A 115,343-nucleotide genomic window follows, 5' to 3' on the forward strand; every position below is an offset into this window, starting at 1 on the left:
GCCATTTATTCTCCTCTGATGAAATTGGCTAAAGATGACATCCGTGGCGAGCAAATAAAAACTGTTATCCCTGAAGAAAATAGTAAACTTGGGGAGAGTGAAGTAGAACAATCGAAATCTTTTAATATTACATCAACTGAACCGATGCCTACGGCAGTAAACTACGCAGCCGTTGAAAGTTCAAAAATTGAAACTCAACCATTGCTAATACCTGATAATCAACCATTACTTCAGGAGAACGAAGTAGAACAATCGAAATCTTTTGATATTACATCTACCGAACCGATGCCTACGGCGGTAAACTACGCAGCCGTTGAAAGTTCAAAAATTGAAACTCAACCATTGCTAATACCTGATAATCAACCATTACTTCAGGAGAACGAAGTAGAACAATCGAAATCTTTTGATATTACATCTACCGAACCGATGCCTACGGCGGTAAACTACGCAGCCGTTGAAAGTTCAAAAATTGAAACTCAACCATTGCTAATACCTGATAATCAACCATTACTTCAGGAGAACGAAGTAGAACAATCGAAATCTTTTGATATTACATCTACCGAACCTATCGCAGGATTTGAAAGTTCAAAAATTGAAACTCAACCATTGCTAATACCTGATAATCAACCCTTACCTCAATGGCAGCCAATTGATGGTAAATTCTCTGCATTTTTGGAGCAATTACCTAAATACTTAGGTAGCTTTTCCACTGAATACCAGATGCCAATTATTTGTTTTGCTACAATTATTACAGCGACTGTTGCAGTTAAGATAATTATAGCTGTCTTAGATGTAATAAATGAAATTCCCCAGTTAAATCTAGCTTTCGAGTTGACTGGAATTGGTTACTTAATCTGGTTTGTTTTCCGATATCTATTTAAAGCTTCTACTCGGCAAGAATTAGCTGCACAAATTAGTTTTATCCAAAAAGAAATTGTCGAGGGACAAGATTCATAAGCTATTATGCCTCCACATTTGCTTTCTTTCATCGTGAAAGAAAGCACAAGGCAAACAAACACATTCCCCGCACTATGCAAGAAGTTGCTTGGATTTTGAGAGCAAATATCTATGTTGCGTAGGCGTAGCCCGTCGTAGAGATTGCGATCGCTTCTCTACGAGAGGCTACGCTTAGGGCGTAGCTATGCCGCAGGCTTTACGAGATGCTCCGCGTAGCTTGCTTTCTAGTAGGGGTACGCTCGCTGTAGACATCGCAAAAGCACCACAGTCGCATCAGTGAGAGGTTAAGATAATCTTACTTTTGTCAATTAGAAATTATGCTGAAAATTTGGACAAAGCATAGGTGTTAAGTTAACTATTGTACTGAACTGATCGGTCAAGAATGAATGATGCGTATCCAGATTACGCGATCGCCTCCTCAAAAATTGTGTTTCCAACCCTACTTTTCAGTCATATTTTGAGTACTATTGCTTATTGACAAATGGGATACGACCTTAACCTCTCACGAATGCCACAGTCGTAGGTCGTAGTTACTCCTGAAGTCTTGTCATGTGCGTAATCTCATCAACATAAAAAACTTTTTACTTAAAGTTTTGATAAAGTCAGCGTTTAATTACGTAGTTGAATTGATTTTATCCAACCAAGTTGGTATAATAACCTCAATCGAAAACACAACTTAGTATAAAAAAATACGCAATTAATACTGTTGAATAATTCATAAAGTTTAAACGCTCAGATCGAGGACTGTTTAAGCATTAGTTAAGCTGTTCCACATTTTTTAAATCATATATGGTCGTGTTGGCTGTTGAATGTTAACTCTTGACTGTCAACTGTCAGCAGTCAACAAACCTCACGAGTGACTATGCAATAAATATGTGTTTTAGCTTACCAAAAATGAGAAAGTAATTTTTTCCTTACTTATGGGCGATTAAAAAATGATGAAAAAGTATTTGCTTGCCGCTTCGCTGACTGCATTAGTTGTCAATCTTACCTTTACAAAACAGACTTTAGCAGCCACACTGGCTGCACCTCCTGAGGTGACTTTATATGCTGCTGGTAGCTTGAGAGGTGGGCTTTCGGAAGTTGCTAGTGCTTTTACCCAGGAATATGGGATTTCTGTCAAAACAGAATTTGCCTCCTCTGGTTCATTGAAAGATCGGTTGTTAGCAGGGGAAAAGGCAGATGTCTTTGCCAGTGCGGATTTAGGTAATGCCCTTGCACTAAATCAAAATAACTTAAGTGGGGAAGTCGAAACGTTTGCCAGAAATCCTATCTATGCGATCGCTACACCTGAAGTGTCACTCACCACAGAAAATCTGCTTGATAAGTTTCTCGATACCGACGTTAAATTAGGTATTTCCAAACCTGTAAGCGATCCCTTGGGAGATTACGGGGTCGAAGTATTTCGCAAAGCTGAACAAATTCATCCAGGCAGCTTTGCCCAACTGAATGGTAAAGCCGTAATATTATCAGGAACATTGCCGCCAGAGAGGAATAGTCCGGGGGGCAGCATAGTCTACTATCTGCAAGATATCAACAAAGCAGACATCTATTTAGTCTATTACACCAGTGCTTTATCTGCCCAACAAATTTCACCAAGTTTACAGATAGTGGAATTGCCAGATAACTTAAAAACCCAAGCTGACTATGGTTTGACAGTACTTAAGGATGCGAATCCTGGAGGTTCAAAACTAGCTGATTATATCCTTTCACCAACTGGACAAAAAATACTAGCAAAATATGGATTTAATAGTCCGAAGTCAGTTCCCGAACCTCAGGGGGTTGGTGGAATTTTACTTGCTGTGAGTGTAGCTTTTGCCTTGCAGAGAAAGTTGATTGCTGCCAAACAGCAAAAAGTTCAAGTGAGCGATGAACGCCACAGTTAGAAAATCGAATAATCTGGTTAAGTTTGAAACAAGCTCTTAGTAAATCTAAAGAGATAATTTGTGTTAGAAACAAAGTTTTTTCAAAGACCATTAATGGTTATTCTGGGGTTAGCATTAGCTACTGTTTCTACCGCTCAACCCTCCAAAGCTGCTATCTTTACTTATCAGGGAGATACAACAAATGAACCGATTTGGCGGCGTGTAGCACCAGGGAATCCTCCCACTCTTATCAGTGGTGAAAAAGATGGGAATTTGGGAATGAGTGTACCTTACAGTGTATTATATTTTACGGTGGGTCAATCAGGTTTATATACTATAAATGGTGAATCTGAACCTACGCCACCTGCAAATAGAAAATGGGATATTTTCTTAGCTTTATATCAGGACAGTTTCAATCCTACTGAACAATTAACCAATGTTCTTATAGCAAATACTACTACTAATGGTAGTACTGTTAATTTCAACCGAGAACTCATTACAGGACAGAAATACTTTTTAGTTACTACCGGTCGTCGAGTGAATGATTTTGGCCGGTTTAGCAACACAATAAGTGGTTCGGGTCAAATTACACCAATTCCTGAATCAGATTCAATACCTACTGTGTTAGTCACGGGTGGTATAACTTTACTACTGTATAAGCGAAAAGTAGGTTTAAAAATATAGTATTTCTAAATCATTTGTAAGCATATCTCCAACTTCTGAAAAGGTTGGAGATATGCTTACAAAGGAGGTATGACTGCTATAGTTGTACTCATATAATCAGAATAATCTGTACTCTGCTAACTGCCTTTTGGATTGTTCGTTAACTACTTGTTTCCAGAGAGAGAATAGAGGCGATTAAGCACCTGCATCGAGATTGTGAAAAAAAGTGATCCTGAGAGCCAATCGGCACTGTAGTGCAGTCGATGCTACTGGAGTTACCATGTGCCAGGAATTATCTGAGCGCACAATCACAGCCGAAAACTGGTTCAGTGGTGCAATATCTTGGAAGACAGATTCTGGTTTTTCGTCCAAGAGAATTCGCAAACAACCACCCCAATCCATAGACCATTGTTCATTGAAAAATAGCAAGTGAGTCAGAGCTTTTGATGGTTCATCAGTATGAGGGCGATGACAGTGACCTAGATTGTATCGACGAAACCCAATCACCATTGCACAGTCTTTCAATTCCACCCCAGACATTTGTGTTAAGGCTTGGCGGTAAGCAGGTGTCCATAGTTCTTCTATCACTTGTCGCCAAATACTGCTGAGATTACCAAGATTAGAAGATAATCTTCCTTGTGCAATGCGATCGCGCCAACGAACTGACAACTCAGGGCTGGCACGATGGCTACGCCCGCCGCAGGCATCGCAAAATTTGTATATCAAAGCAATATCCTCGTTACTAGCAAGCATCTCACTCCAAAGATACCCATATCCTTCCCCTATTGATAAGCGAAACTGTTCCTGGGGAAAGCTGGCGGCAAGTTCCAAGCTAGCTGCTTTGGGCAACAAATTCTCTATCACAGCATAACGGTATGGAACTGATTGCATTGTTGTTATGATAAATGGCATCTAAATTTAGCATTCTCAATCTTCTTTAGATTATGTTTGTAATTTACACTATCTGTATGATTGCTAAATTCAAGCTTGATATTATAAGTCAATAGTTTCCAATCTCAGCATTTAACTAATTTTGGCGACTGAGGTATATATTCTTTATTAACAAAGTTATTTTGTTACCAACTATTTGGAACAATAGTAGTAATTATTACAATTCCTACAACTGAATGAGATTAGGTTGAGTGGGAATCTTGATTGAGCTATTTATTTGTCAGCCGATCATAAAACTAAAATGAGTGTTTTCTTTTCAGATGAGGCGATCGCTAGGTTAATTCAGGAAGATGTTCCTTACCTAGATTTGACAACCTACGGACTTGGCATTGGCAAGCAACCTGGTGAAATCGAGTTTTCTACCCGTCATCCGATGACCATTTGCGCTACTGAAGAAGCAGCCAGAGTATTAAAATATTGTGGTGCCGAAATTCATTATCAAGTCGAAAGTGGTACAGTCTGCCAAGAAAAGCAATTAATTCTTCAAGCTAGTGGCACTGCTCAAGCTTTGCACAGTGGCTGGAGAGTTGGTTTAAATTTGATGGAATACGCCTCCGGCATTGCTTCGCGTACAAGAGTATTAGTAGATACTGCTAAAACAGTAAATCAGTCAGTTTCTATTGTGACTACTCGTAAATGTTTTCCAGGTACTAGAGCGCTTTCTATCAAAGCAGTTCTAGCTGGCGGGGGTTTTTTTCATCGCTTAGGATTATCTGAAACAGTTCTGATCTTTAATCAACACCTGATATTCCTGGGAGGTATAGTTGGGCTAATTGAGCGCATGACTGAACTGCGACGACAGTTTCCAGAACAACGTATTTGCGTTGAAGTAGATACACCAGAAGATGCTTGGATGGCTGCTCAAGCAGGTGTAGATTTAATTCAGTTTGATAAAATTCCCCTACCAGACCTTGAGCCTCTAGTTTTGAAGTTAAAGCAGCAGTATCCAAACTTAAAACTAGCAGCGGCTGGTGGTATTACCTCTGAAAATATAAAGGATTATGCTAGCACTGGTGTAGATATTTTAGTGACAAGTTCACCGTACTTTGGTAAACCGTGCGATATTGCAGTCAAAATGACGATGGCACAATAGTGCATTTTTATATTTAGTTTGATACTTAAGATTGCAGTTGTTAAAACGCAGGAGCTGAATTAGAAAGAATAGTGTTTACGCAAGACTTAGAACGGAAATAGGGCAGGCGTTTTACGAAGCTCTTAAGTAGTTGATGAAATAGAGCGATAGACGGCTATATCGCTCTCTTCATCGCACTTGTGAACAGTTACCATTTCTTTGGTCTATTGGTTGCATAGACTACGAGTGTAGTAGCTGGATAGTTTTGCTGCAACTATAGTATCGGCACAACTACAACCCTTTTCCACAAATCAGGCAATTTTCCAATTTACAGGTGAGTCTCACTTTTAAACACTTTATTAGCTTGATAGTTACCTATTTATAAGGCAAATAATAACAGCAAGTTTCCATACAATATTAAGCTGAACTATTTTAAAAAGAAATAAAAATTAATTTTGTTAGTGTTTGATTACCAAATAATATGGTAATTTACTTGAAAAGTTGGTATTATCTTCAGTACATTACACAGATGTACTTATCGATTTTGAAAAACGTAAATCTCAGGGGAGGTTTGCGGATAACTTTGGCTTTTGATTCATTAGTTTTTAATAACTCATATTGAAAACTAGCAATTTTGTATTGTCTGGTAAGGAGTTGAGAGTTGAATGATTTGAAGGCTTTATTTTTTCTAACAAAATTTATCGTCAAATTGCTCAGTTTTGGCGATAAAAATACTAATTTTTGGTGAGCAAACATCTTTGAGCAAAACTATCTAATTTTTTCAATATTCAATAGTAAACGGAGAAATCTTTTATGCGTTTTACCCGCCAGATACCCATTGCGTCTTTAATACTATCGAGCCTGGTTTTATGGCAGCCTACTTTAGCTGACTCCAGGAGCCATCTTCCCTGGAATCGAGAAGAAAAAACACCTTCTGTCTGGGATAAAAATAAGTGTCTTGGAGGTTCTTCGCAAAGTTTTCGTTTGGGTGGAGAACTCAATAATCCAGCCACTTATAACTTGCAAAAACTGCAAAATTTACGAGATACTTTAAAAAAACAAAATCCAGCATTAGTTACTGAAATCACTGTGAGCTTTCAAACCGGCTCAGGGCCACGAACAGAAACATACTATGGAGTCCCCCTATGGGAATTGATTAATAATCCGAAAGCCGGAGGTGGCCTAAAACCTGGGAATTCTGGGGTGAATAGTAAAAACTCTTTTCTGAGGCAATATGTTCTAGTTGACGCCACAGATTGCTATGGTGCAGTCGTAGCTATTGGTGAAATTCAACCTAACTTTGAAGGCAAAACAGTGCTAGTTGCATTTGCAAAAAAAGGTAGTGATGGTAAAATCGTGCCTTTAACAGACGAAGGATTTGCTCGTTTAGTAGTTCCAGGTGACAAAGCTGGAGGTCGTTACGTTAGTAATGTGACAAATATCCTCATATTATCTGCTCCTCCTTCTCCTTTGAAACCAAAATATTTCTGAAAACCCGTCTGATTAAAGATGCCTACAACGGAGAGTTCATCTTCTAATACCAGTCTGATATCTAAGTTCTTCTGTAAGGCTGAAGATATCTCACTAAATGAGGAGAATCGAACAATCTCATAGTTGTTAGTATTAATCAGTTCAGAATTATCTGATAAATAGGGAGGATCAAAATATGGAAGTTAGCGCTCGTAATTCCTTAAAAGGAACTATTAAGAAAATTCACCCAGGAGCAGTCAACTCTGAGGTCATATTAGAAATTGTGCCTGGGGTGGAAGTAACTGCAATTATTACCAAGGAGTCGGTAGAGCATCTCCAACTTCAAGAGGGAAAACAGGCGATCGCTGTGATTAAAGCGTCGGATGTCATAATTGCTACAGAATAGCTGGAAATGAGTAGATAAGTTGTGGCGATCTGCTTATAGAGCGATCGCTACGATTATCCAACTATTTACGAATTTTCCGAGCAAGAACTGCTACCACACACCAGACATGAAGGATCGTGATAAGAATGTCGTTTGGCAAATTCCATTCGCATCAAGTCAATTGTCAGCAGTTGTGACAATAGGGGTTCACTAAACTTAGTAATCAGCTTTATTACCTCTAATGCACTAAGACAAGCTAGTGTCCCAGAAACAGCACCGAGAACCGAGAACCCACGCTGATTCCAATCTGGCTTTTCTGGGAACAAGCATGATAGACAAGGAGTGACACCAGGAATAATCGTCGTCAGGTAAGCTTCCATTCCGTCCATTGCAGCTTCCACCATTGGTTTTTGCCAGCGCACGCAAGCCTGATTGAGCAAGTTCCGCTCTGTGAAATTGTGAGCGCAATCAACAGCTATATCAGCAGATTGTACTAAAGAGTCTACATTCTCTTTTGTAACGTAATCATGAACTGCTTCCACCCGAATATCAGGATTAATAGCTTGCAGAGTTTCTCTGGCTTTGAATACCCTTGGCTTACCTACCCAATCATTTGTCATCAGAACCTGACGATTCATATCATCTAGCCGTAAGTCACCACCCCGAACTAGAATTAGCCGCCCAACACCTGCTACTGCCAAATATAGCGCTGATGTACCGCCTAATCCCCCTACACCTGTAACCAAAACCGTTGCGGACTTCAAGCGCTTTTGTGCTGTCTCTCCAAAATTGGGAAGCATCATTTGGCGGTGATAGCGTTCTAACTCACTGGGTGTTAAGTTCATCGCTTTTTAATTCTTTATCAGTCGTAAAATTTTCCACCTAGTTGGTAGCAAGTATTGTAGTTGTCTATACATTTTTCTGATTTAGTACCTGTAAAGTTGGTATTTATTCCAGGCACTATTAAGGGAGCTATGTGCAAATACACTGATGTCTACGACGGGCTATGCCTACGCGAATGTATTCCTGCTCCCTCTGCGGAGATGTCGTGATAGTCCTTTATTCAATCATCTCTGCTCTTTGACCAGCACCGATCCATTACTGCCAGTTTGCTCTTTGTCCTGGGTTGAATGCCCAATGAAATAAACCCTACAGCAAAACTGTGGGGTCTTTGAAGTATTATTGCTTTCTGGTAGGATATACAGAAATAGCTGATGCAGGAATCAGTACGGCATCTATAACTTCTGCCTTTGGGTTGAGATTTATCCCCCTTTACAGTGCGCCATACGACTTGGTGATTCTCAAAGAATACTTAGAACAATTACCAGTACAGCAGTTTATCAGTATCTGGGGACATCAGAAGCGTGCGATCGCAATCCTATGCAGACATTTGGTGATGTGGCTAATAGACTAAATAGCTTTGGTTTAGCTTATCTACAACATATTATTGATGGGACACTTATAGCAACAACTTACCTACGCGATCGCTTTACAGGGGACAATCAAACTGCCCCCCCTTAATAGAATCTCAACAATTACTTTAGCCTACGGCAATGATTACGTCTGATGATTTAACTATGGCGTGGACTTCTTTACCTTCAGTAAGTTTGAGATTTTCTGCTGATGATTTGGTAATAATTGCAGTCACCTGTACCCCTGGTGCTACTTCTATCGTTACTTCAGTATTTACAGAGCCAACGATGACGTTTTTTACAGTTCCTTTGAGAGCATTACGAGCGCTAACTTGCATTTTATGACTCCTACTGTTTTTTTTATTTACACGTAAGTAAATAATAACAAGTAATTAAATTAATCTGTATGGCTACGGTTAGAAAATATATGAATTTTTACTATCCATTAATACTGCTATTTTTGGTAAAAATGGCCCTGTAGGTAAACTCATGGAGCCTTTAGACTTCAGCATCGTTTTTACCTGGTATGGTGCAGCGATCGCACCTACAGTCGTCTCCTTCCCATTAATTTAATGTATAAAACTGCATTAGGAGCGGTTGTTCCTGTAAATAAATTATCAAAAAACGAAATATCTAAGCCAGAGCCATGTGCTTCTTCTATAACGGGTTTATTGTACGCGCTCGTAGTTAATTCAAGTGCTAGCTGGAACAATTTGTAGTTTATGACTTACTTGAGCCGGATGCGTTGCAAGGCGCAAGTCCGGTTCTGAGGGGGCGGGATTATAGCGATATAGTCCTGCTACCCGACCACAGTCCTGCCTAGTACAGCACGGTATAAATAAACCACCCATTCCAAATCAACGAAACGCTTACGACGTATTAATTTTGAATTTTGAATTTTGTTAGCGCAGCGTTAGCAAGTCCGCGTTCGCTTTTAGCGTCTCGTAGAGAGCGTCATTTTGAATTCCGCCTTGCGGTACTAGCTGTCATGCTATCAATCTTCTACAGAACTGATTGAACGGGTTGATTCATTTGAACAAGATTAATTCCAATCCGTTTGAAATTAGCGTAGGCGTAGCCCGCCGCAGGCATCGCTTCTGGGTGAAAAATCATCTTGAAGAAGATGAGGAAAAACTACGGGTTTCAACGTAGACGAGGTTTACTTCCTTTAATCAGAAATTCTCCCAGTTATGGCAAATTCCTGCTGCAATCCTCGAAACATGCGACGATCGCCAACTTCTGCGATGGGTACTAGACAAACTAGTAAATCCAGACGAATTTCTGGCTAAAGTGAAGTATCTTTACCAGCATCCAGAGGAAAGTAGCCGTGATCAAATTTTCCTCAAGTCTGGAAAGATTTTTGAGCGCTATTCTGCACCCGTGCGTAAACAGCTAGGGGCTTGTGATGAGATATCACCTTTAGAAGACTATTACGGTAGGATTTGGTATTATCGCGACATTACCGAATACAAGCAAGCAGAGGCAGAACTCAGAGCTTCAAAGCAAAGACTGGCATTGCTGATTGAACAAACACCCTTAGCCATTATTGAATGGAATACCAACTTTGAGATTCAGACATGGAATCGGGCAGCAGAAAGAATCTTTGGATACACCGCAGAGGAAATGCTGGGGAATCGTTTTGAAATTATAGTACCTGAAAACGCCAGAAAGCACGTAAATAAGATTATCACCGCCCTGTTAACACAACGTGGAGGAAGTTTTAGTATCAACGAGAACGTCACTAAAGATGGCAGAACGATGGTCTGTGAGTGGTATAACAACCCGTTAGTGGCTCCTGATGGTCAGTTAATTGGCGTTGCCTCAATGGTGTTAGATATCACAGAACGCAAACGAGCTGAAGAGGAACAGCAAAAATTTGTAGCGTTGATTGAAAACAGCAGCGACTTTATTGGCATTGCTTCAATGGAAGGGCAAGTTCTCTATGTAAACCCCGCCGGACTCAAGATGGTGGGACTTAGTAGCCTGGAAGCAGCCAAAACCAAATTCTTGGTTGATTTTTATTCACCAGAAGCTTTTGCAGAGTTTCAGCAACAAATTAATCCTTTGATATTTCAACATGGTTTCTGGCAAGGCGAGTTTCGCTATAAGCATTTTCAAACGGGCATAGAAATTCCCACTGATTGCAGCCTGTTTATGGTTAAACATCCTGAAACAGGAGAGCCTTTTTGTCGGGTAGCTGTTGTTAGAGACATCACAGAACGTAAACAAGCCAAGGAAGCCCTGTTAAAGTCGGAAGCCCAACTCAGACAACAAGCCCAAGAACTTAAAGTTGCACTCCGCGAACTTCAACACACCCAGACTCACTTAATTCAAAGTGAAAAGATGTCTAGCTTAGGTCAACTAGTCGCAGGAGTGGCACACGAAATCAACAACCCGGTCAATTTTATCTATGGCAACCTCACTCCTGCCAAGGAATACACCCAAGATTTACTTTCACTTTTGCAACTCTACCAAAGTCATTATCCTGAACCGGTGCTAGAAATTGAGGATTTTGCAGAACGAATCGAACTGGACTTTTTGAAATCAGATTTGCCACAAACAATCAACTCAATGAAAGTTGGGGCAGACCGCATTCGAGAGATTGTGCTTTCCCTGCGAACTTTTTCGCGCTTGGATGAAGCCGAAATGAAAGCTGTTGATATCCATGAGGGAATTGACAGTACTCTGATGATTTTGCAAAGCCGCCTCAAGGGTAATGACCAGCGCTTGACAATTGAAATAATCAAAGAATACGGTAAGCTACCGTTGGTTGAATGTTACGCAGGGCAGCTAAATCAAGTATTCATGAATATTTTGTCAAATGCGATCGATGCTTTGGAAGAGTCATTCATCATTTGTCCTATCCTTGGGGAAAACGCCCGAAGCATAGAGCAAAGAACTTCCCCGCAAATTTGCATTCGCACCCAACTACAGGAGCCAAATCAGGTAACAATTAGGATTACCGACAATGGATTGGGAATACCAGAAGATGTTAAAAAACAACTATTTGACCCCTTCTTTACCACCAAGCCTATCGGTCAAGGTACAGGGATGGGTCTTGCCATTAGCTACCAAATCATTACAGAAAGACATGGCGGTTCCTTAGAATGTATTTCGCAGCTAGGACAAGGCGCTGAGTTTGTGATTAAGATTCCCTTGATTCAGGATACATCAACATAATTCGTAATTGATAATACCCGCCTCTGGCGAGAAGCAAGCTACGTAATTCGTAATTTTAAAAGCTTTGCTTTATCCCGTGAGTAAAACAGGACTTAGGCAAAAAGGCAGTGAAAGCCTTGATTTACCGTAGGGGCAATTCATGAATTGCCCCTACATTTCGTACCTGATGCGTAAGTCCTATAAAAAAAAGTATTTCTGCTGCCAACAGCTACTTTCCCTCTAAAAGTAGTAATTACGAATTACGTTAGCGTAGCGTTAGCGAGTCCGCGTTCGCTTTTAGCGTCTCGTAGAGAGCGTCATTACGAATTACAAATTATCTAAATGCTTCCACTTCTTCAGGAACCTTCATTTGGTCGAGAATTCCCCAAATTTCCTGTAACATCGGCTCTAACCCGGTGCGAGTAACCGCTGAAATCACAAAAACCGGGGCGTAGGAGAGATGATTAAGTTGGGTGGCTAATGCCTCCAAATCGACAGTTTCGCGATCAACTGCATCAATTTTATTCAGCGCCAAGATTTGCGGACGTTCTGCTAAACCCCGTCCATAAGCTTGTAATTCTTCCTTAATTGTGTAGTAGTCTCTCACCACATCATCACTAGTAGCATCAATTAAGTGAAGTAGCACCCGCGTGCGCTCGATATGGCGCAAGAAATCATGTCCCAGCCCTGCCCCCTGAGCTGCTCCCTCAATTAGTCCGGGAATGTCGGCGAAAACAGTACCATCGCCAGTAGGTTTCCGCACTACACCCAAATTTGGGATGAGGGTAGTAAAAGGGTAATCTGCGATTTTTGGACGTGCAGCTGATAAAGATGAAATTAAAGTGGATTTACCAGCATTTGGTAAGCCAATAATCCCCACTTCTGCCAAAAGTTTTAACTCTAGACGCAGCTGCTTTATTTCCCCTGGTAATCCTGGGAGAGCATATTCTGGGGCGCGGTTACGGTTACTCAAGAAATGCTGATTTCCCAGTCCGCCTTTACCACCTTGGGCAATCAGCAAAGTCTGCTTAGGCTCAATTAAATCCCCTAGCAGTTCGCCAGTTTCAGCATCATAAATGGTTGTGCCGCAGGGAACTTCGATAATTAAATCCTTTCCTGCTGCCCCAGTGCAGTTATTTGGCCCGCCACGAGTACCCTTTTCTGCCTGAAAGCGATGGTTGTATCTGAAGTCCAACAAAGTTTGTAGGTTTTCTTCGGCAACAAAAAAGACCGAACCACCTCGTCCCCCATTACCACCAGAGGGGCCACCAGTCGGCACGTACTTCTCTCGCCGGAAAGCGACAATACCATCGCCGCCCTTACCAGCTTCAATTTCAATTTTTGATTGATCGATAAATTGCATCTTTCTACAGTCCTGTTAGCGGATAGCTAGGGTTTAACCCGTTCTGAATTATGAGTTGCGAGTTATGGGCGAGTTATAAATTATAAGTTTTAAAATCTTATTCCTCACTATTTACTTGTAACTCACACTCCTTACTCCCCTGCTCCTTTTGCTCAAGATATGGCAATATATAAAGTTGTAGCTAACCGCCTACGTAGAGGTTTAAAGTGGATACCATTGCAATTCCTGCTCTGAATCGGCCAGTGGATGCCACGGTAGAAATTCCTGGTTCTAAAAGTCTTACCAATCGGGCGTTGCTTGTCGCCGCTTTGGCAGAAGGTGACTCAATTTTAGAAAATGCTTTATTTAGTGAAGACAGCGAGTATTTTGCTAAATGTTTAGAGCAATTGAGTATTCCTATAACTCTGAATCCTAATCTGGCTCAGATTCAGATTGCAGGAAAGGGAGGCGACATCCCAGCTAAACAGGCAGATTTATTTGTAGGTTTATCAGGTACTACAGCACGGTTTATCTCGGCGCTGGTAGCACTAGGTAATGGCGAATATCGGCTAGATGGCGTTCCTCGGATGCGAGAACGACCGATGGGTGACATGCTGACGGTGCTACAAACGGGTGGTGCAACTGTTAACTTTGAGGGAAACTCCGGGTTTATGCCCTACACCCTCTATAGCCAGGGATTCGCTGGCGGAAATTTTCGCTTGAAAGCCAACCAAACAAGTCAGCAACTTTCGGCATTATTGATGATTGCGCCTTACGCTCAACAAGATACGATTTTTGAGGTTGAAGGTACACTGGTTTCTCAGTCTTACATCAAAATGACCTGTCGTCTGATGGCAGACTTTGGCGTGGAGGTGATTCAAATCGGCGATAATCAATTTCAGATTAAAGCAGGTCAACGTTACCAAGCTCGACATTACACAGTAGAACCCGATGCGTCAAATGCTTCTTACTTTTTTGCTGCCGCCGCCGTCACGGGTGGACGGGTGCGGGTAAAACATTTGACCAAACAATCTTGTCAGGGTGATATTCTCTGGCTGAATGTTTTAGAACAGATGGGTTGCCAAATTAAGGATTCGGATGATTACACCGAAGTGACGGGGCCGAAGCAATTGCAAGGCATCGATATTGATATGAATGATATATCAGATTTAGTGCAAACATTAGGAGCGATCGCGCCCTTTGCCAGTTCTCCGATTACCATTCGGAATGTGGAACATATTCGATATAAGGAAACTGACCGAATTAAAGCTGTTGTCACAGAGTTGCGGCGGCTAGGAGTTGAGGTTGAAGAATTTGCAGATAGACTGAAAATTGAACCTGGCCCCATTACCCCAGCGGCTATTGAAACCTATCACGATCATCGAATGGCAATGGCTTTTGCTGTCACTGGCTTGAAGGTTCCAGGGATTGTAATTAAAGATCCTGGTTGTACAGCGAAGACTTTTCCAGATTACTTTACCCGATTCTTCCAAATGTTAGAACAATAAGAGCTATTTTCGCTAAAGGACAATAATTAGTTAAAACTAGAACCAGCCCTTTCAAGGTGAGCATATGTACTATCAAAATTTTTACGGCATTTAAGGCATCGGCTGGAATTGAACAAGGAATTTATGCATTCACCTCCAAATTTTTGGACTGTAAATTAAGCGATCGCCTGAGCCAAAGTACCAAAATTGGGTTAAAAACATCATTTATTTTATAGTACAAACGTTCACCTTAAAAGGGCTAGTCCTATTATTGATAAATTGAACCATCAGGCATAATTGCCCCTGCTAAGTTAGTACCAACTAATTTAACCAGAAGCCGCTCACCAGAGCGAATCCGCGCTCCCGTCAGGTCGGCTCCTCGCAAGTCGGCCCCACTGAGATCCGCTCCAATCAAATTAGCAGCGCGTAAATTTGCCTCTCTAAGATCGGCTAAAAGTAGATTTGCCCGAAATAAATTTGCTTCAGATAAATTTGCACCTCTGAGGTTGACTTTGTGCATAAAAGTATCGCTGAGATTAGCACCACTCAAATTGGCATAACTCAAATTTCTGCCAGATAAGTCTTTATTGCTCAAATTTGCCCGACTGTAGTCTTTGCCACTTAAATCTGAATTTTGCTTTGGTGGTCGCTGGGTTGTTTGAGATGGTTTTTCCTGTTGAGGTGGCGGTGAGCTAAATGTGGTTTGAGGTTTGGTTTTTAGAGAGCGCAACTTTTCACGAGCTTCATTTATGGCTTTTAGCTTGTCTTGTGCTTTCTGCTGTAAACGGAGATTGTCTTTGGGAATGCGATCAGGATGCCAAACAAAGACTAAATCTTTGTAAGCCTGGTTCACTTCTTCAAGTGTTGCTCCAGGCTCTAATTCCAAAACTCTATAGTACTGCTCCAGATCGCTCATACGATATTTTAGTGGACAATCAACTTAATTATGAGTGATGGAGTCATTTATCCGCTGCATCATTTATTATGGATTATGGGGCATGGGGCATGGGGCATGGGGCATGGGGCAGGAGGTAGGAGGTAGGAGGCAGAAGTTCTTTAATTTTTAATTTTTAATTTTTAATTTTTAATTGATTTCTCATCTTCCCATCTCTCCATTTCTCCATCGAGCGATCGCTCTAAAATATGCTGCAACTGGAATCTGATAGACTTCAATATAAATCCAAACAATAATTGATAAATGTGATAAAAAGGTTAATATTGTCCAAATATATGGCATCCAGGTAATGGGTTCCTTCAGATTAGCAGGAAAATAGTAAGCTACTATGCCAATTAGAGTAGTGGGAAGAATTATAAAAACTGCTGCTGCTAGTCCATAACCCCAACCTAATTCCATACCTTCCAACTGGCCTTCTGTCCAACTAAACCCATTCCAACGCCAAGTTAAAGGTGGTTGCCTAGAAGGCATCTTGATTTGCTGTTGTTCTAAGTTGACTGTAAAAATCTCTTGGCAAAAGTCACAAGCCATAGCTTCCATCAATGGCATGTGAGAAATCTTACCTATCCGACAGACTGGGCAGGGGTAAGCTCCATAATAGTCGAAAGATTGGGTTAAGATTTTGGAACTGGGCATAATGAGACAGATGATCCTAAAAAATTGATCTGGTCAATGAGGACTTGGGTAATAATAATGTATGGCGGTTGGCAATTCCCTGCAATAAGCTTTCGCAAGATGAAGTCATAAGTCAGGAGAATTATATATTTTAACTTCTCAATCCTGGCTTTTTCTTCTGAGGTTACATAACTATCGTGATGTCTAATGACAAGCCGCTTTTTTCGTCTACGCAAATAAGCAACTAGTACAATCAGAACAGGGCGTGATTTTGAATTGTACAAAGCGTTATTAGTCTTAATCCCCAGAGTTGTACTGAGTCTATCGCTTTTTTATAGTTTGTGCAGGTCTTGACAAAGCCTACTCTTCCTGCTAGTGTTACGTTAGATAGGTATATTTCTTAAGTTTTCCAGCAAAAACGCCGCAAATGTTTAACACAAATTCCTACTTTTATTTTTGGTTTGGGGTGGTTCACCGGGGGTGAATTAAGTTTCCTAATGGAAACCGCCCGGTGAACCGCAGAGCAAACTCTGCGGTTTTTGTTTTTTTAAGGAGAATTTCATTGTCATGACTTATTTCAGTAGTTGGTTTTATGGCCTTTACTTTTGGCCCAGAATAAATTCCGGGTAAATAGCGTCATGCCAATGAATTCAGAACGCGCCCGGAACTTTTAAAGGTTTCGGGCTTTTTTGTTATTTGGAAATGGGAATGGGGCATTGGGGATTGGGCATGGGGAATAGACGGACAAGGGAGGCAAAGGAGACAGGGGGAATAACCAATGCCCAATACAACTCTTGGAGAGGCTGCGCCAACGACTACTTCTCTACGAGACGCACTCGCGTTCGCTCAGTACAAGTGCCCAATCCCCAATTCCCAATTCCCAATGCCTAATGCCCAATCCCCAATCCCCAATTTCTCAGGAGAATGTAATTATGATTAATGCCAAACTTGCTGCACAATCCCATTTAAACCACCAGACAATCGTTAAAATCTCGAAAGAAGTGGCTTTCGGCGGTGAAGAACTGGTAATTATCGGCGGGCCCTGCACTGTTGAAAGCTTAGAACAAATGGAGATAGTCGCCCAAAAGTTATCTACTGCATCAGTACAGGGGTTGCGTGGCGGTGTCTACAAACCCCGCACATCTCCCTACGCTTTCCAGGGTATGGGAGAGTCAGGGTTAGAGATTTTAGCCAGGGTGCGATCGCATTACAATATGCCAGTTGTCACGGAGGTGATGTCAATTTCCCAAATTGAAGTAGTCGCCGCCCACGCTGATATGCTTCAAGTTGGTAGCCGCAATATGCAAAACTTTGACTTGCTCAAAGCTTTGGGACAAGCTGGTAAACCAATACTGCTCAAACGTGGTTTAGCAGCAACTATTGAAGAATTTGTCATGGCTGCTGAATATATCCTTAGCCACGGGAATCCTGATGTGGTGTTGTGCGAAAGAGGTATTCGCAGTTTCGATGATTACACCCGTAACGTCCTAGATTTAGGAGCAGTGGCAGCACTCAAGCAAATAACTCACTTGCCTGTAATTGTAGATCCTTCTCATGCTGTCGGGAAACGGGAGTTGGTCGCACCTGTGGCTAGGGCTGCGATCGCTTGCGGTGCAGATGGATTAATTATTGAATGTCACCCAGAACCAGAAAAATCTGTTTCTGATGCCCGTCAAGCACTTTCTTTAGAAGATATGGTGCATTTAGTTAATAGTTTAAAGCCTGTAGCAACAGCTGTTGGGCGTAGTATATCAGATGTCGGGGCGGGTTTGGAACCTGCCCCGATTTTTTGGGCTGCTTAAATTTCACAGAAGGCGTAGTTTACCGCCGTAGGCATCGCTTGAATGTGTTAGTCAAAATATTTCTTTTGGCTTAAGTACAAATAGCGATCGCTTTCGTAAAATCAAGTTGTTACTTCAACTATTCCATTTGTTCTCAAACGTATTTTTGCAACACAGTCTTCTATATATAAATCTAAATTATCGTTTTAACAAATAAGACTATTTGATTTTATTCCATAAGTCGTTTTATCCTGAAATTAGTAGATATTTTAACTTTTGCTAAATTGCCTAAAGCCGTTTTGAGTATACCGATCTTTCAACTTTGAGAACCTGAAGAAGGACAATAACTAAATGCTAGAGCAGCAGATTGATTGCCCCATCAGACCTAAGACAAGTGCAATGATTATGAAACTTTTTCAAATCACTCTAGTGGTCTTAGTACTTTTGATCAACTTAGTAATTGCTTTCCCCTCTTGGGCAGAAAGTACGCCTTCTTTAACTAGCAATCCTAACTACTTTCAAGTTGGGCAAAAAGTGATTTGGCTTTACAAGCCCCGCACAGATTCTAGTGATGTCCAAAGAATTCCTGCTGAAATAGTCAAGTTAAGTTCCAAGCAAGTGCAAATCAAGGTTTACAAACATAACAACGAATTTGTCAATCGTTGGGTGAATCCAAACAAGCTTGAGAATTCGACAAAAGTTAAATAGTCAGTACTCTAGAATTTCGCTAGCGGGATTTAAACATTTTTGATGCATAAACAAGACTCAAATCCATACAAGGCAAGGAAAATACACCAAATGCTCAAGAATGCTTGAAACCCAGATATATCAAGAAACTAGGCAAAACGATGTCAAAGTCTCTCTGCATATAGATTTAAGGCTTTTTTATGGCTACTTTTTGTCTAAGTCCCACTAGATGGAATTAAAACTCCCTTGTGTGGGTTTCGTTTTCATAATTAGGATCTTCAGTACCAAGCAGTTTGTCCCAGAATGTAAAATACAAACCGTAGTGTATTTTATACTTACGATGATGTATGGAATGATGCATAGAACCAATAAGCCACCTTCCAATCCAGTAACTTTTAGATGAGGAGGGAAATAGCTCAAATCCGAGATGGGTAAACACTGCCCATACTGTCATAGTTATAAGTGCGGCAACTAAGGTGACGAAATGCAGCGGAACTATAAAGCTTACACCTACAAAAAAAAGTGCTTGTACGATCGCTTCTGGTAAGTCAAAGGCAGAGGAACTCCAAGGCGTTGGCTCGCCTGAACGGTGGTGTCCATAATGCATCCATCTAAAAATTAGAGGGTGGTGAAACATCCGATGGATAAAATAAAAGTAAGTATCCTGAAGAATTAGCACTGCAATAAAGCTAACTATTAAATACCACAGTCCGTATTTCCAGATGTCAGCGTATAACAGCGTTGCTCCCAAATTATACTCTGAGATCATAAACGCTCCAAAAATAGCAAAAACTACTGTGGAGATTACTGATAATTCAATATCCTTTTTAATGGAACAATTCATCAACGGTTTCAAACGCAAACTCTTGTTGGCGAGAGACTTCCCTAAAACTAAATAAAAGAGCAAGTATGCTCCGCCAGCAATCAGAAAGTATCGGGCAAGAGTGATACCGAAGAAGAAAAAGCAATAATACCAAAATGAGTGGTTCGTCAATTAGACCCATCCGTAATATTAATTCGGTGAAATGAAAATGCTGATTATGTCCAATTGTTTTGGTCTTCATTACCAAAAATAAGCAAATTACGATTTAATTTGTTAATCGACAAAATCCACTGCTTATTTTACAACATCAAGTAGTTCAGATAATATATATTAAATTTTGTTAATAAAAATTAAATTAATTTTAGGGCATACATAAATATAAGTTATTACTATTTATAAAAAAAGGTTCTTGGTCAACTTAAATTCTAGTAAATAGCTCATTTTGCAACTAAGTTACAATTTATTTAAGTTGTTCGTTTATATTATGTATTTCAAGAATAATTGAATTGATTTTTATCCATTGTGTTTTTTAATACCTAAAAAAACTTTTAAATCACTTTTCGTTACATCTACTTTTTATAAATTAATTTGCTATAGATTTTGTTCTACTTTTCTAGACTCCAGCCCAAGGCTACGGCTACTTCAGCAGCTAATTCTAGAGGATTGAATGGTTTAGCGATGTCTACGACGGGCTACGCCTACGTACTAATCATTCCCATCTGATTATAGCGACGGCGATCGGAAGCCTGGATTTTAGCAGTTAACAAAATTACTGGAATCGCTTTGGTTAATGGATTGGCTTGTAACTTTTCAAAAGTAGTGATGCCATCCATCTCTGGCATCATCACATCTAGTAAAATTGCATCTGGTTAGTAAGTCTCAGCTTTAATTATGCCCTCTTGACCAGAACTCGCAGTCACTACTTTCCAACCTGCGACTGTTTCCAAGCAAATCTTGGCAACTTCTTGAATATACTGCTCGTTATCCACCATGTTGGCAGAAGGGGTTAGGGGATGAGGGCAACTCTAAAACCCTTTTAAAATCTCGTTTTCAGCAAGAGGCTGGAAATGCTACTCCTGGCGGCTCTGCCGCGAGTTCGGGAGGTGGCAGCCCCAATTAGGGGCATTCCCAGTCGGAGACTGGGAACGAGATAATCTGCTAAAAGCTTTTTCTAGACTGGCTTTAACCTGAACTTGACACCAATGTTACAGCTAGCTGTATGCCCCTACAGCCGATTTATGTGTTGCAAAGATTTTTGGAAATGGTGTTATGTATGTTGAGGTAGGAGCAGTGTCCTTCTCTTGCTTTGCTCATTCGTGCAACTTACCGTAGGGAAGGACTGATAAAACTCTCAATACGCTACAACAGAAAAAACCTTCTGCTAAATCTGTGAAAAAACGAGTAACACTCACCTTCCCGAAACGCGCCGTGCAAATGCCAGTCACTTACGTACTGGCCAAAGAGTTCAACGTCGCCGCCAATATTATCCGCGCCCAAGTTGCCCCAAATCAAATTGGCAAACTGGTAGTGGAATTATCGGGAGACATCGATCAATTAGATGCGGCGATCGAGTGGATGCGATCGCGTAATGTTAATGTTTCTTCTACATTAGGCGAAATTGCGATCGACGAGGATGTGTGTGTCCACTGTGGCTTGTGTACTGGGGTTTGTCCTACCGAAGCCCTCACCCTCCACCCAGAGACATACAAGTTGACATTCACGCGATCGCGCTGTATTGTCTGCGAACAGTGTATCCCCACCTGTCCCGTACAAGCAATCTCTACTAACATTTAACAATCTAAAATCCAAAATCTAAAATTGAATTTAGCCTAACTTAAACACATCCGCAATTACCCCACCATCACCCATCAGCCTACTTTTTGCTGGAGAGTCATAAACTACCAATAGCGAAGGTATGCCAGCTACATCCTGAAACATCGTCATTCCCTCAGCGTGTTCTTCTCGATTTCCATAAGGAATATCTTGCACAAAATCGGGATTGCTGAAGATATTTTCTCGTAAATTCACACCATTTACCCAGCGATAAACTTGCACAGGCCCATCTAAATCCATCGTTGGCCCAGCTAAAATCAAAAAATCTTTATCATCTACATACAAATCCCGAATTCCCAAACCATTCAACCAGATAAAATGCTTTTTATATAACTCCTTCAATTCCCCAATTTGCTTTAGTTTCATCAGTCCAGGGGTAGAATCTTCTAACTCTATTTCCAGCACCACAGCCCAACCCCGCAATACAGGGCCACGCAAACCCAGAAAGACACGGTTTTGATAAATGCCTATTCCTTCAATATCAAAGCCATTATCCTTTCCAGGAATTGCTGCCTGAATAAACAAGCCTAAATGGGCATCATCTGCTAAAGCTGTCATCAGCAAATTACCCTGATTCGTCACCTCTAGTTTACTGGCATTCAATTGCACATCTGGCTTTTGAGGGTGTGGGCAAGATGAAAATAGCTTACCGTCTATCATAGGAATTCGTCCTAAAATGTAACGGTTAGGTTCTGATTCAATTTTTGCTAGCCTTTTAGAGTTTTTGGCATCTGTATTTTCAGGTTTGAATTTTTTGCGTTTGTAACTGTGAGAACCAACAAACCATAAGTAATTATCAGCGTAAGCCAGTCCTTCTATATCAATTTCTTCCTCTTCTGGTGCAGGTAAACTGATAAATTCTGTTACTCGAAATTGTTGATGATCTGTAAATTTATCAGTATCAACCAATAATAAACGCTCAATAGTTGAGGTTTCATCTGACCCCAACCATAAATACTTCTGATGTGTTAACAGGACTGCTGATAAGTCTTCTCTATGTTCTTGAAAAGAAGCTACAAAAGTCAATAAAACTTTATTTAACAAATCTAAGTTTGGCATTTTAAATCATGTTGATAGTTACAAAATGCTAGCCATGCTATTATAAGATATGATTCAATTTCCAATATTTATCTCAAAACTATAGCTCATATCAAATTGGCAGGGTGCATCTGCTATTTAAACCTTTGACAGATATTGCATATTTATAGAAGAGGATGCAACTATCAATAGTCATAAGCATACGTGACAATCCTCATAGTTAAAAAACATCAAAAGTAGATGCAAATTTTTAAATAATATTGTTATTATGCAATAACCTCATGAGGGAATCATTCAGACCAATTATGAAATTAGCTACACAACCCACAGTAAAAACTCTCGGTGACTACGCCTACCAAGCGATTGAAAAACACTGTAAGAAAACCTTCAAGTGGGAAAAATCAGTCAAGAAAGATGAAGATCCAGAAGCGCTACACCAAATGCGAGTGGGAATGCGCCGCCTACGGACAGCGGTAACTCGGTTTGGGCTAGCAGTGGATGTATCGAAACCAGTCAGCGATAAAAATATTGGTAAAATAGCTCGTCGTCTTGGTAATCTGCGGGATTTAGACGTACTCAAAGAAAGTTTGGAAAACAATTACAAACCAAACTTACCCCGTAAAGAACAGGAATCTCTACAAACAGCTTTTACAGCTTTGGCGAAACAACGTGAAGATGTACAATCGAGTGTGCAGAAAACATTAAACGATGAATCTTACAAATCTCTAAAAGATGCATTGGATAAATGGTTAGAGAAACCCAGTTATCAATCTTTGGCAGCTGTTTCGATTCAGCAAGTGCTACCAGACTTACTTTTACCAGAACTGAGTAACTTCTTACTGCATCCAGGTTGGCTAGTTGGGACTGAATTTGTAGAATCAGAAGTGAAAATCCAGAAAAACTGGAAACCAAAAAAGATAGAAAAACAATTGACAACAGAAGGTGAAAGTCTTCATAGTTTACGAAAAGAAGCTAAACGTATACGCTATCAAATGGAGTTATTTACTGACTTATATGGCGATTCTTACGAAGCTTATATTACAGAAGTGAAAAATATCCAAGAAATTTTGGGTACGATGCAAGATAGTGCCGTTTTAACTGACTGGCTTACAGATGTATACAAGTCAGAAATTCAGACTGAGTTGCCCACCCTTGCTAATTTGTTAACTGAAAATCGTTACCAGTCGTGGCAGCAGTGGCAACCTTTGCAAGAACGGTATCTGGAAACTGAAACCAGACATAGTTTTCATTTAACAATACTGCACCCACTTTCAGGAGTAATAAGTTAAAGGTTTCTCTTTGTTGGGCAAGGATTGGACTAACGAACAGACAATTGAATAGGAGCTTCTAGAGACAAAAGATAAACACTGCTCTAGGGAATTTGTACAATACGAGTCTTTTCGGCGGAACCCAAACCTGAAATTAGTCTAATAGTGCTTTCTAGCATTGCTCCTTGCTCAGTTTGACCGGAGAGCGCCTTGGCTGAAAAAGTTCAAGGTACTTCCACCAATCCTGCCCCAAACAGAGCCATTCTTGACGGCTTTATCTATTAACTCGCATGAATTTAGATGAACTTAATATCTGAATCTAGCGGTATCTAGCAGTTCCCTTAAGTGGGAAAGTCTCATATAATTGTAGTTGCCCAAATATTGGTCTTCGGATTAATCCTGATGTTTTTTCGGTAGTGAGAATTGCTTGAGTTTGGACAGGAATTTCTCGATCACCAATAGGTAAGTTAACAGTGGGTAACAAAAAACTGAGGTTGACTGTATTTCCTCCGACAGTAGGGTTTGGACTGCTAATAATTACTGTAATCAGTGTCCCGATATCAGTAGTTAATGTCTTAATGTCATCGCCACTGAAATGAACGGAAGTATTTTGAGTTTTGTAATCAAGCTGTGAAACTTCGTTAAGGATAGAATACTTAATCTGAGTACCATTGCCATTAAGTGTAAACTCATTTGGTCGTTGCACAACAATTGCTTGTGCTTTTTTTGTAGATTTGGTCATCAACAAAGATACTAGTGATGTCGTAGTTAAACCAGTCACAAAGGTGAGAGCAGCTTTGACAATTTGACGGCGGGGCAAATTTGAGGATATATCTTTCAAGTTAGGATTCATAGTTCTTTCTTCTGATGCTGATTGTGACTTGTTGAAAGCTACCTAATTTTATTGCTTTATTTCTGTGGTTGTTTTTCGTCTTCTTTACACCCTCAAACGGTTACAAATTTTTAGAAGTTGAAAAGTTCAATTCCTCTTGAATACTTTTGGCGTCATTATACAAATTTGTGACTTTATAATCATTACTTGGACAGCTAATATCTGGAGATTTCTGCCCGGAATAATTGACTTGAGTTGATGTCCCGAATGAAACAGATTTCGGACACGATTTATATGGCAATTTTGACAGTGGTTTAGCTGCTGAAATATCATTGAAAAATTTAGTGGCTGTGTTCAGTTTAATTTCACCTGTACCTTTTGTATTGCAAACAGTGTAAGTTGCCTTTCCTGATGGCAATACGGAAATGTTATACTTGCAAGTATTCGTAGAACCGCTATTAATAATAATAGCTGGCTCTTGAATAGTTGGAGTTTGTGCAAGTATTTTAAAAGAAAAAATACATAAAGGTGTAGCTAGTAAAACTGAAGCCAAGCTAATTTTAGAGAATCCAAAAAGTTTCATGATCACCTCACATTTAGTTTTTTAGTTATTTAGATTTTTTTAACTGGTTGAAAATATTTTTTAGAAAAAAATTATATAACAGCAACTTTTTAGTTAATGCTTGATTAAGAAAAACTAGATTTCTAAGTAGCATAGTGTGAAACAGAATTATAGATAATATTTAAAACTATAGTTGACTGTATACTTTTTAGATATGTCATTATTGTGTCAACTTTGTGTCAGAAAAATATCTAATTTTAATGTGGTATCCCTATTGAATATATGCTTGGGGCTTTGCAGCAAAAAAATTCAGTGACGTAACTTTGACAGGAATACTGCACAGTTGAACCCTACGGTTCTCGGTAGATGCTGACCTCTGCTTTGGGGTACAGGACTTTTATTTGTCTAAAAAAATTCTCTCCAAAAGCGGATTGTTTATTTTCAAGTTTGATAAATCAATACAAGACAGGCGTGAGATTGTTGGCTGGATGATTGGTCACTTATTTCAGAATAAATACTAGTATTTTTAAATACATATAAATAAATATCTGAAACTGTTGGTTAATTAGTTTTTCAGATAAAAAATCTGTTGGCATTAACTCGACAGTGTAAATTTTATCTGCGTCTACCTCATAATCAATAACAACACCACGAGAACTTTTCCTTCTTAGACCGGGAAACAATAATTTATAAGATTTAAAAAAGTCTGGTCATAAATAAAGACGGGTTGCAGCCCGTCTAAATAGCTTGAAAGTGCAAATACACCTTGTATAGGATTGAAAATAACACAATTGATTTTCTCAGAGCTGCCAATTTGCCAATTTATAAAAAAACATCTCCATAAATTAAATATACGTTATCCAAAACCCTTGTAAAGACGTAGCAGTTCTATATATCTATATTTTTTTCACTCATATCTATAAAGAACAGATGTTAGAATCGTCCTAAAAGTCTTGGTATTTGCAGCTAAATCATTTACCCATACATATTTGAGGCTTTTTAGAAATTACGATTGCACTCCTCACACTCATGAGCAATTTTCAGCTACTCCCTGCTCTAAAAACAGTAATAATCGCCCTCACAAGATATTGCTATGTCTAAATCAGTCATAGTAGAAGTTACAGCTAGTGGATATAGAAGCTCCTCTAATGTGTTATTACGACTGGTTTAGTTTGACATGAACTCAACCAGCAACAAAAATCAAGGTTTATAACCATCAAATATGAACGTTTTACTTCTATACCCCCGCTTTCCAAAAAGTTTTTGGTCTTTTGAAAAAACATTGGCTTTATTAGACCGTAAAGCAATGCTACCGCCTTTAGGCTTGGTAACTGTAGCAGCGATTTTACCGCAAGAATGGGATTTCAAGCTAGTAGATCGAAATGTTCGCGTCTGTACAGAAGCCGAATGGGCTTGGGCAGATTTGGTTATTATGTCGGCGATGATTGTGCAAAAAGAGGATTTGCTCTCTCAGATATTGGAAGCAAAGCAGAGAGGTAAACGGGTTGCTGTGGGTGGGCCTTTCCCAACAGCGCTACCGAATGAAATGACATCCGCTGGAGCAGACTATTTGATATTAGACGAGGGGGAAATCACCCTACCCTTATTTGTAGCAGCGATCGCACGCGGCGATCGCACAGGCATTTTTCGCTCTGACGGTGAAAAACCAGATGTCACCAATACTCCAACTCCTCGCTTTGACTTGCTAGAGTTTGAAGCCTATGCAGAGATGTCAGTGCAATTTTCCCGTGGATGTCCCTTCCAGTGTGAATTTTGTGACATTATTGTGCTATACGGTCGCAAACCCCGCACCAAAAACCCAGAACAACTATTAGCAGAACTTGATTGTCTCTACAAACTGGGTTGGCGGCGCAGTATTTTTATGGTGGATGACAACTTCATCGGTAATAAGCGGAATGTGAAATTATTTTTGAAGTCCCTTCTACCCTGGATGGTGGAGCATAATTATCCCTTTTCCTTTGCCACAGAGGCTTCAGTTGATTTAGCCCAAGATCAAGAACTGATGGATTTGATGGTAGCGTGTAATTTTGGAGCCGTTTTTCTGGGAATTGAAACCCCCGATGAAGAAAGTCTCACTTTCACGCAGAAATATCAGAATACACGAGACTCACTCAGTGAAGCAGTGGATAGAATTACCCGCTCCGGGCTACGAGTCATGGCAGGCTTTATCATTGGGTTTGATGGCGAGAAAGTAGGAGCCGGCGCGCGAATTGTCAAGTTTGTGGAGCAAACAGCAATTCCCACAGCCTTATTTAGTATGTTGCAAGCACTTCCAGATACAGCCCTCTGGCATAGATTAGAAAAGGAAGGACGACTCCGTAATAAATCTGCCAACATCAACCAAACCACGTTGATGAATTTTGTACCAACTCGACCTTTAGAAGATATCGCTCGTGAATATGTGCAGGCGTTCTGTGATTTGTATGAGCCAGAGCGGTTTTTGGAGCGTACATACAAACACTTCCGTCTTTTGGGTGAAGCAACCTATCCAAAAAAGGGGAAAGCTGCTAAAAAACCATTGAACTGGAAAGTACTCCGGGCGTTGCTGGTGATTTGTTGGCGTCAAGGTTTACGTCGTCAGACGCGCTGGCAATTCTGGCGCAACTTGTGGAACATGTATCAGCATAATCCGGGTGGGGTGAGTAGCTACTTAGCTGTTTGTGCCCAAATTGAGCATTTCTTGGAATATCGCCAAATTGTTCGGGATGAAATTGAGGCTCAAGTAGCTGAATTTTTGGAAGCAGAAGCTAGGGTAAAACCGCAAGCAGAAGTGATGGAAGTGTTAGGAAGCTTAAAAAAATAACTCATAGTACTTAGAGCAAGGGTTTAAGACTTCTACTGAACTCCGTCTTTAACAACAGATGCGATCGCCTTCTCAATCACACTTATGGACTATTATTATCTCTAAGTGTGGTTGAATAATCAAAAGTTATACCCATACCTCAAAAACCATAACATCTCTCGTTATCATATTCCAGAGAAATGAGAGTGAGGTTCAAGCATGATGTACATCCCAAATGCTTTTCGAGAAGATGATATTGAGAAACTTGTCGCCTTCATGCGTGCGAACAGTTTTGCCACATTGGTGTCTATTGTCAATGATGTTCCTGTTGCCTCACATATTCCGCTGGTTGTCACAGTGCAAAATAATGTGGTTAAGCTATCAGGTCATCTTGCCAAACCAAATCCTCAATGGCAGGTCTTTGGGGTAGGCGAGGCACTTGCCGTCTTTACGGGACCTCATGCTTATATCTCGCCATCTTTGTATGAGAAGCAAGAGAGTGTACCGACGTGGAACTACATCGCTGTACACGCATCTGGTGTGCCCCAAGTTATTACCCTTGGTGATTCGCCGGAATTGATGGATAAGATGATTGAGGACATGATTGACACCTATGGCTCTGAGTATAAATCTCAATGGCATAGCTTATCCGATAACTTTCGTGAAGGAATGATGAACGGCATTATTGGTTTTGAGATGACCATCACGCGACTAGAAGGGAAATACAAACTTAGCCAAAATCGCAGTCATTTTGACCAGCGTAATGTTGCAGATGCGTTGCTACAAAGTACAGAACCAACTGTTCATACCATCGGTGCTGCTATGAAACAGAATCTTGAAACCAGTGAACAATTACCAGAGTGAAAACCCGCAGTTTCTAGTCGTGGGGAGAATTTAAGGGAACCTAGAGTATTGTCTAACAAGCTTTGGGCATCATACATAACTATATACTCCGCAAACAAATAGTTTGCAATACTTAATATTAGTGAAACTAATAATTAGTTTTTCATGAGATTGTGATTGCCAACACATCTTTTTTTGTATCGATCGTGTAGGCTCATATCTGCTGGGTAAAATTACTAGATAAATTTATGGTAATTCGAGCACCAAGCAGCAGAATCCCTAATTTTGCTGTGCTATTAAACTTGCTTACAATTTGGTTATTTGATTTTTGAGCAATTATTAGGTAACTGAACGGTAAGCTTGGTTGCTAGAGAGCATTCCATGATTACATTCAGTACTAACGTAACAACGTAACTATGTACCAATAGCACGAATAAAAGTGCTAACCCTTGAGATTACTGCTTTTGGGGTGTAGGGAATTAACAAGAGTAGAGCTAGGTTTCACACTCTCAAATGCAAAGTCTCTTAGCAGTACACCCAACACTCTACACCCTGACAAAGGCGAGGTTTCACTTTTTCTTCATGCCATTCAGCGATATACAAATCAGCGATACCAACCATAAAGCTACTGCTAAGGCAATTTTAAGAAAAGAAAAAAGCATGAGTACAACACGCAAAATTCGTTTAGGTGCATTCATTCAAGCTACCGGACACCATGTCTCTGCTTGGCGACACCCCGATTCACAAGCAGATGCTGGACTGAATTTCGAGCATTACAAAGAAATTACCCAAACTGCCGAACGCGGCTTATTCGATGCAGTTTTCTTAGCAGACAGTCCAGGAGTCTGGGGCGGCGCTCCAGAAACTCAGCATCGCAATGGTAAAATTGCCCATTTTGAGCCTGTCACCCTTTTCTCGGCCTTATCCTCTGTAACCCAAAACATCGGTTTCATTTCCACCGCTTCGACTACTTATGAAGAACCTTATACCTTGGCACGTAAGTTTGCTTCCCTAGACTACTTGAGTAAGGGCCGGGCCGGGTGGAATGTAGTCACAACAGGCAATGAGAATGCTGCACGTAATTTCGGCCTTGAGCATCACCCCGAACACAGCCAGCGTTATGAACGCGCCGAAGAGTTTGTGGAAGTGGTGAAAGGTCTATGGGATAGTTGGGAAGACGATGCTTTCATCCGTGACAAAGAGTCTGGTATTTATTTTGATCCAGACAAACTGCATACATTGAACCACAAGGGCAAATATTTTTCTGTAAAAGGCCCTTTGAACGTCGGTCGTCCGCCCCAAGGTTATCCGGTGATTGTTCAGGCTGGAGCTTCCGAATCGGGACGAGACTTAGCCGCACGCACTGCCGAGGCGATTTTCACCGCCAATCAAACCCTAGCTGATGCCCAGGAATTTTATGCTGACATCAAAGGTAGGCTAGCACAATATGGGCGATCGCCAGACGATCTAAAAATTATGCCTGGTGCTTTCCCAATCATTGGCCGTACCGAATCAGAAGCTCAAGAGAAGTATGAATTTCTGCAATCGTTAATCCATCCCGATGTTGCCTGGGGTATTTTAAAGAATTATTACAAAGGTGTGGATCTGTCGAAATATTCTTTAGATGATTTAGCTCCCGAATTACCCAGCGACACCAACACTAACAAAAGTCGTCTCAAACTAGTCAAAGATTTAGCTACTCGTGGCACTCTCACACTGCGTCAGTTGTATCTCTCTCTTGCTACCGCACGAGGACATCGCACCATACTTGGTACTCCCGAAACCATTGCCGACCAGCTAGAAGAATGGTTCAACAACGGTGCAGCAGATGGCTTTAATATCATGCCGCCAATCCTTCCCACAGGATTAGATGACTTCGTTAACCTAGTCGTTCCCGTCCTCCAAAAACGCGGACTATTCCGTACTGAATACGAAGGCAGTACCTTGCGTGAAAACCTGGGATTGCATCGTCCGACCAATCGTTTTGCCGCTAAACAACTAGATGAAAGATTGGTGTTGGTGTAAATGACTTTTCATATCTGCACTGTGTTGATAGTGCTGTAGCGTAAATGAATTTTTCACGGATGCTTAAGCCATACCTTTTAAACCGTACCTTCTGTAGGTCGCCGCCTTACAGAATTTGAAAATTTTAGAGAGCGATTGTGGAGAGACGCGATAAATCGCCGTCTCTACAGGAAATGTATTCGTCAATAGCAGCATTGGATGCTGAAAAAAACTCTGTAATTTTTGTGCCGTAGACAAGGAAAAAACATGACTGAATATAGCCGATTAAAGACCTCACGTTCTGCTGCAATCAGAGCAACCCTTGATTATCCGGTAATCGACACCGACGTTCACACCAATGATTTCACCCCAGCTTTTGAGGATTACATCGCTAAGTACGGCGGCGTGAAACTTGTAGATGAGTTACGCAAGACTGAAGCCTCGCGTCTTAACTCCAAGAGCAACGGCAAAGACTGGTATCAACAAACTCCTGAAGAACGTCAAAACAACCGCACAATTCGATCGCCTTGGTGGGCTAGAGTTACCAAAAACACATTGGATCTCGCTACTTACACCCTCCCAGGACTCCTCTATGAGCGTCAGGCAGAGCAAGGGTCAGACTATTCAGTGCTGTTTCCCAACAATGTTTTGGCACCGGCTGGAGCGAGTGCAGAGAATCGTCAGGCCCTGCAACGTGCAGTCAATCACTATCATGCTGATATTTACCGGAAATATAGCGATCGCTTGACACCGGTAGCTGGCATTCCTTTGACCAATCCTCAAGAAGGCATTGAGGAGTTAGAGTTTGCTGTAAAAACACTGGGCTTAAAGGTGATTAATATCACTGGCGGTGTGAAACGGCCAATCAAAGCGATCGCTGATAAATATCCAGCCGATAAATTCCCCGAAATCGCCAAGTATGCTTCTTATATCGACTTCTACGGATTAGATAGTGAATACGACTACGATCCTTTCTGGGCAAAGGTCGTGGAACTTGGCGTACCTGTTACCACCCATTACGGCAGTCAGGGTTGGACTGGCCGCTCCTCCATTAGTAACTACATGAACAACCATATTGGTCACTTCGCCGATGGTTCAGAAGCATTTGCGAAGGCGCTGTTCTTCGGCGGTGTTACCAAGCGTTTTCCGCAGTTGCGTGTAGCAATGCTGGAAGGTGGTGCAGATTGGGGTGCCCGCGTCTACATTCATTTGGTAGATCGTTTCTCAAAGCGCAATATCAAAGCACTGGAAAACTACAATCCAGCGTTGACAAATGCCGATGAGTTGTTTGAAATATTTGAGCGCTACGGTGCAGAAATTACTCAAGGACATTCCCTCGATAAGGATGAATTGACCAAGACTGTACTGGGAGCTTCATTTAGCCGTCATAGCCGTGCGCCGATTGGTAGCGAATTGGACGATTTTGCAGCAGCAGGTATTGAAACAATTGAAGACATCCGCGATCGCTGGGTAAATAGTTTCTTCTTTGGTTCCGAGTCTGACGATCGCACGATCGCTACGGCATTCAACGACAAAGCTAATCCCTTGGGAGTCAAGATCAACGCCATCTATTCCTCCGATGTTGGTCACTGGGATGTACCAGACTTGACTTCCCCCTTGGCTGAAAGCTGGGATCTCGTGCAAGAAGGCGTTATTTCCGAAGCCGACTTTAAGTCCTATGTATTCGCTAATCCCTACAAGTTTTACACCCAAGCTAACCCCGAATTCTTCAAGGGTACAGCGATCGAATCTAAAGTAGGTAACACCGAATTTAAACAAGTAGACAAGAACCTAGTAGTGGCATAAAAGGCGAGATGAGGGAGTGGGGGGAGATGAGGGAGCAGAAGAGAAGTTGCAGTAATGTTTTTCCCCTCTGCTCCTCTGCCCCTCTGCCCAATCCCCAAATCAAATTAGGAGTCACAACAATGCCTGTCGAACAACGCTCTCACAACACCAACAGTTGAATTATGTCAGATTCTCGCAAAGAAATCAGAATTTGTTTTATTGGTGAATCCTTTGTCAATGGCACAGGCGATCCAGAGTTTCTGGGTTGGACAGGTAGAGTGTGCCGCAATGCTGAGTCAAGAGGATACGCTATCACCCATTACAACTTGGGGGTGCGGGCAGAGACAAGTCGGTATCTCAAACAACGTTGGTACTCGGAAGTCTCCTATCGTCTGCCAAAAGAATCCGATGGTCGAGTAGTGTTTTCCTTTGGGGCAAACGATTCAGGATGGGCGGGTAAACAACAAGGAATCGAACTTTCAGAGTCGATCGCAAATGCTCGCAGTATTTTAAGCCAAGCAAAGCAACTCTATCCGATCTTGATGGTTAGTCCGCCACCCTGTGGTGATGTCGATCAAGAAAAAAGAAATCAAATTCTCGCAAATCTCTCACAGGAATTTGCATTGGTTTGCGATCAACTAGATGTTCCGTATCTTGATGTGTTTTCTAGTTTGCTGAAGTCACCGATCTGGCTAGCGGAAGCAAAAGCCAACGACGGCGCTCACCCAAAAGCAGATGGTTATGCCGAATTTGCTGCGATCGTACAAAACTCGGAAGGTTGGTTGAATTGGTTTACACCTTGAAAATACCGACATCGTTATCTTATTGATTTGTTGCATAGGGTTTTAGTTTTGCGTTAGCGTTCGCGTACCGTCTCGTAGAGAAGCGGGGCGGAACGCACGTCGCATTCTATTTAAAAATTTCCATATTTTCTCAATTAACAACATCTTTATGACCTTACCAACTACTAATCTCGGTAAAACTGGATTGACTGTTTCGCGTCTTTGTCTCGGTACTATGACCTTTGGTTTGCAGACCGACGAAGAAACTTCCAGGCAAATCCTCGACACCGCCGCCGATGGTGGGATCAACTTTTTAGATACAGCCGACGTTTATCCCCTCGGCGGCGGGCTTGCCACTGCGGGACGTACCGAAGAAATCGTTGGGCGCTGGCTAAAAGGCAAACGCGAACATTTTATCTTGGCTACCAAGTGCGTCGGTCGGGTCGGCCCTGCACCTTGGGATCAGGGGGCTTCCCGGAAACATATTTTGGATGCGATCGATGCTTCTCTGCGGCGGCTGGGAACCGATTATATCGACCTGTACCAGTTGCACTCCGACGATGCTTCAACTCCCCTTGATGAAACTCTAGAAGCCCTGGATGCAGTGGTTCGTGCTGGCAAGGTGCGCTATATCGGGGTTTCCAACTTCTTAGCCTACCGACTCGCCCGCGCCTTGGGTCGGACTGAGACACGCAATTTAACCAAGTTCATCTCAATTCAGCCCCGCTACAACCTGTTATTCCGCGAAATTGAGCGAGAACTATTGCCCCTGGCGAAAGAAGAAGGACTGGGTGTAATTTCCTACAATCCTTTGGCGGGCGGTCTACTTACGGGTAAACATAATTTTACTCAAGGTCCCACGTCAGGTACACGTTTTACGCTAGGTGCTGCCGCAGAACGTTATCAAGAACGCTACTGGCGCGATCGCGAATTTAATACTGTCGAAGATTTACGCACAGTAGCGGATCTCGGTGGATTTTCCCTTACCACCCTAGCAGTGGCTTGGGTTTTATCTAATCCCATTATCACTGCCCCAATCATTGGCGCTAGCCGCCCAGAACAACTTGCTGAGTCGCTGAAGGCGGTAGAACTAAAACTTGACGACAATTTGAAACAAAAGTTAGACGACCTAACCGCCGAATACCGAAGGGGAGATTCTCTTCGTTAGGGATTGGGGAAGTGGCGAATAAAAAATGACAAATGACAACCAGAATTCCTTCAAATCAGAAATATATCATGGATAAAATAGCTAGGATTAAACGCCGTCGTTTTCTCCATATTGCTACTTCCGGGCTATCTGGCTTTTCTATGGCATATCTGTTAGGAAGTTGTAGCGAACAAAACCAACAATCTTCTTTGATTAACAGTACTAATGCCAGTGAAAATTCCCTTGGGATAAAAACTAAAGTTCTACGCATGGGATATCAGAGTGCGGGGGATCTTTTCAGAAATCGGAAAGTTTTAGAGAAACGCTTGGAGCCGTTGGGGATTAAAGTAGAATGGGCACAATTTGTCCAAGGGCCCCAACTGATGGAAGGGATGGCTGCGGGAAAAGTTGACGTGGGATCGGTGGGAGAAACACCACCAATTTTTGCACAAGTCGCTGGCTCAAAACTTGTTTATGTAGTCGGTACACAAAGAAACCAAAGGACGGGGACAAGTAGTGTTATTGCTGTTCCGCCAGAATCTCCCCTTCAGAAGTTTGAGGATATTAAGGGTCAAGAAGTTTACTTTCAAAAAGGCTCGGCATCACACTACTTTATTATCAGAGCGTTGCAATCAATCGGCTTGACCCTTAAAGATATTAAAATCAGAAGTTTGCCGACTATCGAGGCACGGGCTGCTTTTCTCGAAGGTAAAATTCCAGTTTGGATGACAGGAGATCCACACTATGCGATCGCTCAAAAGATGGGTCGAATTCGAGTCCTCAAAGATTCTGTTGGGCTAGATTCTCCTGGTGCTTATTATATTGCTGACAGAAAGTTTGCCGAGGAAAATCTTGGCTTGCTAAAAATTATCATTGAGGAGCTTAATAAGCTTGACAAGTGGGCAGAAGCAAATCGAGGCGAAGTTGCCAAATTGATGATTTCTGAACAAAAGCTCGATGTGGATGTGGTAGAAAAGGTGATGTCTCGCCGCACTTTTGTAGGACGCAGAGGACTCAGCTCTGCACTAATTAAAGAACAACAGCGTGTGGCAGATTTGTTCTTTGACGAGGGTGTAATACCAAAGAAAATCAACATTCAGGAAGCCTTACTCCCGCCTGATGTTTATGCTGCAATCACACCACAAGAAATTATGGTCTAGTGGAGTACTTCAAAAAGTCTCTAATGCCATCGGACGGCTTATCCAGTCGTCCATTTTTATCTTGTAGAAAAGCTAAAATGATGCTAAGAGATCGACTTTCATGACGAAAAAGGCTAGACAATCCAAATCCTTTCAACGTGCTCCTGATGCACCAAATTTGCCATCAACTCCATTCAGGTTCATTTGCTATTTCGTTAACCAGTTCCGCTGGTGGTATGTGGCAGGGGTGATTCTGGAGGTAATACACGCAACCTGTGGCATTATGTTGCCTTATGCCATTGGCGAGATCATCCGGGGTGTGACGCGATCGACGGGCGACAGCAAGCCCATTTTTGATGCCATGAAGCAACCCTTGATGTTATTCATCGGCTTGAGTGTGGGTGAAGTGGTATTCGGGCGATCGGCTGGACTCTTGCAGACGATTCTCCATCCGATTCACCGACAGCACATTGTGCGATCGCTATATGCCTACTTGCAGCAGCATTCGCATCGATACCTGAGCAGTAGTTTTTCCGGGGCATTGGCACATCGGATTAGCGAAACCTCTCTAGGTGTTACCCAAACGATGCAAATGATGATTACTGAATTTATGCCAGTAATTGTTGTGTATTCCGTCGCCACGACGATACTGTATCGCGCCTATCCTCCGCTGGCTGCACTTGTGGGAATATGGGCAGTTCTCTTCATCAGTATTTCGTTCTGGCTGGCAACTCGCTGCCGAATTTACTCCCGGAAAGCCGCAGCCGCCAGAAGTGAGACAACTGGTATCATCGTAGATGCGGTAACAAATCTCACCAGTATCCGACTGTTTGCTCGCTTCGGTTTTGAACGACGCTATTTGAATGAGCAATTAAGGCGCGAAATCAAAGAGGTAAGAGAGTCAAACTGGTATTCAGAGCGAATTCGCTGGTTTCAGTTCATCTCAGCAGCCATTCTGAAAATCAGCACCCTGTATTACTCGCTCTCTCTCTGGAGCCAAGGAAAGATCGCTACTGCTGACTTCGTTGTAGCAACCAGTCTGTCGCTGTTGATTATTAGTGAAGCCCGCAATTTGAGCCGCCGCTTTCTGGAATTTTTTGAACATATTGGTAATGTCGCCAATGGTGTTTTTACCATCATTCAACCGCATGAGTTGATCGATCGTGAAAAAGCGATCGCCCACTCAATCACCCAAGGTAAGATTGAGTTTCGGCGGGTGAATTTCAACTACACAGAAGAGAAGAAAGTTTTCAACAACCTTTCTGTCAACATCCAAGCGGGACAGCGTGTCGGACTGGTGGGCTTGTCCGGCTCTGGAAAATCCACCTTTGTTAATCTGATTCTGCGTTTATTCGACCCACAATCTGGACAGATTATCATTGATGGGGTCGATATTCGAGATATGACTCAGGATGCTTTACACGCTCAGATCAGCTTAATTCCCCAAGATCCGTCTCTGTTTCATCGCACTTTGCTAGAAAATATTCGTTACGGACGCTTGGATGCAACCGATGAGGAAGTGATCGAGGCTTCGCGAAAGGCTCATGCTCACGATTTCATCGTCCAAAGTAAGGATGGTTACAATTCTCTGGTGGGCGAACGTGGTGTCAAGTTGTCTGGAGGACAGAGACAGCGCATTGTTATTGCGCGGGTAATCCTCAAAGATGCGCCGATTCTGATCTTAGATGAAGCCACCTCTAGCCTCGATTCAATCACCGAAAAAGCGATCCAAGATACCCTCGACTTAGCAATGAATGGGAAAACGGTCATCGTGGTAGCTCATCGATTATCTACCATCGTCCATCTAGATCGGATTCTGGTGTTCGACAAAGGTCGGATTATCGAAGATGGTTCCCACACCAAACTGCTGGCACTCGGCGGCGCTTATTACAGATTATGGAAAATGCAAGCAGGTGGATTTCTACCGGAAAATATCGACGAGGTTCGCACTGGCACAGATAACATCGAAAAGGGAATGATCGCTTGATAAGTTTTGAAAGTTTGTAGTAAGCACTAAAGTGCTTATACCATTTCTTTGTGAGGCTGCGCCAAACCCTTTTAATATCATGTCCGTATAATTAGTTATGATTTCCACAGTCATTGCACCCCACCCCCAGCCCCTCCCCGCTCTTCGGGAGGGGAGACAAAGCGTAGCTTTGGCGGGGTGGGGTTCTTCAGGTTTAATAAGTAATCTAGCGGACATGATATAACTTCTTTCTTTGTGTCCAACTCTTACGAGACGCTGCGCAAATGCGTCCAACTCTTACGAGACGCTGCGCGAATGCGGTTCGTTTTTCTTTCTTATACTTATGGTTTAGCGCATCTTCATACAGAATTGGTATTAGAAAATAAGGACTTTAGTCCTTACTACGAACTTACTTACCTGGTCAAAATTAAAATACTTTTGTATATACATAATTTCTGTAGATGAATTATTGGCTAATGAAATCAGAACCAGAAGCCTATAGCATTGCTGACCTTCAACAGCAGAAAGAGACTATCTGGGACGGCGTTCGCAATTATCAAGCTCGCAACTTTTTGCGCCAAATGGATGAAGGAGACTTAGCTTTTTTCTATCACTCCAGCACTAATCCTCCCAGTATTGCTGGGTTAATGCGTGTGTTGAAAAAAGATATTGCTGACCCGACCCAGTTTGAGCCAGAAAGTAAATACTACGACCCGAAATCAAGTTCCGAATCCCCTCGCTGGCAAACAGTTGTAGTGGAATTTGTTGAGAATTTTTCTAACCCTATCTTGCTCTCAATACTCAAAGAGGAGTTTAGCGCCGAAGAGTTTATGTTGGTGAAACAAGGAAATCGGTTATCAGTGATGCCCGTCCCTGAAGCAGTAGCTTTGAAGATTCTGGCGATGAAAACCTCCTAGTTAAAATAATTCGTAATGACGCTCTCTACGAGACGCTAAAAGCGTAGCTTGGTTCTCTGTAAGAGTACGCGGACTCGCTACCGCTACGCTAACGTAATTCGTAAAACATTTTGAAGAAGGTTGATTAACTGGACATAATGTGATTTATTCTTGCCTATTTACAGCAGATTTCAAGGAAAGTGAGATACACAACGATTCGTCTGTTATCCAGTTATAAAACGTGTTTTACTCCTGAATTCTGAATTCTGCTGTATTTATACCAATTCTGTATAAAGATGCGCCAAATTATATAAGGAACGAACTGCATTCGTGCAGCGTCTCGTCAAAGAAGGACACAAAGGAAGAAAGAAAATTTGGCGCAGCCTCACAAAGAAATGGTATTAGTTTACGCCCATTGCACAGGATCTAATTGATAGTAACGTTGCAGTTGCTCATAAAGTGCCGGATGCTTAGACAGCAATTGATGCGGTTTTTCAAAGAATGTCTCAGTCGCTACGGCAAAAAATTCTGCGGGGTTTGTTGCGCCATAGCTGTCCATTACCGTTTTTGCGCCTTGTAGAACATCATTACAAAGTTGCTGATATGCTTCTGTCATCACCTTCGCCCAAATAGGATAGTCTGAATTGTGTTGCAGTATCGGAACTCCTTCAGCTTTACCATCTTCTTGATCTAACTGATGGGCGAATTCATGAAGCACAACGTTACGTCCATCTTTCCAGTTATTAGTGTCTTGTTTTACCTGTTCCCAAGACACTACTACTTGGTCATTTGTCCACGATTCCCCCAGTCTTGCTACACGCCTTTCTTCAACAACATATTTTCCGACAGAATTCGTTTCCTGAACAAAATAAGCGTTGGGATACACCAGAATCGAACGAAGTCTAGGGAAGTACTGTCCACGTTCATTTAATAGAAGTAAACAGGCGACAGCAGCAAGAGTTAGTTTCATTTCCTCCGTCACCTGTAATCCTCTACAGCCAATAAATTGCTTTTCTGCTAAGAATACTTGAATATGTCCCTGAAGTCGTCTGATTTCATCGGGAGAAAGACAGAGATAAATGGGAAAATTATTCTCAATAATGGCATTCCAAAGTGGGGGAAAAGGACGATGTTTGAGACGGTTTCTTCGCCTTTTGACGATAATCGGATTGAATAAAATCCCAGCGATAATCAGCCCAATAAAGAGAAAGAAAACTATGATTTTAATCATTGACTTTTGAGCAGCTTACATATTTAATTCATTAGTAAGCAGAAAGTTTAGAATAATTGTTGTTGTTGTGACTCATTAACTCCCGCTATTGGATCAGAATTATGCAAGATTGAACCTTGGTGGAAAGGCTGTTTTGAAGTCCTTGCTCAACTTTGACAATCAGTTTATCAAAAGCCTCTTGATTTGCTGTCAGTTGTTCTTGAAGAACTTTCTCTAACTCAGGCTTTATTTGCTCACACATATCCTCAATTTTTTTGTCGCTCAAAAAACTAGAACGAATCCAACTAGGTACATCTACATTTGTCTTAATTACTTCTTGAACAGTCTTACGATTTAGCTCCATTCCTGCCGCCATCACCGAAGCCCCATATACTAGTGCAATCGGCCAAGTTAAATGTCCAGTTAGTATGAGAGTGATGATGCTAGCCACAGCGCCTCCACCAATTACTACATTGACGATAAACGCTACTGTCTCAGCCAGGATAGCATCTCCAATTTGCAACTCTGGGTTAACAAAATTTGGGTCAATACTATCCTCGAACCTTAAGCTGCTTCTAGGTATCTGAAACTTTCGACATATTGGATCGGTTTGTGCAGCTAAATCAGGTTGTATTTTATTGCTAAACCAAGAAGCGCATTGATGATTAATTATCTGCACGGCGCGATCGCTTTTGAGCCACTGTTCTGCACGACCGATCAAAGATGTTTCTAAATCAGCTAAAGTCCGTATTTTGTTTTTTTGCCAATCTTTTAAAGCTGGTTTAACTGCATTGACAATCAAGCCATCTGTCAAAGGCTTAGTTAATGATTCGATTAACTCCGGGATATGCCTTTCAATCAAACCTTTAAGCTTGTTCGAGGTAAATAGTTTGTTCACTTCTTGTTTAAAAGCAGCAGCACGCAGATCCCATCGTCCTACTCGTGCTAAACCCATTGCAATACACCGTTCCGGTTCTGGATCGGGGCGAAGCAGCGTTTCTGGTTCGGGAAACATTTCCTGACAAAGAAAGTGCGTAAACTTCATCCGAGATGCACCGCCAGTCATCAGCACAAGTTTCGGTACAATTCCAAGTTTTTCCAGCTTTTGTTTCGCCTCGGTTAAAGAGTTGCGAAATGATTTAATCCAACTATGATGCTCCAGTTCCGGTAAGGGTTTATTTAAAATTTCATCCATCAGCAATTTATTTACTTGGGGAATAAAATAAATCTGTTCGTTGATCGACTCGAAGCCACGCGCAAAAGATTCAGGATCGCTGTATAGTTGTTCATTAGAAAAGTAATCTTCTTTAGCTTTGCGGCAAGCAAGTTCACAACGAGCTTGGTGATGGGGATATTCCTGAAATACTTTTTCGAGTAATGCTTTTTGTTCGTGGCTGGCGAGAGTCTGGGCAAAAATAGCTTTGTCAATTAGAGATGCACCTAAAGTATTACTCCCGAAATCTATCGGGATCTCTTCTAAGCTTTTAACTAGAGTAAAATCTGTGGTTGAAGAACCAATATCGACAATTAGCACCGAGCCAACAAGTTTGTCATACTCCAACTTCCCGGCTTCCTTGGCTTGCATGAAAGCAGCCCGCGATTCGGGTACAACATTTAGTTGGGGAATACCAGCTTCTTGAAGCAGCTTTTGGTATTCTAAGCGATCGCTAACTGACCATCCTGAAGGGCAACCAATGTAAAAATAGCTACCTTTCCCACCTTCAACTTGTTTGCTTTCTTTTAAAAGGCGGTAGTAAGTTGCCACAAAAGTGCTAATTGTTTCCCGATATTTAGGATCGTTGTTGGGTTTTTGCTTGAAAGAAATTGTCAGCTGAGTAACGCCAGCTTGAATTAATGCTTGTTCGCCGATAAGATAACCGAGTTTGGGATGCCAACCAAGTGCTGTAATTTGGTTCTTCTTGTTATTAATCTCCAACATCTGGGGAGGTTCGATGCTTTCCACGATCGCTTTAGCTACAGCCGTTTCACCGTGTCCCAAATCAAAACCGATTGTTTCTAAAATTTCCATACCCTTATTGTCTATTATTCTCTAGCAGAGGAATATGCTGGCTCAATTACCCTACCGCGTCTAATCAAGCGATCGCCTTTTAACAAAGCCGGAGTTAGAGTGACGTGATCTTTGGTATCGGGATCGATACTTGGCTCAAAGTCAAAATACTCGCGATCGCTATGCGGGTCATTTGGTCGGTAAATTTGAGTGTTAATTCCCTGAGACATTAAAATTTGTGGCAGAAGTTTCGCCAGTTCATGAGCCATTTGGGGTTTATCAAGTTTTGATGCGCCCATTAGCCTTTGCAGAAAATTTAATAGTTCTGGCAATTCTTCTATTGCTAAGTCCCCTTCATGTTTATTTGATTCTTCTACTCTAGCCACTGCTAGGTCAATAGTGTTGAGAGCATCGCCAAGGCAATCTAGAAATACTTTGCTATCAACCCGGAGAATCGGTTGGGGTAATTCCAATAGCCCTTCAGATATAGAATTATTTTGCTGGTTGTTTAATTCGAGTTGAAGTAAAATTTCTAGTCCTATAAGTAGAGAAGTTAATAAGATAGCCATCCACGCACCTGGGGTAGTTTTAGTTAAAGAAAACAATGAGCCTAAGATGCCGATAGAAACTAGCCCCTGTAATAGTTTCAGGATTAATCTGCTCGAAAAAAATTTTGTACTTGGGTTAGGAATTTGCCTTTGCTCTGTTGAAGCAGCTTGAAGATAGTTAGCTGCTGCAAGGGTTGCGATAGACTGCCGCAGGGTATCCAGGAAAAAGGAAGCCAGACGAACTTGAGCCAAATTAAGCTTTTCAATATAAATTCTTTCGAGATTATCGAGTCGGTTTTGAACCAGTTTAACTATTTGCTCAATGCCGATTGTATTATCAATATCTGTCTGGAGTTGGTTGCGTTCTTCGCTAAAAAGTGAGGTGATTGTTTTCATTGCATTGATTAAGACTTTAACGTTATTAATTAGGAGTGAAATCAACACTCATTTTTTCATTTCACCCTGTAATCACATAATGACGGAATAATTCATAATTTCTAATTATGAATTAGGTTGATTGCAAATTACTACCCATCAAAAGGAGGAGCAGAATGTTTATCTGCGTCATTGCAGACTACGGTACAGGAGATCCGGCATTTACTGAAGTCACACAACGTCTGCTGATGACTTTTCCCCATGCCCAAATTCATTTGCTTTCGGTTCCAGCATTCAGTACCTTAGCAACGGGATTCTGGATTGCTCAACTGGGACTTAACCCAGGCCCTAGCGATCGCCTAATTTATCACAACTGTGCGCCTCGTCAAGATGATCCAGAAGCCCGTCGAGACAATGAAGGTGAAGGACTAACTTATGCCCTTTTATCCAATGGTGTAAAAGTAGTGGGTGTAAATGCAGGCTACACCCTCTCTTTTATCAAAGACTATACAAAGGAGTTGCGAGTGGTCAACGTTTCTCGTGGTGGATCGCAGTTTCGCTCACGGGATGTATTTCCTCCGGCGGCGGCTGCCATTATGAGTGAAGATTTTAGCTTTCTGGGAGATAGCCTTAAAAGTGAGCAAATCCCAGATGTTCCACCAGATCGAATTGCCTGGATTGATGGCTACGGCAACATCAAAACAACTATCGGGGCCCATACACTTAATTTGGAGCCTCAAAGCAAGATCGTGATCCGGATTGGAGATGTGGTCAGCGATGCAGTGTATTCTGATGGTAGTTTCAAAGTATCTGAAGGAACTTTAGCTTTTGCTCCTGGTAGTTCTGGTTGGTCAAAAGGCGATTCAGGAGAACCATTGCGCTTCCTAGAGCTATTTCTGCGAGGAGGGAGTGCTTGGGAACGCTTTGGTCGTCCCCGTGTGAATCAGCAAGTAACTCAAATTGCCTAAAATTTGGTAGCTGGGTTTATCGAGTTGTCCTGACTAAAAGCGATTAGATTTGTGCCACACCGCCATCGACGAACAATTCAATGTCGGTAATATAACTGCTGTCGTCCGAAGCCAGGAACACGACAGCTTTTGTGACTTCATCCGGTGTTCCTAGGCGCCCCAAAGGAATGCCATTCAACATCGCCGTATGCATTTCGTCAGTTATCCCCAGGCGATCGTCAGCGGCTGTGGGGATAATCCCAGGGCTGACAACATTGACCCGGATGTGGCGTTCTTTGAGGTCAACCGACCAAGTGCGTGCGAATGAGCGCACGGCTGCCTTAGTCGCAGCATAAACAATAGACCTCTTGCATAAATCAAAAATAAGAACTCCACCCCGCCAAAGCTACGCTTTGTCTCCCCTCCCCGCAAGCGGGGAGGGGTTGGGGGTGGGGTGTTAGGGACTTTTGCAAGAGGTCTAATCTATTCGTTCACAACTTATTTCCACTTTTCCCTGTCTACCCACACCCAAATCAATCAGCGATCGCTTTTAGTTTAAACTTCAGACTCTACCAAGTGAAAAAGAGCGATCGCTCCCCCATTTTCAACAGTAAACAAGAATAATCAACATGACGAAAGAGAGTGGCTACTTTACTTTCCCCTACAGTAGTCCTTATGATATTCCTCGTTCAGTTTTATGCCATATATCTATTATTTTAAGGTGAATTCGACGAAGCTAAAAAGCCACCGCAGTCAAAGCAGGTAAATCTTTAGAGTTAATAAGGTCACTAGTCAGTTACGTTTTAAGCTAAAGCGCTGGCATGGTGGCGGATATGATCTTCAATAAAAGTGGCGATAAAATAATAACTGTGATCGTAGCCTTGTTGGTAACGTAAGTTTAGCGGCTGATTAACATCTGCACAAGCTTGCTCAAACACCTTTGGTAATAATTCCTCAGCTAAAAATTTATCAGCAGTCCCTTGGTCAATGAGAATTGAACTGTGATATCTTTGTTGTTTGACTAATTCACTAGAATCATAAGCACGCCAACTTTCTTGATTGCTGCCAAGATAACCACTGAAAGCTTTTTGACCCCAAGGACAACGCATAGGTGCAGCTAGAGGTGCAAAGGCTGATACTGATTTATAGAGTTCTGGGTTTCTGATTGCACAGACAAGCGCCCCGTGTCCCCCCATTGAATGACCGAAGATACCTTGTTTATCAGGTTGGGTGGGGAAATTTGCGTTAATTAAAGCAGGTAATTCCTCAACAATATAACTATACATTTGGTAGTTTTTACGCCAAGGTTCTTCTGTAGCATCAACATAAAAGCCTGCACCTGTGCCAAAATCCCAGTCGTCATCCTCACCTGCAATGCCAGTATTACGCGGACTAGTATCTGGTGCAACCAATATTAAACCGTACTCAGCCGCAAAGCGCTGCACTCCTCCCGCCTTAACCATAAAATTCTCTTCCGTGCAACTCAAACCAGATAGGAAATAGAGAATCGGCGCAGGTTTTTGAGTTGCTTGTGGTGGTTGATAAATACTAAAGCGCATTTCACCGTTACAGGTTGAGGAGGGATGACTGTAAAAGCCGAGTTTGCCACCAAAGCAAATAAATTCGGAAATGAGGTTGAGGTTAGGCATTGGTTGTATTCTATTTCCTGAGCGGTTGTGGGAGAATGATTATTTTAGCGTGAGTTTAAATATGTTCCTCTTGCCTGCACAACTTGGGGTAAAACTAGCGAGGATTTAGTTGCTTTCCTTGATGCTTGTCTTGCAACTAAAAGTTGCAAGTATCAACCCCTAATTGCACAATTTTGGTTGATTTCAAACACAATAATTCAGCCAATGTACAGCCAATTTGCAGCAGTTTTGGCTCGGATTAGAACACCTAGACCTGACCAGAAACAAGCGAGGAAAGTCCCCTGGCTGGTTGGACTTCCGGTAGGCCCAGAGCGCCACGGACTCGTTATCCGATTGTGAAAAAAGCTTTTACCAAGCCTAAGAAAGTATCTAAAAATACTGCCTAACTGCTTTTCATTTCTTTTATTACTCTGAGTTCATTTCATTGTTCGACATGGAATCAATTGCTTCAAATGTCGAGCTATTTTTGCTTGCTTTAATCTAAACTCCAGTTAGAGGGATCGAGTTTTAAAAGCTGACAAAACTTAAAATAATCAACTTGAGAGTTAAATTCACCAGTCCAGTAGCCCTTCACGGCTACAATCAACTTAAGATCCAAAGGTTTGCTTCATTTTTGAAAGAAGCTTCGAGATGGACTCCCCATGAATAATAGAACCATGCATTGTTGCAAGGTACTTAATAGGTAGATTCTCTATTGCCTCAATCCCTCGAGTGAAGCTTTTTCCTTCAGACATAAACCCGACTTTTTGCTGAAAGTTAATGATAGATTCTGTAAGATCCTTTTCGGTAATCGGTTCCTCGAACTGACCAGGATGAGCCGCAAGATCAGAACAAAAAAGGATCTCCTCTTGCGGCTGATAGAATATACAACCCTCCCATCCATGAGGGAAATGAGGAGTTTCAATCAGTATGATATCTCTTTTACCCAAGGAAAGAGCAAAGTTATTCTTAAGAGCCGTTGTTGGTCGCAGTGCAAAGTCATCCATGTTCGATTGATTCAGAGGACTTACAATTGTTTTTGCTTGTGGCGCTGCTTCAAGCCATTGATTAAGCGCTCCGCACTCATCAGCCTCAAGGTGACATAAACCAATGTAATGAAGTTTTGAAGCATCGCAGACAGACGAAACAAGTTCATAAGTTTGCTCGAACCAATTTGAGCGACCCGTATGAATAAGCATCGGACGCTCATCAAGGATAAGGAATTGACTGAAAACAAACTTTTTATTATTAGAGATAGAAAGCTTATATATATTAGGAACTATCTCATCTATCCGCGTGAAGTTAGCATTGATATGCGTAAACATTATATTTTTTTGGTTTATTAAAAGACTTAACTCTCAGTAGAAATATCTAAAAAGGAGAATTGCTGAACTAAAACAAGAAGAATTGATTTGGGATGAATTTTCATAATCTGCCTCTAAATATTAAACTACTGTTTAACGATAGGTTTACAGTTGTTTGTCACGAAAAAGGGTGATAATAGCTATATTGTAAAAGTTTTGGATTAGGACAGTAGATATGACATTGAAAAACACCTTTGGTGAATATAGTTTCGTTAGTAAAGTAGACGTTACTGATCTGGAAGCTAGTGTCAAATGGTACACTGAAAAACTCGGTTTAGTTCTTGAATCAAAATATGACACGCCTAGCTGGAGACAGTTTAGTATCCCTGATATTGAGCGCTTTGCAATTGGACTGAACTTAAGTAACTCAGTTGAAGCAGGTAATACTGTTAGCACCTTTGTTGTAAAGGATATAGTTGCTGCTCGTCAAAGCCTTATTGAAAAAGGAGTTGAAGTTGGGCCAATTACAGACGTCGGTCACGGAGTTCAATTGTCTGTCTTTAAAGATATTGACGGAAACTTGTTGGGACTTCGGCAAAATCCGCAGTCTTAACTAGCTTATTGCTGAAATCGGTGATTTAGGTAGCAACTGAACTCATGTTACTACCTAATCCCCAAGCTGTGCAGATAGCGCTTTAGATGTACGTGCGCTCAATGCCTTGCCTCCGAAACGCCAACCTGGTAGCGAAGTATATGCTGATTCAGCTTATACTGCTTATACCGTCGATAATGATCTGGAAGAAAGTAGTCAAATATTCTTAAAAGTAATGCGTAACAGGAATTCCTTGCGTCAAGACCAACCCTAGAATAAATAGATCAAACAATCTACTCAACATGATATTAAAACCGTATTCAGTGGTATTACTGGTGTTTTTCCAAAATTTATTCATGCTTGTACTTGGCTAGGGTTTTTACTGAAGATTGAAGCATTTATTTTTTCATTTAACCTACAATAAATATTCCTGAGATAAGTTAAATATTCGACGCTAAATAATTCAGTATTTAGTCAAAGTTGACAGTTGAGCTACGCGTAACCGTCAACTTGTGATGGCGATCGCATGAATTGACGGATGCAAAAAAATCTAAAATTTGATAACTAGCAACTTGGGCTAATAGCGATCGCTCTAACCAACTTCGTCACAACCGTTAACGTTGGCATAGCAGTCCAAACTGCGGGCGTATGATGAATTGTGACGAGTTGTCGAGAGAGCTTTGCTTGTCAGATATTCCATTAGACTTATCCGCCAGACGTGTATAATTCATACTGAATTCTGACTTATTTCTTATTAAAGTAGTAATTATTACTAATCATGACTAATTATTTTTTGAGGCTTTATAGCTTCTTAATAATATTTCAGAAAATATATCGATGTAATTAATATCTGCAATCAGCAAAATAGCAAAGGAGGAATGATTTTTCTGCTTGTAAATTCCTTCATTAATTAGGCTGGAAAATCAAATTTAATTTTCGATCAATGGATCAATGATTTATGGATTATGCTCTTGTCCTTAAATCATCCAATTTTTATCTCTTATCCAAAAGTTTCACTAACAACTAGATACCTAAACTTTAGCGGAGAACTGCAAGAACATGAATATTCAGAATACAGGCATACTTTTCCTTGACTCCTCCGTTAATAACTATGAAATATTGCTGAAAAATGTTGTATCAGAAATTGAGGTAATAGTCCTTGCATCGAGCCAAGATGGAGTAGAGCAAATTACTCAAATACTGTTACAACGCCCTAGAGTTGAAAGTGTCCACATTGTTTCTCATGGTTCTCCCGGTTGCCTTTACCTGGGTAATACTCAACTCAGTCTCAGCAGTTTAGAACGCTATACCCAAGAGCTACAAACTTGGTTCTCTCCATCTCTAATACTCTACGGCTGTAACGTCGCAGTTGGTGATGCAGGAGAGGAATTTTTACAGAAGTTACACCGATTGACAGGAGCAAATATTGCTGCTTCTACTACACCAACAGGTAATGCGGCGTTGGGAGGAGATTGGAATTTACAGGTTCAAGTTGGCAAAGATTTCCCCATCCCACATCCTATAGCTTTGGCATTCCGACAAGAGATTCTTTCTACTTATACAGGAATACTTGCTCCTGGAAACCTGGATAGTACCTTTGGAGTTGGTGGTAAAGTCATTACAGATATTGGTGGTAGTGACACAGCTTATGGTGTTGCCATTCAAGCGGATGGCAAGATTGTAGTAGTAGGAGAAACCTACAATAGTAATGGTAACTTTGCGGTGGTTCGCTATAATCCAGATGGTAGCCTGGATAGCAGCTTTGGCACTAGCGGCAAGGCGATCGCAGATTTTGCTAACCAAACCGATAGAGCCTACAGCGTTACCATTCAGTCAGATGGCAAAATTTTAATCGGCGGAATTACCTACAATGGCAACCAAACTGATGCTGCTCTTGTACGCTACAACTCTAATGGCAGCTTAGATACTACCTTTGGCAGTGGCGGAAAAATTTCTACAAACTTTGAGGGTAAAAGCGAATGGATAGAAAGTATTGCCGTCCAGCCAGACGGCAAAATTGTTGTGGGGGGATCTGTTGACCCGAATGACTTCGCCCTGATACGTTACAACTCAGATGGTAGTCTGGATACTAGCTTTGGTAATGGGGGTAGGGTTATTACTTCCATGAGCGACGGTCAAGACTTTATTGCAAGTATCGTGATTCAGCCAGACGGTAAGGTTGTAGTGACTGGGGGTGTCATGGTTAATGGCAACAATAATTTTATCTTGGCACGTTACAACTCGAATGGCAGTATAGATACTAATTTTGGCAGTAACGGTAAAGTAATCACAGACTTTCCTGGCAGAGATGACTTTGGAAATAGTGTTGCTCTGCAATCTGATGGCAAAATTGTCGTGGCGGGATCTACTGGGGACATTGGTGCTAATGGAGATTTTGCTCTAGCACGGTATAACTCTGATGGCACTCTGGACGCTAATTTTGGTAATAGCGGTAAGGTTGTTACAGATTTAGGCAGCAGCAATGATGCTGGTCAAAGTTTGGCCATTTTGCAGAATGGCAAAATTGTCGTGTCTGGGTTTGCTCAAAACGGAAGCTCGCGCCGTGATTTTGCTTTAGCTGTCTACAACTCTAATGGCAGCTTAGATACCAGCTTTGGCAATAGTGGTAAAGTTATAACCCCCGTTGGCAGTAGTTATTTTCAAGACACTGCGGTTGCCGTTCAGTCTGACGGTAAAATTGTGGTTACAGGAAGTGACAACGGTAACTTTGTTGTAACACGTTACGAGGCACCCTTTAGTAATGTTTCTACTCCCTATGTAACTTATTACAAACTAGCAACAAGCGACTTTTTCCAAGACTGGTCAAATACTAATTTGATTAATACGGATGATGATTGGAGTAATTTACCCAATATTAGGGGTTTTCGAGGTGATGGTTTAGTTAGTAGTATGGGTACTAACCCACAAACAGTATTAGCTGATGGGTCTGCAACTCCTGTTGATGTGAATGCTAATCAAAGTAATCCAAATACCTACACAAATAGCGGGATTACAGAATTTGCATTGAGCAATCCAACTATTGCCCTCAGAGGTTCATCAACCGCTACAGCGCCGAATTTAGTTATTTATTTAGATGCTACTGGAAGGCAGAATGTTCTACTTTACTTCACCCTACGTGACATAGATACCTCAACCCGCGATGCCATTCAATCTGTTGCTGTACAATACCGCATTGGGGACACAGGAGATTTCATCAATCTGCCATCAGCTTTTGTACCCGATGCTTCTAATAACGCCTCAACCTTAGTGTCTTCTGACGCACGGGAAGCACGCCTAATTGTTTTATTGCCACCCGAAGTTACCAATCAGGCAAAAGTCCAAGTTCGCTTTATTACTACTGATGCGAATGGGGAAGATGAGTGGATTGGGGTTGATGATATCAAGGTTACCAGTGCGGCTATTGGCACTAATCAGCCACCAATAGTTAAAAACGATACTTATTTTGTAGCAGTAAACACACAATTACAGACTGCTGCTGCAATTACATCGCTGACTTTAGATAGCGATCGCGGTAACTATATCGGTCAAAGTGATTACTATAGCTATAGTCCCACCCCAAATAAGATTAGCGCTGTCCGTGCCTACCCCACAAATTCCAGTAAGAATAATGCTATCCGAATTAGTTTCTCTGGTATTACCGATTCGTGGGATCTTTCATTTGCAGCTCCATTTAATGCTCCACTGACAGCAGGCACTACATACACAGGTGCGGCGCGTTTCCCATTCCAAGCCTCTAATCAGCCTGGTTTAGATGTCAGTGGTAATGGACGAGGCTATAACAGTCTCACAGGTCAGTTTACAGTCAACCAAATCACCTATGGTTCTGGCGACGAAATTCTCAACTTTGATGCCACCTTCCAAGAATACGGTGATGTCGACCCTGCCAGCGAAAGTTTCAAAGGCCGCATTCAATACCGCGCTACCCCTAACAATTTAGTTGCTGGTGTATTAACCAATGACTCAGATATTGAAAACACGCCACTGAAAGCAACTTTAGTGTCTGGGACAAACAACGGTAGCCTCGTTTTCAATTCTAATGGGTCTTTTACTTACACTCCTAATGCTGGCTTTCAAGGTGTTGATACATTCAGCTATAAAGCTAATGATAGGATTGCAGATTCTAATATTGCCACAGTAACTTTAAATGTTGGTAATCAAGCGCCTACAGTCACTTTGGCCAGCACAAACCCCACTTACTTTGAAAATGCACCCAGCATCTTCATCGACCCTAGTGCAACTGTCACAGACTTTGATTCCCAAGACTTTGATTCAGGTAAATTAACTGTTCGCTTGAGTAATGGCGGAACTGCTGATGACCGTTTTGCCATTCAAAACAGCCCGACAAATAAAATTGAATACTTTGGCACAAATGTTTTTTACAATACTAGTCTAATTGGTAATTACACTGGTGGTATCGGCATCCAAGATTTAATAATCAGCTTTAACTCTCAAGCTACGCCTACTGCCGTCCAAGCCTTGATACGTAGTATTAGTTACGCCAATGTCTCTGAGAATCCCTCCACTACTCCCCGTCTTGTCAGCTTTGTATTGACTGATGGTGATGGGGGTACTAGTGCCACAGTTTCCAAGACGATTAACGTTACCGCTATCAACGATTCTCCGACAATCAGTTTGCCAGGAACTAATCCCACCTACACTGAAAACGACCCTGCTATCTTCATTGACCCTGGTGCAAACGTCCTAGACCCTGATTCCCAAGACTTCGATTCCGGTAAATTGACTGTTCGCTTCAGTAATGGTGGAACTGCTGACGATCGCCTCATCGTCCAAAGCAACACAACAAATAAAATTGAAGTCAACAACAACACAAGCTTTTTGTACAATGGTAGCTTTATCGGTACTTTCAATGGCGGTATTGGCACTCAAGACTTAGTAATCAACTTTAACTCTAAAGCTACGCCTACTGCCGTCCAAGCTGTGCTACGTAGTATTAGTTATGCCAACATCTCTGAGAATCCCACTACTACTCCCCGTCTTGTCAGCTTTGTATTGACTGATGGTGATGGGGGTACTAGTGCCACAGTTTCCAAGACGATTAACGTTACCGCTGTCAACGATTCTCCTACAGTCAGTTTGCTAGGGACTAATCCCACGTACATTGAAAATGACCCTGCTATTTTCATTGATCCTGGTGCAACCGTCCTAGACCCTGATTCTCAAGACTTCGATTCAGGTAAATTGACTGTTCAATTCAGTAATGGTGGAACTGCTGACGATCGCCTCATCATTCAAAACAATACAACGAATAAAATTCAAGTCAATGACACAAGCATTTTGTACGATACTAGCTTTATCGCTACTTTCAGTGGCGGTATTGGGACTCAAGACTTAGTAATCAACTTTAACTCTAAAGCTACACCTGCTGCTATCCAAGCCTTGATACGCAGTATTAGTTACGCCAATATCTCTGAGAATCCCTCCACTACTCCCCGTACTGTCAGCTTTGTGTTGACTGATGGTGATAGCGGTACTAGTACTACTGTCTTTAAGACGATTAATATTACTGCTGTCAACGATTCTTCTACAGTCAGTTTGCCAGGAACTAATCCCACCTACACTGAAAATGATCCTGCTATCTTCATTGATCCTGGTGCAACCGTCCTAGACCCTGATTCTCAAGACTTAGATTCAGGTAAATTGACTGTTCAATTCAGTAATGGCGGAAGTGCTGACGATCGCCTCATCATCCAAAACAATACAACCAATAAAATTCAAGTCAATGACACAAGCATTTTGTACGATACTAGCTTTATCGCTACTTTCAGTGGCGGTATTGGGACTCAAGACTTGGTAATCAACTTTAACTCTAAAGCTACACCTGCTGCTATCCAAGCCTTAATACGTAGTATTACTTATCTCAACATCTCTGAGAATCCCACTACTACTCCCCGTACCGTTAGCTTTGTGTTGACTGATGGTGATGGTGGCACTAGTGCCAGAGTTTCCCAGACGATTAACTTGACTGCTGTCAACGATGCCCCAGTTGTTACCCCAAATCAAAGCTTCAGTGTTAATGAAAACAGCAGTAATAACACGGTGATTGGTACTGTAGTTGCTACCGATGTTGAGGGAACTAGCTTATTTTCCAACTGGACAATTCTTGATGGCAATCTTGACCTCGATGGAGATGGGAAAACTGCTTTTAGCATCAACCCCACTTCGGGACAAATTACTGTTAGCGATCGCGATGATCTTGACTTTGAGAGCCATCCTAACTTTCAATTACAAGTTACTGTCAGTGATGGCACTGATACGAGTACCAAACAAGCGATCACTATCAATCTGAATGATGTCAGCGAAAAAACTATCTCTGGTACGTCTTCAGGCAATAAGCTGAATGGCGGTGCAACTGATGATACCATCTACGGCTATGCAGGAAATGACTACCTTTACGGTCAGGATGGTAACGATCGCCTGATTGCTGGTGCTGGCAATGATTACCTTTATGGTGGTAAAGGCGATGATATTCTTGATGGTGGTGATGGCATTGATTACGTAAATGAATCAGCTGATGTCAACTTTACCTTAACTAATACTCAACTAAGCGGTTTAGGTAGTGATAGCCTGATCAATATTGAACGAGTAACGTTGACAGGTGGCATTAGTAAAAATACCTTAGATGCTTCATCATTCACCATTGGTAGTGTCTATCTTTATGGCGGTAATGGTAATGATAGCCTCTTAGGCGGCAGTAATAATGATTACCTGTACGGTCAGAATGACAGCGATCGTCTAATTGGCAATGCTGGCAATGACTACCTTTATGGTGGTGCAGGTGACGACATCCTGATTGGCGGTGCTGGCAATGATTTACTCTATGGACAAACAGGTGCGGATATTTTTGTTCTCGCATCAGGAAACGGCAGTGATAGCATCTTTGATTTTAAGGATGGTATCGACAAACTTGGTTTATTCGGTGGTTTAACTTATGGGGCTTTAACTATCTCTGCAAGTAGTAATAAGACTTCTATTCGGATTACTTCCACAAATGAGACATTAGCTATTTTAAGCGGCATCAATCCCAGCTTGATTACAGAGAGTGATTTTATAGCAATGCTCTAAAATCTGTGTCTTCGTGTCCTGCATCATGATTTTGGAATGGAGTTTATGAGTTTACCTCCAGAAATTTTAGAGGAAAAATCATAAACTCTTAAATCAAATCCACTCCCCCACGCCTTACTACGGTGTATACATAAGTCCTAAAAACCTAGCTTGATAAGACTTTTCTCGTTCCCAGTCTCCGACTGTCCATGCATTCATTGAGTCAGAGACTCTATGCCTGACTGGAGGCAGCAGCACATAATAGCCATTCCCATGCAGAGTATGGGAACGAGATAAACGAGAGAACAATGGAAAACCAAGCTTTTTTCGACTTGTGTGTACATCGTAGGTTAGAAACACGTGCTTTTGGCAATTTGGCATCCAAAGTTTTTCTGTTGCAGTTTTAATTTATATATCAACAGGGTTACAGGAACATTGAGAAAATTCTACAAGGGATCAATTCCCGTCTCAAAATCCTACCCAATGGCCAGTTGTTGACGTTCACGTTCTCCGAACCACCTTAAGGTGGATGCAGCGCAAGCGTCACCGCTTCATCACAACTGGCTAGAAATCAAACAGAAAATATATAGTACAAATGCACTGACACAGATTTCAGTCGGGGATGGCAGTGTTTGAGTCTGTAGTTGTCTTAGTTTATGTCAAGCTAAGTTTTGCGGACAGTAACACCTCTAGCTCTCTGCACACTGCGGTTCATGTCAGCGTATCCCGGCAGTTACGCTCCCTGCTCAAGTTGCTCAATTGCTGGGTTGGGATTTTACTTCATTAATAGATTAAACAAGAATGCGTAAAACATCCAATATATAGCAGGCTTTGCAATTACTTGGACTACAAAAAATTCGTAGGGATTCACGGCTAGCTATGCGTCTCTAGTGTATATATCGTTAAAATGAAAATTGCTATAAATTGCAGTACGAATATTAAGGTTTAGCCTTTGAGCAATTGGTTTGATTTTGAAGTTATATCATGTCCGCATAATTTAGTTATGCTAACCACAGTCAATACACCCCACCCCCCGCAAGCTCTTAGGGGAGACATAGCTTTGGCGGGGATGGGGTTCTTCGGGTTTAATAAGCAATCAAGCGGACATGACATTATTACCAACTATCAAATTTAAGCTTGAATTTAACTTAACGTTTTAGGTAATTTGGAATAAAATAAAATACATAAGCATTTTTTGACATTTTAGCTACGTAAATATACATATCTTTGTTATAGATTACCATGCTGTTCAATCGTCTATCAGGTTCTGAAATTGATTTAAAGGAAATCCTCGCTCGAATTAGGATGCTGGCTGACCAAATTCACCAGTCACTTGAAGTAAGTGAAATTCTCAAGATTATTGTCAGCGAAGTTAGAAAAACCTTAGAAAGCGATGTCTACGACGGGCTACGCCTACGCGCCATTATCTATCGCTTTTTGGATGATGGAGATGGAGTAATAAAAGAAGAGTCTGTAAGTCATGGATGGAAACCGATTCTAGGGCAATTAATTTACCATCCTTGCTTCAATGCGACATGGGTAGAGCAATATCGAGATGGATACGTTGGTGTGATTGAGTACATTAATACTACAACGCTTGATCCTTGTTATAAAAAGTTATTAATAGACTTGCAGATTCGAGCTAATTTAGTAGTACCAATTTTAGTAAATAATCAAGAAGTTGATGGAGTTTCCAGTACATATCCTCATTTGTGGGGCTTACTAATTGCTCACCAGTGGAGTGGCCCGCGTCAATGGAGTGCTTTAGAAATTGAGTATCTCCAACTAGTAGCGGCAGAGCTACGAATCGCTCTTGGGGAAGCAGAACGCCATCAGCGAAGGGTCATATCTTGCCAAAAGCTAACGCCATAACTCAATCAAAACCGGAAAAAGTTGACAGTTCAGCCAAAGTTGAAGTTGAGATCAATCAAAAGAACTTTGTATAAGAATTTTAGAGAACCCATTATAACAAGAACAGCATTGCCGAAGAATATATCAGTTGCAGACTTGATTGCATTTGACCGATTACAAACTCCAGTTTGGATTTATGATATTCAAAACTTGCAGATGTTGTGGGCGAATCAATCCGCTGTACATATTTGGAATGCTCAAAGTCGAGAAGAATTGCTCAATCGCAACTTCAGTGATGTTTCTGAGTCTACTCACATTCGACTGCAAAGCTATCTGCAAGAATTTCAACAAGGAAAAACCATCGTTGAAAACTGGACATTTTACCCCAAAGGAAAACCTGTTTCTCTTCGCTGTCTGTTTTCTGGAATTCCTATTGAACAAGGGCGAATGGCGATACTGGTTGAAGGAACAACACAACTTATCAATCAGATCGATCGAGAAACACTCAGATCGATTGAAGCCCTACGTCACACCACAGCGATCGTCTCACTTTACACGATGGATGGTGTACCTTTGATGCAAAACCCGGCAGCCCTTCGCTGTTATCGGGATACCTTACACCCTAACTCGTCATCTGAGAATATTTTCCTGAGTCACTTTGTCGATCCTAGTATTGGGCAACAAGCTATCGAGGCGATTAATTTCGGTGAGGTATTCAGCATAGAGGCTCAGGTGTTTACTACTGAGGGGATTCAATGGCATGGGATGGATATACAATGCACCCGCGATCCCGTAACGGGTAACTCCATCATCCTCGTCAACGAAAAGAATATTACCAAGCAACAAGCTGCACTACAAGAACACCAGCGTGTAGAGTCAGAATTGCGCTGGCGGGAAACTTTGCTGCGTTCCATGACTGACACTTCTTTGCTGGGATTCTTTGTTGTTGACAATCACACCGACGAAATCCTTTATTTCAATCACCACTTCTGTAAAATTTGGGGCATCGAACATCTAGAAGACCAAATGCGTTTGGGTGCTTTAAAAAATAATGACATCATTCCTGAGTGTATACTTTCAATTGTTGATGTATCGGCATTTGCCGAATCCTGTAAATCGTTGCAGTCCGAAGAAAATCGTTGCATGATTGAGGATGAAATCTTATTTGTCGATGGGCGAACGATTCGCCGCTTTTCCAGCCAAATTCGGGATACTGAGGATCGATATTTTGGGCGGGTATACATTTTTGAAGACATCACCTCACGTAAACAAATTGAAGCCGCACTCAAAACCAGTGAAGAAAGATGGCAGTATGCCTTGGAAGGAAATGGCGACGGAGTTTGGGACTTGAATGCTGAAACTAACGAAGTCTTTTTCTCCCGGCGATGGAAAGAAATGTTAGGGTTTGCAGAGCATGAAATTGGAAATACCCTCAGTGAATGGGAAGAACGGGTGTACGTAGATGATAAAGCGAGGGTTTACGAGGAGATTATCAAGCATTTGTACGGTGAAACCCAACAATATGTCAGTGAATATCGGATTAAGTGCAAAGATGGAACCTACAAGTGGATTCTAGATCGGGGGCAAATTTCGAGTCGCGCAGCCAATGGTTTTCCCCTACGGATGCTAGGAACCCATACTGATATTACCGAACGCAAGCGTATGGAAGAAGCATTGCGAGAAAGCGAACAACGCTATCGTTCTGTAATTACAGTGATGGCAGAAGGTATTGTCCTACAGCAATCCGATGGGCGAATTACCGCCTGTAATGATAGTGCCGAAAAAATTTTAGGTTTAACAGCCGATCAAATGATGGGGCGAACTTCCATCGATCCGCGATGGCGAGTGATTCATGAAGATGGTACTTCTTTTCCACAGGAAACTCACCCCGCCATCGTCACATTACGCACCGGACAACCCCAATCTCATGTCATTATGGGAGTTCACAAACCTGATGGCAGCTTGACTTGGATTTCAATCAATTCTCAACCACTGTTTGAATCCGATGAATCAAAACCATCTGCGGTGGTCGCATCATTAACAGATATCACAGTTGGCAAACAGGCACAAATTGCCCTGCAACAGCAAACAGAACGGGAACGTATGGTCTATGCGATCGCTCAACATATCCGTAAGTCTTTGGACTTGGATGAAATCTTGAACACAACTGTTGCCGAAGTTAGAGATTTTCTGCAAACCGATCGCGTCATCATCTATCGCTTTAACCGTGATTGGAGTGGTGTGATTGTCACGGAGTCTGTAGCAGAAGGTTGGCAATCGATTTTGAATATGGAAATTACAGACAGCTATTTTGTAAAAATACAGGGACAGTCTGATCAAGAAAGTACGCTTAAAGTTACTCCAGACATCTACACCGCCGGATTTGCCCCTTGTCATGTAGAGTTATTGGAACAGTTGCAAGTCAGAGCCAAGCTAGTTGTACCAATTTTACAAGGCGATCGCCTTTGGGGTCTTTTGGTTGCTCATCATTGCAGCACCCCGCGTCAGTGGCAACCTTGGGAAAGCGAACTGCTTCAGCAATTGGCAACACAGGTAGCGATCGCTATTCAACAATCAGAACTTTATCAACAATTGCAGCGTGCCAACCAGCAACTTGAAAATATGGTGATGGTGGATGAATTAACTCAAATCGCCAATCGCCGATGTTTTGATAATCGGCTTAATTCTGTCTGGCAATATCTTTTACGAGAACAAGGTTTTGTCTCACTACTTTTATGCGACATTGATTATTTCAAACAATATAACGATACTTATGGTCATGCAACCGGAGATGATTGTTTACGCTTTATTGCCCAAGCTTTCAAACAAAGTGTCAAACGTTCTAGAGATTTAGTTGCTCGTTATGGCGGAGAAGAATTTGTTGTTATCTTGCCTAATACTGATAGTGGAGGGGCTTTTCACGTTGCCCAGGAAATTCATAAAGCTATCCAACAGCTAAATATTCCCCATGCTGCATCGCCTGTGAAGCATCACGTCACCTTGAGTATCGGAATTGCCACAGTGACTCCGACATCTAAGATGGTTCCTTTAGATTTGATCGAGGCAGCAGATCAAGCCCTTTATCAAGCCAAAGGAAACGGGCGCGATCGTTCTTGTATAAATAGACTGTCTTAGAGAGTGAGCGATACCTGCGGTTCTTGCCACCCTACGCTAATCAAGTAATTGTTAATATTTTCTAAAGTTTTTTAACTACTTTCATTTCTATCTAAAATTTATCCACAGAAAGATTTTTAAAAAACTTATGAGTTGATTGATTATTAGAATTTAGAAAAGGAGCGACAAAGCCGCTTTAACGACTATCTTCTATCACTTCTTCAGCTGCTTTCATCGCTAACGCAGACTGGATTCTAACAACTCTAAATCACGTGAATATTAAATGACTCTTAAACCGTGTCATCAGGTACTCTTGCATCTTACTTAAGTCTGATATCTTCTGGGGAACAGCTTTGTTGTCAGGTAGATTGATGAGTCGAATTAATGGATTTGTCGGGCGACGTAATTTCTTGAAATTCGCCAGTGTTGTAGGTATTGCAGCTACTACTTTTGGTGATACCTTTTGGAATACAGAACAAACTGCTGTTGCTGATATTCACCCAGTTAACCCTAATTCAATAAGTCCGAATGAAGCCATCAGACGCTTGCTTGATGGTAATCAAAGATTTATCGATCAAAAACGTCAATATCCCGATCAATCACTAGAACGCCTACGATTAGTTGCGAAAGCTCAGTATCCCTTTGCGGCCATATTAGGCTGTGCAGATTCTAGAGTACCTGCGGAAATTGTCTTCGATCAAGGACTTGGAGATTTATTTGTCGTGCGAGTTGCTGGTAATGTTGTCAGTGACACGGTTATAGGTAGTCTAGAATATTCTACATCAGTATTGGGTTCGCAGTTGATTGTGGTTTTGGGTCATAGAAGATGCGGTGCAGTAGCAGAAGCAATCAAAAACGAACCACTTCCTGGAAGAATTGGTTTGATTATTGAGGGCATCAAACCATCTGTAGAAAAAGTAAAGTTCAGAACTGGTGATAATATGCAAGATGCAGTTATAGCCAACATTCAGTATCAGACTGAAAAATTGCAGGAAAGCTCAACTATTTTAGCTAAATTACTCGGTGAAGGTAAACTAAAAATTGTTGGTGCTTGTTACGATATTGACACTGGTAAAGTCAACATTATTACTTGAATACCTCACACTTTTTAAGTGTAGAATTCTTAGTTCGATAATGTTGAAAAAAATTATTAGTTATATATTTTTATTGATAATTTTGAAGTGTACAGCTGATCACAGGTGTCAACTTACAGCAATTTTCATGTATTTGAACCACATCTATCGTAAGGGCACAGCAATGCTCATAGGTGTCAACTTAACGTGAAAGCCAGCCTAGAACCAGCTTTTAGATATTGTCTCGTTATTGTCTCGTTCCCCGGCTGAGACTATTGGTGACAACTTAAAGTGAGCGTCAAAATGTCAAGTGGGGTGCGGAGATAAGTTCAAGGTGGGTTGCTGTCGGGATTTGGGTCGATATTTAACAATTCCCAAATCTCGATTTTTGGGAGAAATAAGGTAAGCAATCAGATCAGTAGCAAGCCCGTGATTTTTTCTTGTAAACTCTCAAGTTTACGGAAATCGCTTCCAATGTTGAGCCATCAACAACCCAAATTCCCTGGAACTTTGTTTTTGTGAACTTGATGCTAGCTGGTAATGGACGTTTTTTTCTTGAAAGCCATTGTTGTTGCAACTGCGGCATTAAATCCATCATTACCCGCTCAAACACTGATGCTGGAAATTCCAAAAACCTTTTAGATAAAGCTTGCTGCGACACTTCCACAGCTTGACACCACAATCGGTCTTCTCGATTTAGTAATCGGCACAACTCACGCACTGATGGCACTCCTCGCCACAGTAATGTCAATACTACTGCCACCATTAAAGGTAAACCCAGAATTCTGTCGCGTAATCCCAACTGCTGCTAATAGCTCAGTTGCTTATATACCAGTGGTGTTAATAGCTCTTCCATCCGCCCTGCCAGCACTTCGTTTTCTGCTGCGGGCATATTTCGCCATCGCTTGTGGTCTGGATTTCCTACCCCTGCCTTCCCCATCACTTTTTTTCTAGAAATGCACCTCTTGACAACATTACCTTTTTCTTAAGTTGTCACCAATAGTCAGAGCAGGGGAATGCCGTCCTTGGGGCTGCCGCCTCCCTTGCTGGCGACAGAGCCGCCAGGAGCAGTATTTCCAGCAAGAGGCTGGAAACGAGGTTTTAAAGTAGTTTCAGCTTAAGTTGACACCACTGAGCAATGCTGTGCCCCTACCGCGTGGTCTATTTACCTGAAAATAGCTGTATCCTGACTGCATGAGTTTTGCCCTCATTTCCAGCCCCTCTCCCAAATTGCTACGGTGTACACAGAAGTATAGTCCGCAAGGGTTTCAAGCCTTTTAGCCCCATAAATACCCCACTTTTGGGCAACTGGAAACTCAATTTCTCCCCCTTATTTTAGGGCTAGGGCAACGAAACCAAGTTTTAAGTGGGATTTCAAGACTTGTGTGTACACCGTAGCTCCCAAATTGGGGGAGCAAATTCTCCAGTTCCCCTTCTCCCATTTTGGGAGAAGGGGTTAGGGGATGAGGGAACCCTAAAACTCTTGCTAAACCTAACTTTTACATTAACTTGATAACAATGTACAGTTGTACATCCCTACAGCCAATGAATTTGTTGTAAATATTTTTGAAAATAGTGTTAGCGATGTTTGAGTTGATCTACGCTAACGCAAACTCACGAAAATTTAGAAAAAACTTAAAGCTTGTAACAAATAAACCTAGCAGGGACTATATAACAAGGCCGCCTGCCAGGAGGGTATAGTATATTCTGGCCATGTTTGATTGGTTAGCACTTATTTGTAAAAAATAATTGCGTATCCCTAAATACAATAACTAAATGCTTCGGAAAACACAGTTAAGAAAAGTTACTAAATAGGTTAATTTCCAATTAAAAGCCAATACGCTTGGGTTAAGAGTTATTCGGTGTAGATAATTGGTCTTTCAAGATGCGATAAATTGCGTCTCTACATCAGGGTTTTGTTGCTCATTCTGAACTGTATTGAATTAAAACCAACAATTAATTTCCCGAATTAGGAAGATAGGGGTGGACAAGGGAGAATGATTGAACAAGTTTCTTCTTTGTCTCTTCCCAATGACGGCAGTTGCTCCACTTGGGGAAACCCCAGACGCTCGCGGACTCGCTAACGCTGCGCTATCGCCCTTGGCGTCTCCCCTTCTCCCAAAGGGAGAGGCTAACGCCAAGGGAGAAGACCGCACTGCCTCCCCAATCCCCAATGCACCATAATATAAGAAAGCGCTTCACACTTCTTAAATAATCAGCTTTATTAGAACAATGGCGAGAGACTTGCGGGGATTCATTAAAATTTTGGAAGAAAGAGGACAATTACGGCGAATTTCAGCTTTAGTTGACCCAGATTTAGAAATTGCTGAGATTTCCAACCGGATGCTGCAAAAAGGTGGGCCAGGATTGTTGTTTGAAAACGTCAAAGGCGCTTCCTTCCCGGTGGCGGTGAATTTGATGGGAACTGTGGAAAGGATTTGCTGGGCAATGAATATGCAGCATCCAGAGGAGTTGGAGACTCTGGGGAAAAAATTGAGTATGCTGCAACAGCCAAAACCACCGAAGAAGATTTCTCAGGCGATAGATTTTGGAAAAGTGCTGTTTGATGTGGTGAAGGCGAAACCAGGACGAGACTTTTTCCCCGCTTGTCAGCAAGTTGTGCTTCAAGGTAATGATTTAGATTTAAATAAGTTGCCTTTGATACGTCCTTATATTGGTGATGCTGGTAAGATTATCACGCTGGGACTAGTAATTACCAAGGATTGTGAGACGGGTACTCCAAATGTAGGTGTGTATCGTTTACAACTACAATCTCAGAATACGATGACGGTTCACTGGTTATCGGTGCGGGGTGGAGCGAGGCATTTGCGAAAAGCGGACGAACGTGGGAAAAAATTAGAAGTTGCGATCGCACTTGGTGTAGATCCTCTAATTATCATGGCAGCAGCTACACCTATCCCTGTAGATTTATCAGAATGGCTGTTTGCAGGACTTTATGGCGGTTCTGGTGTGCAGTTGGCAAAATGTAAAACTGTAGATTTGGAAGTTCCCGCAGATTCCGAATTTGTCTTGGAAGGGACAATTACACCAGGAGAAGTGTTACCAGATGGGCCTTTTGGCGACCACATGGGTTATTACGGCGGCGTGGAGGATTCGCCATTGGTACGCTTTAAGTGTATGACGCACCGGAAAAATCCGATTTACTTAACAACATTTAGCGGTCGTCCACCGAAAGAAGAAGCGATGATGGCGATCGCACTAAATCGCATTTATACTCCCATACTGCGGCAACAAGTATCAGAAATTGTCGATTTCTTCCTCCCAATGGAAGCTTTGAGTTACAAAGCGGCGATTATTTCCATTGATAAAGCATATCCGGGACAAGCGCGACGGGCGGCTTTAGCATTTTGGAGTGCTTTACCACAATTTACATACACCAAATTTGTAATTGTGGTGGATAAAGACATAAATATTCGCGATCCGCGTCAAGTTGTGTGGGCGATTAGTTCCAAAGTTGACCCAGTGCGAGATGTCTTTATTTTGCCAAATACACCTTTTGATACGTTAGATTTTGCCAGTGAGAAGATTGGCTTAGGTGGACGGATGGGAATTGATGCAACTACAAAAATTCCGCCGGAAACAAACCATGAATGGGGTTCGCCTTTAGAATCTGACCCAGATGTGGCGGCGATGGTAGAGAGACGATGGGCGGAGTATGGTTTGGCAGAGTTGCAGTTAGGAGAAGTAGACCCAAATTTGTTTGGCTATGATATAAAGTAACCTGTTATAGATCAATACAGTTCAGAATGAGCAACAAAACCCTAATGTAGAGACGCGATTTATCGCGTCTTGATTTATCGCGTCTTGAAAGACCAATTATCTACACCAATAACCCTTAATTGAAAAGTATTGTGTTATGGATCGTGCAGTAATAGCATAGCAATGCTGTACCCTTACGACAGATATCATTTAAATAAATGAAAACTGCTGTAATCAAATATCAAAATGAAAAAGCTGGAGAACACAGCCTGATATAAATATCTCTTTGATCGTCAGCAAAAGACCTTCTCCCATGAAGTATTCTTGTATTATCAATCATTAAAATATCGCCTTTTTGCCACGAAATTTCCGTAGTTATTTTTTCAGCAATTTCATTAAGTTCAGATACAACCTCTTCAGAAATTTCTGAATCATCTTCAAAATTAAGAATCTTTGGGCTTAACTGCTTTGTGGGTAATAGACTATTAATAAATACCTGATATTTTCCACATCTGCTGGGAATAATGGCTGGAGAAATATATTCAAGCAGAATCGATTTATCGTTATTTACTGTCAGATGCGTATTATTTTTCTGACACATTTCTTCTAGCTGATTCAAATCATCTGTTTGATATTTTTTCTGCCAGTCCTCTTGAGATATCCGAACAGTAAATTTTAACTTCTTTTTACTGAATAACTCTTTAGTTGAACTACTAATTTCATTAAAAAACTGTCTGCCATCACATACCGTAGTTTCACCATCTTCTACTGGTGGATTAGCACAGAAAAACCACAGCATAAGTGGGATATTCTGCTGATAATACATTTCGCCGTGCAACTTAATCTCAGATTTAAAATCATTGACGCTTAAAAGAGTCTCATCTCCATTAATTACCCTTCTACTGAATGCACCACCAGCATAATTGATAAAATCGATACTCAAGAGATTGGTAAATTCTTTAAAAATATCAACATCAACATCAAATCCTCTAAAAAGTAAGATTCCATTAGCCTTAAATAAGCTAATAATTTCTTCTTTGTCTAATTCTAAAATACTCACATTGTCGAGATTATTAATTTCTTGAACTATGCTATCTGATATGGAATGTATTTTTTTATTCATATAACTTAATGAATCTTTGTCGAAATTTTAACTTGCTGTTGGCGTTAACCACACCATAATATACTGACACATTAATACTCAATGATATCGTTGTGTTGCATCCATCAGCGTAGGCGTAGCCCGTCGTAGACATCGCAGGACTAAATTTTGTAAAATTAAAAGTGTTATTACAGTACTAAAATCTCTTTGATAGAACTACGTCACAAAGTTAACCAGAATTTGTTTAGGTAAATTCGGAGATATAAACTAAGACTCCAGGCTTGGGTACTGATGCCAGAAACTTGAAGAAATTATGACAAAAAAAGTGAAAAATCCAGCATCAAAGTTAGCGATCGGATTGGCATTCAGTTGTATTAGTGTGATACTCAATACTGGTATAGCTAGTGAAATAAGTTTAGCGAAATCAAGTAATTCTCAAAAGTGCGATCTTTTTGCCTACGTCGTCGATACAGATCCCCAAGGTTTAAATGTGCGGAGTGGTGCAAGTACAAATAACGTAATTATAGGACAAATACCCATCAACGAAACAGTTCAGGTTATTGGTGCTGCTGGAAATTGGGTGCAGATTACTAATGCTAGCAATGGTTTTAAAGGAACTGGATGGGTATTTGTGCCAAAGTTAGGCTTAACAACGCGGGGCTACGGTACTAACGGCGTGTATTTATACACTGGCATAAATCAAGAAAGCCAAAAAGCGAGAAGAATTCCTGCTAATACGGCTGTCAAATTGCTAGGTTGTCAGGGAGATTGGGCGCAGGTGGAATATCAAGGTGTTAAAGGTTGGTTGACAAGGGAAGATCAATGTGGCGCAGCCCTTACTAGTTGTTCTTAGAACCTCACTCCCTCCCCATAAGCGAGGATGGGGCTATGAGAATTACTTTTAAAATTTTGGTTTTGAGATATTTGTTATGGTTTATCCATTTCCAGGAATGAACCCGTATTTAGAAGATCCTGCATTATGGCCAGGAGTACATGGGAGATTAGTAGTAGCGATCGCAGATGCTTTATCTCCTCAACTGCCTCCTAAATATATAGTAGACATCGAATAAGGAGTATATCAAACAAGTGGAGAAGATTCTCTCTTGGTGGGTATTCCTGATGTAGCAGTGCAGCGTCAAAAGAGTGTAATAAATTCAGATATAGCGAATGTTGTGATTGCTTTGCCCACAGTTCAAGCTGTGAGAGTGACAGTTCCTATGCCTGAAACTGTCAGGGAAATGTATTTGGAAGTGCGAGAGGTAGCAACAAGAGAAGTGGTGACAGAGATTCGCAGAAATATAAATGGACTGGATTACACTACTGCGATCGCACACACCACCAAAAATCACATAATTAGCCCGCTCCTCGCTTGCGGGGAGGGGGTTAGGGGTGGGGGTTCTATCTCTGCAACCAAGCACTAATATACTGCAACACCCCCTCCATCCTCTCCAAAACATCCTCATTTCTAAATCGCACAACCTGCAACCTCAAACCCTCCAAAAATTCTTGACGTATTGCATCTTCCTGTTGAGTGTAGTCGTGAATTTCGCCATCTACTTCCACCACTAACCGCGCTTCATTACAGTAAAAATCAACTATAAAACGGTCAATTGTTTGCTGACGGCGAAACTTGAAACCCAAAAGTTGCTTATGTCTCAACTTCTCCCAAAGTAGCTTTTCTGCTAGAGTTGGTTCACACCGCATCTGTCGCGCCAATGGTTTAAGTTTTTTCCAAAGTTTGTGTGGGGTTTGCCAAGGGTATCCCGGAACCCCACCCCCTAACCCCCTCCCCGCTTGCGAGGAGGGGGGACTGGAGTTAGTGAGAGGCTTTGGTTGGGGTTGTGATTTTCGGACATTTGCGATCTTGATGGTTAGCTAATTAATATTTCATGTATTATTCCCAGCGATCGCACTCTCCCAACTCTTCAAAACTCTGGCATAATCAGACATGACCGCACCGTCAAAACTAATGTAAATCTTTTCAATGTCAGGGGTTGCGAAGTCAAATTCAAGTTTCCCATTGTTAAATTACTTGAATATAGCCAACAATGGACGGAATTAGAAGCAAGTTCTAACCCATTTGCTACAGTAGTGATGGCTCATTTGATGTCTTAATACACTCGCTTTAACCCCATCTCACCCTCTGCAAATTTTGATATATTAAGTTAAATTAAGAATTATTACAAAAGAGTAAACAATTTTTGGAAATATCACCCAAGCTAATTAAAAGGTTTACGCCGAATGGATATTTTAATAGAATAATCTCATCAAAAGATTCGCAGAAATATAAATGGACTGGATTACACTACTGCGATCGCTACAATCTGATTTTATTAAAAGGTTAGCATCTGGTTGTCTGCTTCATTGTGAAACAGAAGGTCAATATAGTGAATTAACTATAATTTCTGGAGAGAGGTTAAAGACACTACGGGAATTTTGCTGGCAGATGGCTGAAAAATATAAGCGTGTTTTACCAGTGCGTGAAGTTTTTCTTAGCTATCTCAAAGGGAAGTTGGGTGAGGAAGTTGTCAAAGAACGTTTAGCTGATTTTATTACCGAAGTCGATTATGAAAAGCGATTTGGCGGTGATGGTAATATAGATTTTACCTTGACTTCTGACCCATCTATTGGTATTGAGGTTAAATCTCGTCATGGTCGCATTAACAGAGTTAGATGGTCAATTAGTTCTGAAGAGGTTGAAAAAAATGCAGTTGTAGTTTGCATTTTGATTCAAGAAGATGTGAGTGAAGCACAATCTGAGTATCACCTTTTTGTGGCTGGTTTTCTCCCAACCCAGATGATTAAGTTGAAAACTGGTAAAATTTCTTTTGGGATAGAACAATTACTATATGGTGGTGGTTTATGGTGCTATCTAGAACAGTTACAATCTTCTATAAATAATTCTTCTCGGCAACAACTACCTATTTATAAATATCTTCCGAAACAGGAAATTATATCTAAGCCAACTAATCCTCAAATACTTAAATATTCTTTTCATCCTGAAGATCATAATGAAGATTTAAATGTATTTTATGTAAAGCTAGGTGATGAATGCTTTCAAAAAGGAGAATATACAAATGCAATTACTAACTATAATCAAGCTTTAGAAGTTAATCAGGGTAATGTTGATTTTTTATATTACAAACGAGGTTTAGCTCACTATCAAATAGGAGATTATGAAGCTGCGATCGCAGATTATTCTCAGGCAATCCAGATGAATCTTCATGATGCTAAATCTTACAATAAACGAGGTTTAGCTCTCTATCAACTGGGGCGATTAGAGGAAGCGATTAATGATTATACTCAAGCTATTAGAATTAATCCTAATGTTGCCGTAACCTATAAAAATCGGGCTGAAGCTCGTTCTCATGTTGGAGATAACCAAGGAGCAATTGAGGATTATACCCAGGCTATTAAAATTAATCCTGATTATGCTGATGCTTATAAAAACCGTGGGATTGCTCGTTATTTATTAGGCTCTCAGCCAGGATTTCCTCAAGCAATCAAGATTAATCCTCAAGATGCCATAGCTTATAAAAAACGTGGTAATGCTCGTTCAGATTTAGGAGATTTTGAGGGTGCAATTGAAGATTATACTCAAGCAATCCAGATTAATCCTAGTTATGCTGATGCCTATTACAACCGTGGTAATGCTCGTTCAGATTTAGGAGACTTTGAGGGCGCAATTGAAGATTATACTCAGGTAATCCAGATTAATTTTAATTATGCTGATGCTTATTATAATCGTGGTAATATTCGTTTAGAAATTGCAGATAAACATGGAGCAATTGAAGATTTTCAAAAAGCGGCAGACATCTATCGCCAAGAAGGTAAACTAGAAGCACTCAAAGATACACGAGAAATAATATTAGATTTAGAAATAGAAGAATCATTAGATATTTTAAACTTTTAGATAAATACTATATAAAGTAGCCTCCAAAACTTGTTTACCATTTGGCTGCGAAGTCTCATCAGCAGCTAAAACCCTTCGCTCGACAGTACCACGGAAGGGGTCTGACATATACGGTGCGACTTCTTGTGACCAGATATCGTCGTCACTATCGATTGTGGCATTATCGGGTACAAACAGTTTTGCCAGAGTTTTTTGTTCAGCCTCAGCAACTATCTTGGGGAAATTCTCTCTGTAGTAATCGTTTGTGCGGATGATGCTAGGAAAGTTAACTGAGACTGCGCGAATACCTACTGGTTCTAATGTTGTCATGACAAATCTCCTTTTGATTTTGTTTTTGGCGTTATATTAAGTTCGGATAAACACTTATAATTAAGCTGCTCTGGTTTTTGGCCACCAGTGGTAGCAAGTTAGACCAGAGATTAAATCATGTTGTTTCATCAGTTCTTGACAACGAAGCACTAACAAAGCTTCTAATTCATCTAAAGAAGTAGGGGAGCTATTGGCAACAATCTCGTTAGCAAGAGGCCACAAACGAACTGAAGAGTTGTAATTCAGGTGAATACGCAGGTAAATAGATTAAATCGATACCTTCTGGTAACTCTAAATCATTACTTATATGTCATGAGTGGTATGATTGCCTTGTTCGCGTTGTTGGATGATATTGTTGGCAATTGTGCAGAGGGTTTTAATTGCTTGTTGAAACTGGCGGTTTGATGATAGCCCACATGCGATCGCATATTTTTTCTTCTTTGCCCTAAATCACTTATTGTCTAATTTGTCAATGCGTAAGTCCTGTATCTGTCATGGGGTAAAGAAACGATTGCTCAAACCTACATGACCAATGGTTATTAAACACTACGGTAATTTGCCCCAAGTGGAATGCTATGCAGGGCAGCTAAATCAAGTATTTATGAATGTGTTGAGTAATGCGATTAAGAGTAGTTGCGATCGCTCCCTCGCTATCTCATAACCCCAAATTTAGCATTAGCTTTTGAAAAGGATGTCATAAAGTGACAGCAGAATCTCTACCACAATCAGAATCACCACATACCACTCTACTCGCTGACTACTGCTATGCTGCATGAACTCCAGTACCGTTTGGGCGGTTTGGGAAATTAGCTCTAGTTTACGTTCTAGAGCATGGTGACGCTCACGGATTTCGTATTCATCCTCCAAGCGCAGATATAAGTTTTCTAGTTGTGGAGATTCCCAGAGCAGCTCCGGCTTATCGATAATCTCTACTTGTCCCACAATCTTATGTTGAACTAATAAGGTAGTCCCAAGCTGACGCAGTAATTCCCGGCTTTGTTGTCTACTCCTGTTTTCACGCTGGAGACTAGCTGCAAATGGTTCAATTTGATCGAATACAGTTGCTAGGCTGGTTTCATAGTGAGACAACACAACACTCTTAGCGAGAATATCAGCCACTATCTGCAAGCGTTCTATACTCAATTCATGCAGTAAAATTTTTCCTTCTTTAGCTCGTTCATTCTCCGTAATACAGAGATGAATTTCTACCTCTTCTGTTTCCGGGTCGGCAAAAGGGCCGCTAATTTTAGAAGATAGTTTAGTCAAAAAAGCTACCTTCTCTACAGGCTCAAGGTTAAACAAGACAACTGCACCATACCCCAGCAATACTGCGTAGCCTTCTTCACCGACTCTAATCATTAGTGGCATACTCGCCAAGGAAACGTAATTATCCAGTGTCTGTAAGTTAATATCTTTACCAAGGAATAGGGCCTGCGCTCTAAATCTATCTTTGTCATTAAAAAGGAGTTTTTGCATTGTTGCCCGGAAGCTATATTTTGCCTACTTTACTGCTCTGGTAGCGATACTAATTGATGCCTGTTGTTGGAGATAACTACAATCTCAGCTTACCATTTCGTCTTTGCCCTACACTCCACACCCTGTTTTTGATACTTTTGTGCTCTAAATAAATTACAGCGCTTTTCAAGTAATTGAACTACATTACTCGCCACTCCCCCAAAATTGTTAGAGTGAATGTTGCAATATTCTAAGTAGTCTTGACAAACAAAGCCTGAAATTATGACGCTCACTGTTGAAGCTAGCAGCTTATCTCTCAACGATGTTCATCGTTTTCTCAAACTAGAAAAGCTTTCAAATGGTTCATTCACAGACTTCTTAACTCTAGAACCACTCTCTGAGTTTGAACAGCAGGATTTATTACGAATCAGAAACGACTTTGATCGTTACTTAAGCGATCGTAAAATTTCTGAAGGTTTGGTTAAATTTTTAACGATTGCACTCTTAATGCGGTTAGCAGGATTTTACGATGTGCCGATTCGGTTGACAATGGAAGATAGCATTGCGATCGCAGTTGAAGATGAAGACAGAAGAATTACCGGGCGGATGGATATTTTAGCAATAAACAATCCTCAAAGTAATGTTGCGCCGCCTTTTTTGGTTGTAGTGATTGAAACGAAAAATAGTGCGATTGAAGTAGGTGAGGGTTTACCTCAATTACTCACTTATGCTTTTAAAAGTTTAGATCAACAACCATCTGTTTGGGGTTTGGTAACTAACGGACTGCGTTATCAATTTGTTTATTTAAGACATGAACAGCAACCAACTTATCAGTTAATGCCATTATTAAATCTGAATGAATCTCCCGGTGCAATTGAGTTGTTACAAGTTTTCAAAGCCATCTGCAAGTTACCAAATTTTCAGTAAAATGAATGTAAATCGCGGAGCGATCGCTGAGGTCTGAACCTGCTACTTTAGAAATCATCTCTGATAATATTTCAGAAGACGAAATTATTTTTCCTCCTGGCGATATACTGAGTGACGAACCACCCTTTGAAAGTGACCTGCACCGAGAACAAATCGATTTGCTGATTCGCATACTCAAATTATGGTGGCGAGAGCGGCAAGATTTTTATGCTTCTGGCAATTTGACGATTTATTACAGTCCTAATCAGAAAAAATCAGAAAAATTCCGTGGCCCAGACTTTTTTGTAGTTTTGGGAACCCAGAAAAAAGACCGTAAGAGTTGGATAGTTTGGCAAGAAGACGGCAAATATCCCAATGTGATTGTGGAAATTTTGTCAAGTTGAACGACAGCAGTTGATAAAGGTTTAAAAAAACAAGTTTACCAAGATACCTTCCGTACACCAGATTATTTCTGGTTTGACCCTGTAACAATGGAACTTCAGGGATTTCATTTAGTTGATGGGAAGTATCAAGAAATTCAAATAACCACTGATGGACGTTTGTGGAGTCAGCAGTTAGAACTTTATTTGGGAGTTTATGAAGGTAAATTAAGATTCTTCACTACTGAAAATCAATTAATACTATCATCAGAAGAGTTGGCTGAATAAGAACGTTTACGTGCCGAACAGGCAGAAGAACGTGCCGAACGAGCAGAGCAAGAAATTGCTCGACTGCGGGAGGCTTTACGTACACAGGGCATCGACCTAGAGAATATTTGATGACATCAGGAAATTAATTAAAGACATTTTCAAGTTAAAATCTAGTTATCAGTGTCTAAAAAAAGCGTAATCTTCTGAAAGTAGGGCATCGTTTGCAAGCAAAAGAAATTAAGGATCAGCTAAAGTCCCTTATCGAGCAAGCCTCCTCGATAGATCATAATTTAGCGAGAAGATTAGATGAAATCAATCGTTGGGTAAAAGACATTAAACCAGGTTCCCTGACTGCAAAACCCTTTGTCACTGCCTTTCTGCTAGAGGTAATTACGGATTCGACAATTTGGCTGATAATCAAATCCTTACCTTCAGAAGAAGAACAAAAAGCAAAGTTCGAGCTTATGACACCGATTGAGAGATATTGGTATGGTTATCTCTTTCCAAAATGGTTCAATGCAAGTGACTCCAAGTTTTATATTTGGAAGCAAAAATTGATGGCAGGTGAATTTAATCAGGTTGATAATGATATCATTAGATCAATAGCTCAAGATATTGTTCAGCGAGAAGGTAGTTTTTGGCAGCGTTATATAGCCGACCTTTCTATGGCAACAGATTTAATTGTTAGTCGTAACAATCAACCACTGTGCATTCAAGTTACCAGTGTTAGTGAAGAACTCAATCACCAAAAGTACGAAGCTTGGCAAAATACACTGCGATCGTGGGAAATCGAGAGAGGACTGTTCTTAAGTTACAATCCCAAGGATGCTAATTTTGTCAACCAGTTAGTCAACGTGGCCCTGTATAACAGTGATTACCTTTCTGGTGGCAAATATTTAAAATTTTCGTGAACTTTTCAGGAATTTGATATTTCAGATTTGTGTCTAGCCTATATACTTACGTGCTAATTAGAGCTTTTATGGCTAATAAAAGAGAAACTCACTGCAACAATCAAGTAGATACATTTGCTGAAGCTTTAGCGACAGCGCGACAAATGCAGCAGAACTGGCTAACTTACGGTGTTGATTTTGTCAATATTTACGTTGAAGATGTGGAGGGAGACTGGCTAGAAACGTGGGGACATGATGAAATATTAGGTAATTTTCAATTAGATACTATTAAAGAATTTCTGGTGAGTAATGATAGTGTAGCTGTTAGGGTAAGAGAGCATTTAGGAGAGCGATCGCTGTTTGATTTTGCAGTAAACTTAGAAGAATCTTGGAGAATTTGTGAAACCAATGACAGGTTATCTGCTGTGAGGAATCTATTAGCTGGTGAAGGAAATAGTATTGATACAGATGATATCAGGTTCTTAGATTTAGCAAATACTCTAGTGGTAAAGTTGGCAGAGATTTTGTGAGATTTGGAATTGCGTAGTGGTAGATTAAATTTTGAACTCAAGGGTTTTCATATTTTATTTGGTTGTGATTGGGTGGCATATAGGCCATCGCTTTTCTAGACGAACTTTAATAATCTGTAAGATGTGTAATCTTTATCACTGTTAGTAGTAAGGGTTGATCCTGAATCTGGTAAATAATACGGTATTCACCCAAACGAACCTTATACAGCCCTTCGATGTCCTTCAATGGGTGAGCATCTTCTGGACGTGGATTTAATGCTAGTTCTTCTAACTTTTGTGCTAGTCGTTGCTGCACTATTGAGTCCAATTCTGTAATTGTCTGCACAGATGAAGGTGCTAATACTACTTGGTAGCTCATATTCCTAGCTCCCTTTTAATTTCTTCAAAGGGTTTTGTCCCCAGCCCTGCAATTTCCTTTAGTGCTATATAAGCATCTCTGACATCAGCTTCATCTAACCTTGCTTCAATTAGCTCATGCATCTGCTCTGTTGAGGTAATTTCAATCCCTGGTTCTTCTCTAAGTTTGTCCGTTAATGCATAAAAAGCTTCTCGATCGTCTCGATGTTCCAACACATAAGCTCTTAACTCTTGTTTAGTCATCGCTTGAAAATTTGCCTTAGTCATAAATATCTTACCCTCCCATTTGGCAATATTTCTATTTCAAAGCTTTGTCCAGCCAGAATGTAAATGCGTGTTGTCCGTTCATCTAATCTCACCAAGTAAATTGGTAGGTACATCTGAGTTAAATCCTGACACACCTTAAATAATTCAATTGCTTGTTCATTAGTTGGTTTCATTCAATATAATTAACAAAATACCAGTAAAAATCCCCAATTTGTAGAGTGCGTTATTAAGGCATCGTCTATTAAATAGGGATGGCGTTATGAAAAGGTTAATCTATGCACCTTTTCAACGCCCAATGAGCAATTTGACATCAAAAATTACTTTTATCAATATAACTTTAGCAAAAAAGTTAAGTAAGTTTCAATTTTGGGAACTATAGACCTATTCAAGCTCAGGCATGTAGGTCAAAAGCATTGATTAGTGAAACTGCAAAACTATTCTACCCCTCGGTAGAGAAATTAGTTAACGAGATTGTGGCAGTTAACCACGCTTGGAAAGTGGCTTGTGAATTATTTGGACAAGATTCACCCCTATCTATTTCTTCACGGGATTTAAAAACCTGTTTGCAGGTACGTTTGTTGCGAAGCTATGCACCAGAACAGGTTTATTTAATTGAGGATAAAAAGGCAGAGGGGGAGCGACTTTATAGCTTATCCCTCCGGGAACCTATAGGAGAACGCCTGTATGCAGAGCATCTCCCAATACGGATAGCTGAAGAAGTTCTCACGGATAAAGAATTAAAGCAATTCAAAAAGATATAACCAAGACAAACAAGAGGGGTGCAGCGTGGAAATAGCAAAATTTTGGAACATTATTTGGCATAATGAACCTTTTCATTGGGCAGTTGCTTTTGTGTTGGTAGTCGCAATTATTGTCGAGCTTTGCACATTATTGCAGTATTGGCGCTCAGAGTGGGGCACAACTGAAGCCGCAATTAAATTTATCAAAAAGGGTAAAAATGTAAAGCTTTCAAACGAAGTTCGCAACTGGTTAAAAGATCATTTAGGAACCGATGACTATAATAAATTCAGACAACAAGATGGTAAGTTCATACTTATAAAGTATCCATCTGTCTTAACCCACCCAATACCTCGTAGTTCCCTACGCTTCGTGACAACCTTGTGTACTGCCATTGGTCTTTTAGGAATATTTTATGGTATACAACAGGGACTCCAAGGAATCAATTTATCTACAGAAGATACCAAAGAACTGATAACTGCCAGTAAAGAGCTACTGGTGGGAATGAAAACAGCTTTTTCTACTTCCATGATGGGGCTTGGTTCTGGTAGCTTGTTTACTCTAGTTTTGTTTGGGTGTGATTCGCTACGCCAGAAACGACGTGATAGTTTGCGTCAGAAATTGAAGGCGATCGCAACTTTAAAAACGGCAGACAATAGCAACCATGAAGTAGCTGAAGTACTTAGTCTTGTAGCAAAAAACTTGACCGGGTTAAAGCAGCTAAATGCAGAAGGCATTGGTGAAGCTGTAGGTAGGAGTATTGCAGAACAATTCGCAGGTTTAAATCAGTTGTCAGCCCAAGCTATTGGTCAAGCTGTAGGTCAGCAGATTAAGCCAGCCTTGGGAGAAATATTCAAAGAACAGAAAAAACTCCGAGAAATTCAAGAAAACCAGGGACAGAGAGTTTTAGAAGAACTCATCAAAGATTTGCGAATTCAGGTACTCGAACCCATTGCAGTTCGACTAGATAAAAGTGCAGAGTTAACCCAACAAGCTTCCACCGCGGTGTTGACCCTGTATAAGGAACTCGGTGGTATCTCTCAAAGTTTGGCAAATTCCATCCTGACAATTGAGAAATTTCAACACGAAACTTTAGTAAAACTCGAAGGATTTGCTAAGAATTTGGCAGAGACTCTCAATCAATTTAAAACAGATACAAAAGATGTTTTACAACTAATAGCTGACGAAATTAATCTATCTGTAGATCATAGTATCGAAGGAATGACAGCCCAGAGAAGTGCTTTTGAAACAAGTGCAGTGCAAGCTGCTGCTACCTTCCGAGGAATCCGAGAGGAACTGCAAACAGCGCTACAAGAACGCGCAATAGTAGAACAGCAGATGCTTCAAGCTACTCGGACTGGAATTATCCAAATTCTCACCCAAGCAAATAGAACCTTTCATGAGCAAACTAATACTCTACAAACAGTGGGTAATCAAGCTTCTGGATTGATGAATGATGCGAAGGATAATCTTCTGGCTACTTTAGGAAATATCGACGCAACACTCACAGCTACCCGCCAAACAGTAGAGGAAGATTTGACAACATTCCGGCAAGAATATCAAGCGAATTTAAAAATGTTTTTTCAAGAACAAAACAACTTACTTGAGGGGACACTAGGCAAACAACAGGAAGGATTATCTGGGGTTGTGAACAATCTTGATCAAGTCTTTAGAGAGGAATTTGAAAGACGTAGTAAATTGACTCAAGAAGTAGACGAAAGTATGACTACAATTCAGGTATCTGTCGAACAAATTAACAAATTAGTTATTGCGGCTGGATTAAACGATTCACAACGACTAATACAACTAGCAAATCTTACTACTGATATTGCCAAGCAAGTGAACATAGTTGACAATTCATACAAAAACTTGAATGAAAAATTTGACAATAGCCTTCAGTCTTGGCAGAGTCATCTTGAAGTTTCTATGCAAAGGACTGTTGACTCACAGCAAAGCTTTTTCCAACAAGCAGATACTTCTATGGCTAGAGTTTGCGGAGGTTTACTAGAGACAGCAAGAGTTCTAGTTGCTGCACATGATAACCGCCAATTTGGTAATGGTGGAAGCAATCATGGATGATTTTATCAGAGGTGAAATTGATGCAGAGATTATAGAGGATGATGACTCTAGTATCTATCTGTCTATTGCCGATATGATGTCTAGTTTACTAATGTTTTTTGCTTTACTATTTATCACTACACTACTCCAACTTGCACAAAAAGATGCACCAAAACGGGTAGTAATTGGTAATGTTGTCGGACAGATGAAAAGCAACAATATCAATGTTAAAGTCAACCCAGAAACTGGGGATGTCAGTATCCAAGAATCAATTCTTTTTACCAAGGGAAGTACAGAACTTAAACCAGAAGGGAAAGCCTTCCTACGCCGCTTTATTCCTGTTTACAGTGGTGTTATTTTCTCCAAACCAGAATTTGAGAAGGAAATTAGCCGCGTAGTTATAGAAGGTCATACTAGCTCAGATGGAGACGATAAAACCAATCTACAACTAAGCTTGTTGCGATCAGCATCAGTTTACAACTACATTTTTTATGATATGAATTTCCCTACAAAAGCACCCTTAAGCCAGAAAATATTAGCTGCTGGGCGTGGAGAAATCGAATCTGACAATAAACATGATAATCCAGGCGATCGCAAAGTAGTTTTCCGTTTTCAGTTTCGTACTGATGAGTTAAAGAAAGATATTGTAAAAACCTCTCTTTAAAGGAGAAATAATCTTGAATTCTCAGTTTTCCATTCCCTCCCTACCTGAAACTCCCCAGTGTAGTCCTAATCAACTTATTCAGCTTGCAAATAACTTACCAGATGTAACAATATCAATACCAAGTGTTGATAAAGTATTGGAAGCTGTTGAACAGGGTAAAGCTGATCAAGTAAGTAAGTTGGACTGGGTTTACTGCATTTATGCTAAAGCACAGTGGGATCAACAAAATATTGACCGATGCAGAAAAACATCAGCAGCCATTTGGAAGGTAGCAATTTCTAATTTATGGTTGCAACATCAGCTATTGTGGCGTTTAGCTCTTTATTATGGTGATCAGCAAGAACAGGTTTTAGCACAGTCTCTAGCTGAATCTTTTGATCTCTGTGCTAATTCTGACTTAGTTAATCACCTGCTACCAGTTCAAATTATTCGGGCGCTTTGCAGTAAACAAGCAGGTAGAGAATTAGCAAAAATTGCTTGTGAACAGCGTATTAATCGAACTGAATTGCTAAACACAATCAGAGACGATTTACCTGTTTGGATTCCATTCTTCAGTAAATTCATAGAAGATATAACTCCCTATTTTACCACAATTCGCTCTCCAAATCAGCAGCAAGTTAGATGGCTGTTAAATTGTTTGGATGAAATGTCAGAGAGTCAGCAAATAAAAGCTGTTAATTATTTGCTAACTAATGTTTTGAATGATATATAGGACTCCTATTTGATTTTTGAACAAGTCTACGAGACAATACGGTGGGGTATAGAAGTCTAAAACAAGACAATGACAAGGCAGCCTTTACAACCTACCAGACTCCCAGTGGAAGTATTGGGATAACAGACAAGAGGGAGAAGCGCGTTTGATGCGATCGCCGAATTACAAGAGTTTATGGCTCTGCGTCCAGATGCGCGTGAGGTAAGGAAAGCTTTAGCGGTGAAGCTAGTTTATCAAGGCTATTTATATGATGAAATTCAAACAATTTTAGAGGTATCACGAGGGTCAATAACGGGGTGGAAGCAAGCCTATGAGGAATTTGGTTGCAAGCCAAAACATGGGTTCGACGTTTCTGTGCTTTGATTCCAACATTTTCTCATTTAAAGTGGATGTTTGAGTGGTTTATTAGACACACGACCTTTGATTTCGATACTCTACAGATGTACGGAGCTTATTCAAAAATTAAATAGGATTCCTATAGCAAGCAATCATTCTGTACTGATTGATTGGTTGAAACACAACTATAGAAATGGTGAAAATTGGTATAAACTTTCAGATCCAGCAAGGCAAAGACTTCGAGAGTGGATTGGAGGTATCAATTATGGTGATTTCCAAAAGCTAGTAAATCTCATATTAAACAGGCTGGATTTACAAGACTTCGAGTCAAATCGGCTATGTAGACGCAGAGACTTTTGGGCTGATTATAGTAACCGTTTTGAAAGGCTTCGCATCTTGTTACCTAAGACATCACAAATTGCCATAGGGTATCAAATCCAAAGTGACGTTGATTTACTAGAAGATGATGGTAGCGATTGCACAGAAGTCTGTATATTCGATTTTGGTGAGTGGTTTGTAGTCGAATTCTTTCGTGGAAGAGGTAGTGAGACGCGCCTGTTTCCTAAAAATTGCACAAATCAGCAAATCCTTTTTGGTGAATCAACACTTTCAGTCAAACGGATTCGCTGTCTGGGTGGTGATAAGCACGATCATGAATTTCTTTGGCAGGTATTTTCCCGCATCTGGCTTGCAAATAATGGAATTTTGCCTAATCCAGATATCCAGTGTTCCAGAAACCCTACAGCAGATCAATTGCAACAGCGAGAAAACAGGCTTGAGCGGTGGAAAAGAGAAATTGAACGTCTAGAACGGGAAGCTAGAGCCTACTGTAACAGCAGTCCATTGCGATCGCATTGAGCAAGATGTTCTTTTGGTGTATTGACTTACACGCAAATTACCCCACTCGCACTACGATCGCATCCATTTAACCCTCTTCAAAATGCACCACAACCACGTTAAGCTGAATTAGAGTGGCAATTTATTGCGCTTTTTTATATGCTGCAAGTCTCTGTTCTTGTCAAATTTTAATTTTTTCTGCTTGAGAAACCCGGAATGCTAGACCAAATTTTTAATTACCTCGACTTTCATTTCAGCGTTGAAGCCCCGATAGTTCTGCTGATCCTGGTGCTTTTAGAGGCGCTGTTATCTGCTGACAATGCGATTGCCCTGGCTGCGATCGCAAAAGGGTTGGAAGACAAGGAACTTGAGCGTAAAGCTTTGAACTTTGGTTTAGTCGTTGCTTATGTGCTGCGAATCACCCTGATTCTCACTGCTACTTGGGTACAACAATTCTGGCAATTTGAATTATTGGGGGCTGCTTATCTGCTGTGGCTGGTATTCCAACACTTTACCTCAGAAGAATCCAAGGATGATCACCATCACGGCCCGCGTTTTAATTCATTGTTGCAAGCGATACCCGTGATTGCATTTACAGATTTGGCATTTTCTTTGGATAGCGTGACAACTGCGATCGCAGTTTCTCAAGAAAAATGGCTAGTGCTAACGGGTGCAACAATTGGTATTATTACGCTGCGATTCATGGCGGGATTGTTTATCCGTTGGCTAGACGAATATGAAAACCTAGAAGACGCAGGCTATGTAACTGTAGCCTTGGTGGGCTTACGTTTGTTGTTGAAAGTGGTCAACGATAGTTTAGTTCCACCAGAATGGATCATGATTGCTGCCATCTTCCTGATTTTAGGATGGGGATTTTCCAAGCGCGTTAGTACTGAATTACCCCAAGTGGAACCGGAAAAAAGCGAAGTCTCTAAATAAGTGAGGAGTTAGGAGTGAGGAGTGAGAAATTTTTAACTCCTAACTCCTAACTCTCAACTCCTAACTCCCCATTACTCGTGTAACCAAGGCGTTAAGTGTGGCTGCCAACTGACCAATTCTTCATCCTTAAACCACAGGGCTATTTCCCGTTGCGCGGTTTCTTGAGCATCAGAACCGTGGATTAAGTTGCGACCAATATTCAGACCAAAATCGCCCCTAATCGTTCCTGGCTCTGCTGTTAAAGGGTTTGTCGCACCAATAATCTTTCTGGCAGCTGCAACGACACCATCACCTTCCCATACCATCGCTACCACTGGGCTAGAAGTGATAAATTCGACTAGACCACCAAAAAAGGGACGTTCCCGGTGGACATCATAGTGTTGTTCAGCCAATTCCCGACTGACTTTCAGAAACTTTAAACCAACTAGGGTAAAACCTTTAGTTTCAAAGCGACGGATAATTTCCCCCACTAATCCCCGCTGTACTCCATCAGGCTTAATTGCTAAAAATGTGCGTTCCATTGCTATCTCCCAAAGCTTAATAAAGTTTTTATCTAGTCAATTGTCCTTTGTCCTACCCGGCGGGTACTCCGTTGGAGAACTCGAAGAGTAGCCGCTGGCGCGTCTATGTCATTTGTTCTTCGTCCTCTGTCTTGAGTCCAAGGGTTTTGCACTAATGACATACGACTCTTGACCAATCAGAGTTTATCTCAGAAATTATCTTTGGGTGCATATACGTTCCCAAATGAATGCGCTAAATTGTTAATTCGTGGGTGAAAAACAGAGGTTAAGAACAAATGGGTGTTGAGCCAACTGCTACATCTGACGAGGTGGTACAAGTACCGTCCAATGGACAAAAAGAAGTGAAAAATCATAAGCACAAAAAGCTGTTACCACCTAGTCCTACCACAGGAGATTTACCTCGCTCCTGGAAAATTGAGGATAGCGAAGCCTTGTACCGTATTGAAGGATGGGGACAACCTTATTTTTCCATTAGTGCTGCTGGTCACGTTACCGTGTCACCCAAGGGCGATCGCGGGGGTTCTCTAGACTTGTTTGAATTGGTCAACGCCATGAAACAGCGCAACTTGGGACTTCCGATGTTGATTCGCTTTTCCGATATTTTGGAAGACCGGATTGAGCGGTTGAACGCTTGTTTTGCCAAAGCGATCGCTCGCTATAATTACCCTGGTGTCTACCGTGGTGTGTTTCCCGTCAAATGCAATCAAGAACGGCATTTGATTGAGGATTTAGTGAAATTTGGCAAACCCCATCAATTTGGTTTAGAAGCCGGTTCCAAGCCAGAATTAATGATTGCTCTAGCTGTGTTGGATACACCAGGAGCATTGTTAGTTTGCAACGGCTACAAAGACCGAGAATACATCGAAACGGCAATGTTAGCCCAAAGACTAGGGCAAACACCAATTATCGTCTTAGAGCAGATTGAAGAAGTTGATTTGGTGATAGATGCCAATCGCCAGTTAGGTATTAAACCGATATTAGGGGTTCGTGCTAAACTCAGTACCCAAGGCATGGGACGTTGGGGAGCCTCAAGTGGCGATCGCGCTAAATTTGGTTTGACAATGCCTGAAGTAATCGAGGCTGTTGACAAGTTACGCGAAGCTAACCTGCTCGATTCTTTGCAGTTGATGCACTTCCACATCGGCTCACAAATCTCTGCCATTAATGTGATTAAAGATGCTATCCAAGAAGCCAGCCGCATTTATGTGGAATTGGCAATGCTGGGAGCAGATATGAAATACCTTGATGTTGGTGGCGGCTTGGGCGTAGATTATGATGGCTCCCAAACCAACTTCTATGCATCAAAAAATTACAACATGCAGAACTATGCCAACGACATCGTGGCAGAGTTAAAAGATACCTGTGCTGAACGGGATATTACCGTACCAACACTGATTAGTGAAAGTGGACGAGCGATCGCTTCCCATCAGTCGGTGCTGATTTTTGACGTTCTCAGTACCAGTGATGTCCCCCTGAATCCACCAGAACCTCCACAAGAGGGAGAATCCCCAATTATTAATTATCTTTGGGAAAGCTTTCAATCCATCAACCAAGAAAATTACCAAGAGTTATACCACGACGCTGCACAATTCAAAGAAGAAGCCATCAGTCGGTTTAACTTAGGAATTTTACGCCTTAGAGAACGAGCCAAAGCTGAACGGCTCTACTGGGCTTGTTGTCAAAAAATTCTTAACATCACTAGACAACAAGAATACGTACCCGATGAACTGGAAGACCTAGAAAAAATTATGGCTTCCATCTACTACGTCAACATGTCAGTGTTCCAATCAGCACCAGATTGCTGGGCGATTGACCAGCTATTCCCGATCATGCCAATCCATCGTTTGGCTGAAGAACCAACACGGCGAGGAATTTTAGCAGACCTCACCTGCGACAGTGATGGTAAAATCGATCGCTTTATAGACCTACGTGATGTCAAATCGGTGTTAGAGTTGCACACCTACAAGCCCGGAGAACCCTATTATTTGGGGATGTTCTTAAATGGAGCTTACCAAGAAATCATGGGCAATTTACACAACTTGTTTGGCGACACCAACGCCGTTCATATCCAATTAACGCCCAAAGGCTACCAGATTGAACACGTTGTCAAAGGTGACACCATGAGCGAAGTGGTAAGCTACGTCCAATATGACTCCGAAGATATGGTGGAAAACATTCGCCAGCGCTGCGAGAAAGCATTAGAAGAAAAGCGCATCACCCTAGCGGAATCTCAACGACTACTGCAAACCTACGAGCAGAGTCTTAGAAGATATACGTACTTAAATAGTTAGGAGTTAGGAGTGAAAAGTTAGGAATAAAGTTAAGAGTTAGAAGTGAAGAGGGAAAGACGAAATAATAACTCCAAACCTCTAACTCCTAACTCCTAACTTTAATTTACATTCGTCCCCAACAATTCCTCTATCGCTTGTCGTTCAAGAGGGGTATGGGATGGCGGTGTCTGACGAGCATCGGTAATCAGCCAGTCTAAAGCAGCGGCTTGAACATCGATCGCAGCGCCAGTTTTATCTACACAATAACGTCCAAATACCAGCTTATCGACTAATCGGACTCCAGGACCCAGGCGCGACCATTCAAAAATCACACTGTTTTCCACTGTTGCGCCACTACATATCCAACAATTGGGGCCAATCATCGCTGGGCCGACAATTTTAGCTCCGTCTTCGATTCTCGTCATCCCGCCAATGTAAACGGGGCCTGTAATATCCACTTTGTCCCAATTTACGGCAACATTTAAGCCAGTGTAGATACCGGGGGCGACTTCATGACCAGGAATTTGCACATTTTTGATTTCACCCAGCAGCACACCGCGAATCGCCCGCCAATAGTCTGGGACTTTACCAATATCTACCCATTCAAAGTCCATAGGAATGGCGTAAAAGGGGGCTTTGATTTCTACCAATTTGGGAAACAATTGGCTACCAATGTCATATTCGACATCAGAGGGAATATAGTTAAAAACCTCTGGCTCAAAGATGTAAATACCTGTATTGATGTTGGTGCTGAGGGCTTCTTCAGTTGAAGGTTTTTCTTGGAAAGCTTTAACACGTCCCTCTTCGTCAGTTACAACCACACCATAGCTAGAAACTTCTTCCTTGGGGACAGATTTAGTGATAATGGTAGCGATCGCTCCTTTGGATTTATGCCATTTAACAGCCGCAGTTAAATCCAAGTCAATTAAAGCATCACCACATAAAACTACAAAGGTATCATCAAAAAACGGCGAGAAGTCTTGGATGCGCCGCATCCCTCCAGCTGAACCTATCGCTTCGCCCACCAGTTTACCGTCGTCATCAATTTTTCCTTCAAACGAATAGGCAATCTGCACCCCAAATCGCTGACCATCACGGAAATAGTTTTCTATTTCCTCAGCCAAATGACTAACATTAACTAGAATCTGGTCAAATCCATGATGGCGTAACAGTTCCAGCAAGAATTCCATCACTGGCTTTTGCAGGATAGGCATCATCGGCTTGGGCATAGTGTACGTAATCGGACGCACGCGAGTACCCTTGCCAGCCGCGAGAATCATCGCTTTCATAAAAATTTATTCCTTAACCACAAGCCAGTTTACTTTCATCGAGTGATACTTAATCATCAGTTTTTATTTCTGCTCTAAGTCATCCCCCACAATAGGGATAACAGGAATTTAGTGGTTATTACAACCATCGATATACCTAGATGACAAGCGATCGCTTATCTTTTCAATTTACTCGGATTTTGGGGCTGAATCAAAAATCTATGACAAGGTAGGAAGCAGCTATGCTGGAGACAGGAGAAAAACCCCATAAATAAATTCCTATTTTTCTCACAAGGAAGCCTTAAATCTTGATGCCAGCACTCTAGATTTAACTATTACGCCGTAAGTCCCCCACGCTCATTTGGTACTCCGAATCAGTGGCGGGATATAAGGCAGGTGATAACGATTGCATCTAGTATTGCTTTTTTGCTAGGCAAAAACAAATGCTGGATGTATGAGGTGTTTCCCCAATTATTTTATTTTCTTAGTTCATCGGGTGCTCAAAAGGGTTGCCGATATTAGCTGAATCTCTAATTAAGCGAATTTTAATTTCATGATAAAAGTCCTCTTGAAATAGCTCTACTTTCGATTGAGCCGAGAGTAATAGTAGTGCCCAGAAAACACTAACTAGGTTACTGTGTTTAGACTCATGTCCAGACCCATTGTGGTTGAGAAGCTTTGTCTTAGTCCACAATTCTACAAGTTGTTCTAAATTCAACCAATTTTGTTCTAAACTTAGCTCTCTTGCTGACAATTTCAACACCTGCTCCAGTTCCCCAGCGACTTCTGTCAGATTTTCCTGGTGAGCTAACTCCAGCGCCTCTCGCATACTTTGAACGCTAGGCTGACGCCTGGGACGGATAGGTTTGCTGACTTTTTCTACCAGTTTCAGTTGGTTAGCCATAATCTGCAATTGCTCGATTAACTCTTGCAGAGTCACCCGGCGCTTTGGTGGCGGCATCGCCGCTGGACGACGACGTAATTGCCGTTCTAAGGGTAGACGATGACCCTGATGTGATACACCGTCTTCACCTGACAATAGAGCATCATCTTCTAAACCATCTTGTGCATCTCCAACTGTTGACAATTGCATCAAGGTATTGGCTTTGAATAATACCAACATTGATGCTGATAAAAATGCCTGTCCAGATTGAGACAAGTCCGCTTCATAGCCTCTTGTTATTGCCCCTGGTGCCATCAGTTCTAAATAGCGGTCAATCACCTCAATCACTTGGACATCCCAAGGATCAATTTCCCCCTGCTCGGCTTGGTAAATCAAAAATGTGATTGTTTCTAACAGCTCGGAAGCTTCCATCAACAGGTTCTAAGTTAATTAATCAGAATCAAAAGACTATAAATTCAATACTAAACTAATTGACTATTCGCAAAGCGTGTACCCTATACATTCGCTTGCGCTTCTTTTATTCAGAAATCGCCTGCTGGCAGTATCCTCTAAAATTTGTAATCGATCACCATTGTGAATTGTGAGATTAGATTGTGCAACTTTTGACCTTGGGGATTGGGAATTGGGCATGGAGCATTGGGCATGGGGCATTGCGCATTGGGTATGAGAAAGAGACAAGGAAGAAAGAAACTTGTTCAATAATTCTCCCTTGTCCCCCTCATCTCCCCCTGCTCCCCCTGCTCCCCTGCCCCTCTGCCACCTTAATCAGGAGGTGAATCATGGGCAATAGTGACAGTTGAGACAAAATCACTCGGCTTGCCACTCTTAATAGCATCGAAAGTGCCTTTGATAGTACCAGCAATGGGAACAGCAACAAGTGTCCCTAATAAGCCAGCAATCTCAAACCCCATCAAAATCGACACAAAAATCCAGATGGGATTCAGTCCGATAAAATTGCCGAGTAATCTGGGAGCTAACAAGTTATCTTTAAGCTGCTGCATGAGAATCGCTGCTATGGCAACTTGAACTGCCAACCACCAATTTTGCAGCAGCACTAAAATCGTCACCAGACCAATACCCAGAGACGCCCCAATAAAGGGAATGAGTTCTGAGATACCGATTAATATGGCAAACAACAGGGCAAAGGGCACTTTCATCACTAAGAAAATTGGTGTCAGGGTTAGCACCATGAACAATCCTAGTAATAACTGGCTGAGGAAGAAGTTCTGGAAGTTTAAGCGCAAGGCTGTGGTGAGGGGATCTCCAATATTAGAGGGTAAAAGATTGATCAGACCATACCAGACGCGATCGCCATATAAAAGCATATAAAATGCAAGCACGATAACTAACACTACGTCAAGTAATCCTGACAGTAGTGTGCCAGCAAATCCCACTGCACCAGAAGCTAGCTGTTGCACCACATTCTGAATGTTGGCATTGATTTGACTGCTCACAACCCTCAGATCGATTGGCAAACGTCGTTGTTTTGCCAACATCTCAAACTGCTCTAGGTTTGCTTGACTGGCGGTTAACCAATCAGGGATCTTATTTAACAGTTGGATTGTTTGGTCAATGATCAACGGTACTAGGGTGATGCCCAAAATCCCAAGCAGGGTTAATGTTGCTAGTAAAACTATGATCACCGCCTGAGTACGGGTGATCTGAGCACGTTCAAAGAACTTAACCGGGTAATTTAGGAGAAAAGCCAGAATCGTCGCAATGCTCAAGACAGTAATAGGATGCTGGAAATAGCGAAAAAGCACAGACAGCAACCAGACATTAAGAGCGATAATGGGACCGCTCAGACCATAAATTAACAAGCGTTGAAGGGAGGCTGAACGGCGCATTTGACGCAACCTATTTTAGATATTCCTTGAGAGAATTTGTAAAATTCTTGATGGCACTGATTATCATCATAGATATTTTTGACAAAGATATATATAAGCGTATCTGATAGCAAGGAAACAAATCACAATGGACAAAACGTTAGCTGACCTTCGCAAAGACTACACCTTGGAAGGTTTAAGCGAACTCGAAGTAGAACTCAATCCTTTTATCCAATTTAAAAAATGGTTCGCTCAGGCACTAGCAGCACAACTTCCTGAACCCAATGCCATGACCATTGCCACAGCCACACCAGACGGTAAGCCTTCAGCCAGAATGGTGCTGCTTAAGGATTTTGATGAACGGGGCTTTACCTTCTTTACCAACTACAACAGTCACAAAGGACAAGAATTAGCAGAAAATCCCCAGGCGGCTTTAGTCTTTTGGTGGGCAGAACTGGAACGTCAAGTCCGAATTTCGGGGTATGTGGAGAAAGTTTCCGAAACTGAGTCTGACCAGTATTTTCACAGTCGCCCTGCCAACAGTCGCCTGGGTGCATGGGTATCTAATCAAAGCGAGGTCATAGACAGCCGAGAAGTCTTGGAGCGACGCTTGCAGGAGTTCCAAAGCAAATATGAAAATCAGGAGATTTTTCGACCGCCTCATTGGGGAGGCTTACGAGTGATCCCCACAGAAATTGAGTTTTGGCAAGGACGCCCTAGCCGTCTGCACGATCGCTTACTCTATAGCCGTTTAGATAATGGCACTTGGAATATTGAGCGGTTGTCACCCTGAAGAAGAAAGAGGCAGGGGAGAAATCAATTCAAAATTCAAAATTCAAAATTAAAGAACTTCTGCCTTCTGCCTTCTCCCAAGGGGAGACGCTAAAAGCGATCTGCCTTCTGCCTCCTGCCTCCTCTTTCCCAATGCCCTGCATCATATCATGTTCGGCTAATTAGTTATAATTCCCTTTCTCTATGCAGAAAGCCCAAAAACCCCTCCCCTCTGCACCTCTGCCCCTCTGCGGTCTTAATGATAAGTCTTTAACCGGACATGATATCACATTACCACTGGGCGGTCGCGTCTTGAATTGCTGCTCGTGCTTCTGATAGAGATTGGGTACGGGCATCTCCTTCATTCAGGCTATTAGCGTTAATAAATTGAATGTCTGTAATCCCAATAAAACCGAAAATTGCCCGCAGGTAGGGTTCTTGGAAGTCATAAGCAAGGAAAGGAGATGTCGGGCTAAAATCACCGCCGCGAGCAGTAATGATAACCGCTTTTTTGCCCTCGACTAACCCTTTAAAACCTTCAGCATCTAAAGCAACAGTCCGGTTAATGCGAACAATTTGGTCGATGTAAGCCTTGAAAGTGGAAGGTACATTAAAGTTATACATTGGCACTCCAAAGACGTAGCGATCGGCAGCCAAAAACTCATCAATCAGTTCGTCAGAAATCCTAAGTGCCTCCGTTAATTCTGGAGTATGGGTTTCTAGTGGTGAAAATGCAGCCGCAATCCAAGCTTCATTAACGTGAGGAACTGGGTAATGCCCTAAATCTCGATAAGCGATCGCATCTTCAGGATGCGCTGTTTTCCAACCACTGACGAATTCCTTAGATAGTTCTCTGGAGTGCGATCGTTCACCACGGGGGCTGGAATCAATATGTAGAATGTTTACCACCAAATATCTCCTGATTAACTAGGATTTCTGCTTTTACTTTTTTTGAGTCTTTATTTCAAAGCATTACATTAGATACTAAAATTAACTAGTTACTAAAGTAAAGTAGTTACTCTAAAGTAACTAAAAGATAATTTTGGCTAACTTATCTATGTCTGCTTCTAGAAATCCTGATGCTTGCCCAATAAGTATTTTGATGTCCTTATTAACAGGGCCCTGGACAATGTATATACTGTGGGTGTTGTGTAATAGTGGACCTACTCGCTTTGGTGCATTGAAGCGCCAAGTACAAGGCATATCAACTAAAGTGCTGACAGAAAGACTGAGGATGCTGGAGGCAGCAGAAATTATTTATCGCCAGTATGAACCAACTATCCCACCTCAAGTCACTTATGGTCTTACAGAACGCGGCCAGGAACTCATTGAAATCCTTCATCAACTTAATGGACTTGCTGAACGTTGGTATGGCAGCGAACAACGAGAACATAGCAATAGTAATGCTTAACTCTAGATTCCACAAGTCTTATCTCAAACCTAAGTATTTTTTGGGTTATGACAGTTCCATCCACACCGAAAGCTCCTCCATATCAAATAGAGGAAGTTTTTGAATACCAGCTTTTTCGAGAATATTGTCTTGTGTACTTCCGCGCCAGATTACGCAAAGTACGAAGTCGACGATCGCTCCCGCATTACGCAGCGCTTCGGTACTTTTTACAACCTGACCACCTGTTGTAATCACGTCTTCAATGATACACAAATTTTTTCCTTGAATATTAATTCCTTCTGCTATCTTCTTAGTTCCATATTCTTTTTTTGTCTTCCGAACAAAGACAACTGGTAATTTAACTTCTAATGAGATAGCTGTTGCTAAAGGAACTCCCCCTAATTCCAGTCCTGCTAGAATTTCCGTTCCTGGTGGAATCTTTTTTACCATTTCTTTAGCTAACTGCTTCAGTAACAAAGGATTAGATTCAAACTGATATTTATCAAAGTAATGGTCAGATATCTGACCAGAACGTAACCGAAACTCGCCTTTCAAGTAGGATACACGAACAATTTCTTTGGCTAATTCGCTATAACTCATTTTTACAAAAAGCTGGGGAAAAGGTAAAAAAGCCGATGGAGAATGCATCGGCTTCGCTAACAATATTCAACAGATAAATAGTCTACTGTTCTTGGATTGCTGCTGCTTTGGGAGGAAACTGAATTCTTGGATCTGGCATGAAATTATATCTCAAGTACAATCCTCCCAAAACAAACAGGATAATTAACAACCCACCGATACCAAGGGGACTAGGAAGCCAGAAAACAGCTTCTATGTGGTTTAGCTCACCAGGCTGGAGTTTCCACACTAATTGATTGCCATTTTTTTCTGGCTCAATTGCAGTTTCAGTTAGTTGAATATTTTTGGCTCCCCAAGGAGTCTTCAAACTAAATTCCAAATCGAGAATTGAACCAGCATTAGCTAATACATTACCTTTGCTGGCGATTAGAGAGAGCGATCGCAAATCCAAATCATAAATCAACCGATTTCGGACTAAAAGTAAAAAATTATTCTGCTCCAAGAGGACGTTTGATTCAATTTTCGGCAGTTCTGAGTCAGATTCGCTCTCTACAGACTCAGAGGGTTGATTTGCACGGGAGTTAAAGAATTCGTTGAACTTCTCTTGCAATTCCCTACCGCTGCTAAAAGGAATTGTGACGATAATTTCTTCTTGGGAAACTCGCTGTACTTTACCTTCAAGTTGACGGGCGCGACGTTCTATGCTCTTTAACCATTCGTACACCGAATCGCCACTAAAACTGGTTAACCGTTCTCCCAACTTAATATGCTGTACTAGTTCACCACTATTTGAGTTGTCAAAATTAAGCCCCACATCGTACTTTACACAGCCAGTCAGTAGGAGAGATGTTAACAGCACTAGCCACAGAATAGGATTTCGGATGGGAAAGACCCGGTTCATTCGATTTCGACCATTCAGTGGTAAGAGCAATTTCATATTTGCCAACACAAAACTAAATGGTCTGACTAACCACGAGAAAATCTTTCCGAAAATTGAAGAATTCATAACTATAAATCTCCCCAAAAGTCAAACTTTTTAACCAATATTGACTTCTTAGTATTGTTTGAGATTCCTGGAATACCATTTTGATCGCTCTGGGACTGGGTAAGAAAATATGAGTAAGATTTAGTCTGGGTCTGAATTTTCATTCAAATCTTCCCAATGCCCAATCCAAAATTATTATCAGCCAGGAGTTCCTGAAAAATTCAACCAAACCAAGTACGAGATGGTTAAACCAATGGCAATTAGTGCCACCCAGATAAAGCGATTATCTCTGGTATTGACCTGACTAAGGTCAACAAATTCTGGCTCGGCAGCTTTAGGCTTTTGCTGGACAGAAGATTTAGTAGACTTAGCAGGTACAGAAATTTTGAGTTCATTATCGGCTAATGCACCCAAATCGGGGATTTCGGTCATCCATTCGCTGGGTCTTTTCAGCTTTGGTGCTTTTAAGATATAAAGCATCTGCCGCGCTTGTTTGCTAATTTCAAAATGGGCATGGCGTTTGAGTCTTTCGCAAAGAGCGATCGCATCATCCGTGCGTCCAGCCGCTTCATAAGCTGTCACTAGATGAATTTCTACTTCGCCCCCAAGGCGAGAATTACGAGCTAACAGAGCGCTAGCCTTTTCTAAATTTTCTACGGCTTCGCGGTATTGCCCATTTTCAAAGGCAACTTTCCCAGTCTGGTAGCGGGTTTTAGCAATTTCTAAACTTTCTGTACTCACGTCTTATACAAAAATTAGCACTGTTTTAATTTTGCCAATGCCAGCAATCTTTTTGGAATCTTTTCAAAAGCTGGCAATCTAAAAGTGAATAAACTTCTAAAATTTTAACTAAGTAGCTGCAACTATTTTCTGATTGAAAATTCCAGTATCAAATGCAGGTGAGCAAAATTATGTTGAAAATCAAGCATTCGCAACTGAATTGGCTCTTAGCAGGTATGACTTTAGCAGTGATGGGTGTAAGCATTGCTCCAGCTTCTGCCCAGTCTGTGATCGTGATTGATGGTGGTTATGGAGTCAGGCGTAGCTGCGGAGCAGCTTGTCGTCAGACATCGCCTTCTGTAGGTTCCTTTATTTATGGTAGTCCGATTCCCACGCCTATGCCTGTAGACCCAACAACGGGACTAATACCACAACGCAATCATTACCGCGATTATTCCTATCCCCAGTTCAGGCAGAACGTGAGAAATTCCACCCTGATTAATCCAACAATTCGAGATTCAACCCTAGTTAATCCGGTAATTATCAATAATTCTTGGCGTAATACACCATTTAGCGGCGGGCGATCGCGGGTTATTATTACCTATCCCCGGTAGGGAAGCAGGGGGGGCAGGGGGCAGGGGGCAGGGAGCAGGGGGCAGGGAGCAGGGAGCAGGGGAGATGAATATTAAAGACTCGCTCACGAGTAGCAAAGACTTGTCCACGAATATCAAAGACTCATTTACGAGTAAAAAACGAATTTTAATTTACACAAAATCACAGTTACAAATCATTTTCCCCTGCCCCCTGCCTCTCTTCCTCTACGAAGTAAACTGCGAACCGAGAATCATTGTCCCAATCCCAACATCAGTGAAGATTTCTAGTAACAGGGCGTGGGGAATGCGACCATCGATAATGTGTGCTGCACGGACTCCTTGAGCAAGCGATCGCACACAGCAATTAACTTTGGGAATCATCCCACCACTGACTATACCATTGGCAATCAACTCGCGGGCTTCGCGGATATCTACTTTCGGAATCAAAGTAGATTGGTCTTTGTAATCTTTTAAAATTCCACTGGTGTCGGTCAGTAAAATTAACTTTTCTGCTCCTAGTGCAGCAGCGATTTCTCCTGCTACAGTATCGGCGTTAATGTTATAAGCTTGCCCTGTCTCGTCTGCGGCGACACTAGAGACTACCGGAATATAGCCATTGCTAGCGAGGGTGTCCAAAATCTTGATGTTAACATTGCTGACTTCCCCCACAAAACCGATGCCTTCTTGACCTTGGGGACGGGCTGTAAATAGATTACCGTCTTTACCGCAAAGTCCTACAGCCAATCCACCAGCTTGGTTAATCAGCGCGACAATTTCTTTATTAACTCGACCAACTAAAACCATTTCCACCACATCCATTGTGGCGGCATCAGTGACTCGCAGACCATTCTTAAATTGTGGTTCGATGCCTAGCTTATCTAACCAACTGTTAATTTCTGGGCCACCGCCGTGGACTACAATTGGACGCAAGCCCACGCAGGATAAGAATACAATGTCGCGGATAACTTTGTCTTTGAGTGTGCTATCTTTCATCGCTGCGCCACCATATTTGACAACAACAGTGCGACCGGCGAATTGTTGAATATAAGGTAGTGCTTCGCTTAGTACACGTACACGAGTGGCTTCAGCTTGCCTGATGTATTCAGAATCGTTGACCGTCATGAGGAGCCTAACAGAGAGAGTTAAAACCTATTTCAGTCAGTGTAGAAGACTTTGTAACTCCTCACAATCTCTGCTGCCAAACTTGAGTATGTTTGTACTATAATGACTCTAATAATTAATTTTCTCGACTTGCCAATGTCAACCAACTGATCGGCTCTGGTTTTGAAATCTTTATTAGCAAAAGCTTTTAGAATATTAACCAAACAGGCTGGCGAAAAAGGCGATCGCCTGTCAAAATGACCCAGATGTATCTAAGCATAAAAACAAGTAAGCTATGTGGCCAGCCTGTATCAAAAACCTTTCACCTATTAAGTATGCTTTAGAAACAGGAGAGCTACCTCAATGGATAAAGCAGGCTTTTAATAAAGAAGGGATCTTTAATGAAGATGAAATGATCATCCGTATTCGTCCAGTTTCATTTTTAGGTAACTGTAGTACGCCTGCATACATTGACTGTCCTAATACCCCCGATCACTACATAGAAAAGGCTCGACACCCCTATTTTCGTAACGTCGGAAAGTATTACTGGTTTGACTTTGATATTTTTGGATCAGATGCTAAGTTAATATCATTGCGTACGGTAGTCAACGAGGGTGATGCTGACTGCAATGATGGCCGTTGGGGAGCAGTTTGCGAACGTAAGACAAAAGAGCTTGTTGCGAATATCTTAAGTACTGGTGATATGGAAACGACTATAAAGGCTGTTTCAAAGAAATACATTCAAATGTATAAGCCTCATAATACTTGGATTTCTCACCTTTGGAACATGGCGCAATATGCTAAAGGACTCGAACTAGAAAAGCTCATACACTTAGCAATGCAAATTTGTTTCTATCCCAAGGCTGAAATTACTGAGACAGGAATTCGCACAGAGCCAAGATAAGTATGTAAGTGGAATTAAATATAAAACAGGCTAGGAAAGTATAGCTTTGAAGTTAGGGAATGAAAATGACAACGCTACTAATCCAAACTGAAAGAACACCCCTAACGGTAAATTTTCCTTCGCTGGTGCAGATGACAAATGAGCAGTTCTACGAATTTTGCCAAGCCAATGGAGATTTACGAATTGAGCGCACTGCCAATGGGGAAGTCATCATCATGCCACCAGCTTTTTCAGATACGGGCAACCGTAACTTTAACATTGCTGCACAGCTTGGGAATTGGACTGAACAAGATGGCACTGGCATAGGCTTTGACTCTAGTACAGGTTTTACGCTACCCAATGGCGCTATGCGTTCCCCTGATGCTTCTTGGATTGAACTGGAGCGCTGGAACGCCTTAACAGATGCACAAAAAGCCTCATTTGCACCAATTTGTCCCAGCTTTGTCATTGAGTTACGGTCCTTGAGCGATCGCTTGATAAAATTACAAGAGAAAATGCAGGAGTACATCGATAACGGTGCGTTACTAGGCTGGTTAATTGATCGCCAGAATCTAAAAGTCTACATTTACCGTCCGAATCGAGAAGTTGAAATTTTGGATAATCCTGAAGCAGTTAGTGGCAATCCAGAATTACCAGGGTTTATCCTGCGGATGGGCAAAATTTGGTAACTTGAGTCTTCTTAATGAGAAACTTGTGTTTTGAGAACGCTAGGAATTGCCTCAAGTATTCGCTGGGCAAAGCTTTTTTAACTGATTCATGAAAAATATCTTTTGCAGACACAGTTAGATCGATCTTCCCCATTAATGAGAAACAGGTTTTTTCAGTATGCTAGGAATTGCCTCAAGTACTCGCTGGGAAACGTCTTCAGGCGTATCTCCCTCTCGCTCGGTGATGTGCAAATCGGCTTGAGAATAAAGTGGTGTTCGTTGTTCGAGGAGCGATCGCAACTTAGCTTTAGGATCGGCATCTTGCAGCAGCGGTCTTGTGGTATCCTCAGCTAAACGGCTGTAAATTATCTCCACTGGCGTATCTAGCCACACTATCAAACCGTGGTGCAAGTAACCCCAATTTTCTTGCCGCAGTACAATCCCTCCACCAGTTGCTATAGTCAACTTTGTAAAAGCACAAACTTGTGAAAGTACGTCGCTTTCTAACTGACGAAACCCGGCTTCACCTTCTTGGGCAAATAACTGATTGATAGATTTTCCTGTTGCTTGGGCAATGACATCATCGGTATCTACAAACCCATAACCCAGTTCCTTTGCTAGTAAGCGCCCTACTGTCGTCTTACCAACGCCCATAATCCCAATTAAGTACAGGTTGACTCCTTGTAATAAGCTGTTCACCAGTTGCTTTGCTCCAATTATTTTTGAGTGCTGAGTCACAGTTTTAAATTATAAACTCAACAACTCAATCTAGGATTTAAAAATACGGAGTTTTGCACCTATCGGGCAACTGGATAAAATTATTTGATTGGCGATCGCTAATCAGGGGATAATTAAAATATAATTTGTTCTTATAGGAGTGTTTCTTGGATAAAATGTCTAAGATACCAGTAATCTCAGAACACATTGAAATTACTCCAAATGGGGGTAAACCGCGCATTGTTGGACACCGAATTAGAGTGCAAGATATTGTTATTTGGCACGAACGGATGGGGCTTTCCCCTGACGAAATCGTTTATCATTATCCCAGTATCACTTTAGCTGATGTCTATGCTGCTCTAGCTTATTACCACGATCATCAAGATGAGATGAGTCTTGAAATTGCAGAAGGAGAAGCCTTTGTCAGAGAAGTACAGGCTCAAACTCCTTCGATTTTGCAAGAGAAACTAAAGAATCGAAATGACACAAAAAATTCGATTCCACCTAGATGAGAATGTCAGTAATGCTATAGCAGAAGGCTTACGTCGTCGTGGGATTGATGTGACGACTACATCAGAAACAGGGCTGATAGCTGCATCAGATGGAGAACAGCTTTATTTTGCAATGTCTCAGAATCGGGTAATTTCCACCCATGATGATGATTTTGTGATACTTCATCAAGGTGGCTTTATTATGCACTCAGGAATTACTTACTGCGCTCAATTGGGGAAATATTGAGGAGTTTAATTTTAATCTGGGAAGTTCTTGAGCCAGAAGAAATGAGATATCAACTTGAATTTATCTGAAAGCTTTTATTGTTTTACTCAAATGTAAAAAAGCGATATCTTCTGGAGCAAGACGCTATGCGTAGCTTGCTTCCACGTTCACGCAGCAACCTGTAGGGAAGGAGTACAGTAAGCTTTCCTAGAGAATGCTACATGTAGCTTGCTTAAGAGCAGGGGTACGCTAACGCATCTTGGGCGGCTCCAGTTTTTAACCTTCATTGAGTATCAGGTTTGGTTACTCAGCATTTTATTTATGTATTTTATAATCCATTAAAAAGATAAACTCTAACAATATCACTACTATGACTTTGATGCCGATATTAGCAATTTCCGCAGGAAGACAACTAAAAAGTAAACCTCTGAGAATTTTTTTTCAACGGATGTCAAGGCTTTTCCCGTTACATTTATCAAATTTACTTATAACTTTCCTAACTTCCAATTATTTTTAAAATCTGCAAATTCATCTTCTATTTAAGAGGAATGAAATGCCATAATTACGGTTATTAATGTATTTAAAGTAACTTAGGCAATAGATTAACGATTCTTCTGTGAAATTACCATAAGTAATAAACGATGAATTTCTTAGGAATGTAGTAATTTTCCTGAAGTAACTTGGTAATTGCTGCATAGTAATCGCTATGCTTAACCAAAAAATTAACATAGCTTGTTTGAAACTTTATCCAAACAATATCTGTCTATCTAAATAACCAAGGTTTTTACTCTGGTGGGTAATTTTAAGTATATACAATACTGTGTTTCTAACAGCACAGGGTCGTTAGTCTAAAAGTTTAGTTATAACAAGACCCGCTCAATTAAATGTTTCTGATAAAGGTGTAAATAATGACTGATTTACCGCGATCGCCCAAAAAAAACTTGCAAAAAAGTTGAAGTTTCGACACAAAGACTACTGCATATTTCACCCCGATAAGCCTGAATGAATAAATATAGAATGAATGAGGTGTCAACCATGACTCGAATTCGTGACGTTGTAGAAAGAGCTTTAGCAACTGGTTATTTGACAGTTGAAGCTGAAGATCAACTACGACAACTGTTGACTACCCGATATGACTTGGAAGATTTTAATGCTTTCATGACTTTGCAGGAAGCTGCCATGACTGGTAAGGTCAAGCAGGAGTCTAGAGAGCGGTGTGGCATTAAATAGAGATGTAGCCTGCTACATCTCACTGACGGGGGCGTTTACCATCATCTTCAAAATCATTATCATCCTCAAAAAATTCCCAATCATCATCATCGGCTTGATTGGTAGTTGGTGGCTGGTAAGGGGGGATAATTACCCGGTAATCAGCATCGTAAATTGATTCAGTTTTTCCCGCAGCCGTATTTTTTGGCTCGCGGTAGCTGTAGGAATAAACTGAACCAGACTGAGAACTGCTTTTGGCTTCTGATTGACGTTCGTAAGTTGTTGAGTCTCTAGGTTGTTGAGCTTGAGAATTAGGAATAGACGCTTCCTCTGACTTTTCATCAAAGTTCCAATCATCATCTCTACTGCTATTTGTCTCCCAATCATCAAATCCCTCACTGCTAGACTCTTCATTTTTACTAACTGGTGGTGGAGGACTGGTAGGGCGAGATGTAGGTTCTTCTCTTCGGGTTGCTTTGGCACGACTTGAAGGGGCGGTTGCTCTGTTAGGAGTTTGGCGTTTTCCTGCCACAAAATAATTGGATAAATTAAATAAGGTAGCAATCAATATCGATGTGAAAGCACCAGTGGCAGTACTGAACAAAATCCATATCGCTAGTGGTAATGGTTGAGTTCGCACGCCCAAAAATACTAACGATAGGGCAGGTGAGAAATTTTGGACTAATAACAGCGTTAGTCCTCCCAGTACTGCCACCAATAGAATTAAGCGAATTACAGCCATAGCAATTTTGTCAGTTGTCAATTATCAGTGGTCAGTTGTCAGTTGTCAGTTATCAGAGAAGGCAGGAGGCAGAGGGCAGGAGGCAGGAGGAAAGAATTATGATTGATTACTTTCTTTGTCTACGAGAGGCTGCACCAATGACAAGCTTAGGAACCATAGTTCTAGGTTATTTACCCAGTTTAAAAAGAAGATACTGGTAGAGACAATACATAGTGCGTTAACGTAGCGGCACAGAGTGCGATATAAAGCGCCCAGACAAACCGCCCCACCTTTGGCCTTGCTTGAATCCCACGTTTTGCTTTTAAACGTGGTTTACTCCTGCCTCCGATTACTGTTCACTGACTACTGACACTATCAGCCATCTCTATCATTACCTTTTTAGGATTATTGTGAAATTTACAATAAATCCACTCAGGGCGTTAGCGACGACCTTGCCACCGCTGAATTGGAATACAGTCAATATCTAGTTGATCTAAAGCACGAGCAACTACAAAATCAACTAAATCCTCGATGGTTTGGGGATTGTGATACCAGGCGGGAATAGCGGGGACAATTCTCACTCCAACTTCTGCTAAAGAGGTTAAGTTACGTAAGTGGATGAGGCTAAAAGGCGTTTCACGCGGGACAATGACCACCTTTCGCCCTTCTTTGAGTTGGACATCCGCTGCCCGTTCTAGTAAATCGGAACTCAAGCCAACTGCTAGCTTTGCCACTGTACTCATGCTGCATGGAATAATCATCATCCCCAGAGTGGCAAAGGAACCGCTGGCAATTCCGGCTCCGACATCGCTCCAAGGATGACACCGGAGTTTACCGGAAAGTGCAACACCAGCTTGCTCTCGCCAGAATTGTTCTTGCCCGGTTGGTTCTGGTGGCATCCGAATTTCCTGTTCTGACTGCCAAACCATGTAAGTTGATTTAGAGGCAACCAATTCAATGCTATACTCCGCTTCTAGCAAAAATTTGATCGCGCGAACAGCGTAAATCAGACCAGATGCGCCCGATACGCCTAAAATTAAAGGTTTGGTGTTATTTGACACGTAAGGTTTAGTGGATTTTACTCGTCCTCAGAGTAAGACTCTAGGTCATCAGGCTCCATATCATTTGGTAAGTAGAGGTCTGAAAGTTCGTCACGGGCATCATTGCCAGTTAACCCTTTGGCGACGCCATCGCTGCCGACTGTTACCAAATCAATTTGCTGACGGTAGTAATCGACACTCTTAACTTGGACGGCGACGCGATCGCCTAGTCTATAAGAAGCGCGATTTTTGCGACCAAACAGTGCCTGTTGTCTGGCGCGATATTCATACCAATCATCTTTGAGAGAACTGACGTGTACCAATCCCTCTACCCGCAAAGGCACACCAGGATTACTGGTAGACTCCACCTCAGCTGCTGGCACTTCAATTTCCACAAAGAAACCGTAGGATTGAACCCCGGTAATCACGCCTTGAAATACCTGACCGATGCGTTGCTTCATCAGTTGGGCTTTTTGCAGTCCGGCTAAATCGGCTTCGGCTTCTTGGACTTCTTTTTCGCGGTCGTTGATTTGGACAATTACCCTAGTCAAATCGCTTTGGAGTTCTTGTTGCAATTCTGGGGGTAAAACGTTCCAGTTAATTTCCTCGTGGCTGGAGGAGTGGCGCAGGTTAACCCGCTCTCTGACACGGGTATTGCGGCGATCGCGTCCGTTTTCGAGTAGTGTGTAATACACTCTCTGCATGAGCAAATCTGGAAAACGCCGCAAGGGAGCGCTAAAGTGGACATATTGCGGTAGTGCCAGACCAAAGTGAGATCCTTTGGTGGTACTGTATGCAGACGGCTTAAGTGTATCTTGTAACAAGTAAGTAAGAACTTGCTCAGAGGGAGATTCAGCAAAAGCTGTAGTCAAATGTTGGTAATCTAAGGGTTGGATATCAACTTCTGGATCTAATGTGAGGTCAACGCCTAAATTGACTGCCAATTTCAGCATTTCCTGGACATCTTCAACATCAGGAGTACCTTGAACTCGCCAGATAGCGGGAACACCAAGGGCATTTAAGTGAGTTGCAAACAGTTGGTTAACTAACAGTACCAACTCCGTGAGTAGCGATCGCACTGGTAAATCATTCACCACCACAGCGCCAAGAATCCCCTCATCATAATAAGCATTTTGGCTAGGCGGCAGATTCAACTGGAGGCTACCACGAGTCAAGCGTACCTGTTTCACGGCTGTTTGCAAGGCTTGGAGGTCTTGCAGGATTTGGGAAACCTGTGATGATTTATCTTCAGCTCCACCTGTGAGAATTGCTTGGGCAAGTTCAGTAGTCAGTGCAGTCTCGACATTGATTACACTGGGTTGAATTTCCCATTCCAGCACTTCTCCCGATTGGGGATCAATGGTAATTAAAAAAGAGATACTTAAGCGATCGCTCCCAGGTACTAAAGAACAGCGTTCTGCCACAGTTGGGGGCAAGATTGGTAACACTAATTCTCCCAGATATACTGATTTGCCCCGTTTGAGTGCTTCTCTATCTAGGGCTTCGTCAGGTTGGACATAGTGAGAAACATCGGTGATATGAACGCCCAAAAGCCAATTTCCGGCTAAGTTTTTTTCTAAACTAAAAGCGTTTTCTATAACTTTGGTATCACTATTTACCCCTTCAATCGTGAGAGTAAACAAATTACGTAAATCCAGCCGATTTTTCAGGTCTGCTTTCAGGAGCTTTTTGGGCAACCTCGCGGCTGCTTCTAGAACATTATCTGGAAAAGTCCGGGAAAGGTCGTGTTTGCACGTAACTAAATCTATATCAGCAGCGGCTTCGGCATCACTGCCGAGGATTTGCACCACTCGACCAAGGGGAGGATATTGTGCCAACGGGTAACGCAAAACTTCCACATGAACCAGATGATCGATCGCTTCTTCTAACTTTGCCCCGTTAGGTTGAATCTTGAGTTCAAACAGCAATCGATCGTCTAAAGGCACAGCCCTAAAACCAGTTTCTACCTGCTTGATTCGTGCCAGTAAAGTGTGGTTAGAGCGTTCGAGAATCAGCTTTACCTCCCCTTCAGGAGAGCGACGGCGACTGCCTTCTTTAAGAACTCTCACCAAAACGCGATCGCCATTCCAAGCATTACTCAGATGACTTTCGCGGATGTAAATATCTTCGGCTCCTTCCACATCTTGAATAGCAAAGCAAAAGCCTTTACTAGAACAACGGAGTTTTGCCTCGATTATTCCCTCTTCTGAGACACGGCGGTATTTGCCCCGTTCCTTCACTAAAATACCGATTTTTTCAAGAACATCTAAGGCAATGTGAAGTTTTTGTAAACTTTTTTCATCTTCACAGCCAAGTTTCTTTTCTAAAACCTTCCGAGCTACCAATTTATCATCGGTGAAATTGGCAAGGAGTGTAGCGATTGAAAATTCCATGCAGTGAACCGACCTTTGGTCAAAACATCATTTGTTGTTTAATCTGGTTCTTTTCTGTATACCCTCACGGCTTACAGAAACAAGCTGGAAACTAATTGCCCTGAAGCAAGGCTTCCTAAGTTCTCAGGAAAGGAAGCCAGACCCAGCAAGAGCGGGAAACTACCCCACAGTTCCTTTGCAAAGGAAGCCTACCCACAGACAACTCTGGGCGTCTACGAACTTCTCACTGCACGATGTTCTCAGAGTTCGCCTGCGTTCAAGTCTCTTCACCTAACCAAACTTAAGATTGCACGCCTGATTAACATTTAGCCCCGCTAGTTAATTACGCGACGGGTTTTTGAGAAGTTGGGTTTAGAGAATCCATACTGCCCAAAAGCGCTATGCAGGGAAACTACAGGTGTTTGATTGTCTAGAGAGAAGGTAATTTTACGCCATTAGACTCTGATTGTTAACTAGGAGGAACTGCTGGTGAACCCAATTTTCCCACATGTAGAATCGGTAACAATTAGGTAAGCAGCTTAATAAGCAGTGAGGGCGAACCTTATCTCCATTATTGTAGATTTAGAGCGCACTTCCAGAAAATAGTTCTAGATATCGAGTTGGGTAATCAGTATAGCATTGCAAGCAAGACTACCCAGATAAGTTAGCACTGACCAAAAATTTCGTCAAAAAAGAGCTACTGCTACAATTGAGACACCAGGCAAAGCAAGAATATCACCTTGATGGCTCAGAGCAGAGAATTATACCTACTCATCGTTTGCCAAGAAACTGATGACACATAGTAAATAATTAAAAATCAATAAATGCAATATTGGCAGGCATCCTGAGTATCGAGTGGATGTAAATTAAAGTAAGGGCAACCGATCTCGCTTGAACATACAGGCAGTATCAACCCGGTTATTAAAAATATTTAGATTGGTAGCAGTATTATGTTGGCTCAATTCCAGAGCTTGTATCCCAAGGGCAGTCTGATTTCTGAATTAGTGCAAATTTTTCAAGGAAAATATATTGTCCGAGCAAGCGTGCAAATTGAAGGCGTAACCCGTGCTACGGGTATGGCAGCAGCAGAAACAGTAGAAGCCGCAGAAGACCAAGCCAGAACCAGGGCGCTGATAGTTTTGGGTATTACAAACGCGCCACCCGAATCAGTGGCGTTGACCTCAAATCCAGTTTCCCCGGCACAGCTAAATCCTTCCTTGAATACTAAAGGTGGATTGAGTGAGCCTGCTGCTTATTCCTCTGCTAAAAATGAGGATTTTGTTAGTAGTCAGTGGTCAGCAGTCAGCGACAAAGAAATATCTATACCGCCTTCCAAAGAACGGAACATCAAACCAGAAGTAGTAACAAGCAGTAACGAACAATACGAGTACAGCAATGCTGCGCCTCTAAACGATACCTATAGCCAGGATTTAGGTCAAAACTTTCCGATGACTGCCAACCGGGAGCTAGAATTTGATCCTCCAGTTGAGAACTTGGAAATAAATTTTGATAACCAGCCAGAAAATCAAACCTTTCCGGCAATTTCTGCCAACAATGTCACACCATTTACACCCCGGAGTTACAGCCCTCAAGAAAGTGTCGCTACCCCGTCAGTGACAGGAAAGAGAAAGAAAAAAGCTGAACCAGTCGATTTATCAGATGTAATTGCTAAAACAGATGTCGAACTTCAGCGTTTAGGCTGGACACCAGAACAGGGACGGGAGCATCTGATTGAAACCTACGGTAAGCGCGGGCGGACTTTGCTGACTGAAGAAGAATTACACGGATTTCTCAAATACCTGCAATCTCAGCCAGACCCAATAGCGGGATTTTGATTTGTCATTAGTCATTAGTCATTAGTCATTTGTAAGGACTAATGACTAATAACGTAGGCTGTTGAAACTGTGACGAAGTTATGGAACCTGTGAATTTTGCTGAACTACTTGCTCAAATAGATGTCGAAATGCAGTCATTAGGTTGGACAAGAGAAGAGGAACGGGAGCATCTCAAAAGAAATTATGGGGAGAGATCGCGTACTTTGCTGGCATATAAAGAATTATTAGACTTACTCCAATACCTTTACCTTGTATCTCAACCGACACCAACATTAGACGAAGTTCTGATTGCCAAAATTAATGTGGAAATGCAGCGATTACGGTGGACAACAGAGCAGGGACGGGAACATCTTAAAGAAAACTATGAGAAGCGATCGCTTACTTTGCTTACAGAAGTCGAATTATTAGACTTCCTCCAATACCTTGTATCTCAACCGACACCGCCATTAGACGAAGTTCTGATTGCCAAAATTAATGTGGAAACGGAGCGATTAGGCCAGACAACAGAGCAGAGACAGGAACATCTGAAAAAAAACTATGAGAAGCGATCGCGTACTTTGCTGACAGAAGTCGAATTATTAGACTTCCTCCAATACCTTGTATCTCAACCGACACCGCCATTAGACAAAGTTCTGATTGCTCAAACAGATAACGTTCTGATTGCTCAAACAAATGTTGAACTTCAGCGTTTAGGCTGGACACCAGAACAAGGACGGGAACATCTGATTGAAACTTATGGTAAGCGATCGCGTTTTTTCCTAACCAATGAGGAATTACATGAATTCCTCCAATATCTCCAATCTCAGCCAGATCCAATAGCAGGATTTTGATTTCCAACTTCTAAATCGAGTTTTGAACTTCTAAATCAAGTTTTGAACTTCTAAATCGAGTTTTGAACTTCTAAATCAAGTTTTGAACTTCTAAATCGAGTTTTGAACTTCTAAATCAAGTTTTGAACTTCTAAATCGAGTTTTGGACTTACTAAATCAAGTTTTGAAATCAAATAACCCCTCTTCACTTCTGAAAAGGGGTTATTTTTAGGGTTTAGGGAATTAAAAGTGGTAAATCACCATTTACCAATCGTGACTATTAATTAAGAACAGCAACTGCTGGGCGGCTACCAGCAGCATGACGGTCAATCACTTGGTCAATCAAACCGTAGTCCCTGGCTTCCTCTGGTGACATGAAAAAGTCACGTTCAGTATCTTCAGCAATGCGCTCAATTGGTTGACCTGTATGTTCAGCTAAATAGTCATTTAGCCGCCGCTTGTGGTACAGAATTTCCCGCGCCTGAATTTCAATATCAGTCGCCTGTCCTTGAGCGCCACCTAAAGGTTGATGAATCATAATCCGAGAATGGGGTAGACTCATCCGCTTACCCTTAGCACCCGCGCTGAGGAGAAAAGCACCCATACTTGCCGCCAATCCGGTACAAATTGTACAGACATCAGGGCGAATATGTTTCATAGTGTCAAAAATGCCCATACCAGCCGTCACCGAACCACCGGGAGAATTGATGTACATATAAATGTCTTTCTCCGGGTCTTCAGCATCCAAATACAGCAGTTGGGCAACAATCAAGTTGGCAATATTGTTATCAACTTGTTGTCCCAAAAAGATGATGCGCTCACGTAACAGCCGTGAGTAGATGTCAAAGGCGCGTTCACCTCGACCCGATTGTTCAATAACGATAGGAATCATGGAAGCGTGTTTGTGGCTACTTTAAATACATTTTATCGGTGACAGCACGAAACTGGGGCTGATCTCTACTATTCCCAGGTAGATATAAGTAAATCTTGGCTATTCTGTCTGATTCAACAAAGGAGCAAAATATGCTTTTGCAATAGATTTATACTCCAAGGGCACTTTTTAGCGACAAAAGCTGTCTAAGAGAATATCCCGATTTAGGGAAGAATAAATCAAAAAACTTCAATTGTCGCCAATCTTATATCTCGGACTTTGCTGCACAACCTTGGCGATGTCATGTATTGATTAGACCGATAACCGAAATCCAACTTGCTTAGGGAATTATGTTAACTATCAGTAACATTTTAAACATTTTTTTAGGATTTCCTTCGGCATTTATCAAGTTATTTTTGTTAGATTCGGTAAATCGGGAGTACGAGATGTATTTAGAATAACCAGTCGCAGTTGAAATGCTATCCACTTAGAGAGAGACGTGCCATGCTGGAAAAACTTATACAAGCCGCCATCATCACCTTCTTGCTCCATCTGATAGCAGGACTTAGCCCAAATACTTTAATGCAAACAAAGACAGCATCACCTATGCAAGAAACACCACCAAATATTGTTAGCTTGCTATTGCGATCTTTTCAATAAGAATGTTTCAGAAGTTGCACTGGTGTAAGTAAGTGGGTGTAAATAAACCCAATTATATAGATGATTCCCTAACTACAAAACTGCAATTTTTTACACCAACTTACTTAGGCGATATTAAAAACAAAGGGATAATTCGCTCATTGAGTTTCTTAACTTAATCTACATAGCTGTCTAGGCTAACACTCCTGAGAACAGGGTAGACTGAGCAAAGAAGGCAACTACTTGCGTTTGATTATGACTAATCGCCTTGCTGAAGCTAAGAGCCTTTATCTCCGCAAACACGCCGAAAACCCAATTGATTGGTGGCCTTGGTGTGATGAAGCACTTGCAACTGCAAGGGCGCAAAATAAACCGATTTTTCTCTCCATTGGCTATTCTAGTTGCCACTGGTGTACTGTCATGGAAGGCGAGGCTTTTTCTGATATTGCGATCGCTGACTACATGAATACCAATTATCTTCCCATCAAAGTAGACAGGGAAGAAAGACCTGACCTCGATAGCATCTATATGCAGGCTTTGCAGATGATGAGCGGTCAAGGGGGTTGGCCTTTAAATATTTTTCTTTCCCCAGAAGATTTAGTGCCGTTTTATGCTGGTACTTATTTCCCTGTAGACCCGCGCTATGGTCGTCCGGGATTTTTGCAGGTGTTGCAAGCGCTTCGCCGTTATTACGATACAGAAAAAGCGGACTTACAACAACGTAAAGCCTTAATTATTGAGTCTCTGCTTACGTCTGCGGTGTTGCAAGACGGTACAACAACCGAGCTTGAAGACCAGGAATTACTCCGCCAAGGTTGGGAAATCAGTACAGGCGTAATTACTCCTAGTCAATCTGGCAATAGTTTTCCGATGATTCCCTACACAGAATTAGCACTGCGGGGAACTCGATTTAATTTTGAATCTCGCTATGATGGCAAGCAAGTTTTTACCCAGCGGGGACTGGACTTAGCCCTGGGCGGCATTTATGACCATGTAGCCGGTGGTTTTCATCGCTATACTGTTGACCCGACTTGGACAGTACCCCACTTTGAAAAGATGCTCTACGACAATGGACAGATTGTCGAGTATCTGGCTTCTTTATGGAGTGCAGGAGTACAAGAGCCAGCCTTTGAGAGGGCGGTTGCTGGGACTGTAGAATGGCTGAAGCGAGAAATGACTGCGCCAGAAGGTTACTTCTATGCTGCTCAAGATGCCGATAGCTTCACTGAATCCACGGCGGTAGAACCAGAAGAAGGAGCCTTTTACGTCTGGAGTTACAGCGAATTACAACAACTGTTAACGCCTGAAGAATTAACGGAATTACAACAACAGTTTACGGTGACGGCTAACGGCAACTTTGAAGGACGTAATGTTTTGCAAAGACGCCATTCAGGTCAACTGAGTGCAACGCTGGAAACGGCACTGAGTAAGCTCTTTACAGCTCGTTACGGCGTTAATTCTGAGTCACTAGAAACTTTTCCTGCTGCTCGTAACAACCAGGAAGCAAAAACTACTAACTGGCCAGGTCGTATTCCCTCGGTGACAGATACGAAAATGATTGTCGCTTGGAATAGCTTGATGATTTCTGGGCTGGCTAGGGCTGCTGGGGTTTTCCAACAACCTTTGTACCTGGAATTAGCAGCACGAGCGGCGAATTTTATCTTGGAAAATCAGTTTGTCGATGGGCGTTTCCAGAGACTCAACTATCAAGGAGAACCAACCGTTTTAGCGCAGTCTGAAGATTATGCTTTGTTTGTTAAAGCTCTGCTAGATTTACAAGCTTCCAACCCTGAGCATGAGCAATGGTTAGAAAATGCGATCGCTATCCAAGATGAATTTAACGAATTTCTCTGGAGTGTAGAATTAGGTGGGTACTACAACACATCAAGCGATTCTAGTCAAGATTTAATTGTCAGAGAGCGTAGTTATGCAGATAATGCGACACCATCAGCCAATGGAATTGCGATCGCTAACCTTGTGCGTCTCGCTCTACTCACCGATAATCTAGATTATTTGGATTTAGCGGAGCTTGGTTTAAAAGCTTTTAGGAGTGTAATGCATCGCGCTCCCCAAGCTTGTCCCAGCTTGTTTACAGCTTTGGATTGGTATCGTAATTCTACCTTGATTCGCAGCACAACTGAGCAAATCAACGCTTTGATCCCCAAATTTTTGCCCGCAGCTGTGTTTGCGATAACATCTGATTTACCAGAGGGAAGCGTTGGGTTAGTTTGCCAAGGTTTGAAGTGTCTTGCACCAGCAGAAAGTGTAGAGCATTTATTGCAACAAGTCCAGAAAAGTCAGAATAGAGGGTGATTTTTAATTCGTAGCGGTTTTTAAACGCAGAGGGACGCTAAGGAAAGCGCAGAGGTACGCAGAGTTTTTTAAGAGAATTTGCTACGAACTTACAAAATTATGACGACCCGAAGCGAATTAACAGCAATTGTGTTAGCTGGCGGTAAGAGTTCTCGGATGGGTGAGGATAAAGCTTTGATTCCCATTCAAGGAGTGCCGTTGTTGCAGCGAGTTTGTGGGATTGCTAGAGGCTGTTCTGATACTGTTTATGTAGTAACTCCCTGGCCAGAACGCTATCAAGATTTGCTTTTGCCTGGTTGTGAGTTTATCCGGGAAGTGCCTTTATCTGGAGAATCTCTAGCCCACGGGCCTTTAGTTGGATTTGCCCAAGGGCTAGCCGAAGTACAGACAGATTGGGTGCTGTTGCTAGCTTGCGATTTGCCGAGGTTGCAGGTTGAGGTGTTGCAAGATTGGGTAACTAGACTTGATAGTGTAGGGAATAATGCGATCGCAGCTTTAGCTTGTCATCCAAAAGGCTGGGAACCTCTGTGTGGTTTCTATCGCCGTCGCTGTTTGCCACAACTCCTAGAGTTTATCAAGCAAGGGGAGCGATCGTTTCAACAGTGGCTTCGGCAATATCCGGTAGAAGTTTTGCCCTTAGCAGAACCAGAAATGCTGTTTAACTGTAATACACCAGAAGACTTGGCTTTAAGTTGAATTGGGGAATGGGGACTTAATCCTGAACTGAACCTGCGGAAACTCTGGTTATAAAGTCATTTTTCGGATGATTTGAATTCACCTCTATAGTTCAACACAGTTCAGATCAGCCCAAAACCCAGATTGTAGAGACGCGATTTATCGCGTCTTGATTTATCGTGTCTTGGTTATTTGAGATTTAAACTCATTAAAATTAGTACATAATAAAAACTTTTATCACATAACCACCAATGCTATTTCCTGAAAATGAAAGCCAAAGGAGCTTTAATTTACTTTTCTCCAAAAATCCCACCCCTATGTGGGTATATAACCAGAATAATCTACAATTTTTAGATGTAAATGAAGCTGCTGTTGTTCACTACGGCTACTCACGAGAAGAGTTCTTGCGAATGCGAATAACTGACATTCGCCCTTCAGAAGATGTGCCTATCTTCCTTGAATATTTAGGACGAAAGCACTCTAACTTAGATTTTACTGGGCGATGGCGACATCAGCGAAAAGATGGACAGATTATTGATGTTGAAATTTTCACACAGACAATAGACTATGGCAGTTATAAGGCTCGCTTAGTTCATATACGAGACATCACAGAACACAAACAAATAGAAAAAACTCTTCAACAAAGTGAAGCCAGATTTCGAGTTATTTCTGAAGCCATTCCTGTTCCATTCATTATTTCGCGTGTGTCTGATGGGTTGATTTTATACGCTAATACAGAGTTGCTTCAAACATTTCAGTTTTCTCCAGAGTATTTAGTGAATCGCAAAAAAATTGTAGATTTGTATCATAATCTGACAGATTTAGAAGCAGTGTTGACACTTCTTAATCAGCAAGGTTTTATTCATAATTATGAACTGCAATTAAAAAAAGCAGATGGAACTAGTTTTTGGGCGATCGCTTCTTTACAGTATTTAAATTTTAACAATGAGTCAGCAATTTTAACGGTATTTAATGATATCAATGACCGCAAAAATGCCGAAACAAAACTCCAAGAAAAAAATGAGTTTTTGCGGATAATTTTTGAAAATATACCGTTGATGATTGCCCTAGTTGATCCTAATTGTAAACTCCAATGGGTCAACCAAGAATGGGAAAATATTCTAGGTTGGAAATTTCAAGATTTCCAAACTCGTAATGTCTTGGAAGTGTTATATCCTAATCTTGAATATCGACAGCATGTAATTAATTTTATGCAGTCTGCACAACGCAATTGGGGTGACTTTAGAACTCAGATGCGTGATGGTCGTTTACTAGATACGTCTTGGACTAATGTTTACCTTTCAAATGGTCAAATTATTGGTATTGGGCAAGATATCACAGAACGTAAGCAAACTGAACTAGCTCTAAAAGCCCAAGCCGAGCGGGAGCAATTGATGCGAACTGTTGCTCAACGGATTCGTCAATCTTTGAATCTTCAAGATATTTTAAATGCAACAGTTCGAGAAGTGCGAGATTTACTTGGGGTTGATCGAGTCGTAGTTTATCAGTTTGACTCAGAGATGATCGGCACAATTATGGCAGAATCAGTGGAACCTGGATGGACGGTTTCTTTGGGTATACAGATTCATGATACGTGTTTTCAAACAGGCGCAGGAGTGGAATATTATCAGGGACGCAAACGAGCGATCACTAATATTTATGAAGCTGGACTAACTGATTGCCATATTCGCCTGTTAGAACAGTTTGAAGTGAAAGCAAATTTAGTTGTGCCCATTTTACTAGAAGTAAGCTCTCAAAACCCTGGCTCTCACATTTGGGGTTTACTGATTGCTCACCAATGCTCTGATTTTCGTGAGTGGGAAGGAAATCAATTAGATTTGCTCGATCAAGTGACAGTCCAATTAGCGATCGCAATTCAACAATCCAGCATCTTAGCACAAGCTCAAACTGAACTATTTCAAAGACAAAAAGCTCAAGTCAAGTTAAAAACTGCCTTAGCTGAAAAAGAAGTTCTTTTAAAAGAAGTTCATCATCGAGTTAAAAATAATTTGCAAATTGTCTCCAGTTTATTACAACTTCAGTCTCAAACACTCAAAGATCCGGAAATCATCAAAGTTCTTCGAGAAAGTCAAAATCGAATTGAGTCAATATCTCTAATTCACAAAAATTTATATACTTCCGCTAATATAGGACAAATTGATGTCGCTGACTATATCAGTAATTTAGCAGCCAGCTTGCTAATTTCCTATCAAATATGCCCTGGTAAAATTTCTCTAGAAACTGATATAGATTCAGTAAGCTTGAATGTCGATCAAGCTATTGCCTGTGGATTGGTGATTAACGAATTAATCTCCAATGCCCTCAAACACGCTTTTCCCAATCAACAAGCAGGCACAATCAGTATTGCTTTACACAATGCTGGCAATAGTATCGAGATGACTATCCGAGATAATGGGATTGGTTTACCAGATAATTTAGATTGGAGAAATACTGATTCTTTGGGTCTGTCGTTAGTACATGACTTGGTTACAGAACAACTAGAAGGCGATATTACTCTAGAACGCAATCATGGAACAGTATTCAAAATAAAATTTACGCAGTTAACTTTGCATTAATAAATATCAAATGGGTCAAGCTAGGATTTTAGTCGTTGAAGATGAAGTGATTGTGGCTAGAACTATTGCTAGTCAACTCAGTCAACTAGGATACATTGTTACGGGCACAGCTTCATCTGGAAAAGTTGCCATTGCCAAGGCATCGGAAACTCAACCAGAACTAGTATTAATGGATATTATTCTTAAAGGTGATATGGACGGTATTGCTACCGCCAGTCAGATTCGCGAGCAGTTAGATGTACCTATAATTTATTTAACCGCTTATGGCGACGATCATACTTTAGAAAGAGCCAAAATTACCCAACCTTTCGGATACATCGTTAAACCATTTACTACAAAAGATTTAAAAATCGCGATCGAGATCGGTCTTTTAAAGCACCAGTTAGAACGTGAACTCCGGGAAAATCGAGATCAGTTAGCAACCCTTTTAAACTCAATGAGTGATGCTGTAATCGCTACTAATGAGCAGGGAAAGATGACATTCATGAATCCCGCAGCTGAAGCGTTGACCGGCTGGCAGCAAAAAGATGCTTTAGGAAATGAGGCGGCGAAGATTTTTCATATTGTCGATGAAGTGACAGAGGCTACATTAGAAAATCCAGTGACAAAAGTGCTGCGTGAGCAACAGGTTGTTTATTTAGGAGAATTCACATCTCTAATTACAAAAAATGGCAAAAGAATTCCGATTGGCGATAGTGCTTCACCACTGAAGCGAGGAACTGACCAGATAAATGGTGTAGTAGTTGTTTTTTGGGATCTTAGCGAACGACACCAAACAAAATTGCTAGAGCAAGCATTAGAGAAGGAGCAAGAACTTAACCGTCTCAAGTCCCTATTTATCTCTACTGTATCTCATGAGTTCCGTAATCCTCTGACTGTTGTCCAAACGGCAGTAGAACTCATGGAAATGCAAGGAGCAAATTTGACAGATACAAAAAGAAGCATCTATTTAAAACGAATTCAAGGTGCTGTGCAATCTATGGAAAAACTCATGGAAGAAGTGCTGTTTATGGGTCGAGCGGAAGCAGAAAAACTCATATACAACCCTGCTCCTCTTAACCTAGAGCAATTTTGTCGAGAGTTAATCGAAGATTTTTTGATGGTTAAAAGCAGCGTGTGTGAAATTGCTTTTACCTGTCATAGTGAGAATACGTCTGCTGTAATGGATGAAGGACTCTTACATTACCTATTTGCAAATCTTCTCTCAAATGCGGTTAAATATTCTCCCCAAGGTGGCAAGATTCAGTTTGATTTAATATGCGACCCAATTGAGAAAGTAGCAACTTTTTATATTCAAGATCGAGGTATGGGTATTCCCGAACCAGACCAAGCTCGACTGTTTGAATCATTCTACCGAGCCTCAAATGTCAAATCAATTCAGGGTACTGGATTGGGGTTAGTAATCGTTAAAAGGTGCGTCGATGCTCATAGGGGTCAAATCAGTGTTACAAGTGAAGTTGGAGTTGGTACTAAATTTACAGTAATTTTGCCCTTAAATTCCGAATTATGAGTTATAAATTCTTCTTCAACTTACATCCTGATTTTTGTTACCAACTTGAGTTTGGTAGTGGCGCCATTTTTCCTGCTGACGCGCTCTTTTCTCTTCGGTGAGGCTATCAAAACAATAGGGACAGGAGATACCTTGCTCATATTTGGGAGATGCTTTATCTTCCTCAGAAATCGGCCGCCCACAACAGAGGCACAACTCATAACTTCCTTTCTCCAACCCATGACTAACGGCTACCCGCTCATCAAAAACAAAACATTCTCCTTCCCATAAACTTTCTTGTGCTGGAACTTCCTGCAAATACTTAAGAATACCGCCTTTGAGATGATAGACTTCTGCAAAGCCTTGGGCAAGCATGAAGGATGAGGCTTTTTCACAGCGAATACCGCCTGTACAAAAGAGAGCAATCTTTTTGTGTTTAGTTGGGTCGAGATGGTGGCGCACATAATCTGGAAATTCGCGGAATGATTCAGTTTGAGGATTTTCTGCCCCTTGGAAAGTACCGATATTCACCTCATAATCATTGCGCGTGTCAATCACGGTTACTTCTGGATTGGAAATTAAATCATTCCATTCTTGGGGATTGACATAAATACCAACTTGCTCATTTGGGTCGATTTCTGGCAACCCCAAAGTGACAATTTCTTGCTTCAACCGTACCTTCATCCGCTCAAAGGGTGGGGTTTCGGTATAAGACTCTTTGGATTCTAAGTCTGCTAGACGGGGGTCATAACGCAGAAACCAGAGAACTGAGTCAATCGCCTGACGCGAACCGGCAATTGTACCGTTAATCCCTTCAAGTGCCAGCAAAATCGTCCCCTTGACACCTTGCGCTTGACAGTAAGATAGCAGAGGATCTCGTTTCTCGGCAAAATCTGGTAGCTTAACAAATTTATACAGTGCTACGACAACTTGGATATTTTCTGGCTTCATCCCTTTGGTAATAGAACAATATAAGTTACAATAACAACGGTAATCAAAGTTATCTACTATTTTAAGTTTATGGGGGTTTAGCTCAGTTGGTAGAGCGCCTGCTTTGCAAGCAGGATGTCAGCGGTTCGAGTCCGCTAACCTCCATTGGAAATGTTTGATTAAATGGGATTGCATCCATTGCACTAATTCAAAGCCGTACTGAGTTAGAGGAATCTCTGGATAAGGAGGTAAACTCTGATTTGATGATAGTACTAACGTATTTTGAATAGTTAAAAACTTGACTTATTTATACTTAGGGGGTTATTTGGAAAAGCGTCCATTGGGGTTAGTGGCAATTGTTCTCTACAAATCATTTGCCGCCTTGCTGCTTATGGTTACTTCGATCGCTTTATTATTGACATTAAAAAATTATCAAACTCTAGAGGCGTTTTCAGAAAATTATGTTTTAGAAGGTAAATCGATAATTATTGATTGGCTTTTAAAGAAAGTTGTTAACTTAAATCCTAGAACTCTTGCATTTAGCGGCATTGGAACCGGAATCTATGCTATTGTTACTGCTATTGAAGCCGTTGGTTTATGGTACGAGAAGCGTTGGGCACATGTCTTGGTATTGGGACTTGTCGGTATCAGTATTCCACCAGAGATTTATGAATTAATTCGGGGAATATCTCCGCTCAAAACATTAGTTTTTCTGTTAAATTTAGCTGTATTTGGCTATTTATTCCGAAATTTTCCTAAACATCCCAACTAATTTTTGATTCGATACTTAGGGTCTATCGTTGAAAAGTTAAGGAGTGCTGAGGAACCAAGAGAGCGAAACGTAGTGATTAAAAAGCTAGACCACAAAAGGCTCAGGGTTTACGCAAAACCAAGACCCCACGTTGTACAATCGCTAGAAATACAATCTGGAGAGCGACTTGCCTAGATCGATTCAGTCTACTCAACCACCACTGAAATTTATTCCCCAACGGTTGAATCCGCTGGTACTCCAGATTTTTCGGTGGTTACTGCCGATCGCACTACGGTTTCGTACTCGCCCCTGGCTACCGGCTGGGATTGTCAAGATTGAAGCCAAGAATGTTGAAGTATTAGCTGAACTCTATCAACAATTTCAGGTTGGAAAAATTCGCTTTTTGTTGGCATTTCGCCACCCAGAGGTGGAAGATCCCCTCTGTATGCTGTATTTGCTTTCTCGGATTGTGCCACAAGTTGCTCGTCAAAAAGGTATTACACTAAAATCCCTGGTTCACAGCTATTTTCTTTATGACCGAGGTATGACAGTTTGGGCTGGA

The 115,343-nt window shown here is 41.4% G+C and carries 99 protein-coding genes, 1 tRNA gene and 6 pseudogenes (1 of these 106 running past the window's edge); 64 read left to right on the forward strand and 42 right to left on the reverse strand.

Annotation, left to right across the window (positions count from 1 at the left end; translation table 11 throughout):
* From HWQ40_RS26325 to HWQ40_RS26335, 3 genes are all read left to right on the forward strand, one after another.
* Nucleotides 1-957 (forward strand): CAAD domain-containing protein (locus tag HWQ40_RS26325; RefSeq protein ID WP_292783872.1); only part of this gene is annotated, 957 nt, incomplete at its 5' end.
* A 935-nt stretch (nucleotides 958-1,892) separates the two neighbouring features.
* Nucleotides 1,893-2,843: an extracellular solute-binding protein gene (locus HWQ40_RS26330; RefSeq protein WP_292783875.1), complete on the forward strand. Its 951-nt coding sequence runs from the start codon at nucleotides 1,893-1,895 to the stop codon at nucleotides 2,841-2,843.
* 60 nt (nucleotides 2,844-2,903) lie between these two features.
* Complete coding sequence (locus HWQ40_RS26335; protein ID WP_292783878.1) at nucleotides 2,904-3,506, forward strand: PEP-CTERM sorting domain-containing protein; 603 nt, start codon at nucleotides 2,904-2,906, stop codon at nucleotides 3,504-3,506.
* 174 nt (nucleotides 3,507-3,680) lie between these two features.
* Here the strand turns inward: HWQ40_RS26335 and HWQ40_RS26340 are convergent, their stop codons facing one another.
* Nucleotides 3,681-4,397, reverse strand: coding sequence for a 2OG-Fe(II) oxygenase family protein (locus tag HWQ40_RS26340; protein ID WP_292783880.1), 717 nt, complete (start codon nucleotides 4,395-4,397; stop codon nucleotides 3,681-3,683).
* Between the two features lie 280 nt (nucleotides 4,398-4,677).
* On the opposite strand from HWQ40_RS26340, the gene modD reads away from it, so the two are divergent.
* The 3 genes from modD to HWQ40_RS26355 all read left to right on the forward strand — a co-directional run bounded on the left by modD (nucleotide 4,678) and on the right by HWQ40_RS26355 (nucleotide 7,384).
* Complete coding sequence (gene modD / locus HWQ40_RS26345) at nucleotides 4,678-5,529, forward strand: ModD protein (RefSeq protein WP_292783882.1); 852 nt, start codon at nucleotides 4,678-4,680, stop codon at nucleotides 5,527-5,529.
* Nucleotides 5,530-6,321: 792 nt separating this feature from the next.
* A complete protein-coding gene (locus tag HWQ40_RS26350) occupies nucleotides 6,322-6,999 on the forward strand; it encodes a hypothetical protein (RefSeq protein WP_292783885.1) in 678 nt (225 codons plus the stop codon).
* Nucleotides 7,000-7,174: 175 nt separating this feature from the next.
* Nucleotides 7,175-7,384: a molybdopterin-binding protein gene (locus HWQ40_RS26355; protein WP_094352220.1), complete on the forward strand. Its 210-nt coding sequence runs from the start codon at nucleotides 7,175-7,177 to the stop codon at nucleotides 7,382-7,384.
* 65 nt (nucleotides 7,385-7,449) lie between these two features.
* On the opposite strand, the gene HWQ40_RS26360 is transcribed toward HWQ40_RS26355, so the two are convergent.
* The gene (locus tag HWQ40_RS26360) at nucleotides 7,450-8,208 is read right to left on the reverse strand and encodes a HesA/MoeB/ThiF family protein (RefSeq protein WP_292783889.1); all 759 of its coding nucleotides are present in this window, start codon (nucleotides 8,206-8,208) and stop codon (nucleotides 7,450-7,452) included.
* Nucleotides 8,209-8,570: 362 nt separating this feature from the next.
* Here HWQ40_RS26360 and HWQ40_RS26365 point away from each other — a divergent pair.
* Nucleotides 8,571-8,723, forward strand: a pseudogene (locus HWQ40_RS26365) (substrate-binding domain-containing protein); the annotation flags it as partial.
* 180 nt (nucleotides 8,724-8,903) lie between these two features.
* Here HWQ40_RS26365 and HWQ40_RS26370 read toward each other — a convergent pair.
* Nucleotides 8,904-9,113 carry a TOBE domain-containing protein gene (locus tag HWQ40_RS26370; protein ID WP_292783892.1) on the reverse strand — a complete coding sequence of 70 codons (210 nt, stop codon included), beginning with the start codon at nucleotides 9,111-9,113 and terminating at the stop codon, nucleotides 8,904-8,906.
* Between the two features lie 952 nt (nucleotides 9,114-10,065).
* Between HWQ40_RS26370 and HWQ40_RS26375 the strand changes: the two genes are divergently transcribed.
* Nucleotides 10,066-11,955 (forward strand): PAS domain S-box protein, encoded by a 1,890-nt coding sequence (locus HWQ40_RS26375; RefSeq protein WP_292783894.1) that lies wholly within the window; start codon nucleotides 10,066-10,068, stop codon nucleotides 11,953-11,955.
* A 313-nt stretch (nucleotides 11,956-12,268) separates the two neighbouring features.
* Here the strand turns inward: HWQ40_RS26375 and obgE are convergent, their stop codons facing one another.
* Nucleotides 12,269-13,297: a GTPase ObgE gene (obgE, locus tag HWQ40_RS26380; RefSeq protein ID WP_292783897.1), complete on the reverse strand. Its 1,029-nt coding sequence runs from the start codon at nucleotides 13,295-13,297 to the stop codon at nucleotides 12,269-12,271.
* 206 nt (nucleotides 13,298-13,503) lie between these two features.
* Between obgE and aroA the strand changes: the two genes are divergently transcribed.
* Entirely contained in the window at nucleotides 13,504-14,784 is a 1,281-nt protein-coding gene (gene aroA / locus HWQ40_RS26385) for a 3-phosphoshikimate 1-carboxyvinyltransferase (RefSeq protein ID WP_292783900.1), read from the forward strand.
* A 247-nt stretch (nucleotides 14,785-15,031) separates the two neighbouring features.
* Here the strand turns inward: aroA and HWQ40_RS26390 are convergent, their stop codons facing one another.
* Nucleotides 15,032-15,679: a pentapeptide repeat-containing protein gene (locus HWQ40_RS26390; RefSeq protein WP_292783903.1), complete on the reverse strand. Its 648-nt coding sequence runs from the start codon at nucleotides 15,677-15,679 to the stop codon at nucleotides 15,032-15,034.
* Between the two features lie 180 nt (nucleotides 15,680-15,859).
* Complete coding sequence (locus HWQ40_RS26395) at nucleotides 15,860-16,354, reverse strand: hypothetical protein (RefSeq protein WP_292783906.1); 495 nt, start codon at nucleotides 16,352-16,354, stop codon at nucleotides 15,860-15,862.
* 911 nt (nucleotides 16,355-17,265) lie between these two features.
* On the opposite strand from HWQ40_RS26395, the gene aroF reads away from it, so the two are divergent.
* The gene (gene aroF, locus HWQ40_RS26400; protein WP_292783908.1) at nucleotides 17,266-18,135 is read left to right on the forward strand and encodes a 3-deoxy-7-phosphoheptulonate synthase; all 870 of its coding nucleotides are present in this window, start codon (nucleotides 17,266-17,268) and stop codon (nucleotides 18,133-18,135) included.
* 384 nt (nucleotides 18,136-18,519) lie between these two features.
* Nucleotides 18,520-18,822, forward strand: a complete 303-nt coding sequence (locus HWQ40_RS26405) for a hypothetical protein (RefSeq protein ID WP_292783910.1) — start codon at nucleotides 18,520-18,522, stop codon at nucleotides 18,820-18,822.
* A gap of 214 nt (nucleotides 18,823-19,036) precedes the next feature.
* Here the strand turns inward: HWQ40_RS26405 and HWQ40_RS26410 are convergent, their stop codons facing one another.
* A complete protein-coding gene (locus tag HWQ40_RS26410; RefSeq protein WP_334983388.1) occupies nucleotides 19,037-19,570 on the reverse strand; it encodes a sterol desaturase family protein in 534 nt (177 codons plus the stop codon).
* 659 nt (nucleotides 19,571-20,229) lie between these two features.
* Nucleotides 20,230-20,616, reverse strand: a pseudogene (locus HWQ40_RS26415) (response regulator).
* A 397-nt stretch (nucleotides 20,617-21,013) separates the two neighbouring features.
* Here HWQ40_RS26415 and HWQ40_RS26420 point away from each other — a divergent pair.
* Nucleotides 21,014-21,418 carry an NIL domain-containing protein gene (locus HWQ40_RS26420; RefSeq protein WP_104905189.1) on the forward strand — a complete coding sequence of 135 codons (405 nt, stop codon included), beginning with the start codon at nucleotides 21,014-21,016 and terminating at the stop codon, nucleotides 21,416-21,418.
* Nucleotides 21,419-21,448: 30 nt separating this feature from the next.
* On the opposite strand, the gene HWQ40_RS26425 is transcribed toward HWQ40_RS26420, so the two are convergent.
* Nucleotides 21,449-22,516, reverse strand: a complete 1,068-nt coding sequence (locus tag HWQ40_RS26425; protein ID WP_292783917.1) for a DUF3616 domain-containing protein — start codon at nucleotides 22,514-22,516, stop codon at nucleotides 21,449-21,451.
* A 284-nt stretch (nucleotides 22,517-22,800) separates the two neighbouring features.
* Between HWQ40_RS26425 and HWQ40_RS26430 the strand changes: the two genes are divergently transcribed.
* Nucleotides 22,801-23,784: a CHAD domain-containing protein gene (locus tag HWQ40_RS26430; RefSeq protein WP_292783921.1), complete on the forward strand. Its 984-nt coding sequence runs from the start codon at nucleotides 22,801-22,803 to the stop codon at nucleotides 23,782-23,784.
* 298 nt (nucleotides 23,785-24,082) lie between these two features.
* Here HWQ40_RS26430 and HWQ40_RS26435 read toward each other — a convergent pair whose 3' ends face one another.
* Together HWQ40_RS26435 and HWQ40_RS26440 are read right to left on the reverse strand one after the other, a co-directional pair.
* Nucleotides 24,083-24,616, reverse strand: coding sequence for a hypothetical protein (locus HWQ40_RS26435; protein ID WP_292783924.1), 534 nt, complete (start codon nucleotides 24,614-24,616; stop codon nucleotides 24,083-24,085).
* 100 nt (nucleotides 24,617-24,716) lie between these two features.
* On the reverse strand, nucleotides 24,717-25,178 hold the full coding sequence (locus tag HWQ40_RS26440; protein ID WP_292783926.1) for a hypothetical protein: 462 nt from the start codon (nucleotides 25,176-25,178) through the stop codon (nucleotides 24,717-24,719).
* Nucleotides 25,179-26,379: 1,201 nt separating this feature from the next.
* Between HWQ40_RS26440 and HWQ40_RS26445 the strand changes: the two genes are divergently transcribed.
* The 9 genes from HWQ40_RS26445 to HWQ40_RS26485 all read left to right on the forward strand — a co-directional run bounded on the left by HWQ40_RS26445 (nucleotide 26,380) and on the right by HWQ40_RS26485 (nucleotide 38,543).
* Entirely contained in the window at nucleotides 26,380-27,981 is a 1,602-nt protein-coding gene (locus HWQ40_RS26445; RefSeq protein ID WP_292783928.1) for a B12-binding domain-containing radical SAM protein, read from the forward strand.
* A 198-nt stretch (nucleotides 27,982-28,179) separates the two neighbouring features.
* Nucleotides 28,180-28,824: an FMN-binding negative transcriptional regulator gene (locus HWQ40_RS26450; protein ID WP_292783929.1), complete on the forward strand. Its 645-nt coding sequence runs from the start codon at nucleotides 28,180-28,182 to the stop codon at nucleotides 28,822-28,824.
* Between the two features lie 639 nt (nucleotides 28,825-29,463).
* On the forward strand, nucleotides 29,464-30,828 hold the full coding sequence (locus HWQ40_RS26455) for an LLM class flavin-dependent oxidoreductase (protein ID WP_292784288.1): 1,365 nt from the start codon (nucleotides 29,464-29,466) through the stop codon (nucleotides 30,826-30,828).
* Between the two features lie 246 nt (nucleotides 30,829-31,074).
* Entirely contained in the window at nucleotides 31,075-32,613 is a 1,539-nt protein-coding gene (locus HWQ40_RS26460) for an amidohydrolase family protein (RefSeq protein ID WP_292783931.1), read from the forward strand.
* Between the two features lie 161 nt (nucleotides 32,614-32,774).
* On the forward strand, nucleotides 32,775-33,395 hold the full coding sequence (locus HWQ40_RS26465; protein WP_292783934.1) for a GDSL-type esterase/lipase family protein: 621 nt from the start codon (nucleotides 32,775-32,777) through the stop codon (nucleotides 33,393-33,395).
* Between the two features lie 148 nt (nucleotides 33,396-33,543).
* On the forward strand, nucleotides 33,544-34,542 hold the full coding sequence (locus tag HWQ40_RS26470) for an aldo/keto reductase (protein ID WP_292783937.1): 999 nt from the start codon (nucleotides 33,544-33,546) through the stop codon (nucleotides 34,540-34,542).
* A gap of 32 nt (nucleotides 34,543-34,574) precedes the next feature.
* Nucleotides 34,575-35,681 (forward strand): aliphatic sulfonate ABC transporter substrate-binding protein, encoded by a 1,107-nt coding sequence (locus HWQ40_RS26475; protein ID WP_292783940.1) that lies wholly within the window; start codon nucleotides 34,575-34,577, stop codon nucleotides 35,679-35,681.
* A gap of 100 nt (nucleotides 35,682-35,781) precedes the next feature.
* Complete coding sequence (locus HWQ40_RS26480; RefSeq protein ID WP_292783943.1) at nucleotides 35,782-37,647, forward strand: ABC transporter ATP-binding protein; 1,866 nt, start codon at nucleotides 35,782-35,784, stop codon at nucleotides 37,645-37,647.
* Between the two features lie 440 nt (nucleotides 37,648-38,087).
* Complete coding sequence (locus tag HWQ40_RS26485; protein ID WP_292783946.1) at nucleotides 38,088-38,543, forward strand: EVE domain-containing protein; 456 nt, start codon at nucleotides 38,088-38,090, stop codon at nucleotides 38,541-38,543.
* A gap of 385 nt (nucleotides 38,544-38,928) precedes the next feature.
* Here HWQ40_RS26485 and HWQ40_RS26490 read toward each other — a convergent pair whose 3' ends face one another.
* The 3 genes from HWQ40_RS26490 to HWQ40_RS26500 all read right to left on the reverse strand — a co-directional run bounded on the left by HWQ40_RS26490 (nucleotide 38,929) and on the right by HWQ40_RS26500 (nucleotide 42,684).
* The gene (locus HWQ40_RS26490; protein ID WP_292783949.1) at nucleotides 38,929-39,753 is read right to left on the reverse strand and encodes a M90 family metallopeptidase; all 825 of its coding nucleotides are present in this window, start codon (nucleotides 39,751-39,753) and stop codon (nucleotides 38,929-38,931) included.
* 85 nt (nucleotides 39,754-39,838) lie between these two features.
* On the reverse strand, nucleotides 39,839-41,761 hold the full coding sequence (locus tag HWQ40_RS26495) for an Hsp70 family protein (RefSeq protein WP_292783952.1): 1,923 nt from the start codon (nucleotides 41,759-41,761) through the stop codon (nucleotides 39,839-39,841).
* 14 nt (nucleotides 41,762-41,775) lie between these two features.
* Nucleotides 41,776-42,684 carry a hypothetical protein gene (locus HWQ40_RS26500; RefSeq protein WP_292783954.1) on the reverse strand — a complete coding sequence of 303 codons (909 nt, stop codon included), beginning with the start codon at nucleotides 42,682-42,684 and terminating at the stop codon, nucleotides 41,776-41,778.
* A gap of 155 nt (nucleotides 42,685-42,839) precedes the next feature.
* On the opposite strand from HWQ40_RS26500, the gene HWQ40_RS26505 reads away from it, so the two are divergent.
* Nucleotides 42,840-43,631, forward strand: a complete 792-nt coding sequence (locus HWQ40_RS26505) for an S-adenosyl-l-methionine hydroxide adenosyltransferase family protein (RefSeq protein ID WP_292783957.1) — start codon at nucleotides 42,840-42,842, stop codon at nucleotides 43,629-43,631.
* A gap of 43 nt (nucleotides 43,632-43,674) precedes the next feature.
* Here HWQ40_RS26505 and HWQ40_RS26510 read toward each other — a convergent pair whose 3' ends face one another.
* On the reverse strand, nucleotides 43,675-43,944 hold the full coding sequence (locus HWQ40_RS26510) for an SDR family oxidoreductase (RefSeq protein WP_292783959.1): 270 nt from the start codon (nucleotides 43,942-43,944) through the stop codon (nucleotides 43,675-43,677).
* A gap of 469 nt (nucleotides 43,945-44,413) precedes the next feature.
* Nucleotides 44,414-45,259, reverse strand: coding sequence for an S-formylglutathione hydrolase (fghA, locus tag HWQ40_RS26515; protein WP_292783962.1), 846 nt, complete (start codon nucleotides 45,257-45,259; stop codon nucleotides 44,414-44,416).
* A 204-nt stretch (nucleotides 45,260-45,463) separates the two neighbouring features.
* Here fghA and HWQ40_RS26520 point away from each other — a divergent pair, with 204 nt between their 5' ends.
* Nucleotides 45,464-45,598 carry a hypothetical protein gene (locus HWQ40_RS26520; protein ID WP_292783965.1) on the forward strand — a complete coding sequence of 45 codons (135 nt, stop codon included), beginning with the start codon at nucleotides 45,464-45,466 and terminating at the stop codon, nucleotides 45,596-45,598.
* Nucleotides 45,599-45,846: 248 nt separating this feature from the next.
* Here the strand turns inward: HWQ40_RS26520 and HWQ40_RS26525 are convergent, their stop codons facing one another.
* The gene (locus HWQ40_RS26525) at nucleotides 45,847-46,563 is read right to left on the reverse strand and encodes a hypothetical protein (protein WP_104908532.1); all 717 of its coding nucleotides are present in this window, start codon (nucleotides 46,561-46,563) and stop codon (nucleotides 45,847-45,849) included.
* Between the two features lie 214 nt (nucleotides 46,564-46,777).
* On the opposite strand from HWQ40_RS26525, the gene HWQ40_RS26530 reads away from it, so the two are divergent.
* The 5 genes from HWQ40_RS26530 (at nucleotide 46,778) to HWQ40_RS26550 (ending at nucleotide 60,276) form a co-directional block, all read left to right on the forward strand.
* The gene (locus HWQ40_RS26530) at nucleotides 46,778-47,155 is read left to right on the forward strand and encodes a VOC family protein (protein ID WP_292783971.1); all 378 of its coding nucleotides are present in this window, start codon (nucleotides 46,778-46,780) and stop codon (nucleotides 47,153-47,155) included.
* 1,038 nt (nucleotides 47,156-48,193) lie between these two features.
* Nucleotides 48,194-54,238 (forward strand): DUF4347 domain-containing protein, encoded by a 6,045-nt coding sequence (locus HWQ40_RS26535; protein WP_292783974.1) that lies wholly within the window; start codon nucleotides 48,194-48,196, stop codon nucleotides 54,236-54,238.
* 1,221 nt (nucleotides 54,239-55,459) lie between these two features.
* Nucleotides 55,460-56,089, forward strand: coding sequence for a GAF domain-containing protein (locus HWQ40_RS26540; RefSeq protein ID WP_292783978.1), 630 nt, complete (start codon nucleotides 55,460-55,462; stop codon nucleotides 56,087-56,089).
* A 108-nt stretch (nucleotides 56,090-56,197) separates the two neighbouring features.
* Entirely contained in the window at nucleotides 56,198-59,203 is a 3,006-nt protein-coding gene (locus HWQ40_RS26545) for a diguanylate cyclase (protein WP_292783981.1), read from the forward strand.
* 350 nt (nucleotides 59,204-59,553) lie between these two features.
* Nucleotides 59,554-60,276, forward strand: coding sequence for a carbonic anhydrase (locus HWQ40_RS26550; protein WP_292783983.1), 723 nt, complete (start codon nucleotides 59,554-59,556; stop codon nucleotides 60,274-60,276).
* Between the two features lie 394 nt (nucleotides 60,277-60,670).
* Here HWQ40_RS26550 and HWQ40_RS26555 read toward each other — a convergent pair whose 3' ends face one another.
* Together HWQ40_RS26555 and HWQ40_RS26560 are read right to left on the reverse strand one after the other, a co-directional pair.
* On the reverse strand, nucleotides 60,671-61,021 hold the full coding sequence (locus HWQ40_RS26555; RefSeq protein WP_292783986.1) for a hypothetical protein: 351 nt from the start codon (nucleotides 61,019-61,021) through the stop codon (nucleotides 60,671-60,673).
* Nucleotides 61,022-61,063: 42 nt separating this feature from the next.
* Nucleotides 61,064-61,195 (reverse strand): hypothetical protein, encoded by a 132-nt coding sequence (locus HWQ40_RS26560; protein ID WP_292783988.1) that lies wholly within the window; start codon nucleotides 61,193-61,195, stop codon nucleotides 61,064-61,066.
* 1,292 nt (nucleotides 61,196-62,487) lie between these two features.
* Here HWQ40_RS26560 and HWQ40_RS26565 point away from each other — a divergent pair.
* Nucleotides 62,488-63,996: a UbiD family decarboxylase gene (locus HWQ40_RS26565; RefSeq protein WP_292783991.1), complete on the forward strand. Its 1,509-nt coding sequence runs from the start codon at nucleotides 62,488-62,490 to the stop codon at nucleotides 63,994-63,996.
* 220 nt (nucleotides 63,997-64,216) lie between these two features.
* Here HWQ40_RS26565 and HWQ40_RS26570 read toward each other — a convergent pair whose 3' ends face one another.
* Complete coding sequence (locus HWQ40_RS26570) at nucleotides 64,217-65,098, reverse strand: TauD/TfdA family dioxygenase (RefSeq protein WP_292783994.1); 882 nt, start codon at nucleotides 65,096-65,098, stop codon at nucleotides 64,217-64,219.
* 292 nt (nucleotides 65,099-65,390) lie between these two features.
* On the opposite strand from HWQ40_RS26570, the gene HWQ40_RS26575 reads away from it, so the two are divergent.
* Both HWQ40_RS26575 and HWQ40_RS26580 read left to right on the forward strand, forming a co-directional pair.
* Nucleotides 65,391-65,930: an SH3 domain-containing protein gene (locus HWQ40_RS26575; RefSeq protein ID WP_292783997.1), complete on the forward strand. Its 540-nt coding sequence runs from the start codon at nucleotides 65,391-65,393 to the stop codon at nucleotides 65,928-65,930.
* Nucleotides 65,931-66,006: 76 nt separating this feature from the next.
* Nucleotides 66,007-66,498: pseudogene (locus HWQ40_RS26580) on the forward strand (DUF4058 family protein).
* Here HWQ40_RS26580 and HWQ40_RS26585 read toward each other — a convergent pair.
* The gene (locus tag HWQ40_RS26585; protein ID WP_292783999.1) at nucleotides 66,476-66,781 is read right to left on the reverse strand and encodes an endonuclease domain-containing protein; all 306 of its coding nucleotides are present in this window, start codon (nucleotides 66,779-66,781) and stop codon (nucleotides 66,476-66,478) included. The pseudogene HWQ40_RS26580 and the gene HWQ40_RS26585 overlap by 23 nt on opposite strands.
* Before the next feature lie 586 nt (nucleotides 66,782-67,367).
* Here HWQ40_RS26585 and HWQ40_RS26590 point away from each other — a divergent pair.
* Complete coding sequence (locus tag HWQ40_RS26590) at nucleotides 67,368-68,990, forward strand: tetratricopeptide repeat protein (RefSeq protein WP_292784002.1); 1,623 nt, start codon at nucleotides 67,368-67,370, stop codon at nucleotides 68,988-68,990.
* On the opposite strand, the gene HWQ40_RS26595 is transcribed toward HWQ40_RS26590, so the two are convergent.
* Nucleotides 68,979-69,299 (reverse strand): hypothetical protein, encoded by a 321-nt coding sequence (locus HWQ40_RS26595; protein WP_292784007.1) that lies wholly within the window; start codon nucleotides 69,297-69,299, stop codon nucleotides 68,979-68,981. The two genes, HWQ40_RS26590 and HWQ40_RS26595, sit on opposite strands and share 12 nt — an antisense overlap.
* 532 nt (nucleotides 69,300-69,831) lie before the next feature.
* Between HWQ40_RS26595 and HWQ40_RS26600 the strand changes: the two genes are divergently transcribed.
* Nucleotides 69,832-69,960, forward strand: coding sequence for a hypothetical protein (locus HWQ40_RS26600; protein WP_292784010.1), 129 nt, complete (start codon nucleotides 69,832-69,834; stop codon nucleotides 69,958-69,960).
* 14 nt (nucleotides 69,961-69,974) lie between these two features.
* Here the strand turns inward: HWQ40_RS26600 and HWQ40_RS26605 are convergent, their stop codons facing one another.
* Nucleotides 69,975-70,775 (reverse strand): RMD1 family protein, encoded by an 801-nt coding sequence (locus tag HWQ40_RS26605; RefSeq protein ID WP_292784012.1) that lies wholly within the window; start codon nucleotides 70,773-70,775, stop codon nucleotides 69,975-69,977.
* A 261-nt stretch (nucleotides 70,776-71,036) separates the two neighbouring features.
* Between HWQ40_RS26605 and HWQ40_RS26610 the strand changes: the two genes are divergently transcribed.
* The 4 genes and pseudogenes from HWQ40_RS26610 (at nucleotide 71,037) to HWQ40_RS26625 (ending at nucleotide 73,730) form a co-directional block, all read left to right on the forward strand.
* On the forward strand, nucleotides 71,037-71,681 hold the full coding sequence (locus HWQ40_RS26610) for a restriction endonuclease subunit R (protein ID WP_292784015.1): 645 nt from the start codon (nucleotides 71,037-71,039) through the stop codon (nucleotides 71,679-71,681).
* 53 nt (nucleotides 71,682-71,734) lie between these two features.
* A pseudogene (locus HWQ40_RS26615) lies at nucleotides 71,735-72,439 on the forward strand (Uma2 family endonuclease).
* A gap of 92 nt (nucleotides 72,440-72,531) precedes the next feature.
* Complete coding sequence (locus HWQ40_RS26620) at nucleotides 72,532-73,221, forward strand: hypothetical protein (protein WP_292784018.1); 690 nt, start codon at nucleotides 72,532-72,534, stop codon at nucleotides 73,219-73,221.
* 68 nt (nucleotides 73,222-73,289) lie between these two features.
* A complete protein-coding gene (locus HWQ40_RS26625; RefSeq protein ID WP_292784021.1) occupies nucleotides 73,290-73,730 on the forward strand; it encodes a hypothetical protein in 441 nt (146 codons plus the stop codon).
* Between the two features lie 106 nt (nucleotides 73,731-73,836).
* On the opposite strand, the gene HWQ40_RS26630 is transcribed toward HWQ40_RS26625, so the two are convergent.
* From HWQ40_RS26630 to HWQ40_RS26640, 3 genes are read right to left on the reverse strand one after another with little or no spacing between them, the layout of a single operon-like run.
* Complete coding sequence (locus HWQ40_RS26630; protein ID WP_292784023.1) at nucleotides 73,837-74,088, reverse strand: type II toxin-antitoxin system RelE/ParE family toxin; 252 nt, start codon at nucleotides 74,086-74,088, stop codon at nucleotides 73,837-73,839.
* The gene (locus tag HWQ40_RS26635) at nucleotides 74,085-74,354 is read right to left on the reverse strand and encodes a hypothetical protein (protein WP_292784026.1); all 270 of its coding nucleotides are present in this window, start codon (nucleotides 74,352-74,354) and stop codon (nucleotides 74,085-74,087) included. The genes HWQ40_RS26630 and HWQ40_RS26635 overlap by 4 nt, the downstream gene beginning before the upstream one ends.
* Nucleotides 74,351-74,527 (reverse strand): hypothetical protein, encoded by a 177-nt coding sequence (locus tag HWQ40_RS26640; protein ID WP_099102933.1) that lies wholly within the window; start codon nucleotides 74,525-74,527, stop codon nucleotides 74,351-74,353. Before HWQ40_RS26640 ends, HWQ40_RS26635 begins: the two co-directional genes overlap by 4 nt.
* A gap of 240 nt (nucleotides 74,528-74,767) precedes the next feature.
* Between HWQ40_RS26640 and HWQ40_RS26645 the strand changes: the two genes are divergently transcribed.
* The 7 genes and pseudogenes from HWQ40_RS26645 to HWQ40_RS26675 all read left to right on the forward strand — a co-directional run bounded on the left by HWQ40_RS26645 (nucleotide 74,768) and on the right by HWQ40_RS26675 (nucleotide 80,638).
* Complete coding sequence (locus HWQ40_RS26645; RefSeq protein WP_292784031.1) at nucleotides 74,768-75,115, forward strand: hypothetical protein; 348 nt, start codon at nucleotides 74,768-74,770, stop codon at nucleotides 75,113-75,115.
* 25 nt (nucleotides 75,116-75,140) lie between these two features.
* On the forward strand, nucleotides 75,141-77,171 hold the full coding sequence (locus HWQ40_RS26650; protein WP_292784033.1) for a hypothetical protein: 2,031 nt from the start codon (nucleotides 75,141-75,143) through the stop codon (nucleotides 77,169-77,171).
* Complete coding sequence (locus tag HWQ40_RS26655) at nucleotides 77,128-77,814, forward strand: OmpA family protein (RefSeq protein ID WP_292784035.1); 687 nt, start codon at nucleotides 77,128-77,130, stop codon at nucleotides 77,812-77,814. The genes HWQ40_RS26650 and HWQ40_RS26655 overlap by 44 nt, the downstream gene beginning before the upstream one ends.
* Nucleotides 77,815-77,827: 13 nt before the next feature.
* Nucleotides 77,828-78,526, forward strand: coding sequence for an EH signature domain-containing protein (locus tag HWQ40_RS26660; protein ID WP_292784037.1), 699 nt, complete (start codon nucleotides 77,828-77,830; stop codon nucleotides 78,524-78,526).
* 138 nt (nucleotides 78,527-78,664) lie between these two features.
* Nucleotides 78,665-78,996: pseudogene (locus HWQ40_RS26665) on the forward strand (helix-turn-helix domain-containing protein); the annotation flags it as partial.
* Nucleotides 78,947-79,720 carry an EH signature domain-containing protein gene (locus HWQ40_RS26670; protein WP_292784291.1) on the forward strand — a complete coding sequence of 258 codons (774 nt, stop codon included), beginning with the start codon at nucleotides 78,947-78,949 and terminating at the stop codon, nucleotides 79,718-79,720. The pseudogene HWQ40_RS26665 and the gene HWQ40_RS26670, both read left to right, overlap by 50 nt.
* Before the next feature lie 195 nt (nucleotides 79,721-79,915).
* Nucleotides 79,916-80,638, forward strand: a complete 723-nt coding sequence (locus HWQ40_RS26675) for a TerC family protein (protein WP_292784040.1) — start codon at nucleotides 79,916-79,918, stop codon at nucleotides 80,636-80,638.
* 71 nt (nucleotides 80,639-80,709) lie between these two features.
* Here the strand turns inward: HWQ40_RS26675 and ndk are convergent, their stop codons facing one another.
* Both ndk and HWQ40_RS26685 read right to left on the reverse strand, forming a co-directional pair.
* Nucleotides 80,710-81,159, reverse strand: coding sequence for a nucleoside-diphosphate kinase (gene ndk, locus HWQ40_RS26680; RefSeq protein ID WP_292784043.1), 450 nt, complete (start codon nucleotides 81,157-81,159; stop codon nucleotides 80,710-80,712).
* A gap of 32 nt (nucleotides 81,160-81,191) precedes the next feature.
* Nucleotides 81,192-81,320, reverse strand: a complete 129-nt coding sequence (locus tag HWQ40_RS26685; RefSeq protein WP_292784046.1) for a hypothetical protein — start codon at nucleotides 81,318-81,320, stop codon at nucleotides 81,192-81,194.
* A gap of 114 nt (nucleotides 81,321-81,434) precedes the next feature.
* Here HWQ40_RS26685 and speA point away from each other — a divergent pair, with 114 nt between their 5' ends.
* Nucleotides 81,435-83,450: a biosynthetic arginine decarboxylase gene (speA, locus tag HWQ40_RS26690; protein ID WP_292784049.1), complete on the forward strand. Its 2,016-nt coding sequence runs from the start codon at nucleotides 81,435-81,437 to the stop codon at nucleotides 83,448-83,450.
* Between the two features lie 98 nt (nucleotides 83,451-83,548).
* On the opposite strand, the gene HWQ40_RS26695 is transcribed toward speA, so the two are convergent.
* The 3 genes from HWQ40_RS26695 to HWQ40_RS26705 all read right to left on the reverse strand — a co-directional run bounded on the left by HWQ40_RS26695 (nucleotide 83,549) and on the right by HWQ40_RS26705 (nucleotide 87,448).
* Complete coding sequence (locus tag HWQ40_RS26695; RefSeq protein ID WP_292784052.1) at nucleotides 83,549-84,718, reverse strand: NDP-sugar synthase; 1,170 nt, start codon at nucleotides 84,716-84,718, stop codon at nucleotides 83,549-83,551.
* A 463-nt stretch (nucleotides 84,719-85,181) separates the two neighbouring features.
* Nucleotides 85,182-86,012 carry a ScpA family protein gene (locus HWQ40_RS26700; protein ID WP_292784055.1) on the reverse strand — a complete coding sequence of 277 codons (831 nt, stop codon included), beginning with the start codon at nucleotides 86,010-86,012 and terminating at the stop codon, nucleotides 85,182-85,184.
* A 350-nt stretch (nucleotides 86,013-86,362) separates the two neighbouring features.
* Entirely contained in the window at nucleotides 86,363-87,448 is a 1,086-nt protein-coding gene (locus HWQ40_RS26705) for an AI-2E family transporter (protein WP_292784058.1), read from the reverse strand.
* A 127-nt stretch (nucleotides 87,449-87,575) separates the two neighbouring features.
* Between HWQ40_RS26705 and pdxH the strand changes: the two genes are divergently transcribed.
* Entirely contained in the window at nucleotides 87,576-88,220 is a 645-nt protein-coding gene (gene pdxH / locus HWQ40_RS26710) for a pyridoxamine 5'-phosphate oxidase (RefSeq protein ID WP_292784061.1), read from the forward strand.
* A gap of 269 nt (nucleotides 88,221-88,489) precedes the next feature.
* Here the strand turns inward: pdxH and HWQ40_RS26715 are convergent, their stop codons facing one another.
* Entirely contained in the window at nucleotides 88,490-89,107 is a 618-nt protein-coding gene (locus tag HWQ40_RS26715) for an FMN-dependent NADH-azoreductase (RefSeq protein ID WP_292784064.1), read from the reverse strand.
* A gap of 148 nt (nucleotides 89,108-89,255) precedes the next feature.
* On the opposite strand from HWQ40_RS26715, the gene HWQ40_RS26720 reads away from it, so the two are divergent.
* Entirely contained in the window at nucleotides 89,256-89,609 is a 354-nt protein-coding gene (locus tag HWQ40_RS26720; RefSeq protein ID WP_292784067.1) for a helix-turn-helix domain-containing protein, read from the forward strand.
* A gap of 45 nt (nucleotides 89,610-89,654) precedes the next feature.
* Here the strand turns inward: HWQ40_RS26720 and pyrE are convergent, their stop codons facing one another.
* From pyrE to HWQ40_RS26735, 3 genes are all read right to left on the reverse strand, one after another.
* Nucleotides 89,655-90,188 (reverse strand): orotate phosphoribosyltransferase, encoded by a 534-nt coding sequence (gene pyrE / locus HWQ40_RS26725; RefSeq protein WP_292784070.1) that lies wholly within the window; start codon nucleotides 90,186-90,188, stop codon nucleotides 89,655-89,657.
* An 82-nt stretch (nucleotides 90,189-90,270) separates the two neighbouring features.
* Nucleotides 90,271-91,173, reverse strand: coding sequence for a DUF3153 domain-containing protein (locus HWQ40_RS26730; RefSeq protein WP_292784073.1), 903 nt, complete (start codon nucleotides 91,171-91,173; stop codon nucleotides 90,271-90,273).
* 177 nt (nucleotides 91,174-91,350) lie between these two features.
* Nucleotides 91,351-91,893: a tetratricopeptide repeat protein gene (locus HWQ40_RS26735; protein WP_292784076.1), complete on the reverse strand. Its 543-nt coding sequence runs from the start codon at nucleotides 91,891-91,893 to the stop codon at nucleotides 91,351-91,353.
* Between the two features lie 170 nt (nucleotides 91,894-92,063).
* Here HWQ40_RS26735 and HWQ40_RS26740 point away from each other — a divergent pair, with 170 nt between their 5' ends.
* Nucleotides 92,064-92,486 carry a hypothetical protein gene (locus HWQ40_RS26740; RefSeq protein WP_292784079.1) on the forward strand — a complete coding sequence of 141 codons (423 nt, stop codon included), beginning with the start codon at nucleotides 92,064-92,066 and terminating at the stop codon, nucleotides 92,484-92,486.
* A gap of 204 nt (nucleotides 92,487-92,690) precedes the next feature.
* Here the strand turns inward: HWQ40_RS26740 and argB are convergent, their stop codons facing one another.
* Complete coding sequence (gene argB / locus HWQ40_RS26745) at nucleotides 92,691-93,587, reverse strand: acetylglutamate kinase (protein WP_190895039.1); 897 nt, start codon at nucleotides 93,585-93,587, stop codon at nucleotides 92,691-92,693.
* Nucleotides 93,588-93,861: 274 nt separating this feature from the next.
* Between argB and HWQ40_RS26750 the strand changes: the two genes are divergently transcribed.
* Together HWQ40_RS26750 and HWQ40_RS26755 are read left to right on the forward strand one after the other, a co-directional pair.
* Nucleotides 93,862-94,470, forward strand: a complete 609-nt coding sequence (locus HWQ40_RS26750; protein WP_292784085.1) for a hypothetical protein — start codon at nucleotides 93,862-93,864, stop codon at nucleotides 94,468-94,470.
* A 65-nt stretch (nucleotides 94,471-94,535) separates the two neighbouring features.
* Nucleotides 94,536-95,138 carry a Uma2 family endonuclease gene (locus HWQ40_RS26755; RefSeq protein ID WP_292784088.1) on the forward strand — a complete coding sequence of 201 codons (603 nt, stop codon included), beginning with the start codon at nucleotides 94,536-94,538 and terminating at the stop codon, nucleotides 95,136-95,138.
* A gap of 132 nt (nucleotides 95,139-95,270) precedes the next feature.
* Here HWQ40_RS26755 and HWQ40_RS26760 read toward each other — a convergent pair whose 3' ends face one another.
* On the reverse strand, nucleotides 95,271-95,816 hold the full coding sequence (locus tag HWQ40_RS26760) for a shikimate kinase (protein WP_292784091.1): 546 nt from the start codon (nucleotides 95,814-95,816) through the stop codon (nucleotides 95,271-95,273).
* 194 nt (nucleotides 95,817-96,010) lie between these two features.
* On the opposite strand from HWQ40_RS26760, the gene HWQ40_RS26765 reads away from it, so the two are divergent.
* The 3 genes from HWQ40_RS26765 to HWQ40_RS26775 all read left to right on the forward strand — a co-directional run bounded on the left by HWQ40_RS26765 (nucleotide 96,011) and on the right by HWQ40_RS26775 (nucleotide 97,781).
* Nucleotides 96,011-96,346, forward strand: a complete 336-nt coding sequence (locus HWQ40_RS26765) for a DUF433 domain-containing protein (protein WP_292784093.1) — start codon at nucleotides 96,011-96,013, stop codon at nucleotides 96,344-96,346.
* Nucleotides 96,315-96,572, forward strand: a complete 258-nt coding sequence (locus HWQ40_RS26770) for a DUF5615 family PIN-like protein (protein ID WP_292784095.1) — start codon at nucleotides 96,315-96,317, stop codon at nucleotides 96,570-96,572. Before HWQ40_RS26765 ends, HWQ40_RS26770 begins: the two co-directional genes overlap by 32 nt.
* 1,014 nt (nucleotides 96,573-97,586) lie before the next feature.
* Nucleotides 97,587-97,781 carry a hypothetical protein gene (locus tag HWQ40_RS26775; RefSeq protein ID WP_289797223.1) on the forward strand — a complete coding sequence of 65 codons (195 nt, stop codon included), beginning with the start codon at nucleotides 97,587-97,589 and terminating at the stop codon, nucleotides 97,779-97,781.
* Between the two features lie 19 nt (nucleotides 97,782-97,800).
* Here the strand turns inward: HWQ40_RS26775 and HWQ40_RS26780 are convergent, their stop codons facing one another.
* The 3 genes from HWQ40_RS26780 to HWQ40_RS26790 form a co-directional block, all read right to left on the reverse strand.
* Entirely contained in the window at nucleotides 97,801-98,502 is a 702-nt protein-coding gene (locus HWQ40_RS26780; protein ID WP_292784293.1) for a LapA family protein, read from the reverse strand.
* Nucleotides 98,503-98,921: 419 nt separating this feature from the next.
* The gene (locus tag HWQ40_RS26785) at nucleotides 98,922-99,542 is read right to left on the reverse strand and encodes a flavin prenyltransferase UbiX (protein ID WP_292784097.1); all 621 of its coding nucleotides are present in this window, start codon (nucleotides 99,540-99,542) and stop codon (nucleotides 98,922-98,924) included.
* A 17-nt stretch (nucleotides 99,543-99,559) separates the two neighbouring features.
* A complete protein-coding gene (locus HWQ40_RS26790) occupies nucleotides 99,560-101,914 on the reverse strand; it encodes a ribonuclease R family protein (RefSeq protein WP_292784099.1) in 2,355 nt (784 codons plus the stop codon).
* Between the two features lie 929 nt (nucleotides 101,915-102,843).
* On the opposite strand from HWQ40_RS26790, the gene HWQ40_RS26795 reads away from it, so the two are divergent.
* A complete protein-coding gene (locus HWQ40_RS26795) occupies nucleotides 102,844-103,728 on the forward strand; it encodes a hypothetical protein (RefSeq protein WP_292784101.1) in 885 nt (294 codons plus the stop codon).
* 80 nt (nucleotides 103,729-103,808) lie between these two features.
* Complete coding sequence (locus HWQ40_RS26800) at nucleotides 103,809-104,558, forward strand: hypothetical protein (protein ID WP_292784103.1); 750 nt, start codon at nucleotides 103,809-103,811, stop codon at nucleotides 104,556-104,558.
* Nucleotides 104,559-104,817: 259 nt separating this feature from the next.
* Here the strand turns inward: HWQ40_RS26800 and clpP are convergent, their stop codons facing one another.
* The gene (gene clpP / locus HWQ40_RS26805) at nucleotides 104,818-105,429 is read right to left on the reverse strand and encodes an ATP-dependent Clp endopeptidase proteolytic subunit ClpP (protein ID WP_292784105.1); all 612 of its coding nucleotides are present in this window, start codon (nucleotides 105,427-105,429) and stop codon (nucleotides 104,818-104,820) included.
* A gap of 483 nt (nucleotides 105,430-105,912) precedes the next feature.
* Here clpP and HWQ40_RS26810 point away from each other — a divergent pair, with 483 nt between their 5' ends.
* The 5 genes and pseudogenes from HWQ40_RS26810 (at nucleotide 105,913) to HWQ40_RS26830 (ending at nucleotide 113,121) form a co-directional block, all read left to right on the forward strand.
* Complete coding sequence (locus HWQ40_RS26810; RefSeq protein WP_292784107.1) at nucleotides 105,913-106,068, forward strand: hypothetical protein; 156 nt, start codon at nucleotides 105,913-105,915, stop codon at nucleotides 106,066-106,068.
* 234 nt (nucleotides 106,069-106,302) lie between these two features.
* A complete protein-coding gene (locus HWQ40_RS26815; protein ID WP_292784109.1) occupies nucleotides 106,303-108,360 on the forward strand; it encodes a thioredoxin domain-containing protein in 2,058 nt (685 codons plus the stop codon).
* A gap of 99 nt (nucleotides 108,361-108,459) precedes the next feature.
* Entirely contained in the window at nucleotides 108,460-109,056 is a 597-nt protein-coding gene (locus HWQ40_RS26820; RefSeq protein WP_292784111.1) for a molybdenum cofactor guanylyltransferase, read from the forward strand.
* A 254-nt stretch (nucleotides 109,057-109,310) separates the two neighbouring features.
* Nucleotides 109,311-111,611: pseudogene (locus HWQ40_RS26825) on the forward strand (PAS domain S-box protein); the annotation flags it as partial.
* Between the two features lie 10 nt (nucleotides 111,612-111,621).
* On the forward strand, nucleotides 111,622-113,121 hold the full coding sequence (locus HWQ40_RS26830) for a hybrid sensor histidine kinase/response regulator (RefSeq protein ID WP_292784113.1): 1,500 nt from the start codon (nucleotides 111,622-111,624) through the stop codon (nucleotides 113,119-113,121).
* A gap of 15 nt (nucleotides 113,122-113,136) precedes the next feature.
* Here HWQ40_RS26830 and HWQ40_RS26835 read toward each other — a convergent pair whose 3' ends face one another.
* Nucleotides 113,137-114,051: a rhodanese-related sulfurtransferase gene (locus tag HWQ40_RS26835; protein ID WP_292784115.1), complete on the reverse strand. Its 915-nt coding sequence runs from the start codon at nucleotides 114,049-114,051 to the stop codon at nucleotides 113,137-113,139.
* Nucleotides 114,052-114,122: 71 nt separating this feature from the next.
* On the opposite strand from HWQ40_RS26835, the gene HWQ40_RS26840 reads away from it, so the two are divergent.
* The 3 genes from HWQ40_RS26840 to HWQ40_RS26850 form a co-directional block, all read left to right on the forward strand.
* A tRNA-Ala gene (locus HWQ40_RS26840) sits at nucleotides 114,123-114,195 on the forward strand.
* Between the two features lie 160 nt (nucleotides 114,196-114,355).
* Complete coding sequence (locus tag HWQ40_RS26845; RefSeq protein ID WP_292784117.1) at nucleotides 114,356-114,802, forward strand: DUF2127 domain-containing protein; 447 nt, start codon at nucleotides 114,356-114,358, stop codon at nucleotides 114,800-114,802.
* 166 nt (nucleotides 114,803-114,968) lie between these two features.
* Nucleotides 114,969-115,343, forward strand: partial view of a 1-acyl-sn-glycerol-3-phosphate acyltransferase gene (locus tag HWQ40_RS26850; protein ID WP_292784119.1) — the 5' end (the start) only. Its footprint extends 1,032 nt past the window's final position; only the first 375 of its 1,407 coding nucleotides appear in the window; the start codon lies at nucleotides 114,969-114,971; its stop codon lies off the right edge, out of view.

It is taken from the genome of Nostoc sp. NMS9, from assembly GCF_017114995.1.
In the GTDB taxonomy this organism is placed as follows: Bacteria; Cyanobacteriota; Cyanobacteriia; order Cyanobacteriales; family Nostocaceae; genus Nostoc.

Excerpts from the sequence above, each read along its gene's own strand:
- HWQ40_RS26330 (WP_292783875.1), top strand. The coding sequence starts at position 1,893 with ATGATGAAAAAGTATTTGCTTGCCGCTTCGCTGACTGCATTAGTTGTC.
- HWQ40_RS26340 (WP_292783880.1), bottom strand. The coding sequence starts at position 4,397 with ATGCCATTTATCATAACAACAATGCAATCAGTTCCATACCGTTATGCT.
- modD (WP_292783882.1), top strand. The coding sequence starts at position 4,678 with ATGAGTGTTTTCTTTTCAGATGAGGCGATCGCTAGGTTAATTCAGGAA.
- HWQ40_RS26350 (WP_292783885.1), top strand. The coding sequence starts at position 6,322 with ATGCGTTTTACCCGCCAGATACCCATTGCGTCTTTAATACTATCGAGC.
- HWQ40_RS26355 (WP_094352220.1), top strand. The coding sequence starts at position 7,175 with ATGGAAGTTAGCGCTCGTAATTCCTTAAAAGGAACTATTAAGAAAATT.
- HWQ40_RS26360 (WP_292783889.1), bottom strand. The coding sequence starts at position 8,208 with ATGAACTTAACACCCAGTGAGTTAGAACGCTATCACCGCCAAATGATG.
- HWQ40_RS26370 (WP_292783892.1), bottom strand. The coding sequence starts at position 9,113 with ATGCAAGTTAGCGCTCGTAATGCTCTCAAAGGAACTGTAAAAAACGTC.
- obgE (WP_292783897.1), bottom strand. The coding sequence starts at position 13,297 with ATGCAATTTATCGATCAATCAAAAATTGAAATTGAAGCTGGTAAGGGC.
- HWQ40_RS26390 (WP_292783903.1), bottom strand. The coding sequence starts at position 15,679 with ATGAGCGATCTGGAGCAGTACTATAGAGTTTTGGAATTAGAGCCTGGA.
- HWQ40_RS26395 (WP_292783906.1), bottom strand. The coding sequence starts at position 16,354 with ATGCCCAGTTCCAAAATCTTAACCCAATCTTTCGACTATTATGGAGCT.
- aroF (WP_292783908.1), top strand. The coding sequence starts at position 17,266 with ATGATTAATGCCAAACTTGCTGCACAATCCCATTTAAACCACCAGACA.
- HWQ40_RS26405 (WP_292783910.1), top strand. The coding sequence starts at position 18,520 with ATGAAACTTTTTCAAATCACTCTAGTGGTCTTAGTACTTTTGATCAAC.
- HWQ40_RS26410 (WP_334983388.1), bottom strand. The coding sequence starts at position 19,570 with ATGATCTCAGAGTATAATTTGGGAGCAACGCTGTTATACGCTGACATC.
- HWQ40_RS26425 (WP_292783917.1), bottom strand. The coding sequence starts at position 22,516 with ATGCCAAACTTAGATTTGTTAAATAAAGTTTTATTGACTTTTGTAGCT.
- HWQ40_RS26430 (WP_292783921.1), top strand. The coding sequence starts at position 22,801 with ATGAAATTAGCTACACAACCCACAGTAAAAACTCTCGGTGACTACGCC.
- HWQ40_RS26435 (WP_292783924.1), bottom strand. The coding sequence starts at position 24,616 with ATGAATCCTAACTTGAAAGATATATCCTCAAATTTGCCCCGCCGTCAA.
- HWQ40_RS26440 (WP_292783926.1), bottom strand. The coding sequence starts at position 25,178 with ATGAAACTTTTTGGATTCTCTAAAATTAGCTTGGCTTCAGTTTTACTA.
- HWQ40_RS26445 (WP_292783928.1), top strand. The coding sequence starts at position 26,380 with ATGAACGTTTTACTTCTATACCCCCGCTTTCCAAAAAGTTTTTGGTCT.
- HWQ40_RS26450 (WP_292783929.1), top strand. The coding sequence starts at position 28,180 with ATGATGTACATCCCAAATGCTTTTCGAGAAGATGATATTGAGAAACTT.
- HWQ40_RS26455 (WP_292784288.1), top strand. The coding sequence starts at position 29,464 with ATGAGTACAACACGCAAAATTCGTTTAGGTGCATTCATTCAAGCTACC.
- HWQ40_RS26460 (WP_292783931.1), top strand. The coding sequence starts at position 31,075 with ATGACTGAATATAGCCGATTAAAGACCTCACGTTCTGCTGCAATCAGA.
- HWQ40_RS26465 (WP_292783934.1), top strand. The coding sequence starts at position 32,775 with ATGTCAGATTCTCGCAAAGAAATCAGAATTTGTTTTATTGGTGAATCC.
- HWQ40_RS26470 (WP_292783937.1), top strand. The coding sequence starts at position 33,544 with ATGACCTTACCAACTACTAATCTCGGTAAAACTGGATTGACTGTTTCG.
- HWQ40_RS26475 (WP_292783940.1), top strand. The coding sequence starts at position 34,575 with ATGACAACCAGAATTCCTTCAAATCAGAAATATATCATGGATAAAATA.
- HWQ40_RS26480 (WP_292783943.1), top strand. The coding sequence starts at position 35,782 with ATGACGAAAAAGGCTAGACAATCCAAATCCTTTCAACGTGCTCCTGAT.
- HWQ40_RS26485 (WP_292783946.1), top strand. The coding sequence starts at position 38,088 with ATGAATTATTGGCTAATGAAATCAGAACCAGAAGCCTATAGCATTGCT.
- HWQ40_RS26490 (WP_292783949.1), bottom strand. The coding sequence starts at position 39,753 with ATGATTAAAATCATAGTTTTCTTTCTCTTTATTGGGCTGATTATCGCT.
- HWQ40_RS26495 (WP_292783952.1), bottom strand. The coding sequence starts at position 41,761 with ATGGAAATTTTAGAAACAATCGGTTTTGATTTGGGACACGGTGAAACG.
- HWQ40_RS26500 (WP_292783954.1), bottom strand. The coding sequence starts at position 42,684 with ATGAAAACAATCACCTCACTTTTTAGCGAAGAACGCAACCAACTCCAG.
- HWQ40_RS26505 (WP_292783957.1), top strand. The coding sequence starts at position 42,840 with ATGTTTATCTGCGTCATTGCAGACTACGGTACAGGAGATCCGGCATTT.
- fghA (WP_292783962.1), bottom strand. The coding sequence starts at position 45,259 with ATGCCTAACCTCAACCTCATTTCCGAATTTATTTGCTTTGGTGGCAAA.
- HWQ40_RS26520 (WP_292783965.1), top strand. The coding sequence starts at position 45,464 with ATGTACAGCCAATTTGCAGCAGTTTTGGCTCGGATTAGAACACCTAGA.
- HWQ40_RS26525 (WP_104908532.1), bottom strand. The coding sequence starts at position 46,563 with ATGTTTACGCATATCAATGCTAACTTCACGCGGATAGATGAGATAGTT.
- HWQ40_RS26530 (WP_292783971.1), top strand. The coding sequence starts at position 46,778 with ATGACATTGAAAAACACCTTTGGTGAATATAGTTTCGTTAGTAAAGTA.
- HWQ40_RS26535 (WP_292783974.1), top strand. The coding sequence starts at position 48,194 with ATGAATATTCAGAATACAGGCATACTTTTCCTTGACTCCTCCGTTAAT.
- HWQ40_RS26540 (WP_292783978.1), top strand. The coding sequence starts at position 55,460 with ATGCTGTTCAATCGTCTATCAGGTTCTGAAATTGATTTAAAGGAAATC.
- HWQ40_RS26550 (WP_292783983.1), top strand. The coding sequence starts at position 59,554 with ATGAGTCGAATTAATGGATTTGTCGGGCGACGTAATTTCTTGAAATTC.
- HWQ40_RS26555 (WP_292783986.1), bottom strand. The coding sequence starts at position 61,021 with ATGGTGGCAGTAGTATTGACATTACTGTGGCGAGGAGTGCCATCAGTG.
- HWQ40_RS26560 (WP_292783988.1), bottom strand. The coding sequence starts at position 61,195 with ATGGGGAAGGCAGGGGTAGGAAATCCAGACCACAAGCGATGGCGAAAT.
- HWQ40_RS26565 (WP_292783991.1), top strand. The coding sequence starts at position 62,488 with ATGGCGAGAGACTTGCGGGGATTCATTAAAATTTTGGAAGAAAGAGGA.
- HWQ40_RS26570 (WP_292783994.1), bottom strand. The coding sequence starts at position 65,098 with ATGAATAAAAAAATACATTCCATATCAGATAGCATAGTTCAAGAAATT.
- HWQ40_RS26575 (WP_292783997.1), top strand. The coding sequence starts at position 65,391 with ATGACAAAAAAAGTGAAAAATCCAGCATCAAAGTTAGCGATCGGATTG.
- HWQ40_RS26585 (WP_292783999.1), bottom strand. The coding sequence starts at position 66,781 with ATGCGGTGTGAACCAACTCTAGCAGAAAAGCTACTTTGGGAGAAGTTG.
- HWQ40_RS26590 (WP_292784002.1), top strand. The coding sequence starts at position 67,368 with ATGGACTGGATTACACTACTGCGATCGCTACAATCTGATTTTATTAAA.
- HWQ40_RS26595 (WP_292784007.1), bottom strand. The coding sequence starts at position 69,299 with ATGACAACATTAGAACCAGTAGGTATTCGCGCAGTCTCAGTTAACTTT.
- HWQ40_RS26600 (WP_292784010.1), top strand. The coding sequence starts at position 69,832 with ATGGTTATTAAACACTACGGTAATTTGCCCCAAGTGGAATGCTATGCA.
- HWQ40_RS26605 (WP_292784012.1), bottom strand. The coding sequence starts at position 70,775 with ATGCAAAAACTCCTTTTTAATGACAAAGATAGATTTAGAGCGCAGGCC.
- HWQ40_RS26610 (WP_292784015.1), top strand. The coding sequence starts at position 71,037 with ATGACGCTCACTGTTGAAGCTAGCAGCTTATCTCTCAACGATGTTCAT.
- HWQ40_RS26625 (WP_292784021.1), top strand. The coding sequence starts at position 73,290 with ATGGCTAATAAAAGAGAAACTCACTGCAACAATCAAGTAGATACATTT.
- HWQ40_RS26630 (WP_292784023.1), bottom strand. The coding sequence starts at position 74,088 with ATGAGCTACCAAGTAGTATTAGCACCTTCATCTGTGCAGACAATTACA.
- HWQ40_RS26635 (WP_292784026.1), bottom strand. The coding sequence starts at position 74,354 with ATGACTAAGGCAAATTTTCAAGCGATGACTAAACAAGAGTTAAGAGCT.
- HWQ40_RS26640 (WP_099102933.1), bottom strand. The coding sequence starts at position 74,527 with ATGAAACCAACTAATGAACAAGCAATTGAATTATTTAAGGTGTGTCAG.
- HWQ40_RS26655 (WP_292784035.1), top strand. The coding sequence starts at position 77,128 with ATGATAACCGCCAATTTGGTAATGGTGGAAGCAATCATGGATGATTTT.
- HWQ40_RS26675 (WP_292784040.1), top strand. The coding sequence starts at position 79,916 with ATGCTAGACCAAATTTTTAATTACCTCGACTTTCATTTCAGCGTTGAA.
- ndk (WP_292784043.1), bottom strand. The coding sequence starts at position 81,159 with ATGGAACGCACATTTTTAGCAATTAAGCCTGATGGAGTACAGCGGGGA.
- HWQ40_RS26685 (WP_292784046.1), bottom strand. The coding sequence starts at position 81,320 with ATGTCATTAGTGCAAAACCCTTGGACTCAAGACAGAGGACGAAGAACA.
- speA (WP_292784049.1), top strand. The coding sequence starts at position 81,435 with ATGGGTGTTGAGCCAACTGCTACATCTGACGAGGTGGTACAAGTACCG.
- HWQ40_RS26695 (WP_292784052.1), bottom strand. The coding sequence starts at position 84,718 with ATGAAAGCGATGATTCTCGCGGCTGGCAAGGGTACTCGCGTGCGTCCG.
- HWQ40_RS26700 (WP_292784055.1), bottom strand. The coding sequence starts at position 86,012 with ATGGAAGCTTCCGAGCTGTTAGAAACAATCACATTTTTGATTTACCAA.
- HWQ40_RS26705 (WP_292784058.1), bottom strand. The coding sequence starts at position 87,448 with ATGCGCCGTTCAGCCTCCCTTCAACGCTTGTTAATTTATGGTCTGAGC.
- pdxH (WP_292784061.1), top strand. The coding sequence starts at position 87,576 with ATGGACAAAACGTTAGCTGACCTTCGCAAAGACTACACCTTGGAAGGT.
- HWQ40_RS26720 (WP_292784067.1), top strand. The coding sequence starts at position 89,256 with ATGTCTGCTTCTAGAAATCCTGATGCTTGCCCAATAAGTATTTTGATG.
- pyrE (WP_292784070.1), bottom strand. The coding sequence starts at position 90,188 with ATGAGTTATAGCGAATTAGCCAAAGAAATTGTTCGTGTATCCTACTTG.
- HWQ40_RS26730 (WP_292784073.1), bottom strand. The coding sequence starts at position 91,173 with ATGAATTCTTCAATTTTCGGAAAGATTTTCTCGTGGTTAGTCAGACCA.
- HWQ40_RS26740 (WP_292784079.1), top strand. The coding sequence starts at position 92,064 with ATGTTGAAAATCAAGCATTCGCAACTGAATTGGCTCTTAGCAGGTATG.
- argB (WP_190895039.1), bottom strand. The coding sequence starts at position 93,587 with ATGACGGTCAACGATTCTGAATACATCAGGCAAGCTGAAGCCACTCGT.
- HWQ40_RS26750 (WP_292784085.1), top strand. The coding sequence starts at position 93,862 with ATGTGGCCAGCCTGTATCAAAAACCTTTCACCTATTAAGTATGCTTTA.
- HWQ40_RS26755 (WP_292784088.1), top strand. The coding sequence starts at position 94,536 with ATGACAACGCTACTAATCCAAACTGAAAGAACACCCCTAACGGTAAAT.
- HWQ40_RS26765 (WP_292784093.1), top strand. The coding sequence starts at position 96,011 with ATGTCTAAGATACCAGTAATCTCAGAACACATTGAAATTACTCCAAAT.
- HWQ40_RS26770 (WP_292784095.1), top strand. The coding sequence starts at position 96,315 with ATGACACAAAAAATTCGATTCCACCTAGATGAGAATGTCAGTAATGCT.
- HWQ40_RS26775 (WP_289797223.1), top strand. The coding sequence starts at position 97,587 with ATGACTCGAATTCGTGACGTTGTAGAAAGAGCTTTAGCAACTGGTTAT.
- HWQ40_RS26780 (WP_292784293.1), bottom strand. The coding sequence starts at position 98,502 with ATGGCTGTAATTCGCTTAATTCTATTGGTGGCAGTACTGGGAGGACTA.
- HWQ40_RS26790 (WP_292784099.1), bottom strand. The coding sequence starts at position 101,914 with ATGGAATTTTCAATCGCTACACTCCTTGCCAATTTCACCGATGATAAA.
- HWQ40_RS26795 (WP_292784101.1), top strand. The coding sequence starts at position 102,844 with ATGTTGGCTCAATTCCAGAGCTTGTATCCCAAGGGCAGTCTGATTTCT.
- HWQ40_RS26800 (WP_292784103.1), top strand. The coding sequence starts at position 103,809 with ATGGAACCTGTGAATTTTGCTGAACTACTTGCTCAAATAGATGTCGAA.
- clpP (WP_292784105.1), bottom strand. The coding sequence starts at position 105,429 with ATGATTCCTATCGTTATTGAACAATCGGGTCGAGGTGAACGCGCCTTT.
- HWQ40_RS26810 (WP_292784107.1), top strand. The coding sequence starts at position 105,913 with ATGCTGGAAAAACTTATACAAGCCGCCATCATCACCTTCTTGCTCCAT.
- HWQ40_RS26815 (WP_292784109.1), top strand. The coding sequence starts at position 106,303 with ATGACTAATCGCCTTGCTGAAGCTAAGAGCCTTTATCTCCGCAAACAC.
- HWQ40_RS26820 (WP_292784111.1), top strand. The coding sequence starts at position 108,460 with ATGACGACCCGAAGCGAATTAACAGCAATTGTGTTAGCTGGCGGTAAG.
- HWQ40_RS26830 (WP_292784113.1), top strand. The coding sequence starts at position 111,622 with ATGGGTCAAGCTAGGATTTTAGTCGTTGAAGATGAAGTGATTGTGGCT.
- HWQ40_RS26835 (WP_292784115.1), bottom strand. The coding sequence starts at position 114,051 with ATGAAGCCAGAAAATATCCAAGTTGTCGTAGCACTGTATAAATTTGTT.